The organism is Sphaerisporangium dianthi, from assembly GCF_042654065.1.
Taxonomy (GTDB): Bacteria; Actinomycetota; Actinomycetes; order Streptosporangiales; family Streptosporangiaceae; genus Sphaerisporangium; species Sphaerisporangium dianthi.
In genome coordinates this window covers 56838-170901 of the sequence record NZ_JBHSFP010000017.1, presented here as the reverse complement: position 1 = coordinate 170901, position 114064 = coordinate 56838, and the positions used below count along the sequence as shown (strand labels likewise).

General features: G+C 71.2%; 100 protein-coding genes, 5 tRNA genes, 1 pseudogene and 2 riboswitches (1 of these 108 running past the window's edge). Of the genes and pseudogenes, 49 read left to right on the top strand and 57 right to left on the bottom strand.

The window, feature by feature from the left end; genetic code table 11:
• Positions 1–192: the 5' portion of a response regulator transcription factor gene (locus tag ACFO60_RS23925; protein WP_380843625.1), read on the bottom strand. 480 nt of this gene lie to the left of the window's left edge; 192 of the gene's 672 nt are visible here — the first part of the coding sequence; the start codon lies at positions 190–192; its stop codon lies beyond the left edge, outside the window.
• 267 nt (positions 193–459) lie between these two features.
• Here ACFO60_RS23925 and ACFO60_RS23920 point away from each other — a divergent pair, with 267 nt between their 5' ends.
• Positions 460–834 (top strand): hypothetical protein, encoded by a 375-nt coding sequence (locus ACFO60_RS23920; protein ID WP_380843623.1) that lies wholly within the window; start codon positions 460–462, stop codon positions 832–834.
• A 93-nt stretch (positions 835–927) separates the two neighbouring features.
• Positions 928–1671, top strand: coding sequence for a class I SAM-dependent DNA methyltransferase (locus ACFO60_RS23915; protein ID WP_380843621.1), 744 nt, complete (start codon positions 928–930; stop codon positions 1669–1671).
• Here ACFO60_RS23915 and ACFO60_RS23910 read toward each other — a convergent pair.
• From ACFO60_RS23910 to ACFO60_RS23900, 3 genes are all read right to left on the bottom strand, one after another.
• Positions 1633–2685, bottom strand: a complete 1053-nt coding sequence (locus ACFO60_RS23910) for a WxL protein peptidoglycan domain-containing protein (RefSeq protein ID WP_380843619.1) — start codon at positions 2683–2685, stop codon at positions 1633–1635. The genes ACFO60_RS23915 and ACFO60_RS23910 overlap by 39 nt on opposite strands.
• A 146-nt stretch (positions 2686–2831) precedes the next feature.
• Entirely contained in the window at positions 2832–4469 is a 1638-nt protein-coding gene (locus tag ACFO60_RS23905) for a purple acid phosphatase family protein (protein WP_380843617.1), read from the bottom strand.
• A 118-nt stretch (positions 4470–4587) separates the two neighbouring features.
• The gene (locus ACFO60_RS23900) at positions 4588–5799 is read right to left on the bottom strand and encodes a HupE/UreJ family protein (RefSeq protein ID WP_380843615.1); all 1212 of its coding nucleotides are present in this window, start codon (positions 5797–5799) and stop codon (positions 4588–4590) included.
• A gap of 174 nt (positions 5800–5973) precedes the next feature.
• On the opposite strand from ACFO60_RS23900, the gene ACFO60_RS23895 reads away from it, so the two are divergent.
• From ACFO60_RS23895 to ACFO60_RS23865, 7 genes are all read left to right on the top strand, one after another.
• Complete coding sequence (locus ACFO60_RS23895; RefSeq protein ID WP_380843613.1) at positions 5974–6651, top strand: type 1 periplasmic-binding domain-containing protein; 678 nt, start codon at positions 5974–5976, stop codon at positions 6649–6651.
• Positions 6652–6788: 137 nt separating this feature from the next.
• Entirely contained in the window at positions 6789–7847 is a 1059-nt protein-coding gene (locus ACFO60_RS23890) for a methyltransferase (protein WP_380843612.1), read from the top strand.
• A gap of 119 nt (positions 7848–7966) precedes the next feature.
• Positions 7967–8899, top strand: coding sequence for an ABC transporter ATP-binding protein (locus ACFO60_RS23885; RefSeq protein ID WP_380843611.1), 933 nt, complete (start codon positions 7967–7969; stop codon positions 8897–8899).
• Positions 8900–8999: 100 nt separating this feature from the next.
• Positions 9000–9923, top strand: a complete 924-nt coding sequence (locus ACFO60_RS23880) for an ABC transporter ATP-binding protein (RefSeq protein ID WP_380843610.1) — start codon at positions 9000–9002, stop codon at positions 9921–9923.
• Positions 9924–9939: 16 nt separating this feature from the next.
• Positions 9940–13185 (top strand): FtsX-like permease family protein, encoded by a 3246-nt coding sequence (locus tag ACFO60_RS23875; protein ID WP_380843609.1) that lies wholly within the window; start codon positions 9940–9942, stop codon positions 13183–13185.
• A 167-nt stretch (positions 13186–13352) separates the two neighbouring features.
• The gene (locus tag ACFO60_RS23870) at positions 13353–16064 is read left to right on the top strand and encodes an FtsX-like permease family protein (RefSeq protein WP_380843608.1); all 2712 of its coding nucleotides are present in this window, start codon (positions 13353–13355) and stop codon (positions 16062–16064) included.
• Positions 16065–16353: 289 nt separating this feature from the next.
• The gene (locus ACFO60_RS23865; RefSeq protein WP_380843607.1) at positions 16354–16662 is read left to right on the top strand and encodes a MiAMP1 family antimicrobial peptide; all 309 of its coding nucleotides are present in this window, start codon (positions 16354–16356) and stop codon (positions 16660–16662) included.
• 120 nt (positions 16663–16782) lie between these two features.
• On the opposite strand, the gene ACFO60_RS23860 is transcribed toward ACFO60_RS23865, so the two are convergent.
• A complete protein-coding gene (locus tag ACFO60_RS23860) occupies positions 16783–16992 on the bottom strand; it encodes a hypothetical protein (RefSeq protein ID WP_380843606.1) in 210 nt (69 codons plus the stop codon).
• 96 nt (positions 16993–17088) lie between these two features.
• Complete coding sequence (locus tag ACFO60_RS23855) at positions 17089–18579, bottom strand: DUF1349 domain-containing protein (protein ID WP_380843605.1); 1491 nt, start codon at positions 18577–18579, stop codon at positions 17089–17091.
• 86 nt (positions 18580–18665) lie between these two features.
• Here ACFO60_RS23855 and ACFO60_RS23850 point away from each other — a divergent pair, with 86 nt between their 5' ends.
• The 9 genes from ACFO60_RS23850 (at position 18666) to ACFO60_RS23810 (ending at position 27263) form a co-directional block, all read left to right on the top strand.
• Positions 18666–19811, top strand: coding sequence for a sensor histidine kinase (locus ACFO60_RS23850; RefSeq protein ID WP_380843604.1), 1146 nt, complete (start codon positions 18666–18668; stop codon positions 19809–19811).
• Positions 19808–20491 carry a response regulator transcription factor gene (locus ACFO60_RS23845; protein ID WP_380843603.1) on the top strand — a complete coding sequence of 228 codons (684 nt, stop codon included), beginning with the start codon at positions 19808–19810 and terminating at the stop codon, positions 20489–20491. The genes ACFO60_RS23850 and ACFO60_RS23845 overlap by 4 nt, the downstream gene beginning before the upstream one ends.
• Before the next feature lie 488 nt (positions 20492–20979).
• Positions 20980–21336 carry a VOC family protein gene (locus ACFO60_RS23840; protein WP_380843602.1) on the top strand — a complete coding sequence of 119 codons (357 nt, stop codon included), beginning with the start codon at positions 20980–20982 and terminating at the stop codon, positions 21334–21336.
• 209 nt (positions 21337–21545) lie between these two features.
• Positions 21546–22997 carry an ABC transporter substrate-binding protein gene (locus tag ACFO60_RS23835; RefSeq protein WP_380843601.1) on the top strand — a complete coding sequence of 484 codons (1452 nt, stop codon included), beginning with the start codon at positions 21546–21548 and terminating at the stop codon, positions 22995–22997.
• Complete coding sequence (locus ACFO60_RS23830) at positions 22994–23971, top strand: ABC transporter permease (protein WP_380843600.1); 978 nt, start codon at positions 22994–22996, stop codon at positions 23969–23971. The genes ACFO60_RS23835 and ACFO60_RS23830 overlap by 4 nt, the downstream gene beginning before the upstream one ends.
• Positions 23971–24849: an ABC transporter permease gene (locus ACFO60_RS23825; protein ID WP_380843598.1), complete on the top strand. Its 879-nt coding sequence runs from the start codon at positions 23971–23973 to the stop codon at positions 24847–24849. The genes ACFO60_RS23830 and ACFO60_RS23825 overlap by 1 nt, the downstream gene beginning before the upstream one ends.
• On the top strand, positions 24825–25736 hold the full coding sequence (locus ACFO60_RS23820) for an ABC transporter ATP-binding protein (protein WP_380843596.1): 912 nt from the start codon (positions 24825–24827) through the stop codon (positions 25734–25736). The genes ACFO60_RS23825 and ACFO60_RS23820 overlap by 25 nt, the downstream gene beginning before the upstream one ends.
• A complete protein-coding gene (locus ACFO60_RS23815; protein ID WP_380843594.1) occupies positions 25729–26445 on the top strand; it encodes an ABC transporter ATP-binding protein in 717 nt (238 codons plus the stop codon). The genes ACFO60_RS23820 and ACFO60_RS23815 overlap by 8 nt, the downstream gene beginning before the upstream one ends.
• Before the next feature lie 344 nt (positions 26446–26789).
• Positions 26790–27263 carry a hypothetical protein gene (locus ACFO60_RS23810; RefSeq protein WP_380843592.1) on the top strand — a complete coding sequence of 158 codons (474 nt, stop codon included), beginning with the start codon at positions 26790–26792 and terminating at the stop codon, positions 27261–27263.
• 116 nt (positions 27264–27379) lie between these two features.
• On the opposite strand, the gene ACFO60_RS23805 is transcribed toward ACFO60_RS23810, so the two are convergent.
• Positions 27380–27444: transfer RNA gene (locus ACFO60_RS23805), tRNA-Ser, on the bottom strand.
• 195 nt (positions 27445–27639) lie between these two features.
• On the opposite strand from ACFO60_RS23805, the gene ACFO60_RS23800 reads away from it, so the two are divergent.
• Positions 27640–29604, top strand: coding sequence for an NACHT domain-containing protein (locus ACFO60_RS23800; RefSeq protein ID WP_380843590.1), 1965 nt, complete (start codon positions 27640–27642; stop codon positions 29602–29604).
• A 57-nt stretch (positions 29605–29661) separates the two neighbouring features.
• Here the strand turns inward: ACFO60_RS23800 and ACFO60_RS23795 are convergent, their stop codons facing one another.
• Positions 29662–30567, bottom strand: coding sequence for a hypothetical protein (locus ACFO60_RS23795; protein WP_380843588.1), 906 nt, complete (start codon positions 30565–30567; stop codon positions 29662–29664).
• Positions 30568–31367: 800 nt separating this feature from the next.
• On the opposite strand from ACFO60_RS23795, the pseudogene ACFO60_RS23790 reads away from it, so the two are divergent.
• The 4 genes and pseudogenes from ACFO60_RS23790 to ACFO60_RS23775 all read left to right on the top strand — a co-directional run bounded on the left by ACFO60_RS23790 (position 31368) and on the right by ACFO60_RS23775 (position 34380).
• A pseudogene (locus ACFO60_RS23790) lies at positions 31368–32515 on the top strand (IS3 family transposase).
• A 67-nt stretch (positions 32516–32582) separates the two neighbouring features.
• Complete coding sequence (locus ACFO60_RS23785; protein ID WP_380843655.1) at positions 32583–32978, top strand: replication initiator; 396 nt, start codon at positions 32583–32585, stop codon at positions 32976–32978.
• Complete coding sequence (locus ACFO60_RS23780; RefSeq protein WP_380843586.1) at positions 32978–33184, top strand: helix-turn-helix domain-containing protein; 207 nt, start codon at positions 32978–32980, stop codon at positions 33182–33184. The genes ACFO60_RS23785 and ACFO60_RS23780 overlap by 1 nt, the downstream gene beginning before the upstream one ends.
• Positions 33184–34380, top strand: a complete 1197-nt coding sequence (locus tag ACFO60_RS23775) for a tyrosine-type recombinase/integrase (protein ID WP_380843584.1) — start codon at positions 33184–33186, stop codon at positions 34378–34380. The genes ACFO60_RS23780 and ACFO60_RS23775 overlap by 1 nt, the downstream gene beginning before the upstream one ends.
• Positions 34381–34452: 72 nt before the next feature.
• Here the strand turns inward: ACFO60_RS23775 and ACFO60_RS23770 are convergent.
• The 4 genes from ACFO60_RS23770 to ACFO60_RS23755 all read right to left on the bottom strand — a co-directional run bounded on the left by ACFO60_RS23770 (position 34453) and on the right by ACFO60_RS23755 (position 36574).
• Positions 34453–34526, bottom strand: a tRNA-Phe gene (locus tag ACFO60_RS23770).
• A gap of 26 nt (positions 34527–34552) precedes the next feature.
• Positions 34553–34627 (bottom strand) — tRNA-Asp (locus ACFO60_RS23765).
• Between the two features lie 107 nt (positions 34628–34734).
• Positions 34735–34807 (bottom strand) — tRNA-Glu (locus tag ACFO60_RS23760).
• Positions 34808–34891: 84 nt separating this feature from the next.
• Entirely contained in the window at positions 34892–36574 is a 1683-nt protein-coding gene (locus tag ACFO60_RS23755; RefSeq protein ID WP_380843582.1) for a metallophosphoesterase family protein, read from the bottom strand.
• A 192-nt stretch (positions 36575–36766) separates the two neighbouring features.
• Here ACFO60_RS23755 and ACFO60_RS23750 point away from each other — a divergent pair, with 192 nt between their 5' ends.
• Together ACFO60_RS23750 and ACFO60_RS23745 are read left to right on the top strand one after the other, a co-directional pair.
• A complete protein-coding gene (locus tag ACFO60_RS23750) occupies positions 36767–37108 on the top strand; it encodes a metallopeptidase family protein (RefSeq protein ID WP_380843580.1) in 342 nt (113 codons plus the stop codon).
• Between the two features lie 269 nt (positions 37109–37377).
• A complete protein-coding gene (locus ACFO60_RS23745) occupies positions 37378–38670 on the top strand; it encodes an MFS transporter (RefSeq protein ID WP_380843578.1) in 1293 nt (430 codons plus the stop codon).
• Here the strand turns inward: ACFO60_RS23745 and ACFO60_RS23740 are convergent.
• On the bottom strand, positions 38667–39164 hold the full coding sequence (locus tag ACFO60_RS23740) for a PspC domain-containing protein (protein WP_380843576.1): 498 nt from the start codon (positions 39162–39164) through the stop codon (positions 38667–38669). The two genes, ACFO60_RS23745 and ACFO60_RS23740, sit on opposite strands and share 4 nt — an antisense overlap.
• 233 nt (positions 39165–39397) lie before the next feature.
• On the opposite strand from ACFO60_RS23740, the gene ACFO60_RS23735 reads away from it, so the two are divergent.
• The 3 genes from ACFO60_RS23735 (at position 39398) to ACFO60_RS23725 (ending at position 40632) form a co-directional block, all read left to right on the top strand.
• A tRNA-Lys gene (locus ACFO60_RS23735) sits at positions 39398–39469 on the top strand.
• A gap of 248 nt (positions 39470–39717) precedes the next feature.
• Complete coding sequence (locus tag ACFO60_RS23730; protein ID WP_380843574.1) at positions 39718–40251, top strand: flavoprotein; 534 nt, start codon at positions 39718–39720, stop codon at positions 40249–40251.
• 87 nt (positions 40252–40338) lie between these two features.
• Positions 40339–40632 (top strand): hypothetical protein, encoded by a 294-nt coding sequence (locus tag ACFO60_RS23725; protein WP_380843572.1) that lies wholly within the window; start codon positions 40339–40341, stop codon positions 40630–40632.
• 74 nt (positions 40633–40706) lie between these two features.
• Here ACFO60_RS23725 and ACFO60_RS23720 read toward each other — a convergent pair whose 3' ends face one another.
• Positions 40707–41900 (bottom strand): FAD-dependent oxidoreductase, encoded by a 1194-nt coding sequence (locus tag ACFO60_RS23720; protein ID WP_380843570.1) that lies wholly within the window; start codon positions 41898–41900, stop codon positions 40707–40709.
• Positions 41897–42493: a PadR family transcriptional regulator gene (locus tag ACFO60_RS23715; RefSeq protein WP_380843568.1), complete on the bottom strand. Its 597-nt coding sequence runs from the start codon at positions 42491–42493 to the stop codon at positions 41897–41899. Before ACFO60_RS23715 ends, ACFO60_RS23720 begins: the two co-directional genes overlap by 4 nt.
• Positions 42494–42583: 90 nt before the next feature.
• Between ACFO60_RS23715 and ACFO60_RS23710 the strand changes: the two genes are divergently transcribed.
• Positions 42584–43687 carry a helix-turn-helix domain-containing protein gene (locus ACFO60_RS23710; RefSeq protein WP_380843566.1) on the top strand — a complete coding sequence of 368 codons (1104 nt, stop codon included), beginning with the start codon at positions 42584–42586 and terminating at the stop codon, positions 43685–43687.
• A gap of 231 nt (positions 43688–43918) precedes the next feature.
• The gene (locus tag ACFO60_RS23705; RefSeq protein WP_380843564.1) at positions 43919–44260 is read left to right on the top strand and encodes a hypothetical protein; all 342 of its coding nucleotides are present in this window, start codon (positions 43919–43921) and stop codon (positions 44258–44260) included.
• Positions 44261–44458: 198 nt separating this feature from the next.
• Here ACFO60_RS23705 and ACFO60_RS23700 read toward each other — a convergent pair whose 3' ends face one another.
• The 3 genes from ACFO60_RS23700 to ACFO60_RS23690 form a co-directional block, all read right to left on the bottom strand.
• Positions 44459–44977: an RICIN domain-containing protein gene (locus tag ACFO60_RS23700; protein ID WP_380843562.1), complete on the bottom strand. Its 519-nt coding sequence runs from the start codon at positions 44975–44977 to the stop codon at positions 44459–44461.
• A 356-nt stretch (positions 44978–45333) separates the two neighbouring features.
• Positions 45334–46119 carry a hypothetical protein gene (locus ACFO60_RS23695; protein ID WP_380843560.1) on the bottom strand — a complete coding sequence of 262 codons (786 nt, stop codon included), beginning with the start codon at positions 46117–46119 and terminating at the stop codon, positions 45334–45336.
• Complete coding sequence (locus ACFO60_RS23690) at positions 46116–46631, bottom strand: sigma-70 family RNA polymerase sigma factor (protein WP_380843558.1); 516 nt, start codon at positions 46629–46631, stop codon at positions 46116–46118. Before ACFO60_RS23690 ends, ACFO60_RS23695 begins: the two co-directional genes overlap by 4 nt.
• 390 nt (positions 46632–47021) lie before the next feature.
• On the opposite strand from ACFO60_RS23690, the gene ACFO60_RS23685 reads away from it, so the two are divergent.
• From ACFO60_RS23685 to ACFO60_RS23675, 3 genes are all read left to right on the top strand, one after another.
• Positions 47022–48749: an ABC transporter ATP-binding protein gene (locus ACFO60_RS23685; RefSeq protein ID WP_380843556.1), complete on the top strand. Its 1728-nt coding sequence runs from the start codon at positions 47022–47024 to the stop codon at positions 48747–48749.
• Entirely contained in the window at positions 48749–50671 is a 1923-nt protein-coding gene (locus ACFO60_RS23680; RefSeq protein ID WP_380843554.1) for an ABC transporter ATP-binding protein, read from the top strand. Before ACFO60_RS23685 ends, ACFO60_RS23680 begins: the two co-directional genes overlap by 1 nt.
• Positions 50672–50750: 79 nt before the next feature.
• The gene (locus ACFO60_RS23675) at positions 50751–51563 is read left to right on the top strand and encodes an inositol monophosphatase family protein (protein WP_380843552.1); all 813 of its coding nucleotides are present in this window, start codon (positions 50751–50753) and stop codon (positions 51561–51563) included.
• Between the two features lie 89 nt (positions 51564–51652).
• Here the strand turns inward: ACFO60_RS23675 and ACFO60_RS23670 are convergent, their stop codons facing one another.
• From ACFO60_RS23670 to betA, 11 genes are all read right to left on the bottom strand, one after another.
• On the bottom strand, positions 51653–52885 hold the full coding sequence (locus ACFO60_RS23670) for a CoA transferase (protein ID WP_380843550.1): 1233 nt from the start codon (positions 52883–52885) through the stop codon (positions 51653–51655).
• A 57-nt stretch (positions 52886–52942) separates the two neighbouring features.
• Positions 52943–53185, bottom strand: a complete 243-nt coding sequence (locus ACFO60_RS23665; RefSeq protein ID WP_380843548.1) for a hypothetical protein — start codon at positions 53183–53185, stop codon at positions 52943–52945.
• A gap of 317 nt (positions 53186–53502) precedes the next feature.
• Positions 53503–54009, bottom strand: a complete 507-nt coding sequence (locus ACFO60_RS23660) for a sarcosine oxidase subunit gamma (RefSeq protein WP_380843653.1) — start codon at positions 54007–54009, stop codon at positions 53503–53505.
• The gene (locus ACFO60_RS23655) at positions 54002–56752 is read right to left on the bottom strand and encodes a 2Fe-2S iron-sulfur cluster-binding protein (RefSeq protein WP_380843546.1); all 2751 of its coding nucleotides are present in this window, start codon (positions 56750–56752) and stop codon (positions 54002–54004) included. The genes ACFO60_RS23660 and ACFO60_RS23655 overlap by 8 nt, the downstream gene beginning before the upstream one ends.
• Positions 56749–57003 carry a sarcosine oxidase subunit delta gene (locus ACFO60_RS23650; protein ID WP_380843544.1) on the bottom strand — a complete coding sequence of 85 codons (255 nt, stop codon included), beginning with the start codon at positions 57001–57003 and terminating at the stop codon, positions 56749–56751. Before ACFO60_RS23650 ends, ACFO60_RS23655 begins: the two co-directional genes overlap by 4 nt.
• 16 nt (positions 57004–57019) lie before the next feature.
• The gene (locus tag ACFO60_RS23645) at positions 57020–58252 is read right to left on the bottom strand and encodes a sarcosine oxidase subunit beta family protein (protein WP_380843542.1); all 1233 of its coding nucleotides are present in this window, start codon (positions 58250–58252) and stop codon (positions 57020–57022) included.
• A 109-nt stretch (positions 58253–58361) separates the two neighbouring features.
• Positions 58362–60812, bottom strand: coding sequence for a GcvT family protein (locus tag ACFO60_RS23640; RefSeq protein WP_380843540.1), 2451 nt, complete (start codon positions 60810–60812; stop codon positions 58362–58364).
• Between the two features lie 86 nt (positions 60813–60898).
• Entirely contained in the window at positions 60899–61909 is a 1011-nt protein-coding gene (locus ACFO60_RS23635; protein WP_380843538.1) for an ABC transporter substrate-binding protein, read from the bottom strand.
• Positions 61910–61923: 14 nt separating this feature from the next.
• A complete protein-coding gene (locus ACFO60_RS23630) occupies positions 61924–63987 on the bottom strand; it encodes an ABC transporter permease subunit (protein ID WP_380843536.1) in 2064 nt (687 codons plus the stop codon).
• Positions 63984–65036 carry a quaternary amine ABC transporter ATP-binding protein gene (locus ACFO60_RS23625; protein WP_380843534.1) on the bottom strand — a complete coding sequence of 351 codons (1053 nt, stop codon included), beginning with the start codon at positions 65034–65036 and terminating at the stop codon, positions 63984–63986. Before ACFO60_RS23625 ends, ACFO60_RS23630 begins: the two co-directional genes overlap by 4 nt.
• Before the next feature lie 230 nt (positions 65037–65266).
• Positions 65267–66916 carry a choline dehydrogenase gene (betA, locus tag ACFO60_RS23620; RefSeq protein ID WP_380843532.1) on the bottom strand — a complete coding sequence of 550 codons (1650 nt, stop codon included), beginning with the start codon at positions 66914–66916 and terminating at the stop codon, positions 65267–65269.
• A 171-nt stretch (positions 66917–67087) separates the two neighbouring features.
• On the opposite strand from betA, the gene ACFO60_RS23615 reads away from it, so the two are divergent.
• Positions 67088–67858 carry an IclR family transcriptional regulator gene (locus tag ACFO60_RS23615; RefSeq protein WP_380843530.1) on the top strand — a complete coding sequence of 257 codons (771 nt, stop codon included), beginning with the start codon at positions 67088–67090 and terminating at the stop codon, positions 67856–67858.
• A 96-nt stretch (positions 67859–67954) separates the two neighbouring features.
• Here the strand turns inward: ACFO60_RS23615 and ACFO60_RS23610 are convergent, their stop codons facing one another.
• On the bottom strand, positions 67955–69070 hold the full coding sequence (locus ACFO60_RS23610) for an aromatic ring-hydroxylating oxygenase subunit alpha (protein WP_380843528.1): 1116 nt from the start codon (positions 69068–69070) through the stop codon (positions 67955–67957).
• Between the two features lie 499 nt (positions 69071–69569).
• On the opposite strand from ACFO60_RS23610, the gene ACFO60_RS23605 reads away from it, so the two are divergent.
• The 3 genes from ACFO60_RS23605 to ACFO60_RS23595 all read left to right on the top strand — a co-directional run bounded on the left by ACFO60_RS23605 (position 69570) and on the right by ACFO60_RS23595 (position 71450).
• A complete protein-coding gene (locus ACFO60_RS23605; RefSeq protein WP_380843527.1) occupies positions 69570–70058 on the top strand; it encodes a VanZ family protein in 489 nt (162 codons plus the stop codon).
• A gap of 153 nt (positions 70059–70211) precedes the next feature.
• On the top strand, positions 70212–70961 hold the full coding sequence (locus ACFO60_RS23600) for a GntR family transcriptional regulator (RefSeq protein WP_380843651.1): 750 nt from the start codon (positions 70212–70214) through the stop codon (positions 70959–70961).
• A gap of 126 nt (positions 70962–71087) precedes the next feature.
• On the top strand, positions 71088–71450 hold the full coding sequence (locus ACFO60_RS23595) for a hypothetical protein (protein ID WP_380843525.1): 363 nt from the start codon (positions 71088–71090) through the stop codon (positions 71448–71450).
• Between the two features lie 85 nt (positions 71451–71535).
• Here the strand turns inward: ACFO60_RS23595 and ACFO60_RS23590 are convergent, their stop codons facing one another.
• The gene (locus ACFO60_RS23590) at positions 71536–73026 is read right to left on the bottom strand and encodes a hypothetical protein (protein ID WP_380843523.1); all 1491 of its coding nucleotides are present in this window, start codon (positions 73024–73026) and stop codon (positions 71536–71538) included.
• Positions 73027–73207: 181 nt separating this feature from the next.
• Here ACFO60_RS23590 and ACFO60_RS23585 point away from each other — a divergent pair, with 181 nt between their 5' ends.
• The gene (locus tag ACFO60_RS23585; protein ID WP_380843521.1) at positions 73208–73786 is read left to right on the top strand and encodes a gamma carbonic anhydrase family protein; all 579 of its coding nucleotides are present in this window, start codon (positions 73208–73210) and stop codon (positions 73784–73786) included.
• Between the two features lie 155 nt (positions 73787–73941).
• Positions 73942–75294 (top strand): hypothetical protein, encoded by a 1353-nt coding sequence (locus ACFO60_RS23580; RefSeq protein WP_380843519.1) that lies wholly within the window; start codon positions 73942–73944, stop codon positions 75292–75294.
• Positions 75295–75802: 508 nt separating this feature from the next.
• Here ACFO60_RS23580 and ACFO60_RS23575 read toward each other — a convergent pair.
• From ACFO60_RS23575 to ACFO60_RS23550, 6 genes are all read right to left on the bottom strand, one after another.
• Entirely contained in the window at positions 75803–76084 is a 282-nt protein-coding gene (locus tag ACFO60_RS23575; protein WP_380843517.1) for a metal-sensitive transcriptional regulator, read from the bottom strand.
• 41 nt (positions 76085–76125) lie between these two features.
• Positions 76126–77208: a glycosyltransferase gene (locus tag ACFO60_RS23570; RefSeq protein ID WP_380843515.1), complete on the bottom strand. Its 1083-nt coding sequence runs from the start codon at positions 77206–77208 to the stop codon at positions 76126–76128.
• On the bottom strand, positions 77205–78020 hold the full coding sequence (locus tag ACFO60_RS23565; RefSeq protein ID WP_380843513.1) for a hypothetical protein: 816 nt from the start codon (positions 78018–78020) through the stop codon (positions 77205–77207). The genes ACFO60_RS23570 and ACFO60_RS23565 overlap by 4 nt, the downstream gene beginning before the upstream one ends.
• Positions 78021–78182: 162 nt before the next feature.
• Positions 78183–80300 (bottom strand): (Fe-S)-binding protein, encoded by a 2118-nt coding sequence (locus tag ACFO60_RS23560; protein WP_380843649.1) that lies wholly within the window; start codon positions 80298–80300, stop codon positions 78183–78185.
• A 206-nt stretch (positions 80301–80506) separates the two neighbouring features.
• Positions 80507–81166, bottom strand: coding sequence for a TetR/AcrR family transcriptional regulator (locus ACFO60_RS23555; RefSeq protein WP_380843511.1), 660 nt, complete (start codon positions 81164–81166; stop codon positions 80507–80509).
• 64 nt (positions 81167–81230) lie between these two features.
• Entirely contained in the window at positions 81231–82046 is an 816-nt protein-coding gene (locus ACFO60_RS23550) for a sugar phosphate isomerase/epimerase family protein (RefSeq protein WP_380843509.1), read from the bottom strand.
• A gap of 107 nt (positions 82047–82153) precedes the next feature.
• Here ACFO60_RS23550 and ACFO60_RS23545 point away from each other — a divergent pair, with 107 nt between their 5' ends.
• The 5 genes from ACFO60_RS23545 (at position 82154) to disA (ending at position 86504) form a co-directional block, all read left to right on the top strand.
• A complete protein-coding gene (locus tag ACFO60_RS23545) occupies positions 82154–82852 on the top strand; it encodes a class I SAM-dependent methyltransferase (protein ID WP_380843507.1) in 699 nt (232 codons plus the stop codon).
• Between the two features lie 219 nt (positions 82853–83071).
• Positions 83072–83455 carry a MerR family transcriptional regulator gene (locus tag ACFO60_RS23540; protein ID WP_380843505.1) on the top strand — a complete coding sequence of 128 codons (384 nt, stop codon included), beginning with the start codon at positions 83072–83074 and terminating at the stop codon, positions 83453–83455.
• Positions 83452–83766 carry a thioredoxin gene (trxA, locus tag ACFO60_RS23535; RefSeq protein WP_380843503.1) on the top strand — a complete coding sequence of 105 codons (315 nt, stop codon included), beginning with the start codon at positions 83452–83454 and terminating at the stop codon, positions 83764–83766. The genes ACFO60_RS23540 and trxA overlap by 4 nt, the downstream gene beginning before the upstream one ends.
• A gap of 166 nt (positions 83767–83932) precedes the next feature.
• On the top strand, positions 83933–85360 hold the full coding sequence (radA, locus tag ACFO60_RS23530) for a DNA repair protein RadA (protein ID WP_380843501.1): 1428 nt from the start codon (positions 83933–83935) through the stop codon (positions 85358–85360).
• Between the two features lie 67 nt (positions 85361–85427).
• The gene (disA, locus tag ACFO60_RS23525) at positions 85428–86504 is read left to right on the top strand and encodes a DNA integrity scanning diadenylate cyclase DisA (RefSeq protein ID WP_380843499.1); all 1077 of its coding nucleotides are present in this window, start codon (positions 85428–85430) and stop codon (positions 86502–86504) included.
• Between the two features lie 141 nt (positions 86505–86645).
• Here disA and ACFO60_RS23520 read toward each other — a convergent pair whose 3' ends face one another.
• Positions 86646–87356, bottom strand: coding sequence for a hypothetical protein (locus ACFO60_RS23520; protein WP_380843497.1), 711 nt, complete (start codon positions 87354–87356; stop codon positions 86646–86648).
• Between the two features lie 160 nt (positions 87357–87516).
• Between ACFO60_RS23520 and ACFO60_RS23515 the strand changes: the two genes are divergently transcribed.
• Positions 87517–88383, top strand: coding sequence for an HhH-GPD family protein (locus tag ACFO60_RS23515; RefSeq protein ID WP_380843495.1), 867 nt, complete (start codon positions 87517–87519; stop codon positions 88381–88383).
• A gap of 23 nt (positions 88384–88406) precedes the next feature.
• On the opposite strand, the gene ACFO60_RS23510 is transcribed toward ACFO60_RS23515, so the two are convergent.
• The 7 genes from ACFO60_RS23510 to ACFO60_RS23480 form a co-directional block, all read right to left on the bottom strand.
• Complete coding sequence (locus ACFO60_RS23510) at positions 88407–89351, bottom strand: TIM barrel protein (RefSeq protein WP_380843493.1); 945 nt, start codon at positions 89349–89351, stop codon at positions 88407–88409.
• A gap of 442 nt (positions 89352–89793) precedes the next feature.
• Positions 89794–92340 (bottom strand): ATP-dependent Clp protease ATP-binding subunit, encoded by a 2547-nt coding sequence (locus ACFO60_RS23505; protein ID WP_380843491.1) that lies wholly within the window; start codon positions 92338–92340, stop codon positions 89794–89796.
• 312 nt (positions 92341–92652) lie between these two features.
• On the bottom strand, positions 92653–92985 hold the full coding sequence (locus ACFO60_RS23500; protein ID WP_380843489.1) for a histone-like nucleoid-structuring protein Lsr2: 333 nt from the start codon (positions 92983–92985) through the stop codon (positions 92653–92655).
• A gap of 119 nt (positions 92986–93104) precedes the next feature.
• The gene (locus ACFO60_RS23495) at positions 93105–93263 is read right to left on the bottom strand and encodes a hypothetical protein (protein ID WP_380843487.1); all 159 of its coding nucleotides are present in this window, start codon (positions 93261–93263) and stop codon (positions 93105–93107) included.
• A gap of 288 nt (positions 93264–93551) precedes the next feature.
• Positions 93552–94265 (bottom strand): RDD family protein, encoded by a 714-nt coding sequence (locus ACFO60_RS23490; RefSeq protein ID WP_380843485.1) that lies wholly within the window; start codon positions 94263–94265, stop codon positions 93552–93554.
• 170 nt (positions 94266–94435) lie between these two features.
• Positions 94436–95827, bottom strand: coding sequence for an RDD family protein (locus ACFO60_RS23485; protein WP_380843483.1), 1392 nt, complete (start codon positions 95825–95827; stop codon positions 94436–94438).
• A gap of 115 nt (positions 95828–95942) precedes the next feature.
• Positions 95943–96488, bottom strand: coding sequence for an amino-acid N-acetyltransferase (locus ACFO60_RS23480; protein WP_380843481.1), 546 nt, complete (start codon positions 96486–96488; stop codon positions 95943–95945).
• A gap of 371 nt (positions 96489–96859) precedes the next feature.
• Positions 96860–97065, top strand: a riboswitch (cyclic di-AMP (ydaO/yuaA leader).
• Positions 97066–97094: 29 nt separating this feature from the next.
• Here ACFO60_RS23480 and ACFO60_RS23475 point away from each other — a divergent pair.
• On the top strand, positions 97095–98150 hold the full coding sequence (locus ACFO60_RS23475) for a C40 family peptidase (protein WP_380843479.1): 1056 nt from the start codon (positions 97095–97097) through the stop codon (positions 98148–98150).
• Positions 98151–98396: 246 nt separating this feature from the next.
• On the opposite strand, the gene ACFO60_RS23470 is transcribed toward ACFO60_RS23475, so the two are convergent.
• From ACFO60_RS23470 to ACFO60_RS23450, 5 genes are all read right to left on the bottom strand, one after another.
• A complete protein-coding gene (locus tag ACFO60_RS23470; protein WP_307837838.1) occupies positions 98397–98561 on the bottom strand; it encodes a helix-turn-helix domain-containing protein in 165 nt (54 codons plus the stop codon).
• A 697-nt stretch (positions 98562–99258) separates the two neighbouring features.
• Positions 99259–100041 carry a type III pantothenate kinase gene (locus ACFO60_RS23465; protein WP_380843477.1) on the bottom strand — a complete coding sequence of 261 codons (783 nt, stop codon included), beginning with the start codon at positions 100039–100041 and terminating at the stop codon, positions 99259–99261.
• A complete protein-coding gene (locus ACFO60_RS23460) occupies positions 100041–102593 on the bottom strand; it encodes an L-aspartate oxidase (protein WP_380843475.1) in 2553 nt (850 codons plus the stop codon). The genes ACFO60_RS23465 and ACFO60_RS23460 overlap by 1 nt, the downstream gene beginning before the upstream one ends.
• Positions 102594–102682: 89 nt before the next feature.
• The gene (panC, locus tag ACFO60_RS23455; RefSeq protein WP_380843473.1) at positions 102683–103567 is read right to left on the bottom strand and encodes a pantoate--beta-alanine ligase; all 885 of its coding nucleotides are present in this window, start codon (positions 103565–103567) and stop codon (positions 102683–102685) included.
• Positions 103558–104448 carry a Rossmann-like and DUF2520 domain-containing protein gene (locus tag ACFO60_RS23450; protein ID WP_380843471.1) on the bottom strand — a complete coding sequence of 297 codons (891 nt, stop codon included), beginning with the start codon at positions 104446–104448 and terminating at the stop codon, positions 103558–103560. The genes panC and ACFO60_RS23450 overlap by 10 nt, the downstream gene beginning before the upstream one ends.
• A 158-nt stretch (positions 104449–104606) precedes the next feature.
• On the opposite strand from ACFO60_RS23450, the gene ACFO60_RS23445 reads away from it, so the two are divergent.
• Complete coding sequence (locus ACFO60_RS23445; protein ID WP_380843469.1) at positions 104607–105572, top strand: SAM-dependent methyltransferase; 966 nt, start codon at positions 104607–104609, stop codon at positions 105570–105572.
• A gap of 24 nt (positions 105573–105596) precedes the next feature.
• Here the strand turns inward: ACFO60_RS23445 and ACFO60_RS23440 are convergent, their stop codons facing one another.
• Both ACFO60_RS23440 and ACFO60_RS23435 read right to left on the bottom strand, forming a co-directional pair.
• A complete protein-coding gene (locus tag ACFO60_RS23440) occupies positions 105597–106799 on the bottom strand; it encodes a cytochrome P450 (protein ID WP_380843467.1) in 1203 nt (400 codons plus the stop codon).
• Between the two features lie 46 nt (positions 106800–106845).
• Complete coding sequence (locus ACFO60_RS23435) at positions 106846–107730, bottom strand: TerC family protein (protein ID WP_380843465.1); 885 nt, start codon at positions 107728–107730, stop codon at positions 106846–106848.
• Between the two features lie 162 nt (positions 107731–107892).
• A riboswitch (SAM riboswitch) is annotated at positions 107893–108008 on the top strand.
• A 50-nt stretch (positions 108009–108058) separates the two neighbouring features.
• Here ACFO60_RS23435 and ACFO60_RS23430 point away from each other — a divergent pair.
• Positions 108059–109390: an aminotransferase class V-fold PLP-dependent enzyme gene (locus ACFO60_RS23430; protein ID WP_380843463.1), complete on the top strand. Its 1332-nt coding sequence runs from the start codon at positions 108059–108061 to the stop codon at positions 109388–109390.
• Positions 109391–109528: 138 nt separating this feature from the next.
• A complete protein-coding gene (locus ACFO60_RS23425) occupies positions 109529–110617 on the top strand; it encodes an NADH-quinone oxidoreductase subunit D (RefSeq protein WP_380843647.1) in 1089 nt (362 codons plus the stop codon).
• 206 nt (positions 110618–110823) lie between these two features.
• Here ACFO60_RS23425 and ACFO60_RS23420 read toward each other — a convergent pair whose 3' ends face one another.
• The 5 genes from ACFO60_RS23420 to folP all read right to left on the bottom strand — a co-directional run bounded on the left by ACFO60_RS23420 (position 110824) and on the right by folP (position 113964).
• Complete coding sequence (locus ACFO60_RS23420; RefSeq protein ID WP_380843461.1) at positions 110824–111279, bottom strand: DUF3180 domain-containing protein; 456 nt, start codon at positions 111277–111279, stop codon at positions 110824–110826.
• A 341-nt stretch (positions 111280–111620) separates the two neighbouring features.
• Positions 111621–112127 (bottom strand): 2-amino-4-hydroxy-6-hydroxymethyldihydropteridine diphosphokinase, encoded by a 507-nt coding sequence (gene folK / locus ACFO60_RS23415; RefSeq protein ID WP_380843459.1) that lies wholly within the window; start codon positions 112125–112127, stop codon positions 111621–111623.
• A complete protein-coding gene (gene folB / locus ACFO60_RS23410) occupies positions 112124–112492 on the bottom strand; it encodes a dihydroneopterin aldolase (protein ID WP_380843457.1) in 369 nt (122 codons plus the stop codon). Before folB ends, folK begins: the two co-directional genes overlap by 4 nt.
• A gap of 180 nt (positions 112493–112672) precedes the next feature.
• Positions 112673–113110, bottom strand: a complete 438-nt coding sequence (locus ACFO60_RS23405; RefSeq protein WP_380843455.1) for a nuclear transport factor 2 family protein — start codon at positions 113108–113110, stop codon at positions 112673–112675.
• Positions 113107–113964 (bottom strand): dihydropteroate synthase, encoded by an 858-nt coding sequence (gene folP / locus ACFO60_RS23400; RefSeq protein ID WP_380843453.1) that lies wholly within the window; start codon positions 113962–113964, stop codon positions 113107–113109. The genes ACFO60_RS23405 and folP overlap by 4 nt, the downstream gene beginning before the upstream one ends.
• Positions 113965–114064 lie beyond the last annotated feature (100 nt).

Below are 114064 nucleotides of genomic sequence, written 5' to 3'. Positions count from 1 at the left end.
ATCCATGACGGCGACATCGGGACGGTTCAGCGCCACCTCGCGCAGGGCCTCCTCGCCGGTGCCCGCCTGCGCCACGACCTCCATGCCGGCGAGGGTGCCGAGCAGCGCCGCGAGTCCGCGCCGCACGACCGGGTGGTCGTCGGCGAGCAGCACCCGGATCGGCGCGCTTCCCTGTGCCTCTTCGCAGGACATGGTCCGATTATGAGCGCGTTCCTGCGGGCCGTCTGGGGGCCTGGCCCTACCCGGACCGGGACGATCTCCCGGCCCGCGCGCCACCTACGAGGGCGCCACCTCATGCGTCCTGGCCGCCGGCCGCCCGAAAGTGGCATTCGATCACATCCGCACTCAGCGAGGCCGCATCTGTCGGCGCCGCCTCCGGCGCACGGCGACACCGAGCACCACCGCGTCCGGCGTGACGGCATCGGTCGCCGCCGTGGCCCCAGATGAGGAGATACCACAATGTCCACCGCCGCCTCCGGCGCGAGCACGCGCCGCTCCCCCGTTCCCCTCCGCGCCGGGCTCGTCCTGGCGTCGGTCCTCGCCCTCGGCGACGTCGTCGTGTCGGTGCGGCAGTTCGCCGACGGTCCCGTCATGCCTCTCGCCGTCATCGTGGTCGCGCTGCTGACGTGCACGGCCGTGCCCTTCGCCTGGCGCGGTGCGGCATGGGCGCGGACGGTCGTGATCGTGACGCGCGTGCTGTCAGCGCTGACCGGGCTCCCGGCCTTCTTCGTGCCCGGCGTCCCGGCCGGGTGGGTCGTGGCCGCCGCGTCCGGGATCGTCCTGTCCTTCGTCGTCGCCCTGCTCCTGCTCATGGCATGGAGGCCGGCGCGATGACCGCCTCCGTACCGGCGCGCGGCGGGGCACGCGCGCACGCGGCCGGGTGAAAATCGGTGGACAACCGCATGCCCCACGATGATCGTTGGCGGCATGCGACAGAACGAGATCTGGGACGCCGAGACCGCTCAGCGCTATGACACGCCGGGCCAGGGCATGTTCGCGCCCGAAGTCCTGGAGCCGGCCGTGGAGCGCCTCGCCGCGCTCGCGGGGGACGGACGTGCCCTGGAGTTCGCCATCGGCACCGGCCGCGTGGCCGTCCCGCTCGCCGAGCGGGGGGTGCCCGTCACCGGCATCGAGTTGTCACCTGCGATGCTGGACCGGCTGCGCGCGAAAGTGGACGAAGCGACGCTCCCGGTGATCGTCGGCGACATGGCGACCGCCACCGCGCCGGGGGAGTACACGCTCGTGTACCTGGTCTACAACACGATCTCGAACCTGCTCACCCAGGCCGAGCAGGTCGCGTGCTTCCGCAACGCCGCCCGCCACCTCACTCCCGGCGGCCGGTTCGTGATCGAGCTCTGGGTACCCGAGCTGCGCAAGCTCCCACCGGGCCAGCAGGCCATGGTGTGGTGCTCCGAGCCCGGCTACATCGGCTTGGACACCTACGACGTCCTGCGCCAGCACGTGGTGTCGCACCACTTCACCTTCGACGAGGGCAGGCAGGCTCGGCTGTCCCGCAGCCCGCACCGCTACATCTGGCCGTCCGAACTCGACCTCATGGCACAGCTGGCCGGGTTTGAGCTGGAGTCCAGGCACGGGGACTGGGCCGGAGCCGACTTCACCGCGGACACGCGTTCACACGTGTCCGTCTACCGCATCCCGCGGGACCGATAGGGCCGCCCGGGCCTGGCGGCGGCGCCGCCGGAATGCCAGACCCGCGACGACGAGCCCGCAGAGGACGACGAGGAGCGGCAACAGCAGCGTCCAGGGGATGGCCCAGGCGTTCGCTGTGGCCTCGACGGCGGCGAGCGGAGCGACCGAGTTCGCCGCGTCGGTGAGCAGCGGGACGAGGGTGACCGTTCCCGTCAACCTCACCGCGGGAGCCACCCCGCGCACCGGCACGGAGACCTTCCAGGTGTCGCCCGGAAGCAGGCGGGGCGAGTCGTCGACCTGCCCCGCGCGGACGCCCAGGCGTCCGAAGGGGCCGGACAGGGACACCGCCTGGCGGGCGGTGAGGATGGTGTTGCCCGTATTGCGGATCGTGTACGTGACGGTGGCGTCGCCCTTCCCGAACGGGTTGAGCCCGCCCGAGTAGCGCACGCGCGGCTCCTCCACCGACAGGCGGGGCTTGAGCTCTCCACCGACGCGCAGACGGATCCTGATGCCGAGACGCCGACCGGCGTCGATCCCGTCCGCCTCTCCGTTCCGCGCCGGCGAGGTGACGATGCCGCCCATGTATTCACCGGGCACGGCGTCGGCGGGAAGCGTGAGCGTGAACGGCACCTCGGCCGATTCGCCGGGCCGGACCGTCACGTCGGGCCGGCCGATGCGCACCCACGCACCCACCTTCGTCGACTTCGCGTCCTTGGCGACCAGATCGAGCCGGCCTCCCTCGGCGGTGAACGCGTCGGCGGCGTAGACGTCCAGGTGGAGCGGCGTGCCGCCCTGGTTGACGACCACGAGACCGTCCTTGACCTGTCCGCCCGGCCCGAGGGTGTAGCCGTAGTTCTGCCGGTCGGACCCGTAGTCGCCGGAGGCCGTTCTGACCGCCCATGAGGCGTCGCCGTCCGCCGCCGCGGCGGGTGCGGCCCCCGTTCCGAGGAGCCCGAGCGCGGCGAGCAGCACCACGACAGTGGCCTGGGCGAGGGCTCCGCATGCTGTGGTCGTACGCGGTGTGGGCGGGCGCATCTGGTGATCCTCGGGCGGTGTGGGAGTGGCGGGATGGAAGACGTTCCGCGGGGTGGGCGCCCTGCAGGCGCCCACCCCGCCGGATGAGCGGGCCGGATCAGCTCAGCGGGGTGAGCGTGAGCGTCCCCGGCGCCGCCCTGTGCCGTCTACTGAAGCCAGGCGGCCTCGGCCGAGACCGGGCTGACATCGTCGGTCTCTTTGCCGTGACCATTGCCGTGGCCATGGTCATCGTGGCCGTGGCCGTGGTCGTCGTCACCGTGGCCGTGGTCACCGTGGCCGTGGTCACCGTGGCCGTGGTCGTCGCCGCCGTCGTACAGGTGGATCACCACCTTGTCGACCTTGGACCCGACCGGCTGCGCGGGGCCGGCGCCGCTCTTCGGGCCGCACCACGACTCCTGGCCCAGCTCCACCGCGGCGTTGGGGGCGGCGCAGGTGCCGCTGCGAAGGTTCTCGACGACGAGCTTGTCGCCGCGCACCTGGACCTTCACATAGGTACGGACGTGCTCCTGGTTCTCGACCGAGTTGGCCCAGTGGCTGTTGGGGTTCAGCGGGTCGGGACCGTAGTTCGGGTCCTTGGTCGTGTCGGGAGCGGTGATGTCGTAGTACTTCGACCCCGACGCGGAGTTCGCCGTCACGTAGATGACGCCGCCCGGACCCTGCGCCACCTCGGCGGCGCCGGGCTTCTCGTTCTGGTTCGACTTCTGGCCGTTCTTGATCACGTAGCTGCGGGAGTAGCTGTGGTCGTGACCCTGCAGGACCAGGTCGACGCCGAGGTTCGAGAAGGCGGTCGGGAAGTCCTTACGGCGCTGCTGGTTGTCGCCGTCGTTCGCGTGGGAGGCCGGCGAGTAGATCGAGTGGTGGTAGACGAGCACCGTGTACTTGGCCTCGCCGCCGTGCGACTTGATCACGTTGGTGACGTAGCTGATGTGCGCCGCGTCGGAGCCGGCGGCGTAGGCGTTGCTGTTGAGGTCGATGAACAGCACACCCTTGTAGATGTACCAGTAGTCACCGCCCGACCGGGTGGTCGCGTCGCCGTTGTAGTACGGCGCGGAACGGTCGGTGTTCGGCGTCCAGAAGTGCTGCTCGTACGCCTTGCCGCCGACGTCGTGGTTGCCGATGGTGGCGGCCCACGGGTACTGGCGCAGCTTGTCGGGCGCGAGGAACGCGTTCCAGTGCGTCTCGGTGTTGGCGGACTCGACCTGGTCGCCGCCCGAGACCAGCAGTTCGGCCTTCGGGTTGGCGGCGAGGGCGACGTTCAGGGTGTCCTGCCACCCGGCGCCGTCCTTCGCCAGGTCGCCGGACGAGCCGATCTGCGGGTCGCCGAAGAACAGGAAGTCGAAGTCGCCCTTGAACTTCTGGGTCCTGAAGGAGTACGTCGGGGACCAGTTGCCCTGGACGCCGACGCGGTAGGAGTACGCGGTGTTCTGCTTCAGGCCGTCGACCGTGGCGTGGCCGTTGTAGCCACCGTTCACGACGTTCGCGGCGACCGCGGCCGGGAAGGTCACGGCGTGCTTGGGGAACTGGCCCTTGTGGATCTCGGAGGTCGGCGCGACCTGGACCACCTGCGCGGTGCCGACCGAGGAGTACCAGGACACGACGCGCTGCGACTCGTTGGCGCCCACGCCGAGGATGATGCCGGTGAGCGGCGCAGTGGCGTCGGCGTGAGCCGCGGTCGCCAGGCTGCCGCCCAGAACCGCGGTGACGCCCATGACCGCCGCCGTGGCGCCCACGGCCAGCCGGCGACGGACACGCCCGGGAATTTGTGCCCGGTTGTCGAACTTCATCGAGTTTCCGTCCATTTGAGGGTGTTGTAGAGCTTTGTCACGGTTTCGAAGGTTGATGTCCGCGAGGTGAACGCGGAACGGGCGCTCTGTTGCGCTTGCCGGAAGTTGTGACGCGGTCTCAGATGCCGAGAATCCGCTGCACGAACCACACCAGGCCCATCACGGACACACCCGCCGCGATCGCCCCGGTCGTCCACAGCCCCGCGACCGGCCTGCGGCGGCGCAGCAGGGCGAGCAGCGGGAAGACGGCCATGATGAGCGCCAGCTGGACGACCTCGATGCCCACGTTGAAGACGAGCAGCGACCAAAGGACCCGCCATGACCAGGCCTGGTCGATCCCCAGCGCCGCGGCGAAGCCGAGTCCGTGCACGAGACCGAAGCAGAAGACCACCGCGAGCCGCGTCCATCCCGCACGGTCCAGGCTGAGGTGACCGTGACCGGCCGTCTCCAGATCCGTGGCGTGCGATCGGCGTCGCCCGATCCGCCACAGGTGCCAGCCCGCGACCACCGCGATCGACAGGGCGATGACCGGCTCGACGAACGACGCGGGCACCCGCACGAGGCCGAGGGCGGCGAAGATGAAGGTCACCGAGTGGGCCAGCGTGAAGGTCGTCGCCGCCAGCACGATCTCGCGCAGGCGGCGGGACCCCGCGATCAGCGCGAGAAGGAACAGGATGTGGTCGAGCCCGGACAGCAGGTGCTCGGCTCCGAGCCGGAAGAACTCCCAGAACCGCTCGGCCCAGGACTGCTGCGTGGAGAACGACCGATGCCGGGCGTCGAGGGCGGCGCTTCCGGACGTCAGGTCGAGGTCATAGGTCACCACCGTCTTGCTGTCGCGCACATAGCCCTCGGAGTCCGGGAACAACCCACCGCGCACCTCGTGCGCCTCGGGCGACTCCGGGCACCGGTAGTCGAGAGCCAGCAGCGCGTACGGGACGCCCTCGCGTTGCTCGATCCTGAAGCCGCCGTCCCGGACGGGGGTGCACGCCTTGCCCTCGGCCGAGACGCCGAAGCGCTCGGTCACGTACGCGACCACCGAGCCGGCGTGGGCGTCGAGCGCGGCGGCCTGCGCCGCCGCGTCGCCCGCCTCGAACGCCGCGGTGCCCGCCCGGAAGAGCGCGTCGTCCTTCTCGGCGTCGGCGGCCGAGACGACGAGCAGGTCGTACTCCAGCCCGAGTTCCGAGCGGACCTGCCCGGCCCCGGGCGAGGTGAGATCGGCGTACACGGTCGAGGTGAACCCGTGGGCGAAAGCAGGCAGGGCGCTGAGCAGGACGGCCGCGGCCGCGGCGGCGACGACGGCACAGGCACGACGCCGAGCGGCGGTGAACATGTGACTCCTCTACGGTTGGCGCACGCAATCTGCTCGGCTCAGATGAACGAACGGCGGCTCTCGCGCAAACCCACGGCGAACCCGACACGGCGGAAATATCGCTCATAGAGGAATAAGGCGCGCAATAAGGTAGGAAGTACGCGCAGCTCCCGTCACCCCTGAAGGACGATCTCTATGCGCCGCTCTCGGCTACTGCCCGCCGGCATGCTGGCCGTGGCGGTCGCGACCGCCGTACTGGTCAGCGGATGCGGCTCCGGCGACGACTGGTCACGGCCGCACGCCAAGCCCACCGCCGCCGGCACCCTCGGCCCGGGGTTCCTCGACGCGGCCGCGCCACCGGCCCCGGAGTCCACGATCACGCCGCGCCCCGGCTCCTGGGACGAGGGCCGGCCGCCGGAGGGCTACCGCGTCGTGCTGCTCACCGCGGGGGACGACCCTCAGACGAAAACGCTCGTGAACGCCGTGACGAAGTGGGCCGAGGAGGAGCACGTCAGCCTCAAGACCGTCACCGCCACGCGGCCGGACCAGTTCATCGCACGCATCGGCCAGGCGATCGAACTGGGGCCCGACCTCGTCATCAGCGCCGGCAACGACCTCGTCGACCCCCTGGCCCTGGTCACCGCCAACCATCTCGACCAGCAGTTCCTCGTGGTAGGCGCCGAACTGGCCGAGCCCACGGCGAACGTCACCGCCGCCGACTGGACCGGCGCGTCGTTCCGCGGCGAGGGCCTCGGCATGTCCTCGACCTACGATGCCGCCACCTTCACCCCCGAGCGCGCCGGACGCGCCGTCCGGGCCGGCGTCGCGGCCGTGCTCAACGGGCTGACCGGCTTCGTGATCTGGCTCGACTAGTCCCCGCCACGGCCGTCCAGGCGCCTCCGCGCTGACGGCGCGGACCCGGGGATGCCTCCCATTCGTCCAAGACCGGGCGGATGGATCGGATGCTAGCTTTCGGCAGGCAAGCCTTGATCCCGCGAGAGGGGACGGTCGTGGCCGTGACCAGCGCCGAAGAGCATCACGACGAGCAAGGCCGGCCATCGGCGTGGGAAGCGGCGTGGGCGGTGCTGGCACCCGTGACGGACCTCGTCACGCCGATGGCCGTGCGGGTCGCGGCCTCGCTGGGGCTGACCGATCTGATGGGCGGCGACACCGTGCCCGTCGAAGAACTGGCGCGCCGCTCCGGCGCCGACGCCGACGCGCTGGGCCGGCTGCTGCGTCACCTGGCCTGCCGGGGTGTCTTCACCGAACCGGAGCCGGGCAGGTTCGCGGTCAACGGGCCCGCCGCGCTGCTGGCGTCCGGCCACCCTTCCGGGATGCGGGTGTGGCTCGACCTCGGCGGGTTCGGCGGGCAGATGGACGTGGCGTTCACCGGTCTGCTGCACACCGTCCGCACCGGGCGACCGGCGTGGGAGACCGTCTTCGGCGCCCCGTTCTGGGACTATCTCGCCGCGAACCCGCAGATGAGCGCGTCGTTCGACGCGACCATGGCCGTCGGGGCCGACTACGTAGCCGACGCGGCCACGGGGTACGACTGGTCAGGCGCGCGGCACGTGGTCGACGTCGGCGGTGGCACCGGCGTCCTGCTCGCCGAAGTGCTGCGCGCCAACCCCGGCATCCGGGCCACGCTCGTCGATCTGCCGGAAACGGTGGAACGAGGCCGGCGGTACCTGGCCGAGCGGGGGCTGGACACGCGCTGCGAGTTCGCCGGCCAGAGTTTCTTCGACCCGCTGCCCGCCGGGGGCGACGTGTACGTGCTCAGGCGGGTGGTGCACGACTGGGGCGACGACGACGCCCGGCTGATCCTGCGGCGGTGCGCCGACGCGGCCGGGCGGCACGGACGGGTGGTGATGATCGAGTCACGCGGAGCCGGTGACGACCCGGCCATGTTCGCCGAGATGAACCTGCGCATGCTCGTGCTCAGCGGCGGCCGCGAGCGCACCGCCGAGGACTACGCCGCCCTCGCCGCCCGGGCCGGGCTCGACGTCGCCGCCGTTCACAGCACCGCGCTCGGGCACCTCATCCTCGACTGCACCCCGCTTGGCCCCTGACGCAGCGCCCGGGCGACCGGCCGATCGGTACCGGCGCCGCCGAAAGGGCATTGGCCGCCGCCGCGGGGCGGCTATAGAGTCTGGCCCGAGGTCGGCGCGACGCGGGCCGGAGGAGGGGGATGTCCACCACGCCGCTGTCTCTGCCTCAGCCCTCGCAGAAGACGCCGGAGTTCGGGCACGACGCGCTGATCGCCTGCGAGAGCCTGGTGCGTATCTACCAGTCCGGGTCGGTCGAGGTGCAGGCGCTGCAAGGGCTGGACCTCGTCGTGAACAGCGGCGAGATGATCGCCGTCGTCGGGGCGTCCGGCTCGGGCAAGTCGACGCTGCTGTCCATACTCGCCGGCATCGACGCCCCCACCGCCGGGCGGGCGCGCGTCGACCGGTGGAACCTGCTCACCATGTCCCGCGCCGACCGCGTGCATTACCGCCGGCACACCGTCGGATACGTACGGCAGCAGACGGCGAGCAACCTCGTCCCCTACCTGACCTCGCGGCAGATGGTCGACCTGCCGATGACGGCCGCCCGCACACCGGCCCGCGACCGCCGCGCCCGCGCCGCCGAGTTGCTGGGCGCCCTCGGTGTCGCCCAGTGCGCCGACCGGCGTCCCGCGCAGCTGTCCGGCGGGCAGCAGATGCGGGTCGCCATCGCGGTGGCCCTCGCCAACGAGCCCCACGTCCTGCTGGCCGACGAGCCGACCGGCGAGCTGGACACCGCCACCTCCGCGGAGGTCTTCTCGGCGTTGCGGGACGTCAACCGGCAACTCGGTGTCACCGTCGTCGTCGTGACCCACGACCCCGAGGTCAGCGGCCAGGTCGAGCGGACGGTGGCGATCCGCGACGGGCGCACCAGCAGCGAGGTGGTACGCCGCACCGCCACCGCGGCCGACGGCGGCACCCACGTGATCGCCGAGGAGTACGCCGTGATGGACCGCGCGGGGCGGGTCCAGGTCCCGCGCGACTACCGCGAGGCGCTGGCGCTGACCAGGCGCGTCCGGCTGGCGCTGGAGGCCGACCACGTCACGATCCGCCCCGACCTCGACGGGGACGCATGAGGCCGGACTTCCGGATCTCGGCGGGGGCACACGAAGCCGGACTTCCAGACCTCGGTGGGCGCACATGAACCCGGGCCACCCCGATCGTGACCCCGCACGCGTGAGCGCCGGTGCGACCGGCGGGCCACTGCTCGCCGTTCGCGGCGTCCACCGGCGCTTCGGCACCGGGCCGACCGCCGTGCACGCCTTGCGCGACGCGTCGTTCGACGTCGCCGCCGGCACCATGGTCGCCATCGTCGGCCGGTCCGGCTCCGGCAAGACCACCCTGCTCAACATCATCGGCGGCCTCGACCGCCCGGACGCCGGCAGCGTCCACGTCGACGGCACCGACGTCACCGCCCTCGACGAGGACGGCCTGTCCCGGCTGCGGCGCGACAAGGTCTCCTACGTGTTCCAGACGTTCGGCCTGATCCCGGTGCTGTCGGCAGCGGAGAACGTCGGCGCCCCGTTACGGCTGGCCCGCGTCGCGACGCAGGAGCGCGAGCGCCGCGTCGAGCTGTTGCTGGAACTGGTGGGCCTGGCCGACCACGCCGAGCAGCGCCCGGGCGAGCTGTCCGGCGGCCAGCAGCAGCGGGTGGCGATCGCCCGGGCCTTGGCCGCCTCTCCCCGGCTGCTCATCGCCGACGAACCCACCGGGCAGCTGGACGCCGAGACCGGTCTGTCGGTGATGGCGCTGCTGCGCGGAGTGGTGGAGTCCGAGGGGGTCACGGCGCTGGTGTCCACGCACGACCCGGTGATGATCGCGCTGGCGGACCGGGTCATCCGCATCAGCGACGGGCGGATCGACGCGCGGCCCGATGGGCAGCCCGACGAGCGATCCGGCGAGCAGCCCGATGGGCAGCCCGACGAGCAGCCCGACGGGCGGTCCGGCGGGCAGCCCGGTGAACGATCCTCTGGTGAACGATCCGGCGAGCGGTCCGATGGGCAGCCCGGCGAGCGATCGCATGAGCGGTCCGATGGGCGGCCCGGCAGGCAGATCGACGAGCGGTCGAACGGGCGGCTCGACGGCCGGGAGATCTCGTGACGGTCCGGCGCGGCCCGTGCTGAGACTGCTCGCCCGCCGCGCCCGCGCACAGTGGCCACTGCTGGCGGCCCTGCTGACGGTCGTCATGGTCGGCCCCACTCTGCTGGGCGCCTGCGCCCTCCTCATCACCCGCACCGCCGAGCAGGCGCTGGAGGCCGCCGCGTCCCAGGCCGCCCCCGGCGAGGTCGAGGTCACCGCCTACGCCGTCACCGTCCGCGGCCCGGACGTGCGATCCGTCGCCGACGACACCCGCACCGTGCTGGCCTCGACGCTCGCCCCGTTCGCCGCGACGACGTCCACACGCGTGTCGTCGCTGATGCGGCGGCTGCCCGGGACGCGCGCCGGGGAGGCCGGCGTCCCGGCCGAGGCCTACCTGTCGGCCGTGGAGGACCTTCCGGCCCGCGCCCGGTTGACCGCCGGACGCTGGCCACGGGCCGCGACCGGCTCCGCGCGGCCCGCCGCTCCGCTGGAGGCCGTCGTGCTCGAGCCCACCGCTCGGCTGCTCGGCCTCACCCTCGGCAGCCGCGTCCACCTCGGCACGGAGCTGTCCATTGATTCCGCCCCGGCGGCCGAGGTGACCGTCGTCGGCGTCGTCCGCCCGTCACCGGGCACCGGCTGGGACCGCGACCCCCTCGCCGCCGCCGGCTACGACTTCGCCTACCGCGACGGACGCTCGCCGCAGCCGGTGCACGCCTACGGGCCTTTCCTCGTCGACCTCGCCGACCTGCTCACCGGCGGCTCCACGATCGACCGGCTGGAGGTCACCGCCCATCCCGACCTCTCCACCCCCGCCCTGCGCGACCTCGACGCCGTCGCCGGGGCCGTGCTCGGCGCCGACCGCCGGCTGGCACGCACCCTCGGCGACCGCGTGCAGGTCGAGCGCGTCGTCACCCGGCTGCCGTCCACTCTGCTGGCCGCCCGTGACCAGCAGCAGGTCACCGCCGCCGTCGTGCTCACCGTCGCCGTCCTCGGCATCGTCCTGACCGCGACGGCCCTCGCCCTCGCCGGCCGGCTCACCACCGGCGTGCGCGCCGGCGAGACCGCGCTGCTGTCCGCTCTGGGCACCAGCCGCGGCCAGCTCGCGATCGTCGCGACCGCCGAGGCCGGCGCGCTCGCCGTCCTCGCCACCGTGCTCTCGATCCCCGCCTCGTCGGCCCTGCATGCCGGCCTGACCCGTCTGCCGCCACTGGCGGGAGCCGGGCTCACCGCCCATCCGGCGGTGACCGGCGTCCAGGTGATCGCCGTCGCCGGCGGCGCCCTGGCGCTCGCGGCGGTGCTCGTCGTCCTCGCGCTGCGGCCCGCCGCCGCGGCCGGCGAGCGTCGCCACCGGCGCGAGCTGCTGGCCCGATCCGGCGCCGACCTGCTGCTCGTGGCCTTCGCCGCCGCCGGCTGGTGGCAGCTGTACGCCCAGCCCGCCGGGTCCACCGCCCGCGCCGACGCCGTCCGCGTACTGGCTCCCGCGCTGCTCCTCACCGCGGGCGCCGCGCTGGCGCTGCGCCTGGTGCCGCCCGCGCTCCGCGGCGCCGACCGGCTGGCGCGCCGCGCCCGCGGGCTGGTGCTCCCGCTGGCCGCGTTCGAAGCCGCCCGCCGGCCGCAGGCGATCGCCGCGGGTCTGCTGATCGGCCTGGCCTGTGCGGCGGGCACGTTCGGAACCGGTTTCGGCGCCACATGGCAGGACTCGCAGCGCGACCAGGCCGACCTGTCCGTCGGCACCGACCTCGCCCTCACCCTCGCCACCCCGCCGACCCCCGGGCAAGGTGCGGCGGTCCACGCGGCCACCGGCGGATCGGCGAGCCCGGCCACCGACCGCGGCGTCGCGGTCGGGCAGTGGCTCGGCAACGGCGGCGACACGCCACGGCTCGTCGCCGTCGACACCACCCGCGCCGGCACGCTGCTGCGCGGCCGGCTGGACGGCGACCGCGGCTGGACGGGCGTGGGCGCCGCCCTCGCGCCGCAGGCGCGGGCGGTCGGTCTCGCCGTCCCGGCAGGCGCGGCGCTCACCATGACCGGGAAGACCAGCGGCGGCACCCCGCTCGCCGTGACCCCCCAGCTACTGCTGCAGGACGCCACGGGCCTGCGGACCCCCTGCACCGGCGCGCCGGTGCCGCTCGACGGCAGGGCGCACCCTCTGCCCGCGTGCGTGACGGCCGAAGGACTGCGGCTGGTCGCGGTGTCCCTCCCTTTCACGATCGACGAGACCGCGCCGGCGAACGCCGGCACCGGCTCCGCCCTCGCCGCGCCGCAGGCCGGCGCGGACGGCCTCCGGGTCGCGGTCACGCTCACGGTGCCGGGGGCGTCCGTCTCCGCGGGGGCGGCGCCCGGGTCGCCCTGGACCGCCACCTCCGCCGCTCCTGCCCCCGGCAAACTCGCCGATCCGGCCGTCGTTCTCAGCGGCACCTCCGCGGGCGCCGAGCTGCGGATGACGACGTCCGTCGAGCTCAGGGGCTCCGGGGGCGCCGCCCTGACCCTCGTCGCCACCGCCTTCCCCGTCCCCGGACCGGTGCCCGTCGCCGTCTCGGCACGCTTCGCCGGCGAGACCGGAACCCGGCGCGGCGCCCGGCTCAACCTCACCCTCGGCACCGCGTCCGTCCCGGTGAGGGTGACCGAGATGCTGCCCACCGTCCCGTCCGCCCCGGGCGCCGCGGCCGTCCTGGCCGACCTGGACGCCCTCTCCCGCGCCCTCGTCGTCAACGGCCACCTGGAGTCCCTCGTGGACGCCTGGTGGGTCGGGAACCCCACCCACGCCGACGCGGCGGCGCGCGCCACCGCCCTCCACCTCGGCACGGTCACCACCCGGGCCGCCGAGACCGCCCGCCTCACCGGCGGCCCCCTGCGCGCTGGGCTGCCGGCCGCGCTCCGGCTGCTCGTCCCGGCCGCCGCCCTGCTGCTGCTCGCCGGTGTCGTCCTGCACGTCACCTTCGACCTGCAGATCCGCGCCCTTGAAGTCGCGCGGCTCCGGGGCCTGGGGATGACCAGACGCGAGATCCGCAACGTGCTGCTCGGCCAGCACGCCGGCATCCTGGTGCCCCTGATCGCGGCGGGCGCGGCCGTCGGCGCGCTCGCCACCCGCCTCGTCGCGCCCCTGCTCGTCCGCTCCGACACCGGCGCCGCGCCCGTCCCGGCCGCCCTGCCCGTCTGGCCATGGGCCACCGAGGCCGCTCTGCTCGCCCTACTGCTGGCCGGGTGCACGCTCGCCGTCACCGTCGTCGTCACCGTCCAGGCCCGCCGCGCCGACGCCGCGCACCTGCGGGTGGCCTCGTGAGCCGGCGCACGGCCCTTCGGGCGATCGACCGCTGGCGAGCGCTCGGCCAACGGTGGCGGCCGGCGCCCGGGCAAGCGCCGGGGCGACGTCAAGCGCCCCTCCGCTGGTGGCCGCCCGCCCTGCACTGGCCCAGCATCCGCGGCCGCGCCGCCGCCGATGCCGGCCCTTTGCTGCTGGCCGCCGCCGTCGTCGCGGTCGTCACCCTGCTCGCCGGCGCCGTGCCGCCGTTGCTGCGCGTCACCGCCGACGACGCCGTCCACGACGCGGTACGCCGCGCGGGCGGTGACGCCGACGTCCTGGTCCACGCCGGTCTGGAACGCGACGACGGGCCCTACGGTGGCCGCGTCCGCGCTCCCCGCCTCGCCGAGGACGTCGACGACCTGCGCACCAGGGTCACGGACGAACTCGGCCCCGGCCTGCGTGCCGTGGTGCATCCCCCCGTCGCCACCGTCACCAGCCCCACCCTCAAGATCACCGATGGCAGCGTGCTGCGCACCTTCCAGCTCACCTATCTCGCGGCCGACGGCGGGCCACGCGTGACCTGGATCGCGGGCAACCCGCCCGGATCCGCCGTCGCCCCGCAGGACGGCGGCATCCAGGTTCCCGATGGAGGGCCGGCGTGGCAGGTGCAGGTTGGCCTGTCGGAAGCGGACGCCGAGGCCCTCGGCCTGCGCCCCGGCGCTCGCATCCCCCTCACGGACGACCAGGGAAACATCAAGAACGTCCAGGTCAGTGGCATCTTCCGGGCGGCGGACGGCGCCGATCCCGCCTGGCGCCTCGCCCCGTGGGTGTTGCGTCCCATCTCCGGCGTGGACGGCGTGGGCAGCACCCGGCTCGGCGGCCTGCTGTCACCTGACTCCCTTCCGGACGCCCGCCTGGCCTTCGACCAGGATCAGCTTGGGAGAACCATCTCGTTCACCCCCAATGCGGACAGGCTCACCTGGGACTCCGCCCAGGCGATCACCGCGAGGGTGGTCACCCTCAAGGCGACCTCCGGCTCCTCCGGCGCCTCCGACGGTTCGCTGAGGTGGGAAACGCGGCTCGATGGCGTGCTGCGGGAGGTCCGTGGCCAGGTCGGCGCCGCGTCCGCGCAGGCATCGGTGCTGCTCACCAGCGTCCTGGTCGTCGCGGTCCTGGTCCTGCTGCTCGCCGCCGACCTGCTGGTCCGCCGGCGCGCCCCCGCGCTGGCCGCTGCCCGGCAACGAGGGGCGGCCCTTCCCGACCTCGGCGCCGAGCTGCTGCTCGAGTCCGCCGCGGTGGCGCTGGCAGCCGCCGCGCTCGGGCTCGCACTGGCCCGCGCGCTCGCCCCGGGCGCCTCGTGGCAGTGGGTGTTCCCGGTGGTCCTCGCCGCTGCCGCCGCCGGCCCGGCGTTCGGCACGCTCACCGCCGCCCGCGCCACCCGCGACCGGCGCGTCCCGGCCAACCGGTCCGCGCGCCGCCAGATCCTTCTCACCGGCCGGCTGCGCCGCGTCACCCTCGAGGCCGCGGTCCTGATCGCCGCGGTCGTCGCCCTGGTCGCGCTGCGTCAGCGCGGGATCCTCCCGGCCGGCTCCTCCGGCGACACGGCCGGTCCGGGGTCACTGCCGGGGTTGGGGCCGGACGGCGGCGGGGCGCTGCCCGCCGGCGCGCCCGCCCTCGGCGTTCTCGCCGGCGCGCTCGTCCTGCTGCGCCTCCTGCCCGCCGGGACGCGTCTCGCGTTGAAGCAGGTTCTGCGCTCGCGCCGCCCGCTGGCCGTGTTCGGAACCGCGCGTGCGGCGGAGACGTCCACGCGCGTGCTGCCGCTTCTGGTACTGGTGACCTCCGCCGCTCTGGCGTCGTTCGCGCTCACCCTCGACGCCACCGCCGGCCAGGGCCTGACGGACGGCGCATGGCGCACCGTCGGGGCCGACGCCCGCCTCGACGTCCTCCCCACCGCCGCGTCCTCCACGTCGGCTCTCGCCAAGCGCGTCGCCGCCGCGCCGGGAGTGCGGCAGGTCGTCCCCGCGCAGGTGACCGACAGAGCGCGCGTCGTCGCCGACTCTCTGGTCGTCAATCCACGCCTGGTGATCGTGGACGCGGCCGCGTACCGGCGGCTGCTGACCTCCACGCCGCTGCCGGACGCGCCGGCGCTCACCCGGCTCGCCGCGGCCGGTCACGGCGACGTCCCCGCACTGGTGCGCTCGGCCGCCGGCGACCTGCGGCCCGGCGTGCGGCTGCAGCTGCTCCGGGACGGCGCCCCGCCCATCCGGCTCACCGTCGTCGGCACGGCCCCGGCCATCGGAGACGCCGAGGACGTCGTCCTCGTGGACGCCGCGGCCATGGCCGCCGCCGGCATGCCGGCCGCCCAGAACACGCTGTGGGTGACCGGCCCCGGAGCGGCGCGCGCGGCCACCGCGGCCACCTCGGGCGCCGCCGCCGCGGAGGCCGTGATCCGCGAGGACGTGCTGCGCGCGAGCGGCGCGGCGCCGCTGACCTCGGGACTGCTGCGGTTGGCCTGGGCCTCGACCGCGACCCTGGTGGCCCTCGGACTGCTGGGGCTCGCTCTCGGCGCGGCCGCGAGCGCGCCCGAGCGGTGGCAGACCCTGACCCGGCTGCGCACCCTCGGCCTCCGGCCTCGGGACACCCGCTGGGTCACCGCGGGGGAACTGCTGCCGCCGGTGCTGGTCGCCGCCGTCGGCGGCCCACTGCTCGGCGTGCTCCTCGCCCGCCTGTCGCTCGACTCCCTCGCGCTGCGCCTGCTCACCGGACAGGCCGCCGACCCGGCCCTGGTGCTGCCATGGTGGCGACTCGGCCTGGTCACCGTCGCGCTGCCGGCGACGGTCGCCGCCCTGGTGCCCATCGAGTCGGCGCTGCGGCGCCGCCGCCGGCTGAGCGAGGTACTGCGCGCGGGCGAGAGCTAGCCGCACCGACCCTCAGGAGGGCCGGCCGCACCGGCCTGCGAGCCTCGGTACGCGGCGAGCCTGCACCCACCGCCTCGGCGAGACAGGCCGTCCTCTGGGCACGACCGTACTTACCCGTACCGGCCTGATCCGGGAGCCGCGCACGGAACACCACGTCGCAGAACATTCGAAGACATTGCCCGGACAATGCTCCCAGGAAGCGGACCACACCGTGCGCGCATGTTTCGTTCACTCAGGGTGACGGTACCATTGCTCTCGGTAAACCATCGAAAGCATCAGGAGGACCCTCGTGAAGCGACTCGCCCTCGTCCCCGTCATCTCCGCCGCCCTGGTCGCGGTCATGGGCAGCGCCGCCTACGCCTCGCAGTACGTGGCCTACGAGGGGCCGGCCTTCACCGGCCGGTCGGTGGTCATCGACCGGTGCGGCCCGTCCAACATCCCCTTCCACGGGTCGTACAAGTGGTACGGCGACGGCCAGAGCGGCCGCATGTACAACCAGCCCGACACTCAGGGCACGATGCACTTCGAGCTGGCATCCAACCGCTACGCGGAGCAGCGGACGCCCGTCGGCTGGCAGAGCATCTTCATCGTGTGCTGACGCCCCGGTGGGCGCACGGGCTCTGGCCCGTCCGCCCACCGGGCGACCCGCTCACTCGGCAACTCGCAGTGCATGAATGAGCGTCCCGGAGGTCGCCTCTGGGACGCTCATCGCCGGCCCCTAATAGAGCCACTTCTCGCAATGGCGATGCCTGGTCGGCTCCGGTTCCTCACCGCGCGGCAATGTGAGTCGCACCCGCTGCCGTGCCTTGCGCTCCGCCAGATCGGCATCCTCACCGATGCCCGAATAGGACCCGCCCGCATCGTGCCTGGGGCGGCGGCCATCCTGCTCCTGCAGGCGAAGCGGCATCGTGTTGTCCGTCCTGCTCACATCCTCATGATCCTGCGTCCAGGCGGCATCGTCCAGGAGACGAACCTGACCCCCGCCTTCCCGGGCGCCCACGAGGCCGTTACGCGAGAGCGGCATCTATCGCCAGTCGTTGCCGGCGGCGGGTTTCCGGCCGAGGGCGATCCGCATCGCGAGTGTCGTGTACGCGAGAAGCAGGGCGAGCCCTGCCCACCAGGGGAGCGGGAAATACCCGGTCGACGGCGCGTAGTGCACGTTAACCTGCGGGTACTCCGTCATCGTTTGCTGGATGGCGAGTCCCGCGGCTGGAGTGAGCCGTAGCAGCCACTCGGAGACCGCGTCGGGCAGCAGCGGGAGCGTCGCGACCGCGTAGGGCACGGCGATCAGCGACAGCCCGACGACGATCGCTGCCCAGCTGCGGCGCAGCCACAGACCGAGTCCATAGGTGAGGACCGCGCAGAGCGCGAGCCCCACGGCGAGGCCGACGACCACACGGGCGCCCGTCGGCATGGGCAGTGGCCACACGGGGACGCCGTTGCTCCTGAGAACCGCCATGCCAAGCGGCACGACGACACCGACCGCGACGAGGCCGGTGACGAACGTGGCCGCGCCGACGATGGCCGCACTGACCGTGACGACCCGCCGCGATGGCGTCCGGCGAGCTGTGCGGGCACCGTACAGCGCCGCGACGACAAGCACGATGATCAGCCCGATCGTGAGCCCGCGCAGCGTGTCCCGGGCGGTGCGGGCGCCCTCGAAGTCGTGCGGCCCGATGTCGCCCGTGCCGCTGATCGTGATGACACCGTCCCGCTGCACGGTTCCCGATGGGTTGTGGTGCTTCTCCCAGTCGGCTTCGTTCAAGGTGCCGCCGACTGGTTCGCTGCGCCACGCCCCATCGGCGGCACCGTTGACGGCGACGTTGTCGAAGACCCCGACGGTCTGGGTGTGCCGGAGCTTGCCGACAGCGCCGCCGAGGCCGATCTCGTCGAGCGTGAGGTCGCCCGGAGACGTGGCGAACAGACCGACCTGCAAGGTGTCCGGCAGTCCGCCGAGCGTCGCCGTCGCGACGGTGCGCCACTGCTTGCCGTCCGTCGACTCGGAGCCGGTGATGGTGTCGCCCGAGCGGGTCAGGCGCAGCCAGCGCGGGGACCGCGCCGAGACACCGCTCGCGCCCCCGGCGACGTCATGCCTGTAGTCGTACTGGAACCGCACGCCGTGGCCGCCGGTCATCGTGAGCGCGGCGTACCTCGAGCCCGGGCGCACACCATCCTTGATGATGATGCCGGCCTTCGCCCACGGCACCAGCCCGGGCACGATCTTGTCGTGGTTCGGCGGAGGGTAGGTGATCGTCCCCGTCATCGAGGTCATCCGGACCGTGATGCCGCCCTCGCGGCCGAGGTCACGATGGAGAAACCAGAACTTGTCCGTGACGATGGAACCGTCGTCGGCGGCGGGGACGGCCGGGCAGGAGCCGTCGCAGGACGAGCGGTCGCCGAAGGCGAACAGCACGCCCAGCGCGATGACGGACAGGGCCGCGACGGCCAGGGCGATCAGGCGGCCAGGGCGGCGGAACGCGGCCCACTCCCGCCGCAGGAGTTCGGTGGTCGACATGGTGCCGGTTCTACAGATCGGCGCCCGACACGGCTTGAACCGAACCTGTCATGCTCCTGTTAGGCCGGGAACGGCATGCTGGAGGCATGATCGGGCTGCGCAGCGGGACCGTGGGATTACGGTTCACCCTTTTGTACGCCGTCGTGTTCCTCCTGTCCGGCGTCGGGCTGCTGGGCCTGACGTTCCTGCTGTCCGGCAGCGGCATGAAGGGCACCACCCCCGCTGGGAGCGCCTACGCCCAGGGCAGCCTCGCCCAGGCCCAGCAGCGCATCCAGGCACTGGAGGACCAGCTGGCCGCGATGCACCAGGCGCAGGTCCGCCAATTCCTGAGCGGCTCGGTCGTGGCGCTGATCATGATGGCGATCGTCTCGCTGGTGCTCGGCCGGGTGCTGGCCAAACGCGTCCTGCGGCCGCTGCGGCTCATCACCGGCGCCACCCGGCGCATCTCGGCCGACAGCCTGGATCGGCGGCTGTCCGTCACCGGACCGGCCGACGAGGTGAAACACCTCGCCGACACCATCGACGAACTGCTCGCCCGGCTGGAGGCGTCGTTCGCCGCGCAGCGTCGCTTCGTCGCCAACGCCGCCCACGAACTGCGCACGCCCCTGGCGACGATGCGCGCGGCAATCGACGTCGCGGCCGCCAAGCCGGCGCCGGCCACCTCGACGGTCGCGCTCGCGGACCGGATACGTCCGCAGCTCGACCGGGTCGATCACCTGCTCGACGGGTTCCTGGTGCTGGCCCGGGCACAGCACGGCGCGCTGGCCGACGCCGCCCTGGTCGACCTCGGCGACCTCGTCGGCGCGGCGCTGTGCGAACGGTCCGCCGACGTGCGGGCGAAGCGGCTGAACATCGTGGTGGAAGTGCCGCCGGCGACGGTGAGCCAGGGCAGCCCGGCGCTGCTGGAACGGCTGGTCGCAAACGTGGTCGACAACGCCGTGACGCACAACGAGGACGGTGGATGGATCCGGATCGCCGGGTCCGTGCGCGAGGAGACGATGCTGGTCTTCGAGAGCAGCGGCCCCCTCCTCGACCAGCGGGGGGTCGACCGGCTGGCGCAGCCCTTCGAGCGCCTCGGCACCGAGCGCACCGGCTCCTCAGGGCTGGGTCTGTCGATCGTGGCCGCTGTCGCCGCCGCCCACGGCGGCCGGCTGACCCTGCTTGCCCGGCCGGACGGCGGCCTACGCGTGTCGATCACGCTTCCAACGCCGAAGATGTCGGTGGCGGCATGAGGATCCTCGTCGTCGAAGACGACCGGGCACTGGCCGAGGTCGTCGTGGAAGGGCTGCGCGACCAGGGGATGGCCGTCGACCTCGCCCACGACGGGCTGACCGCGGCCGCCAAGCTCGACCTCGCCCCGCACGACGTGGTGGTCCTGGACCGGGACCTGCCGGGTCTCCACGGCGACACGCTGTGCCAGATGATCACCGAACGGGCGGAACGGCCGATGGTCCTGATGCTGACCGCGGCGAGCGCGCCCGGCGACCGGGTCAGCGGACTGACCCTCGGCGCGGACGACTATCTCGCCAAACCTTTCCACTTCCCGGAGCTGATCCTGCGCATCCACGCGCTGGCCCGCCGCAAGCCGCACGCGCGCCCCCGGACGCTACGCGCGGCCGGGATCGAACTGGACCCGGTCCGCCGCAGCGTCGTTCGCGACGGACGACGACTCGACCTGTCGGTGAAGGAGTTCGCCGTGCTCGAAGCGCTGCTGCGTGCCAGCCCCGGCCACCTCAGCACCGGAACACTGCTCGAACAGGTCTGGGACGAGCACGCCGACCCGTTCACCGGCACCGTCACCGTCACGGTGGGCCGGCTGCGGCGCAAACTGGGCGCTCCCCCGATCATCGAGACGACGCCGGGAGTCGGCTACCGGATCGCCGAGAGCCAGACGGGCACTCGTCCCCTCTAGGGCTCACGCCTGACTGCGGTCCCTGCCCAGCCAGGCTTTCCGTCACTAGAGATCGAAAACACCCCGTAGCACGAATGCCCGGGGCGTCTTGGCTGTTCAGATCGTGTGGTCGGAACAACACTCCACGTCGCTGACCTGAGGCATCGCCGGCCACCAGGAGACCATGACCCCCACGTGTTTCAGCCTTGTTCCGACCGTCGTTCGTGGAGCTTTGCCAGATGTTCTTGTCTGCCCGCCTTGACAGGGCACGATGCACTTCGAGCCTGCATCCAACCGCTACGCGGAGCAGCGGACGCCCGTCGGCTGCAGAGCATCTTCATCGTGTGCTGACGCCCCGATGGGCGGACGGGCCACAGCCCGTCCGCCCACCGGCCGACCCGGTCGCCTGGCCGCGCCGGCATGAGCGCAGGACGCCCACCCGGGCCACCCGCCCCGGCCGTGGCCTCCCCGGACGCGAATCGTCGGTGACGACGCGTACCGTGCCCGGCATGGCTATCGCACGCTTCCCGAGCATCGTCATCGACTGTCCCGATCCGGGTGCCCTCGCGGCGTTCTACGGCGCGATGTTGGATTGGAAGGTCGACGTCTCCTCCGACTGGGCCGAGGTCCGGGCGGAGTACGGTCAGTGCATCTCCTTCCAGCAGGTGAAGGACTACACGCCGCCTCGATGGCCCGCCCAGGAAGCGCCCCAGCAGATGCACCTCGACGTGATCGTCGACGACCTCGACGCCGCCGAGAAGGCGGTGCTCGATCTCGGCGCGACCAAGCACGAGCACCAGCCCTGTACGTCCGCCAGGGTGTTCCTCGACCCGGCGGGGCACCCCTTCTGTCTCTGCGTGAACTGATCCAGGAGATCGCCTAGGGACGCCTCATCGCCTGGGCCCCATCAATAGAGCCACTGCTCAGCAATTGCCATCTCTTGGCAATAGCAAAGAGCATGCTTTACTGTCAGCTCGTGACGCGTGGGGCGCTACTGGGCGCGGTAGTCGTGCTGTTGACCGCTTGTTCGGCCCCAACGCCGACCGGGTCGCCCGCGAAGGCGGAGGACACGGCTGTGCTGGGGCTGGGATCCGAGCCTGAGAGCCTCAGCCCTGTGCTGGGGTACGCCCCCGACGGAGGCTCGCTGCTCTTCGACGGGCTGGTGCGCCGGGCTCCCGACCTGACGTTGCAGCCCGCGCTGGCCGAGGCGCTGCCTGCGGTGGCGGGCTCCAAGGTGACCTTCCGGCTGCGGCAAGGAGTCACCTTTCACGATGGCAGGCCGCTGACCGGCGCGGATGTCGCCTACACCTACGGTGAGGTGCTGAAGCCGGCCAACAACTCCCCGATCCGGGGTGACTACGCCGCGATCGACAAGGTCGAGGCCCCGGACGCGCGGACGGTGGTCTTCCACCTGAAGTACCCCTACGCCCCGATCCTGCAGCGTGCCACGCTCGGGATCGTCCCGTCGGGTTCGGGTCTGCCGGCCGCCGGGACGGCCCCGGCCGGAACCGGACCCTACGCCTTGGAGTCCTGGACCAAGGGCGACAAGATCACGTTGAAGGCCAACGAGCGCTACTGGGGCGGGGCCCCGGCGATCAAGAGGCTGGTGCTGGCGTACACCGCCGACGACAACGCCCGCGCCACCCGGATGGCGGCCGGGGAGTTCACCGCCACCGAGCTGCCGCCCAAGGCGATCGCGCGGTTCCGCGACCAGCCGGGGCTGACGGTCTATGAGGCGCCGAGCGCCGACTACCGGGGTGTGATGTTCCCGCTGGCACAGCCGGTGACCGGTGACCTGGCGATCCGCAAGGCGCTGGGACTGGCCGTCGACCGCGCCGCGATGGTGTCGGCGATCCTGGCAGGCTCGGGGACCCCCGCTTTCGGTCCTGTCGCGCCCGGCACCGACTGGCACGACCCCGCGGTGGACGGCTCGGCCACACCCGACCGCGCCAGGGCCGCCCAGCTCCTGGACGAAGCCGGGTGGAAGGCGGACACGGACGGGATCCGGGCCAAGGGCGGGACGGCGGCGAGGTTCACGCTCATGTACCCGGCGGGCGACTCACTGCGCAAGGAGCTGGCGCTGGCCGTGGCTTCCGACGCCAAGAAGATCGGCATCGACGTCCGGCTGGCCGGCCTGGACTGGGACGCCATCGAGCCGCGCATGGCCACCGACGCCCTGATCATGGGCTGGGGCAGCCCGTTCGACCCCGACTACACCAACTACGAGCTGTTCCACTCCTCCTACTCCGGCCAGGGCTTCTTCAACCCGGGGCACTACAAGAACCCCCAGGTCGATCGCCTGCTGGAGACGGGCCGCGAGACCTCCGACCCCGCCGTCAGAAAGAAGGCGTACCAGGAGTTCCAGCGGCGCATCAGCGACGACGCCGTCTGGCTGTACCTGGTCTACCTCAAGCACACCTACGTGGTACGCGGGAACTGGAGTGGCATGAAGGTGGGCGTCGAACCGCACGAGCACGCCACCGGCGGCCTGTTCGGCACGATCGCGAGCTGGAAGCCCGCCGCATGACCTGGGTCCGGATCGTGGCCTGGCGGCTGGCCTTCGCGGTTCCGCTGCTGCTGGTGGTGACGTTCGCGATGTTCGCCCTCGCCAAGGCCTCCCCGTTCGATCCGGTGCGCCAGTACCTGGGAGATCGGGCGATGACCACCAGCCCGCAGATCGTCGCGGACATCAGGGCGAACTGGGGCCTGGACCGGCCGCTGCTCGAGCAGTACACCAGCTGGCTGGGCCACCTGCTGCGGGGCGATCTGGGAGAGTCGCGGTCGTTGCGGCTGCCGGTGGCGCAGGTGATCGGTGAGCGGCTGGGCTGGACGCTGCTCGTCGTCGGCTGCGCGCTGGTGCTGATGCTGGTGGCCGGTCTGGCGCTCGGGACGCTGGCCGCCTGGCGACGGGACTCCTGGCTGGACCGGCTGTTCACCGGCACGGCGTTCGCCAACGAGGCCGCCCCGGTGTTCTGGGTCGCCCTGATGGTCATCTGGGTGTTCGCCGTGAAGCTCGGCTGGTTGCCCGCGGGCGGGCTCACCGACGCCGCCTCCACCACGGTGACCCTTCCCGACCTGCTGCGCCACCTGGTGCTGCCGGTGGTGGTCCTGGCCTTCTCCCAGTCGTCCTGGCTGCTGCTGTTCGTCCGCGAGTCGGTCATCGGCGTGCTGCGTGAGGACTTCGTCACCGGCGCGCGGGCCCGCGGCCTGCGGGAGCGGACCGTGCTGGTGCGCCATGCGCTGCGCTCGGCCCTGCTGCCGTTCATCACGATCATGGGCGCGCGCGTCCCCGAGCTGGTGACCGGAGCGATCCTGGTGGAAGCGGTGTTCTCCTTGCCCGGCGTCGCCGGCACCACCGTCAAGGCGGCGCTCGCGGTCGACTTCCCGCTGCTGGCCGCGCTCACCCTGCTCGCCACGATCGCGGTCGTGGCGGGCAACCTGCTGGCCGACCTGGCGTACACCGTGGCCGACCCCCGCGTGCGCGTGCTGGGGGTGAACTGATGGCCGCCACCAGGACATGGCGGCGGGAAGGCGCCGGACAGACCCGCCGGGTCAAAGGGCCGCGCTCCCGCCACCGCCTCGCCGCGACCACCCTGGCCGTACTGATCGCGGCGGTGATCCTGGTACCGCTGATCACCCGCCTCGACCAGCAACTGGTGGACCTGTCCGCCAGCGGACTGCCTCCCTCGCCGGCCCATCCGTTCGGCACCGACGAGGTCGGCCGGGACGTGCTGCTGCGCGCGATCTACGGGCTGCGCGTCTCGCTGCTGGTCGGCCTGGCCGCGGCCGTGGTGAGCGCGGCGATCGGCGGACTGGTCGGGCTGGCGGCCGGCGCGGCCGGAGGCGTCACCGACCGCCTGCTGATGCGGGTCGTGGACGGCTTCAACTCGCTGCCGCACCTGCTGTTCGGCATCTTCATCGTCGCGTTGTTCGCGCCCAGTTCGACCGCGGTGGTGGTGTCGGTCGCGGTCACCCACTGGACCACCGCCGCCCGCATCGTCCGATCAGAGGTGCTGTCCCTGCGTGGACGCCCATTCGTCGACGCCGCGATCTGCGGCGGGTCGAGCAGGTGGCGCATCGTCCGACGGCACTTCCTGCCCAACCTGGCGCCGCACCTGCTGCTCGCCACCGTGCTGATGGTCCCGCACGCGATCTGGCACGAGACCGCGCTGAGCTTCCTCGGCCTTGGCCTGCCCCCCCACCTGGCCTCGCTCGGCAACATGATCAACGACGGGCAGCGTTCCCTGCTCGCGGGCGACTGGTGGTCCAGCCTGTTCCCCGGCCTGCTCATCCTGCTGCCCACCCTGGCGATCTCCGCGCTCGCCCAGCACGTCCGCGACCGTACCAACCCCCGATGGAGATCGGAGCTGGTCCTGTGACACTGCGCGTGGACGGGCTGTCGGTCCGCTTCCACCTGCCCGGCGCGACCGTGCACGCGGTCACCGACGCCCGCTTCGAGCTGCGCGAAGGCCACTGCCTGGCACTGGTCGGCGAGTCCGGCTGTGGCAAGTCGGTGATGGCACATGCCCTGCTCGGCCTGCTCCCCGGCAACGCCACCGTCACCGGGTGCGCCCGGCTCGGCTCGCTCGACCTGGTCGCCGCCCCGGAGAAGGTGCTGGCACGGCAGGTACGCGGCCGGCGGATCGGCCTGATCCCCCAGAGCCCCGCCGCGCACCTCACCCCCGTACGCACCGCCCGCGCCCAGCTCGCCGAGACCCTGCGCGAACTCGGCCGCGCTGAGACCCCCGACCAGGTCGCGGCGCGTGCCGGTCTGCGACCGGGCGACCTGGACCGCTACCCCCACCAACTGTCCGGCGGCATGGCCCAGCGCGTCGCCAACGCCCTCGCACTGGCCGGGGACCCGCCGCTGATCATCGCCGACGAACCCACCACCGGCCTGGACCGGCCCCTCGTCGAGGCCACCATGGCCGAACTGCGCCGCCTGTGCGACGACGGCCGCGCGGTCCTGATCATCACCCATGACCTGCGAGCCGCCGAGCAGGTCGCCGACGACATCGCCGTCATGTACGCCGGCCGCATCGTCGAACTCGCCCCGGCGCCGACGTTCTTCGCCGGGCCCCGCCACCCGTACGCGGCCGGGCTGCTGGACTCGCTGCCCTCACGCGCGTTCGTCCCCATCCCGGGAGAGCCGCCCGAACTGACCCGGCTGCCCAGCGGGTGCGCCTTCCGGCCCCGCTGCCCCCGAGCCACCGCCCTGTGCGAGGAACAACCCGTGCTGAACAAGGTGGCCTGCCACCATGCTTGAAGCCACCGGCATCACGCTTTCCTTCGGCCGCCGCAAGGTGCTCGACCAGGTGTCGCTGTCCGTGCGCCCCGGGGAGGTCCTCGGCCTGGCCGGTCCCAGCGGATGCGGCAAGTCCACCCTGGCCCGCGTGCTCGCCATGCTGCTACGCCCCTCTGCCGGCACGATCACCCTCGACGGGCACCAGGTGAACCGCTGGCGGCACCGAGCCCCCCGGCGCACCGCGATCGGCCTGATCTTCCAGCAACCCCGCCTCGCCGTCGACCCTCGCTTCACCCTCCTGGACGTCATCACCGAACCCCTGCGCGCCAACCGGCGGCCCCTGGACCGCGCGCACCGGCTCGCCTCGGAGCTCGGCCTCACGCCCGAGCTGTTCACCCGCCGCCCGCACGAGGTCTCCGACGGCCAACTCCAGCGCGCCTGCGTGGCCCGCGCCCTCGCGCTCGAACCCGGATACCTGATCTGCGACGAGATGACCACCATGCTCGACGCCTCCACCCAGGCCCATCTGGTCGCCCGCATCGAGGACTACCGCACCCGCACCGGCGCCGGCGTCCTGGCGATCAGCCACGACACCGAACTCCTCCACCGCTGGGCAAGGGGAAACGTGCGCGACTGGGACCAGGACACCACCGCCGATGACCCTCCCGACACACCGCCCGGCTCCGCCCACCCTCAGACCACCACACCACGACCCTCACCATCCACCTGAGAAGACCCCTCATGCGGCGGCACCCTGCCGAACATGGGTCGCCGCCGCTGTTTCCGGTCGATCCACGGCAGGGCGGCAGGAGGGCCGATCACCGAACGGCGATCGATGGCGTGTTCTTCCGCGTCCGGACGGCCGACCCATGGCGTGACCTGCCGTCGTGTCGTGGAAACGGAAGACCGTCCCCAACCGGCATCGCCGCCGGTCGACGGACGGCACGCGGGAGAAGATCCTGGACGGTTCGCGGACGGGATATGACGAGGCCGAGGGGAGGCGTCAGCCGACCCCTGAACTCTGTGCCGGAGCGGCTATGGCCGGATTCAACTGAGCGTCCTACGATGTTGATCATGTCGAACCTGGGGCTTCCAGAGCTGCTGATCCTGATCGTGGTGGTCGCCGTGATCGTGGCGGTCGTCCTGGTGGCGATCAGGATCGGTCGAGCAGGAAACCGATCATCGTCCGTCCCGCAGATGAGACCGATGACTCCGGAGGAGTTGCACCAGGTCGTCACCCGGCTGACGCTCCAGGGACGCCAGATCCAAGCGATCAAGGAGCTTCGCGATTTCACCAGGCTCGACCTGCCGACCTCCAAGGCCGTCGTCGACGGCGTGGCCATGGGGCGTGACATGTGGAGCCATCCCGCCATGACCAGGTTCAGGCCCGCGGACCACGATGCCCTGCCGCGTACCGCCGGTCCCGACCTGGCCACCCGCGTACGCGAGCTCAAGGCCGCCGGCCGTGAGGAGCAGGCGGTCCATCTGGTGCGCGGCGAGACCGGCATGGGCGAGCACGAGGCCAGAACCTTCGTCGACAGCCTGTGACCAGCAGCCATGCCCAGACACGGCAAGACCACGCCCCAGCCCAGACACCGACCGAACCACTCCGAACCCAAAGCCCGACCCATGATCACGACTCGAGCTTTCCACTGATCAGACTATGGTCAGGGACGGGCTCGAACCGCCGACCTTCCGCATTTCAGGCGGACCGACCACCCTGCTCCCCAGCCGAAGACCAAGGTCAGAGGGTGGCGTACGGCCGCCGCCGAACGCCCCTGGTGCCCGACGTTGCTGTCACCACTGCTGTCTAGGTGAGGCCTGGTGGGGTCGATGGCGGGTGACGAGATGAGTTCCACGAAGCTTCACGATTCGCCTTTTCACGATCGGATTCAGCTGACCGGGACTAGTATCGTCGGCTGGCGTGACGCGATCAGGCTCGGATTTTCGCGGATGGTACTGGTGGGCATTCGTCGCCACCTCCATCCTCGTGCCAATCGTGAGCATCGCCCTGGCCGTTTTCTTCGCCTCCCAAGGCCGCGAGTACGCCGACCAGTGGGCCAGCATCCTCAGCTTCGTCGTCACCTCCCTCGTCGCCTCGGCAGCGATGATCGGCTGGTTACGACAGCGGGCCAAGAGCAGGGGCGGTCTCGGCACGTTGGACGTGGCCGAGCCCGAGGCGGACGCCGTAGCGGCGCGCGCCCAGCGACTGGCCGCCAAGGTGGAGCAGGTGTGGAAGTCGGAGGAACTACGACAGCGCCTGCTGGACCCGGAACCTCTGCCCGTCTCCTGGCGTACGGTCGGCCCGCCGGTCAGCGACCACTGGCGGGTCATCGGCGGCAAGGACACTCCCATCGACCTCGACGGCAGCTTGGACGATCTTTATCACATAGTCCACACCAAACTCCCCCGGAAGCGCTTGGTCGCCCTCGGCGAACCCGGCGCCGGCAAGACTTCGCTGGTGATGCGCTTTGTCCTAGCATGCCTGTCCGCCCGCGAGCAGGCCGACCCCGTCCCCGTCATCCTGCGACTCTCGACGTGGACTCCGTCCCAGCAGCCCATTGTTGGCTGGATCTACGCCCGCCTGGCGGTGGACTACGACTACGACCCCGCCGAGCCGCTGGGCCTGCATTGGCTCCTGCTCATCCTGGACGGCCTTGACGAGATGCCCGCCTCCGAGCGTGAGCAGGCCCTCACCCAGATCAACGCCGCGTTCAGCGCCAGGTACCCCCTGGTTCTGACCTGCCGTACCGCGGAATACCTGGTCACCATCGACTCCCAGCAGGCGGACGTCCTCACGGCGGCAGCCGCCATCGAGCTCAAGCCGCTCGACACCGCCGCCATCCGCGACTACCTGATCATCACCACAAAGCCTGCCCGGCTGCCTGAATGGTCCAAGGTGTTCGCCGAACTGACCGCCAACCCGGACGGCGAACTCGCCCACGGCTTATCGACTCCGCTGGCCCTCTCTCTGGCTCGCATGGCCTACGCCGAACGGGCGGCGAACCCCGACTACCTACTCACCTTCACGACCAGACATGATCTTGAGGCTCACCTTCTCACTGAACTTGTGCCCGCCCTCTACTCCGGCTCCACCAGCCACCGCAGAGGCAGCCACTCCGCCTTCCCCCGTCGCTCCGGTCGCTCCGGCGCGTATGAGCAGCCTCGCCTCGCCTGGAGCGCGGACGCCGCCCGCAACTGGCTGTCCTTCCTAGCCCGGCAATTTGGTCGGCGGGGCATCTCCTCGCCTGGACTGACCGACGTCGTCCCTCCCTTGGTCTATGACGTGATCCGCAGTCTCCTGACCGGGCTGTGCGCCGGCACGGCATTCGACGTAGCAGCAGGTCCCGCAAGGGGTGCCCTCGTCGGGACGGCCATGGCCGTGGCCACTTTCATCTACGCCTTCATCACGGACCTTCCAGAGTCGGCCGCCACGAGCCAGGTGAAGTCGTGGACCGTGACGTCGACCCTCTTCGCCGCCGTCCTCGGATTTCTCACGATGGGCATTGGTCTGAGAGACGATCAGACAATAATCATCGTGCTTGTGACCGCACTCTGGTTTCAGGTGACGCTCTCCCGCGGCCTGATTGCCCTGCAGGTAGCGCTGCTCGACTTCGCCGTCGTGCACACTGCCATGACCTGGCCATCCGTCTCCCCATACGCGATCGGCCTGGCCGCCTTCGTGACCATCCTCGCCGTATCCGTCTTGTCGGCCTCCCGTCCCCGCCTCTTCCTTGCGTGCGCCATACTGGCCGCGTCCGGCCGACTGCCCTGGAAGGTAGCCGCCTTCCTCGATGACGGCTACCAGCGCGGTGTGCTCAGAAAGGTTGGCGACCTGTACTACTTCCGTCATGAACTCCTGAGACAACAACTGGCACACAAGGAATAGCCACATCGGCGATCAGCACACCAGATTAAGCTCGGGGCGCTTCTATTGATTACCCAGTTACGTACGCTGCCACTTGGCCCGGTCAGGGAGAAGAGGAACGTAGTCGTAGCCCAGCTCATCCAGCCGAGCGCGAACCCACTGCGCAGCCTGGTCATCTGGTTCAAGCTCCCGGAGATGGAACCTGAGGCTCTCGATGGCCCTTCTTTCGCGTTCTCCCCTGCTGACCGGCCTGAGGTCTCCAGGCAGGTTGTGGCAGATGTCTGCGATCATCCGAACACGCGCAAGGTGGTCCAGCGAGCCGCTTCCTTCTCCAGCCTGCACCTCGCGTCGTATGACATGACTCGTCGCTCGGATCTCCATGAACCCCAACGCCATCAGATGACGAACAGCGTCCTGGGCTGACCTTCCGCCTCTGATCTTGGATCGGTGCCGCTTCGCACGCTTCCCCGCCTCGACACGGTCAGGGCAGTCACAATGCCCGTGACGCTCCTCGATGCACGAAGGGAATTCGCACGCCGGATCATGTCTGTGATCGAGCCGCCACAGGTGAATGTCACGGTTCGTGGAACCTGCGAGCCGCGCGATTCTGTACTGCTGTCGGCTGGAGAGAGTCTGTGGAAGTGCGAGGAACCTCGATTTCAACAGCAACGCCCGACCGCAGACAAGGTCGCCGTTGTTCATGCGCAGCAGCTCGCAGGCGGGCCAGATCTCTTCCGAGAGCTGGGAATGGTCGCCATCCCATGGCCAACGAGGGCGCGGTATCAGGTAGTGATCCCCTTCCGGAGCCAGGTGTTCCTGGAGGAACTCGGCTGCGGTCGACTTCGGCCCTCCGGGCAACGCCGCCGCTTCGAGAAACAACTCGATCAGCGTCGGCGTATCAACCGCCCTTACTGTCCGAGCAGCCTTAGGCAGGCGTGTGCCGTATTTCCGGTCGATTGCCGTCGGCCATGGGAAGAACCACATACTCATCAGCCTGCCAGGAGGCGTGACGGGTCGAGCAGTTCCGAACGTAAAGGGCCGTTGCCGTCACTGGACATCAAAAGCCCCGGGCCGTGATCGGCTCGGGGCGTTTTGGCTGTTCTGGATGTGTGGTCAGGGGCGGGGTCGAACCGCCGACCTTCCGCTTTTCAGGAGTAGGCACCATGAGCGCTTTCATCCTGTCGGTGCTGCCGCCTACCCGGTAAGGTCTGGTACGCCACCTGCTCGCCTGATTAACTGGCGCTGTGCTGACCTCCCGGTACTCGACTCGGCCCTCTGGACGAGCTTTAGTGAAGTTGATCATGGTAACGCTACTGATAGGCGTCGTGCTCGCCTTGGGCATGTGGTGGTTGCTGGCAGAGGGATGGGATGCCCTACTGGATGCTCTGCCGATATGGCTGCCTCATACCCGTTAATAGCCGTGAACCGCGATGCGTGCATGATCGCTCACCTCGGCGTTACGGCCTGACCTCGGCTCCAGGTGATCGCTGACGTGTGGGTGCATGAGCTGGTGTGAGGCCGGGTTGATGTAGCGGTTGATGTACCGCGGAGTGTCAGTGGCAGGCAGGGCATCGACCTGGTTGTCCGGTGGGCCGGGACTGAGGCACGAAGCCCGGACCTTCGATCGCCCTCAACCCTGAACGGCGACCAGCCACAGCGCGATCGGAACCTGTATGGGTTGTGACGGCCCGCCGATGCCTCAGCCACCTACGAACTGATGTTCCCCGGCTTTCGTGGAGTCACTTTGGTTGACTTGCATGCCTGGACTCTCAAGAGAGGTCAGCATGCCCAGGAGCTATCCCCCCGAGTTCCGACGTAAGGTGTTGGACCTGCTCAAGGCTGGCCGAACCGTCCAGCAGGTGGCCACCGATCTGCAGATCAGCGACCAGACCATCTACAACTGGCGCAAACAGGACCGCATCGATGCAGGACTGGAGCCCGGCATCACCTCCTCGGATCACCTCGAGCTGGTCGCCGCCCGCCGCCGGATCGCCGAGCTTGAGGCCGAGCTGGCGGTGACCCGGCGAGCCGGTGAGCTGTTGCGCCAGGTGGTGTCCCCAAAAGACGCTTCGAGGCCATCGCGGTGATGGCCGCCGAAGGCTTGCCTGTCCAGGTCTGTTGCCGGGTGATGGGCGTGTCGGAGTCGGGCTACTACGCCTGGCGCACTCGCCCGCCATCAGCTCGGTCGGTGCGCCACGCGTGGCTCACCGACGAGATCCGCCAGGTCCATGCCGCCTCCAGGGGCGTCTACGGTGGCCGCCGGGTGCACGCCGAACTCACTTTGGGCCGCGGCATCGCAGTGGGACATGGCGCGGTCGCCATGCTGATGCACCGTGCCGGCATCAAGGGCCTGCCCGGCCATCGCCGCCGGCGCCCCATGCCGCAGGTGCCGACCGCCACCGACATGGTCGATCGGCTGTTCGCCCGGGGCAGGCCTGACCAGCTGTGGGTCACTGACATCACCGAGCACCCGACCCGGGAGGGCAAGGTCTACTGCTGCGTGGTGCTCGACGTCTACTCACGACGCGTGGTCGGCTGGTCCATCGACTCGGCCCAGACCGCGGCCTTGGTCACAGGCGCCCTCGGGATGGCGATTCACAACCGCATCCCGCAGGCCGGACCGGTGATCCATTCCGACCACGGGGTGCAGTACAGCTCCTGGGCGTTCACCGAACGAGCCAAAGCCTCAGGACTGGTGCCGTCCATGGGCTCGATCGGCGACTGCTTCGACAATGCGGTCATCGAGTCGTTCTGGGGCCGGATGCAAACCGAGCTGCTCAACCGCCGACGGTGGAACACCCGCATCGAGCTGGCGAATGCGATCTTCGAGTACCTGGAGATCTTCCACAACCGGCAACGACGCCACAGCGCGCTAGGGATGCGGACCCCAATCGAATACGAGATGCTGAACTCAAACACCCAGCTGGCATGACGGCCAATCGAGCCGACTCCATCAAACCCGGGACACATCAGAGTCTCCACGAAACCCGGCGCGGTTCATCCAGCCCAAGGGCGCCAAACCGGGGATGCGGCCGGGCTCGTGCCGGGGCAAGGCGCACAAGCCCGAACATCTCGGCTACGCCGGCCGCCGCGTCCTGGTCTCCCGCAAGTGGTCCGGCAAGACCCTCACCGAACACAAGCAAGACCGCCGCGCCTGGGTCCTGGAACAACTCGGCCTTTCGGCAACCGACGACCAGGCCGCCCCCGTCGACCCCGCTCGGTACATCTGGCACCCGGTCACCTCGGCTGACAAGGGCGTGCCTCCCCGGGCCAAACGACTCATAGACGAACTCGCCAAACGCCACCAATGGCGCGCGGCACTCGAACAGGCCCAAGCACGAGCGGAGGGACGACCCATCGAAGAACTTCCGGCAACTGAACAGAGGGCGGCGTGATGAGCAGTCAGGGCGGGGCGCATTCGAGCGGCCTCAAATACCTCACGGTGGAGGAGACGGCGACGCTCCTGCACATCAGCACGTGGAAGGTCTTCGACCTGATTCGAACCGGTGAGCTGGCCTCGTTCAAGCCCGGTCGTCTCCGGCTGATCCCGGAATCCGCTCTACAGGACTACGTGACCCGCATGATCGAGGAGGCTGCCTGATGGGGAAGCGAGCGAACGGCGAAGGAACGATCACGAAGCGGTCGGACGGCTCGTGGCAGGCGGCCACCTACGTCACCACCACAGCGGGCCGTCGCGTGCGCAAGTTCGTCTATGGGAAGACGCGCGAGATCGTTCGTAAGAAGCTGGTCGCCTTGCAGCGGTCGACGGACCAGGGCATCCCCGTCGCGGACAAGGTGTGGAAGCTCGGTGAGTACCTGACCTACTGGCTTGAGCAGGTGGTCAGGCCCCAGCGGCGGATCAAAACCTACGTCGGGTACGAGGGGGTTACGCGGCTCTACATCGTTCCCGGCCTCGGAAGCAAGCGGGTGGACAAGCTGTCCGCGCAGGACATTCGCGTGTTCCTCTCCGAGTGCCGGGCCATCTGTCTGTGCTGCAAGTACGAGCGGGATTGCAAGAGCTGCCGCTCGTCGGTGCCCTCCGAGTGCTGCAAGGACACCCTGTCTCCCCGAATGGTCCAGCTCATCCATGCCGTGCTGCGCAACGCGCTTCAGAACGCCGTGCGGGAGGAGATCATCCCGCGTAACGTCGCGCAGCTCGTCACCGTGCAGGCTCCGCAGTACGAAGTCGGTAAGGGGCTGAGCCGCTCGCAGGTCCGCGACCTTCTCGCCACGGTCCAGAAGGACCGTTTTCAGGCCGTGTACGCCCTGGCCCTGCTTGGGCTTCGCAAGGGCGAGATCCTGGCGCTCCCCTGGTCCGCGGTGGATCTGAAGGCGGGGGTCTTGAGAGTAGAGCAGACGTTGCAACGTGTCGCCGGCGAATTGCGGATCAACGTGCCCAAGACCAAGCGCTCAAAGCGGGTCGTGCCGCTGCCCGAGTTCTGCGTCACCGCTCTGGAGAGGCGACGCGAGATCCAAGCGGAGGAACGAGCAGAAGCGGGCTCGGAGTGGGAGGAGACAGGGCTGATCTTCACTACGTCGTCGGGGAAGCCGGTCGACCCGCGCAATCTCCTTCGGCAGTTCTACACGGTTCGGGAGCGGGCCGGACTGGACGGGTACCGGTTCCATGACATCCGGCACACGGCCGTTTCGCTGCTCCTTGACCTGGGCGTGCCTCCGCATGTGGTGCGCGAGATCGTCGGCCACAGCGCCATAGAGGTCACAATGGACGTGTACGCGCATGCGTCATTGGAAGAGAAGACGAAGGCGCTTAAGCGGCTCGGAAAAGAGATCGCTTAGCGGGTTGATGTACCCGTTGATGTAAAAACCCCGAACCATAATCTTGGTTCGGGGTTTTCGCTGGTCAAAAGGTGGTCAGGGGCGGGGTCGAACCGCCGACCTTCCGCTTTTCAGGCGGACGCTCGTACCGACTGAGCTACCTGACCCGGTGGTGAGATGACACCTACCAGAGCGGTCCTGACGGGACTTGAACCCGCGACCTCCACCTTGACAGGGTGGCGAGCACTCCAAACTGCTCTACAGGACCTTGCTTGTCACCGGGAGCTTGTGACTCTCGGCCTTTGCGCTCGCTTAGCTTACCAGCTCTTCGGAGATCTTCGACCTCCGCAGTTCTGGCGAGCCGAGACTCGCGCGTGCCCCCAACGGGATTCGAACCCGTGCCGCCGCCTTGAAAGGGCGGTGTCCTAGGCCGCTAGACGATGGGGGCTCAGGACTTTCGCCCTGGATCCGTGACGCCTTCCGTCGGGGACCCCTGAAGCATAGGGGACGGCGCCCCCGGATGCCAAAGCGGTCATCTCTTGGTAGGTGTCACGGTGGAGTCGACCGGCTTCGCTGGTGACGAGGTGACGAGCGGCTCCGGGGAAATTGTACGTCCCGGTTCGGGCTCCACGTAACGTTGAATCTGCACCCACTGCTCTCCGAGACCGCCGAGGGTGACGTCGTCCCAGGCCTGGAGGCGATGGGTGGTCATATCGAAGTACAACACCGATGCCTGGATGGGTGTGGGTTCGTCGTGTTCCAGGCCCCGTAGCCCCGCGCCGCCGGTGGAACCCTGGATCATGAGCCGGGTGCCGGACTTGAGCATCTCGGTGGAGCGTTCGTGCACATGGCCGGCGAGGACCAAGGGCGCGGCGCCGCTGAAGGCCCGGCCGACGGTCGGGTCGTGCACGACGACGACGTCCACGGGGATCTTGCCGGCGGCCGCGCCCGTCTCGGTCGTCCCGGTCGTCCTCACCGAGGAGGGCGGGCTCGACGGCGAAGGGGACGGCGCGCCCTTGCGGGAGGCCGGTGGGGGCGAGTTGGACGGTTTGGCCGCCGCGCGCGGCGATTTTCTCCCGGTTCGCACGGAGTCCACCGGCGAGGTCAGCCGCTCGGCGTGGACGCGTCCGAGGTTCATGAGCGCCTCAGCGTCGGACTTGACGTCGACCGATTTATCGGGCGTGAACCGGGGGTCACCCACGCCGTAGATCCGCAGGCCGTCCACGGTCTTCTCGCCGCCGTCCACGACGACGGCGTTCTTCTGCTGGGCGACGGCGTGCTGCGTGGCGATGGAGTCGTGGTTTCCGCGCACGTAGACGTACGGGATGCCGAGCTTGCCGATCTCTTCGACGAACCTGTTCTCCGCCCTGGTCCCGTGGTCGGCGATGTCGCCGGTGTCCACCACCATATTGATCTTGAATTCGTCCTTCAGCGAGCGGATCGTGCTCCAGGCGACGGGACTGAGATGGATGTCCGACACATGCAGAACACGCAACGTGTTCGGATCGGGCGAGTACACGGGCAGTGTGGTGCCCGCGTGGTAGAGCTGCGAGACGTTCGTGACCAGTTTGGCGAGTTGGCCACGGTACTCGGAGAACCGGGTGACGATCGACTCGGCGTCGCCGATCAGTGACGGCACGCCGGTGAGCAGGCCGGTGTACCGCGGTTCGGCGATGGACCGGGGGTTGAAGGTCAGGACCGCCAGTAGCGCGACGAGACCCATCGCCACCAGGCTCCCGAACCCCGTCCACAGGGCGCTTCGCCACCGGCGCAGGACGATGAGCCCTGTCAGTGCCCCGCCCGCGACCGCGCACAGGGTGGCCCTGATGACCAGCTCGCGCAGACCGGCCTGGAGATCCGCCTCGATCAGGTCCGGGAGCGTCTCCGCCCAGCGCGGGCTCTCCAGGAGCCGCTGCGCGACGTCCGCACGGATGCCGTCCAGGCTGAGACCGAGCTGGATGGGCCCATGGTGGGATTCGAAGCGCAATGTGCCCAGGGGGCGGATGTCCACGACGGTCTCGCCGTCCCACGAGGGCCGCAGACTCATTCCGATCTCGGCGGGCCCCACAGCGGTCTTCACGTGTGCGCCGATGGCCAAACCGAGCCACGCCCCGGCGAGCGCCACGACGCCGATCAGCAGGACGTTCAAGCCTCGGCGGACGGCGCGCCGTTCGTTCAGCCGCTGAGCGGTCTGCTTCCAGCGCAACAGATTCATCGCCGTCTTGCCTACCCGAAAACCCGGCCCTACTCATAGCCATGCGGAGTCAGCCCGCGTGTCGACGCCAGTCAAGAAGCCCCATGGAGGGATTAGGCCGGATCGTCCGTCGCGGGAGTCGAAGGCAGCGGCTTCGGAAACCAGGACGCCTGATTGGTACGCGCCGTCCCCCACCAATGACACGATTGACCGGTGGTGGAGGTTTCGCGGGAGAAGTTCGAGGAGCTCGTCGCCGAGGCGCTGGACACGATTCCACGCGAACTCGCCCAGGTCATGGAGAACGTGTTCATGGTCGTGGTCGACGATCCGCCGGAGCCCGGCCTGCTCGGGTTGTACACCGGCATCCCGTTGACCGAGCGGGGCGACTGGTACGCGGGCGTCCTGCCCGACCGCATCGAGATCTACCGGAACCCGATCTGCGAGATCTGCGAGACGGAGGACGAGGTCGTGGAAGAGGTGCAGATCACCGTCGTCCACGAGATAGCCCACCACTTCGGGATCGACGACGAACGCCTGCACGAGCTGGGCTGGTAGCACACCTGCCGCCTGCCCCCCCCCCCCCGCGCCCCCTGCGTTGCCGGCGGAACTCTGTGATGCGCCCGAATGCACGCCCTCCGCGCCGGACGCCGCCCTGGCGTGCCGGACCCCGACTCTGCCGCCATCCGGACGTAGCGCATGAGAACGGACCGCTGGCCGCTCCCTTGCCGTCACCGGGCTTACGCAACCGGCGGCGGACCGGGCACCGTAGGTGACATACTGAACACGGACTGTCAGGAAAGGCCCAGCGAGCCCACCGGAGTCATATGGCGGCCATCAGGCCCAGCCGGCTGCCCGGGCGGCACCGCCGCTCGCCCGAAAGCCAGGCGACGTACAGCGAGGTCATCGCCATTGGCGAATTCCGTGCGCTGTGGCTCGGCCAGTGCCTTTCCTTACTCGGCGATCAGCTCGCCCAGGTGGCGCTCGCGCTCCTGGTCTACGACAGGACGGGTTCTCCGCTGGCCACAGCGGCCGTCTACGCCCTGACCTATCTCCCGCCGATCGTCGGCGGCCCGGTGCTCGCCGGGCTCGCCGACCGGTACGCGCAACGCCACATCATGATCGTCTGCGATCTGGCACGGGCGGTCCTGGTCGGTCTGATGGCCCTGCCCAGCATGCCGTTCGCGATGCTGTGCGTCCTGGTGTTCTGCGTGGTGCTGCTCAGCGCACCGTTCACGGCCGCCCGCGCGGCTCTGCTGCCCGAGATCCTCGAAGGTGACCGGTACGTCGCCGGCTCGGCGCTGCAGAACATGACGAACCAGGGCGTTCAGATGCTCGGGTTCGCGGCGGGAGCGGGCGTCATCGCGACCATCGGGGCCTATCAGGGGCTCGCCCTGAACGCGGTGACCTTCCTGGCCTCTGCGTTGATCCTCGTGCTCGGGGTGCGCAGGCGTCCCCCGCCTGATCCGGAGGGCGGCGCTCACGCCTCCATGTGGGCCATGACCAAGGCGGGCGCACGGCTGGTCTTCGGTGACCGGCGACTGCGCACTTTGGTGCTGTTCGCCTGGCTCTGCGGCTTCTACGTGCTCCCCGAGGGCATCGCCGTGCCGTACGCCGTGACGCTCGGCGACGATTCGCGCCAGATCACGCTGATCACGGGTCTGCTGATGGCCGCCATGCCGACCGGGACGGTCATCGGGGCCTTCGTGTTCAGCCGGCTCGTGACCCCGACCGGGCGCCTGCGGTACATGGGATGGATGGCCATGCTGAGCTGCGCTCCGCTCATCGGCTGCGCGATGAGGCCTCCGCTGGCCGTCGTCCTGGCCCTGTGGATGCTCGCGGGGCTGGGAGGGGCCTATCAGCTCGCGGCCAACGCCGCCTTCGTGCAATGCGTGCCGCCCGGCCGCCGGGGGCAGGCCTTCGGGTTGGTGCAATCCGGACTGCTCGCCGCCCAGGGCATCGGCATCCTCATCGGAGGCGCCGCCGCGCAGGCACTCGGCCCAGAGCCGGTGGTCGCCCTCGCGGGGGCGGCCGGGCTGTGCGTCGCCGCACTGCTCGCCATGCTCTGGACCGAGACTCGTGCCGAGATAATCACCAGGGTCCGCACCCAGGTGCCCTAGATGTTCGCAGGGGGCTCGTCCACCGGCGACTGCGGCCGGCTCGCGGGCGACTGGGGCTGGACGGGAGACGGCGACGCGGGAGCCGCGTAGGGCGACTGGCCGGAGGCCGGCCGGCCACCGTACGGCGCGTCCTGCGGAGCCTGCCAGGCACGCTGCTCCGCGTACGGCGCCTGCCCGTCCTTGGGAGCCTGCGACGGCTGCCAGTAGGAGGAGACCTGGTGCCAGGTGGACCCGCTGTCGCTCTTCTGCTTGTTGATCAGATCCTGGACGATCGAGCCGTTCTTGCCCTCTTCGGGGATCAGCAGCCAGGCGACGGCGTAGACGCCGATGCCGAGGCCGCCGAAGAAGGTCGCGACGGCGAGCACGAGGCGCAGGATGTTGGCGTCGACGCCGATGTACTCGGCGGCGCCGGAGCACACGCCGGCGACGATCCTGCCTTCGCGGGTGCGGCGGAGTTCCTTGGTGGAGTGACCGTGGAGGTTCATCTCGTTCATGGCTTAAGACTGCCCTCAGAGCCCTTCTTCGCACATCGGGATTCCCCCTGGCCCGACCCTGGTGACGCCCTGAAGCCGTGAGGTCTGCAAGGCCTGCTTGAGCCTTACCCTGACAGGGCACCACCTGACTAGGTGACGGCAGCGTCGCCCTGGCGCACCGCCCCTTCCACCCATTAAGAGGTGGCAGGCAGTCGCGCGAGGCGCGGTACGCTCAGTACCCTGCAATCCATGCCGGGCCGCTAGCTCAATGGCAGAGCTGCGGACTTTTAATCCGTAGGTTCAGGGTTCGAGTCCCTGGCGGCCCACCCAGAATGACCTGGGCAGACTCCCAGATCTCATGATCGGGAAGCCTGCCCGGGGTTGCGGTTCGGGTTGCGATCGTCGGCACGGGGTTGCGGTCGCCGGCCTCGGTCGTCCCACAGCGCCCGGCCCATCCGCGCCGCCGCACCGCTCGCCGGTCGGGACGTGACATGCGTGTGGCGCTTGGTCGTGGTGAGCTGAGTGCCATCCCGTGCGAAGCCCGCGAATACGCCGAGTCCCTTGGAGCGCCAGCGTGAGCAAGGTCCTCTACATCATCGTGTGCGCCGCCGGCCCCGCCGCGGACGTCGCCGAGCTCGTCGCCCTGGCCCAGGACGCCGGATGGAACGTCCAGATCATCGCCACCCCGCCCGCCCTCGACTTCATCGACGTGCCCTCCCTAGAGGAACAGACCGGCCGCCCCGTCCGCAGCCGGTACCGCAAGCCGGACGAACCCAAGCCACCCCGGGCGGACGCCATCATCGTGGCCCCCGCCACCTACAACACCATCAACAAGTTCGCCCACGGCATCGCCGACACCTACGCCCTCGGCCTGCTCGCCGAAGCCCCCGGCCTCGGCATCCCCGTCGTCGTCCTGCCCTTCGTCAACACCGCCCTGGCCGGCCGGGCGCCCTTCCGCCGCAGCGTCGACGACCTCCGCGCCGAAGGCGTCCACGTCCTGCTCGACCCCGGACGGTTCGAGCCCCGCGCCCCCAGCTCCGGAGCCGACCACACCGACGCCTACCCCTGGCACCTGGCCCTGTCCGCCCTCCCAACAGCGGCCGGGTGAATCCTTGGGGGGTCGAATATCGGCCGCGACGAACCCGGGGCAGGGCCAGCCTTTTCAGGGCGATCCCCCACATGTCATGGTCATCTCATGGCAGACGAACTCGGTGATAACGAGGGCCGCCGTCCCGAGCGCCGCCCTTGGCCCTTTTCCGCGTGGATCAGTGTGGTCGTGATTGTCATCGGCCTGTTCGCCATCGTCGGTTTCACGGCCAACCTGCTCCAGTCTCGACGCCCGGCCGCCTTGGAGTGGCTGCTCGGATGGGATATGGGTTCATGGTGGTGGGGAGGACAGCTCGTCGTGATCGTAGGTTGGTGCGGCATCGTCTACACACGTGCCCAAGCCCTGATGCGGAGCCGCAGTCACACGATCCCCACCAAATGACGCGAACCTCATGTGACCGTCGATCAGCCTGCGCCGCACGATGCCGCAGGTGTTCGTCGCGGCGGTGCGGAACGTCAATGGGGTGTGGCCGGCTCGTCCCAGTCGATCTTGTAGCGCTGCTCGACGCCGAAGGCCCGCTCGGGATGCATGACCGTTCTCAGCATGATCGGCATCAGCAGCGGCATCAGGGCCCTGGACAGGGGGCCGGCCGCCTTGGAGCCGTTGATCCTGGCCGCGCGGGCGGCGACCCTCTCCACCCTGGGGCGGCGCAGGCGCTCGTAGGCGGCGAACGCGGTTGCCGCGTCGGGCAGGTCCCGCAGGCAACGGGCGAGCTGGACGGCGCTCTCGATGGCCAGCGAGGCGCCCTGGCCAGAGCTGTTGGACGGCGCGTGCACGGCGTCGCCGACCAGGACCATCCGGTCGCTGTGCCAGCGCGGCACGCTCGGCATCATGTACATCGACCCGAGCACCTGGAGCCGGCCGGGATCGGTGTGCGCGATCAACTCGGCGCCGGGGTGGTCCTCGGCGTGGTACTCGCCCAGCCTGCGCAGCCACTCCTCGTTCGGGACCTTCCGGGCCTCGGCCAGAGACATGGGCGCGTGGGGCAGGTTGGCGCCCCACTCGGCGCCGCCGCCGGGATGCGGGCGGAACAGATAGAAGCCGCGCCTGCCGAAGGCGTAGGTGATCGTCCCCTCGTCCTTCGGTAGCTCGAAGTCCGCGACGGCCTCGAAGCCGAGCAGCCCGGTGGGGGTCGGGCCCGGGGCGTCCGGGTCGATCAGCGTGCGGACCGTGGACCGGATGCCGTCCGCGCCGATCAGGATGTCGGCCGTGGCCGTGGTCCCGTCGGCGAACCGCGCCGTGATCCCGGACGCGGTCTCCTCGACCCCCACCAGGCGCTTGTCGTGCTCGACCCGTACGCCCTGGGAGACCGCGTGGTCGTACAGCGCGCGGTGCAGGTCGGCGCGCCAGATGAGCTGCAACGGCGGGAGGCCGGGGAGCGTGGGCACCGTGTCCAGCCGTTTGCGGCCGACCGCCATGACCGCGCGGGGCATCGGCCGGGCGATGGCCCGCACCGTGTCGGCGGCACCGATGATCTCTAACGCCGCGAGCCCGTTCGGCGCCAGGCCGAGCGAGCCGCCGACGCCGTCGGCCGTGGTGGGGTACGCCTCGTAGACGGTGGCTTCCACTCCGGCCCTGCGCAGGGCCATCCCGGCCACAGGGCCCGCGACGCCGCCGCCGATGACCAGCGCCGTTCTCACCTCGCTCACGTCAGGTTCTCCTTCATCAGTTGCCAGGACCGCTCGTAGGCGGGGTCCCGCAGGGACTCGACGAGATCGGTGACGAAGCGGATCTCGGCCTCCAACAGCGCGAGCCGGTATCGCTCTTCGGCCAGGAACACCCACAGCACGTCGTCCTCGGCGGCCTGTCGCAGCACGCCCCGTACCTCCTCGGCCTGCTCGCCCAGGGTTGCGAGGCGCCGGCCGAGCAGTTCGACGCCCTCCGCCGGGGCGAGCACGGCCAGCAGCGACAAGGCGACCCCGAAGTAGGGGTACTCCTCGCGCGGGATGGCGACCAGCTCGCGCATCCAGTCGTAGAGCTCGGTCCGGCCCGCTTCGGTGATCTGGTAGATGGTGCGCTCCGGGCGCGGAGTGTCACGCACGGTCACCTGCTCGGCGACGAACCCGGCCTTGCGCAGCTGCTCGACGACCATGTAAAGGGAGCCGCGGTTGTACTTGATGCTGCGGTCCTTGCCCTGCTCCTGCAGTCGTCGTCCGAGCTCGTAGATGTGCGTCGACTCGGCCATCAGGTAGACGAGTACGGCCAGAGCCAGCGGATTGGACACCTTGCGTCGTCTTTCCACGATCTCTTCGCCACCTCCTTAGTTGCTATCAACTATCAATGGTCGACTAGTCGATGTCAACTATATCTAGGCGCGTGGAGGAGCCTGACGATGAGGTCGCGGGATCGCCCGGCGAGCGTGCGGTGGTCTAGACCCCAACCGGAGCTGTGGCCCGCGATCGTGGTGTCCGCCGCCACTGCGGGTCATACTGGCAAAATCCGCACAAATCACTGCCTAAACGGGGGGGCAGCTGTGTTCGTGGCGCGTTTCCGCACTGCCGACATCCCGCCAGAGCTGCGCTTCGCGGCCTGGCATGAGTTGACGTCGAAAGCGCTGATCTGCACCGCCGTGACCAGTGACGAGGTAGACGATTTCACCGCCACCGTCAGCCTGTTCGAGTTCGGTGCGGTGCAGATCTCCATGGTGACCTATCCACCGTTGCGGGTCGCGCGCACCGCTCGCATGATCCGGCGCTCCGACCCCGAGCTGTTGTACGTGACAGTGCCGTTGCGCGGAAGACTCGGCCTCAGTCACCTCGACCGAGAAGCCGATGTCGGCTGCGGCCAGTTCGTGCTGATCGACACCTCACGGCCCGGTGAAGTGATCAACCGCGAGCCGTTGGAACACCTCATCATCCAAGTACCGCGATCGGAACTGCCAAGGTCATGGGCACTGGGCACCGTGATGGCGCGGTCCCTTCCCGTCAGATGTGACGTCGACTCGCTCATGGTGGACGTCGCCCGGCGGTTGCTGGACTCCGCCGACAAATACCGTCCGGCTGACGGGATACGGCTCACTGCCGTGGTCATCGATCTGGTCACGTTGGCACTGGGCAGGCACCTCGACCAGAACGGCGCCGCCCGGGATGCCGGGCAGCGGCTGCTGCGGCCGAGGATCCTCAACTTCATCGACAACCGGCTTTCCGACCCCGCGCTCTCCCCTTCGAACGTCGCCGCTGCGCACAACATCTCAGTGCGCTACCTCCACTCGCTGTTCCAGGACGAGGGACTGACCGTCGCCGGGTGGATCCGCGAGTGCCGCCTCAACCGGTGCCGCCGCGACCTGTGCGACGCGACATTCGCCGACCGTCCGGTCTACGCGATCGGCGCACGCTGGGGCTTCACGGACGCGACGGCGTTCAGCCGGGCGTTCAAGCAGGCGTTCGGCGTCTCCCCCGGCGACTACCGCCGCCGGCACCTGCCAGGAGTGCGCTGACGGTCAAGGGCACTGCGCGCGGCGCCAATGTAATCGGCGTCCTGGGGACTCATCATCCTGTTAATGCGCACCACGCCGGAGTGCGCAGGTAGAGAAAGCACGGGGCTCCGGCGTCACGGGGAATCACGTCGTATCGACGAGCCTGGTCACTTCCGCCCGCGGCCCAGTTGTGGGCATCACGACGCGACTCACCACATCTACAGGCGAACGCCTATCACGTGGAGGAGCACAATGAAGGTCAGGAGAATTCTCGCCGGCGCGTTCAGCGTCACCGCCGTAGCCGGCACCGTCGCCCTAGCCGCCCCCATGGCGTCGGCGTCAGCGGCGAGGGGATGCGGGGGAACCGCGGCGACCGTCTACAACGGCTCCAACGTCGTCTTCAGCGCGAGCTGCACCGGCGATCACTACTACACGTCGAGCTGGTCGACGCGTCTCGTCGCCAACGGATGGTCCGGTGCCGTGTACGACACCAACAACAACCCGCACTACTTCTGCGACTGGCAGACCATCACCCTCAACGTGTACACCAAGGAGATCTACCTCAACAGTTCGAAGCCGCCGCGTTGCCAGTAGCGAGTGTCCCGGCACCTGATCCCAGCGGAGAAGCGCGCGGTCGGTGATCGCTGGAGATCGCGGGCACAGGTGTCGCCGCCGTACAGCGTGTGCTTCGGCCGTCGTGGTGGAGGGCGGAACCGCCCGTCACCTGCCGGAGACACGCTGTCCGGCGTCGGACCCGCCCTGCCGACGCCGGCTCGCCTCGGCAAGTCGAGATCAGGACAAGGTGTCCTTGATCGCGATCTGGCCGTTGTTGATGACGAACTTCTGGTTGGTGTTGTTGCCGTCGCACTGCCACAAGTACACCTGGATGCCGTTGCCGCGGCCGTTGGTGGCGTCCAGGCACAGGCGGACGCCCGAGTTGAGAGTGGACCTCAAGATGATGGCGCCCCTCCGGACGACCCAGCGCTGGTTGGCGTTACCCAGGCACTGCCACTGGTAGACCCGGGTGCCGTTGGTGCGGCCGTTCGAGGAGTCCAGACACATCACCTGGCTGTGGCCGACGGTGTCCTCCACCTTGATGAGGCCGTCCTCGATGACGAACCTCTGGTTGGCGTTGTTGCTGTCGCACTGCCATTGGTACATCAGGATGCCGTTGCCACGGTTGTTGCTCACGTCGACGCACATCGGCGGCCACGCCTGCGCGGTGCGACCGGCGGGCTGACGGGGAGCGGCGGCGGCGGGCAGGGTCGTCACCGCACCCACCGTGGCGGAGATGACAGCGACGGCTAGCACACGACGAGCAAGCATGAGTGGCCCCCAGGAGAGTTGATCAGAACTCGAACACCATGCCATGACGCTCAGTGCTTGATCAATCACTCTGAGCGCAGCCCTCTGCGTGTCTGAACTCGAAGCCGGGCCATTGAGGCGAAGGCTGTCGCAGCACCACGACCGCCCGGCCGTGACCAGACGGCGGGGTCGTGGGCGGTCGCCGCTCCGGGCTTCCTCCTCCCGCCTCGGATCAAGGAGCATCGCGGCGGCCGCCTGGTCGGCTGAACGATCGGCCACTCCTCTCGGACGACGCCACGCGTGACCGCCGACGTGCCAGGTGACCGTCTTGGGGGTCATCTGGCACGTGCGGCCTTGGTGATTCAGGACGTGGGCGAGGGCTTGGGACCGCGCGGCGGGCCTGCCGGGACGTCCGTGGTGCAGGCGAGCGGGGCGTCGTCGGGCACCAGGCCCATCGAGACCGCCACCCGGCTCGGCGAGTCGGGCTGGTAGCCGGCCGTCCTCATGCCGATGATCAGCTTGGTCGCCGGGGGCATCGCCGATGGCGTGACGACCATGACGGAGGTTCGGCCGGGATGCCCCTGCTGCCCACCGGCGCCCTGGCCAGGCCGCTTCCCCTGATCGCCGGCGGTCTCGAGAGCCTGCCTCTTCTCCTCGCGGGCGATTTCGTCGGACTGCTTCCCCTGCTCGTGGACGGTTTCGCCGGACCGCCACTCTTCCCGGACGACCTTCTTGAAGTCCGCTTCGAGATTCTGCGACGGGTTCGACGGCCGGCACCACTTGTTGATCGTGATCTGCGCGGGGACACCGGCCTGGGCCAGTGTTCGCTGCATGACCTCCGGATCGAGAGACTGCTGCTTGGTCATTTTCACGGTCACCGTGCCGTCGGGGTTGGTGTCGACGGAGAAGGCGGCCAGGTGCACGTGCACCTGATTGCCGGCGGCCACCGGTGGCGCGTTCACCTGGGGGCTGTCGATCGCCAGCGTCAGCGCCAGCCCCGTCGCCAGCGCGGCGCCGGCCGCCGCGCCCCCGATTCTGCGGCGGCGGCGGGACCGGCCCGCCGCCACGAGCTTCTGCACCGGCGTGCGCATGTGCACTCCGGCCATCGCGTCGCGCAACGTGCTGCCCAGTAGGTCATCGTCGTTCATCGTTCGCCCTCCTGCTCGTTGACTGTCGCGAGGTCACCGCGCAAAGCCGCCACAGCGCGCGACAGATGTGCGGTGACGGTTCCGGGAGCGATCCCGAGGGTCCTGGCCGCGGTCTCGGTGTCCAGATCGAGGAAGACACGAAGAGCGACCACCTCCCGCTGCCGTCGCGGCAACCGCCGCAGCGCCACCAGCAGGGTGGGATCCACGCCCGCCCCATCGTGCGCCGCAGGGTCCACGGCTTCGTGACCGCTCAGCGCGACCTCGTGGCGGCGCCGTCGCCACCAGGTGACCCGGGTGTTCAGCGCCACCCGAACGATCCAGGCGCGTGGCGCCGGATGCCGGCTCACCTTCCGCCACGACATCCACGCTCGCGTGAACGCCTCGGCGACCAGGTCCTCCGCCAGCTGCCGCTCACCCGTGGCGGCCAGCACCGCCCGGAGGCAGTCATCCCGGTTCTCCTGGTAGAAATCCTCGAACTGCAGATGCTCCACATCCCCTATACGCGCGGGCACGGCGAGACGCTTACCTACACTCGGTGAACGGAATCCGGCCCGCTGGGCGGGCGGCGGGCGGCGGTAAACCTGTTGTCGCGCCGGAGTCGTGTCTGTTGTACTCCCGAGGGTCAGCAGGTCCGACGAGGAGGCGAAATGTCTGAAGCGTTCGAGTCCATTCGCCAGGTATTCGCCACCCGTCAAAAGGACATGACGCTTCGTGATAGCGCCGTACGAACAGATCTCCTCGCATGGACACGCCGATGACGGCTGCCTGACCGCGCGCGCCGGCCACGGCCTCTTCCGTGAGCCGGTTTCCCGGCACCACCTCGACCGTGGGCCGGTTCTCCAGGACTGCCGCCGGGCATGTCCGCCGCGCATGGCGCGGCCGCTGCTCAAGGACGGTCGCCGGTGAACCGCCCGGCCGTCCTGCGCTCCTTCCGCCCGGGGCGCCGCGCCGCCGTCGGCCTCGTCGCGGCCACCGGCGCCGCCACCGTCCTGCCCCTGATCGCGCCGCAGGTGACCCGCCGATTCGTCGACGACGCGATCGGCGGCGCGACCACCCGTCATCTGACGCTCGTGGCGCTCGGCTACCTCGTCCTCGCCGTCGCCGGGCAGGCGGCGCGCATGCTCACCGCCTGGCTGGCGAGCCGACTCGCCTGGGACGGCACCAACCGCCTGCGGGAGGACCTCGCCGGGCACGCGCTCGGCCTGGACATGGCCTTCCACGGCAGGCGCACCCCCGGCGAGATGATCGAGCGGGTGGACGGCGACGTGGTCGCCGTCGCCGACTTCGTCGTCGCTTTCGTGATGGACGTCGTCGCGGGCGTGCTGCTCCTCGCCGGCGTGCTGGTCGTCGTGCTCGCCACCGACCTGCGGCTCGGCGGCGTGCTCCTGCTGTACTGCGTGCTGATCGGGCTCCTCATGGCCCGCGCGCAGCGGCTCGCCGTCCCGTCCGCCACCCGCGCGCGAGCCGCGAGCGCCGCCGTGTTCGGCACCATGGAGGAACGGCTCGCCGCCGTGGAGGACATCAGGGCCAACGGCGCGGGCGAGCACTCCGTGAACCGCTTCCACCAGGTGAGCGCCACGATGTACCGCGCGGAGGTGCGGGCCGACCGCGTCAGGAGCAGCCTGCTCGCGGGCACGTCGGTGGCGTTCGCGGCCGGCACGGCCCTGGTCCTGGCCCTGGCCGCGTGGGGCCGCCAGTCGGGCGCCCTCGCCGTCGGCACGGCCGTGCTGCTGTTCCAGTACACGCAGATGGTGCGCACGCCGCTCGAGCGGTTGATCGACCAGCTCAAGCAGTACCAGACGGCGCTGGCCGGCCTCGCGCGCATCGGGGATCTGCTCGCCGAACGGCGGACGATCCCCGAGCCGGCCGACCCGCGGCCGCTGCCCGCCGCCGGGCCGCTCGGCGTGCGCCTCGACGGGGTCGGGTTCGTCTACCCCGGCGACCGCGAGCAGGTGCTGTCGGACGTCACCCTCGCCCTGGCGCCGGGCGAGACGCTCGGCCTGGTGGGGCGCACCGGCAGCGGCAAGACGACCATCGCCCGGATGCTGCTGCGCCTGTACGACCCGACCGAGGGGAGCGTGCGGGTCGGCGGGCTCGACCTGCGGGACGCCGACCCGGTGTCGCTGCGCCGGCGCGTCTGCGTCGTGACGCAGGATGTCCAGCTCTTCGCCGCCTCCGTCCGGGACAACCTCACGCTGTTCCGGCCGCAGGCCGACGATCGCCGGCTGCGCGCGATCCTGGCCGACGTCGGGCTCGGCGACTGGCTGGCCGGTCTGCCCGACGGGCTCGGCACCGAGCTGGGCGGCCAGGCGGGCGGCCTGTCGGCCGGTGAGGCGCAGTTGCTGGCGTTCGCCCGGGCGTTCCTCGCCGACCCCGGGCTCGTGGTCCTGGACGAGGCGTCCAGCCGGCTCGATCCGGCCACCGAGCGGCGCATCGAGCACGTCACCGACCGGCTGCTGGCCGGGCGGACGGGCGTGCTCATCGCGCACCGCCTCTCCTCGCTCTCCAGAGTGGACAAGATCGCGGTCGTCGAGGGCGGAGAGATCGTCGAGTACGGCCTCCGCGAGGATCTGGCGGCCGATCCTCGAAGCCGCTTCGCCCACCTGCTCGACGCGGCGGGGGTGCGCTGATGAGGCCCGCCACGCTCCTGGTCCTGCGGCTCACCCGCATCGCCGGCTTCCCCCGGTACCTGATCGGCGCGCTCCTTTGGGCGCCGGTCAGCGTCCTGCCCCTCGCCGGCGGGCTCGTCCTGCAAGCGATCTTCGACCGGATCGGCGCGCACCGCGGCGTCACCCTCGAGGACTCCCTCCGGCTGTGCGCGGTGTTCGTGGGCGTGGAGGCCGTCCGCGGTCTGATCATGGTCATCGCCTGGGTCTACGGCACCTACTGGTGGGACGCGGCGGTGACCGTGCTGCGCGCGAACCTGCTGCGCTCGATCCTCACCGCGCGCGGCCCGGCCGCGCGCCGGCTGCCGCACTCCTCGGGCGAGGCGATGGCGCGCCTGCGCGACGACGTGAGCGACCTGGTCCAGCTCACCGACGACATCGTGAGCCTGGCCGGGGCGACGCTGTTCAGCGTCGCCGCGCTGGTCGTCATGGCGGCGATCGACCCGGTCGTCACCCTCGTGCTGCTGGTGCCGATGATCACGATCGGCGTGCTGAACCGGATCCTGCGCGGGTTGGTCCAGCGCCTGCACCGGCGCGCCCGCGTCCTCGGCGCGGTCGTCACCGCGTTCATCGGCGACGCCTTCGCCGGCGTGCTGGCGATCAAGACCGCCGGCGCCGAGGACGCCGTGCTGGAACGCCTGCGCGCGCAGAACCGGGCCCGTCGGGACGCGGCCGTCAAGGACCGGCTGGCGACCGACATGCTGGACACCGCGACGGGTACGACCGTCGAGATCAGCATCGGGCTCGTCCTCCTGCTCTCCGCGTCGGCGATGCGGCGGGGCGAGTTCACCGTGGGCGATCTCGCGTTGTTCACCAGCTACGCCGGCTGGCTGGCCGCGCTGCCGCGGACGGCCGGCTCGATGCTGTCGCGCCTGCCGCAGGCGGCCGTCGCCGTCGAACGGCTCGGCCGGCTGATGGCCCCGCACGAGGACGCGCGCGACCTGTCGCGCGCGAGCGGCGTCTGGTTCAAGCGGAACCCCCCGGCGACGGCGACGGCAACGTCGTCGCCGGGCCGTGACGACGCGCTGCGGGTCATCGAGGCGCGCGGGCTCTCGGTGCACTTCGGAACCGGACGCGAAGGGCAAGGGAACGGAGACGCCCGTGCGCGGGGCCAGGGCCTGTACGCGGTCGGCCTGCGCGTCGAACGCGGATCCTTCACGGTGATCACCGGGGCCGTCGGTTCGGGCAAGACGACGCTGGTGCGCGCCCTGCTCGGCCTGGTGCCGCTGGACGCAGGGACGATCACCTGGAACGGCCGACACGTCGAGGATCCGGGCACCTTCCTGGTGCCGGACCGCGCCGCGTACGCCGGCCAGGTCCCGCGGCTGTTCTCCGAGTCCCTGCGGGAGAACCTGCTGCTCGGCCGCCCGGCGGACGACGAGCGCATCGGCCTCGCGCTCGAACTCGCCGCGCTCGAACAGGACGTGGCCGGCATGCCGGACGGCCTGGACACCGTGGTGGGACCTCGTGGCGTACGGCTGTCCGGCGGGCAGGTCCAGCGGGCGACCGCGGCCCGGGCGCTGGTCCGGGCGCCGGACCTGCTCGTCGTGGACGACCTGTCGTCGGCGCTGGACGTCGCGACCGAGAAGCTGCTGTGGGAGCGCATCGCCGCCGCCGCGCGCGACGGGAGCGGGCCGGGAACCCTGCTGGTGGTGTCGCACCGGCGGGCGGCGCTCGAACGGGCCGACCAGGTCGTCGTGCTGGACCGCGGCCGGGTCGCCGGCCGCGGCACGCTCGGCGAGCTGCTGGCGGACTGCCCCGAGATGCGGCGGCTGTGGGACGAGGAGTCGCTGGCCGAGGCCGGGGAACAGGCGCCGCCGCGCCCCTTGGCCCGCGGGGCCGGCCGCGGCGGACCACGATCGCGGATCGATGAAGGAGGGTCCTAGAGTCGTCCTAGAGTCATCGTCATACGGCGTTCGGGCTCCCACCCGAATCGGCGACTCACACGGGGAGCGGGAGTTCGGCATGGGCGACGACGCGCGGGGTCTTCTTTCCGTCGCACAAGAAGCGGCCGGCATCGCGAGCGAGCTCATCAGAACGCGTCTTCCCGGGGTCGTCACGGCCAAGGGCGACCGCGACATGGCGACCGAGGTCGACTACGCCGTCGAACGGGCGGTCCGCGACCACCTCCGCGAGCGCACCCCTGAGATCGGCTTCCTGGGCGAGGAGCAGGCCGAAGGGGCCGGGTGGGAGCCCGGGGCGGGGCTGCGGTGGGTGCTGGACCCGGTCGACGGCACGGTGAACTTCCTCCACGGCCTGCCCTTGTGCGCGGTGTCGCTGGGCCTGGTGCGCGGGGACGTCCCCGTCCTCGGCGTCATCGAGCTGCCGTTCCTCCGCTCCCGTCACTCGGCCGCCGAGGGCCTCGGTGCGACCGTGGACGGCGAGCCGATCAAGGTGAGCGCCGCCGCCGCCCTGGACGGCGCGCTCGTCTCGGTCGGGGACTTCGCCGTCGGCGACGGCGCTCCGGAGGAGAACCGGCTCCGGCTGGCGATCACCGGCCTGCTCGCCGGGAGGGCCCAGCGCATCCGCATGTTCGGGTCCGCCGCGATCGACCTCGCCTGGGTCGCCGAGGGCAGGATCGACGCCTGCCTCATGATGAACAACCGGCCGTGGGACACCGCGGCCGGCGTCGCCATCGCCAGGGAGGCGGGGGCGCTGGTCGTCGACCGCGACGGCACGCCGCACACCATGCGGTCCACGGCCACCGTCTGCGCCACCCCGGGCGTCCTCGCGGAGGTCCTCGCGGTCGTGCGGGAGGCTCACGCGACGTACCGGTGAGCCGGGACGGCGCCCCTCGCCGGACCGTGGACTCATCGCCGGCCGCGCCGCGCGGGAACCGGGGGAAGCGTACCGGTGAGGGGCGGGCGTCACTCACCGGCCAGGCCGCGGGCGCGGAGATCCGCCAGGTCGGCCGGTGACAGGTGGAGGAGCTCGCTCAGCACCTCGCCGGTGTGCTGCCCGAGCACCGGCGCGGGCCGCGGCGGCGACTGCCGCCCGCCGAACACCAGGGGCGGGCCGGGGGCGAGATGAGGGCCGATGCCGGGCTGGTCGAGCTCGCCGATCACCGGACTGGCGCGCAGCAGCGCGCCGTCGTCCCCCACCAGGTCGGCGAGCGTGCGGTAACGGGACCACAGAACCGACGTGCCCGCGAGGTCGCGTTCGAGCCGCTCGCACGTGCGCCCCTCGAACCAGGGCGCGAGGATCCCGCCGAGGGACTCGCGGTAGGTGTAGCGGTCGGCCTGGCGGCGGAAGTCGGCGCCGAGGGCCCGTTCGAGCGCGGCGGCCACCTCGCCGAGGCCGGTCACCGCGAGCAGGTCCCGCCAGTGGCGCGGTGTGAGCACGACGACCATGACGCGGTGCCCGTCGGCGGTCGTGAAGTCCCGGCCGAAGTCGCCGAACAGGTGGTTGCCGAGTCGCGGGCGCGGCGCGGCGCACAGCTGGGCCTCGGCCAGGTAGCCGAGGTTCCCCGCCGTGGCGAGCGCGACGTCGTGCAGCGCGATCTCCAGCCACTGCCCCTCGCCGGTGCGCAGCCGGTGCCGCTCGGCGGCGAGCAGCCCGACCGCGAGGTACAGCCCGCAGGCGAGGTCCCAGGCGGGCAGCACGTGGTTGACCGGGCCGTCGTGGTCTCGCGGGCCGGTCAGGTGCGGGAAGCCGGCCGAGGCGTTCACGGTGTAGTCGACGGCGTTGCTCCCGTCGCGGTGGCCGAGCAGCCGGGCATGGATCAGGTCGGGGCGCAGGGCTTGAAGGTCTTCGCGGGTGAGTCCGTCGCGCGGCGGGGCGTTGGTGAGCACGATGCCGCCCTGCGGGCCGCTCGAGGCGACCAGGGCCGCGACCAGGCGGCGGCCCTCCGGCGCGCGGAGGTCCACCGTGACCGACCGCTTGCCCTTGTTCAGCCCCGCCCAGTAGAGGCTCGCGCCCGACGGGGCCAGCGGCCAGCGGCCGTGGTCGGGGCCGCCGCCGATCTGGTCGACGCGGATCACGTCGGCGCCCAGCTGTGCCAGGGTCATCCCGCCGAGCGGTGAGGCCACGAAGCTGGACAGCTCGACGACCCGCATGCCCGCCAGCGGCGGCGGGGAGGGAGGGTTCGATGCCGCGGTCACCCGGCCATCTCTACCACGGGACGCCCGCCCTGCTGCCCTCGCCGTGACGCGAGGTGTTCACCCTCTGACGGGGGTCGCCTCGTCGGTGCGCATGAGGCGCTCTTCGAGCTGGACCTCGGCGGCCAGGTGTGCCGCGAGTTCGTTGAGCGTGGCCGCGCAGCGGACGTTGGACAGGCCGCGCCGCAGGAGGTTCCGCGAGACGCCGTGCCGCCGGACGGCGTACCAGCCGCCGCCGACGGCGTCGGACACGAGCCACTTACTGCTGTATTTGTCCTTGAGCTCGTTGATCGTCATCGCCATGGCCGCGCACCCGTCCGCGAAACGGGCGAGGACCAACGGCGGACCGGCATGGTAGGGGAGGGCATGCGTCAAGGCTAAAGAACCGAATGTGCGCACACAATCACTGGGTGTAATCAGCATGACGTTGTCCTACATCGGCCACACAGCGCATGCCGGCGGCTGAGCCCGTCCAGGCTCTCACGCTCGGTGACGAGCCGCCGCGCACGCCGGCCTTCGAGGCGCGCCCGTGCCACGTGCCACCAGCGGGTCGTCAAGGCGACGTCCGTGCCACGAACCGTCCAGCCGGCCCTCGATGCGACGCCCGTGGTGCGCGCCGTTCAGAGGTCCACGGCGGCGTCGGCCAACCAGTCGGCGAGGTAGCGGGCGTAGGAGGCCCGGACGAGCACGCGAAACCCGTCGTCCTCTCCCGCGATCAGGACGACCTGGGCGCGGGCCAGCATGGTCTGCGCGCAACGGCCGGGTCCGAACACCGATGGGTGCAGGTCGATGGCGCATCCGTGCGCCAGCAGGTCGCGGGCGCCGGGGCCCGCCACCTCGATGGTGGTCCGCTGCGCCGAGACGTCGGTCACGGCGATCTCCTCCGAGCGGGGGAGGCCGGCGTCGCCGATCACCAGCCACTCGTCCGGCCCCAGCCAGACCACGTCGGCGTCCCCCGAGCGCAGCCACGTGTTCGGCTCCAGCGGCAGCCGCACCCCGAGACCGGACGGCTGCCGGGCGGGGTCCAGGCGCAGGTTCGCCTGCCGCAGGAAGGGGATCTCCCGCACCTGGAGCCGCGGGCCGGAGATCCCGCCGAACCCCGCGAGCGGGCTGACCGGTTCAACCATCACGACGGGTTCCCTCGGGGTCGTAGAGGACGGGGTGGGCGACCGTCACCGGGACCAGGCCGGCGCCGGTGTAGGCCTGCAGACGCGCGCCGATCTTGTCCCTGCCGCCGGTGACCAGCGCGAGCGCGAAGGCGCGGCCCAGGGCGGCGCTGCGGTAGGAGGAGGTCACGTGGCCGAGCATGGGCACGGGAGGCTCGGGGAGGCGGCCGGCGGCGACGAGCTGTGCGCCTTCGGGAAGGAGTTCGGCGGGGTCGTCGGGGAGCAGCGCCACCAGATGGCGGCGGCCGGCGCGGGCGGTGTCGGGCCGGGCGAAGGACCGCCTGCCGATGAAGTCGGGCTTGCTCCTGGAGATGATCCAGCTCATGCCGAGGTCGGCGGGGGTGACCGTGCCGTCGGTGTCCTGGCCGATGATCGGGTACCCCTTCTCCGCGCGGAGCACGTGCATGGTCTCGGTGCCGTACGGCGTGACGGCGCCGGTCGCGAGTACGGCCTTCCACAGCGCGTGGCCGTGCCACCAGCTGACGTTGATCTCGTAGGCCAGCTCGCCGGAGAAGCTGATGCGGCACACCCGCGCGTCGATGCCGGCGACCTCGGCGTCGCGCCAGGTCATGAACGGGAAGCTCTCGGCGTCCACCGCCAGGCCGGGGGCGAGCCCGGCGAGCACGGCGCGCGAGCCGGGCCCGGCCAGGGCGAGCGTGGCCCACTGCTCGGTGACCGAGGTGCAGCGCACCCGCAGGCCGGGCCATTCGGTCTGCAGCCACTCCTCCATCCAGTCCAGGACGGCGGCCGCGTTGCCGGTGGTCGTGGTGAGGAGGAACCGGCCGGGGGCCAGGCGGATGACGGTGCCGTCGTCGAACACCATGCCGTCGGCGCGGCACATGACGCCGTACCGGATCGCGCCGACCTTCAGGGTGCTCATCATGTTCGTGTAGAGGCGGTCCAGGAACGCGGCCGCGTCGGGCCCCTGGACATCGATCTTGCCGAGGGTGGAGGCGTCCATGGCGCCCGCGGCCTCGCGCACGGCGCGGCACTCGCGCAGCACCGCGGCCTCCATGTCCTCCCCCGGGCGCGGGTAGTACCGTGGCCGCTTCCACTGGCCGACGTCCTCGAACACCGCGCCGTGCCCGATGTGCAGGTCGTGCATCGCGGTGACCCGCACGGGGTCGTGCAGCGCGCCCCGGTCGCGCCCGGCGAGGGCGGCGAAGGACACCGGCACGTAGGGGGCGCGGAAGGTGGTGGTGCCGAGTTCCGCGAGCCCGGCGCCGAGCGTGTGAGCGACGATGGCGCCGGTCAGCGTGCCGGAGGTCTTGCCCTGGTCGTGTGCGGTGCCGGCCGTGGTGTAGCGCTTGACGTGCTCGACGGAACGCAGCCCCGCCCCGGTGGTGGCCGCCTGGATGTCGGCCACGGTCACGTCCCGCTGGAGGTCCACGAAGTGGCGCGTGTAGTCGCCCGGGAGCTCCGCGGCGGGGGACGGCGAGGCGAGCGGCGGAACGAGCCAGACGTGCTCGGGGGGTGGTCCCGCCGGGGCGGGCGTCTGGATGGGCGGGGCGCCGGATCCGGCAGCGGCGCCGTCGGCCAGGCATCCGGGAAGGGAGAAGACGCCCCGCGCCGCCCCCGCCGCCCGCACGCTCCCCCGCGCGGCGAACGGGTCCGCCGGGCGGAAGGCGGCCAGGTGGTCGTCGTACTCCAGTCGGCCTCCGGCCTGGCTGAACAGGTGGACGACGGGGTTCCAGCCGCCGGAGACCACGAGCAGGTCGGCCTCGACCTCGCGGGTGCCGACGAGCACCGCGCGCACGCCGCCGTCGCCGCCGGGGCCGGTCGCGGCCAGGGCGCCCGTGACGAGCCGGCCCTCCCGGGCGTCGGCGATCTCGGCGATCGCGACGCCGGCGGCCGCGAGGTCGCGGGCGGCGTCGTGCCCGCTGTCGCCGCAGGTGAAGACCACCGCGCGGCGGCCGGGCAGCACACCGTACCGGTTGGCGTACGCACGGGCCGCGGAGGCGAGCATGACGCCGGGGAGGTCGTTGCCGCCGAAGGCGACCGACCGCTCGTGCGCGCCGGTGGCCAGGACGACCCTGCGGGCGCGTACGCGCCAGACGCGTTCCCGCGTGACCGCGTCCTCGCCGCGTCGTTCGACGGCCACCAGGTAGTCATGGTCGTAGTAGCCGATGACGCTGGTGCCGGTCAGGACGCGCACGTCGGGCCGGGCGCGCAGGTCGGCGGCCACGGCGAGCGCCCATTCGGCGCCGGGGCGGCCCTCGACCGTTTCGGCGGTGTCGGCGAGGGTGCCTCCTGGCTCTGGGCGGTCGTCGGCGAGGATCACCCGGGCTCCGGTGGCCGCGGCGGCCCGCGCCGCGGCGAGCCCGGCCGGTCCCGCGCCCACCACCAGGACGTCGCAGTGCGCGTGCGTGGCGTCGTAGCGCGCCGGGTCGGGCTCCGGAGACAGGCGGCCGCGGCCCGCCACGAGGGAGGAGGCGGCCAGGCCCTCGCGCAGCGGGACCGTGGTGGCCTGCGCCATGGGCTCGGAGTAGGGATGGTCGATCTGGACGACGGCGCTCGGCTCCTCGGTCCACGAGCCGAAGACGCCGCGCGGGCGGCCCAGCGCGACACTGGTGCCGACCCGGCGCACGCCGGCCGCGAGCAGCGCGGAGGCGAGCGTGTCGCCCCGGCGTCCCTCGTAGGGCCGGCCGTCGAAGGCGAACCGCAGCACCTCGCCCGCGTGCCCGTCCCGCCGCCGCCCGGTCATCGCCCGCCTCCGGGGAGGATCTCGTCGGTCGCGGTGTCCCTGGTGAGGTCGAACCAGCGGCGGCAGCCCGCGGCGTGGTGCCAGCGTTCGCGGAACGGGCCCTCGGGGTTGTCGCGGAAGAACAGGTAGCGCGCCCATTCCTCGTCGGTGAGCGCGCCCGGGTCGGCGGGGTAGGCCACGCCGGCCTGCCCGCCGTACCGGAACTCGGCCTCGTCGCGCGGCCCGCACCACGGGCAGGGGATCGACAGCATCGAAAGGAGGGCTCCTTCAGTGGGCCACGGCGGCGGCGCCGTGCTCGTCCACGAGCGCGCCGGTGGTGAATCGCTCGAGGTCGAAGGGCGCGTTGAGCGGATGCGGCTCGTCGTTGGCGATGGTGTGCGCGTAGCACCGGCCGACGCCGGGCGTCGCCTTGAAGCCGCCGGTCCCCCAGCCGCAGTTGACGTAGAGGCCGCCGACCGGGGTGAGGCCGACGATGGGCGAGGCGTCAGGGGTGACGTCGACCACCCCGCCCCACGTGCGCAGCACGTGCGCCCTGGCGAAGATCGGGAACAGCTCCAGGGCCGCGGCCATCTGCCGTTCGATGATGTGGAAGGCGCCGCGCCTGCGGTAGGAGTTGGGCGCGTCGATGCCGGCGCCCATGACCAGCTCGCCCTTGTGGGCCTGGCTGACGTACACGTGGACGGCGTTGGACATGACGACCGTCGGGTGCACCGGTTCGAGCAGCTCGGAGACCAGCGCCTGGAGAGTGTGGCTCTGCACGGGCAGCCGCAGCCCGGCCATCCCGGCGACGACGGCCGAGTGGCCGGCCGCGCTGAGCGCGACCCGTCCCGCCGCGACGCGCCCGCGCGTGGTCCGGACGGCCTGGACCCGTCCGCCGGAGACCTCGATGCCGGTGACCTCGCAGTGCTCGACGAAGTGGACGCCCAGCGCGGCGGCCGCGCGGGCGTACCCCCAGGCGACGTGGTCGTGCTTGGCGATGCCCGCGCGGGGCTGGTAGGTGGCGCCGAGCACGGGGTAGCGGACGTCGGGCCGGACGTCGACGATGGGGCAGATCTCCTTGACCTGCTCGGGGCCGAGCCATTCGGCGTCCACGCCGTTGAGCCGGTTGGCGTTGACGCGGCGCACGCCGTCGCGCACGTCCTGCAGACTGTGGGCGAGGTTGAGCACGCCGCGCTGGCTGAACAGCAGCCGATAGCCGAGCTCCTCCTCCAGCCCCTCCCACAGTTTGAGCGCGTGCTCGTAGATGCCGGCGCTCTGGTCCCACAGGTAGTTCGAGCGGATGATCGTCGTGTTGCGGGCCATGTTGCCGCCGGCGAGCCAGCCCCGTTCGAGCACGGCGACGTTGGTGATGCCGTGGTTCTTGGCGAGGTAGTAGGCGGTGGCGATGCCGTGCCCGCCGCCGCCGACGATGACGACGTCGTAGGAGGCGTCCGGTTCGGCGAGGCCGCGCCAGAGGGCGGCGCCGTCCCCGGGTCCGGCGATGTGAGCAGGGCCGGTCATCGTTCTCCCGTCGTCACCGCGTCACGGCGTCCGGTCGTGCGCCGGACACGGCGTCCGGTCGTGTGCCCGCCGTGGCGTCCCGCCCGCGTCGTGCGCAGCCCGGCGCCCGTCACGCGCGCAGCCGCTTCATGGCGGGGTCGAACAGCGGTTCGCGCGCCACGACGGCGGGGACGCGCCTGCCGAAGTAGCCGATGTGCACCCGCCGGCCGGGGACCGCCAGGCCGGCGGGCAGCCAGGCGTAGGCGATGGCCTTGCCGATGGTGTACCCGTACGCCGCGCTGGTGACATACCCCACGCAGGCGTCGCCGTCGTACACCGGCTCCTTGCCCATCACCACGTCGGCGGGGTCGTCGGCCGTCAGGCAGGTCAGGCGGCGGCGCACCGACGCCTCGCGCGCGGCCAGCGCCCGCTTGCCGATGAAGTCGTCCTTGCCCGTCTTCACCGCGAAGGCGAGGCCGGCCTCGTACGGGTCGTGCTCGTAGGTCATGTCGGCGCCGAAGGAGCGGTAGCCCTTCTCCAGGCGCAGGCTGGTGAACGCCCCGCGCCCGCCGGCGACGACGCCGTGCGCCTGCCCGGCCTCCCACAGCGTGTCCCACAGCTTCAGCCCCATGTCGGCGGTCGTGTACAGCTCCCAGCCCAGCTCGCCGATGTAGGACAGGCGCAGCGCGGTGACCGGCACGGCGCCGATGTACGCCCGCTTGGCGCGGAAGTAGCGGAAGCCCTCGGCGGAGAAGTCGGCCGTCGTGAGCGGCGCCACGACGTCGCGGGCGCGCGGCCCCCACACGCCGACGCAGCACGTGCCGGGGGTGATGTCCCTGACGGTCGCCGAGCCGTCGGCGGGCAGGTGCCGGGTGAGCCGGTCGAGGTCGAGGTTGCCGTTGGCGCCGACCTGGAACAGGTCGCGGCCGAGGCGGGCGACGGTGATGTCGCTGCGGATGCCGCCGTCGTGGTCGAGGAGCAGGCAGTAGGTGACCGTCCCGACGGCCTTGTCGACCTCGCCGGTGGAGACGCGGTTCAGGAACGCCGCCGCGCCGGGCCCGGCGACCTCCAGCCGCTTGAGCGCGGTCATGTCGTACAGGGCGACGCCCTCGCGGGAGGCCAGCGCCTCGGCGCCCACGATGGGGGACCAGTGGCGCGCCGCCCACTCGCCGGGCGCCGGGATGTCCCTGCCTTCGGCGAGCGCGGCGTTGGCCTCGTACCACTGGGGGCGTTCCCATCCTGCGGCCTCGAGCGGGACGGCGCCCAGTTCGCGCTGCCGCGCGTGGAAGGGGCTGACCCGCAGCGGGCGCAGGTTCTCCGGCGGCTGGAGCGGGTGGATGATGTCGTAGACCTCGGCGAAGTTCTGGCAGTCGCGGGTCAGCACGTACTCGGGGGCGAGCTGGTGCGGCTCGAACCGGTTGACGTCGCACTCGTGCAGGTCGAACGACGAGCAGTGCCCGTCGACCAGCCATTCGGCCATGGCGCGCGCCACGCCCGCCGAGTGGGTGACCCACACCGCCTCGGCGACCCAGAAGCCCTTGACCTCGGCCGACTCGCCGAGCAGCGGCATGTTGTCGGTGGTGAAGGAGAACAGCCCGTTGATGCCCTCCTCGATCTCGGCCTCGCGGGTGGCCGGGAGCAGGGAGCGGGTCTCCTCCCAGGCCGGGGCGAAGTCGCCGGGGGTGAACGGGGTCACCGACGGCATCACCTCGGCCGCGCCGACCGGCGCGATGTCCTCGGGGCGCACCGGCATCGGGCGGTGGCCGTAGTAGCCGACGGCCAGCCGGTCGTGCCGCTCCCGGTAGTACAGGTCGGCGTCCTGGTGCCGCAGGATCGGGCGGGTCGCCTCGCGGTGCGTCCCCCCGGGCCCGGGGTCGCCCGCCCGGCCGGCGAGGGCCGGGACGGGGCCGGTCCAGGCGAGCTGGTGGGCGAGCGGCGTGAGGGGCAGGTTCATGCCGGCCATGGCGGCGACCTTGGGTCCCCAGATGCCCGCGCAGCACACGACGACGTCGGCGGGGAGCTCTCCCTGGTCGGTGCGGACGGCGGTCACCCGGCCGTCCTCGGCGCGCACGTCGAGCACCTCGTGCCGGGGAAGGACGCGGACGCCGCGCGCGCGGGCGCGGGCGAGCTGCGCCTCGACGGCGGCCACCGCCCTGGCGATGCCGTCGGCCGGGACGTACAGGCCGCCGAGCACCCGTCCGGGGTCGAGCAGCGAGTGCCGCCGGACGCACTCCTCCGGCGTGAGGAGGTGGGCCGTGAGACCCCAGGCGGCAGCCCAGCCGTGCCGTCTGCGCAGGTCGGTGAGCCTTTCGGGGGTGGTGGCCACCTCCAGGCCGCCGACCTGCAGGAAGCAGCCGAGCGCCACCAGTTTCTCGACGGTGTAGCGGGCCATCTCGGTCATCGTCTTGGACGGGTTGGTCTGGAACACCAGGCCGGGCGCGTGGGAGCTGGAGCCGCCCGCCGCCGGGAGCGCGCCCTGGTCGACCACGGTGATGTCGTCCCAGCCGCGGGCGGAAAGCTCGTCGGCGAGGGCCGCGCCCACGACGCCCGCTCCGATGACGACGACCCGGGGGCCTGCCATACGCCGCTCCTCAGTTGCGCATGTTGAGACGTGATGCGCAGTTCGCAACAAGCGTGACCGGCCGCCCAGGGGGTGTCAAGAGCGGCTCAGCCGGTGGGCAGCCACCCCTTCACCTTCTCGGGGTTGTCGGCGACCCACTTCTTCGCGGCGTCCTGCGCGGACATCTTGTCCTCGGAGATGTACTTGGCCACGAGGTTCTGGTCGTCGTTGGTCCAGGTGAAGTTCTTCACCAGGTCGTAGGCCGGGCTGCCCGAGTCGGCGAACCTCCTGCTCACGATCTTGTCGAGCTCGTACGGCGGGTAGTCGCACGCCACCTTGGCGGCGTCGGCGTCGCAGCCCTCGGTGTAGGGCGGCAGGTTCACCTTGACGAGCTTGACCTCCGACAGGAACCACTGCGGCTCGTAGAAATAGCCGAGCATCGGCTTCTTCTGCGCCTCCGCCTGCCGGAACCCGGTGATCAGCGCGGCCTCGCTGCCCGCGTACACGACCTTGTAGTCCAGGTCGAGGTTCTTGACCAGCGCCGCGTCGTTGGTGACGAACGAGGGGTCGCCGTCCAGAAGCTGGCCCTTGCCGCCGGACTCGGAGGTCTTGAACAGGCCGGCGTACTTGTCGAGGTTCTTGTGGTCGGTGATGTCGGGGTACTTCTGCGCCATCCACGGCGGCACGTACCAGCCGATGACGCCCTTGTTGCCGGTCGGGCCGGCCTCGACGGCGACCTTCTGCTCTTCGATGTACTTCTTCTTCAGGTCGTCGTGGCCCCAGTTCTCCACGACCGCGTCGACCTCGCCGGTGGCGAAGCCCTGCCAGGCCACCTCCTCCTTGAGGTCCTTCTTGGTGACCTGGCAGCCGAGCTCCTTCTCGGCCACGTACGCGATCACGGCCGCGTTGGCCTCGTAGCCGACCCAGGGGTTGATGGCGATGTTGACCGCGCCGCACGCCTTCTTCGCCGACGCGGCGTCCCCGGAGGCCGCCGGCGTCTCGCCGACCTTCGCCCCGCCGCACGCGGAGGCCAGCAGGCCGACGGCCGCCACCAGTACGGCCGCCCTCGGCCGTGTGGTCGTCGAACCCGTCCTCGAAACCGTCCTCGAAACACTCACCAGGGTCCTCCTGATCACAGGGCCGCCCTAGGCGGCCGTTGCGCACCCGTGACGGGCGATGTCCGAGCTCCGCGAGCTCCGCGGGCTCCGCGAGCTCCGCGGGCTCCCCAGGCCGCGCGGGCTCCGCGACGCTGCAGGGCCTTGGTGATCGCGGCGAGCATGGTGCCGAGCACGACGATCGCGAGGCCCGCGGCCAGGCCCTTGCCGCGGAGCTGCAGCTGCGAGAACCCCGACACGACGTCGTAGCCGAGCGCGCCCGCGCCGACCAGCCCGCCGACCACGACCATGGCGAGCACGTAGCAAAGGCCCTGGCTCGCGGCCAGCGCGACCGCGCCGCGCGCCATCGGGACCTGCACCTTGGTGATGATCTGCCATGCGCTCGACCCGGCGGCCGTCGCGGCCTCCACCGCCCCGGCGGACACGCCCCTGATGCCGTCCGCCACCAGCTTGATCGCCACCGGCGCGGCGTAGACGACCGCGGCGATGATCGCGGTGAACCGGGTGGCGCCGAACAGGCCGAGGATCGGCACCAGGTACACGAACGCGGGCATGGTCTGCCCGGCGTCCAGCAGCGGGCGCATCACCCGGTCGGCGCGGTCGTCCCTGCCGATCCACACGCCGATCACGATGCCCAGGGCCATCACCAGCACGATGGCGACCAGCGTCGAGGCCAGCGTCACCATCGCGTCCTGCCACAGGCCGAGCGCCACCAGCAGCGCCAGGCACGCGGCGCACACGAGCGCGACCCGCGGCGTCGCGACCACCAGCGCGGTCGCGGTGACGACCAGCAGCACCAGCCACCACGGCGACCCGGTGAGCACCGCCTCGAACGGGTTCAGCAGGCTGTAGGTGATGAGGTTCTTCAGTCCGTTGGTGTAGGCGTACAGGTTGGCCTGCGCCCACTGGCCGGCCGCGTCGGCGCCCCGGCGGACGTGGGAGCCGAGGTCGGCCTCGCTCGTGAACTCCGCGGCCCACACATAGACGTGCGACAGGTAGACCAGCACGGCGGTGCCGGCGAGGACGGCGGCCACCTGGACGCGGCGCAGGACAGGCCGGCGGGCGCGCCCGGCGCGGTGCGCCGTCTCGACGCGGCGCCCGGCCGCCGAGATCCCGCGGTCCAGCACGATCGCCATGATCACGATGGCCAGGCCGGCGTTGAACGAGGTGCCGACGTCCAGGGTCTCCAGGGCCTTCAGCACGGTCTTGCCCAGGCCGGGCGCGTCGATGAGCGCGGCGATCGTGACCATGGACAGCGCGGCCATGACGGTCTGGTTGACGCCGACGATGATGGTGCGCCCGGCCAGCGGGAGCCGCACCTTGGTGAGCAGCTGCCAGGGCGTCGAGCCGAGCGAGGCGCCGGCCTCCACGGTCTCGCGGGGCACCTGCCTGATCGCGTGCGAGGTGATTCTGATCGCCGGCGGGATGGCGTAGATCATCGTCGCGACGGTGGCGCTGGCCGGCCCGATGAGGAAGAACAGCGTCAGCGGCGCCAAATAGACGAAGGTCGGCATGGTCTGCATGAAGTCGAGCACCGGGGTGACCAGCCGGTCGAACCGGTCGTTCAGCCCGGCCCAGACGCCGAGGGGGATGCCCGCCGCCAGCGACAGCAGGACGGCGGCGGTCGTCAGCGCCAGCGTGTCCATGCTCTCCTGCCACAGGCCGAGCAGCCCGAAGGAGACGAACCCCGCGACGGTCAGCAGCGCCACCCGGACGTTGCCGAACAGCAGGGTGACCGCCCCGGCGATGCCGGCCACGCCGAGCCAGCCGATCACCGGCACCGGGCGGCCGAACGAGGGCCTGCTGATCAGAGCCTGGATGAAGGTGACCAGATCGTCGATGAAGAGCCGCACGTAGTCGATGAAGTAGAGGAACAGCGGGTTCTCGTCTCGGCTGCCGTCGACGGCCTCCGCCGCCTGGCCGATGCGCACGTGCAGCGGCGTGAGCTCTGCGCCGTCCAGCGGGAGCGTGGCCTGGCCGCGGAAGGCGACCCACAGCACGACCCAGGCGGCGAGAATGCCGCCGAGCAGGAAACCCGGGCGCGACCACGCCGGCCGGCGGGCCGCGAGGCCGGCGGTCACCCGGCGATCACCTCCAGCATCTCGGCGCTGCCGACCAGGCCGAGCAGCTCGCCGTCCGCGACCACCCGCACGGGACGGTCGGCGCGCAGGACGGTGCGCACGGCGTCCTTGATGACGACGCTGGGACCGAGCTCGGGGCCGTCCAGCGCGTCGCCGTCCCCGGGCGGGCGCATGATCCAGCGCAGGGTGAGCACGTCCGCGCGGGGCACGTCGCGCACGAACTCGCGGACGTAGTCGTCGGCGGGGGCGCCCACCACCTCGTCGGGGGTGCCGATCTGGACGATCTCGCCGTCGCGCATGATCAGGATGCGGTCGCCGAGCTTCAGCGCCTCGCTCAGGTCGTGCGTGATGAAGATCATCGTCTTGCCGACCTCGTGGTGCAGGCGTACGACCTCGTTCTGCATGTCACGGCGGATCAGCGGGTCGAGGGCCGAGAACGGCTCGTCGAAGAACATCACCTCCGGGTCCACCGCGAGGGCGCGGGCGAGGCCCACCCGCTGCTGCATGCCGCCGGAGAGCTGGTCGGGATAGGACTCGCCGTACCCGGCCAGCCCGACGAGGTCGAGCATCTCGGTGGCGCGCCGGTAGCGGTCCGGCCTGCCCTGGCCCTGGATCTCCAGGCCGTAGGCGATGTTGTCCAGCACCCGCCGGTGCGGCAGCAGGCCGAAGTGCTGGAACACCATGGCGAACCGGTGGCGGCGCAGCTCGCGCAACTGCTTGTCGCCGGCCTCGCGGATGTCCCGCCCGTCCAGCCGCACCTCGCCGGCGGTCGGCTCGACCAGCCGGGTCAGGCAGCGCACGAGGGTCGACTTGCCCGAGCCGGAGAGGCCCATCACGACGAAGACCTCGCCGCGCCGTACGGCGAAGGAGACGTCGCGCACGGCGGCGACGCAGCCGGTGCGCTCCTTCAGCTCGGCCCGCGACAGCTCGGCGAGCGGCGTGCCCGCCACCCGTTCGGGGTGCGGGCCGAAGACCTTCCACAGACCGCGTACGTCGAGGGTCACCGTCTCTGCGGGCTGCGGGGGTCCGGCCTGCGACGTCGCGGTCATGGTCACCTCGCGGCCGGAGGGGCGGGGGCCGGCCACCCGGGGCGGCCGGGACAGGGCTCGGTCACGGACCTCTCCCTTCGCGAATTCGGTTGCGTATCACGCATCCGAATGCTCAACGAGGAACAGATCGTCCCTCCCGCGCACCGCCCCGGTCAAGGCTTGCCGCGTTTCCCTTGCCGACCGAAAAACGCACCGCCGCACCACGGCGGAGGTGATGACGAGACCGGCGGTCAACGGGACGAGGGCGCCGAGGCGCGGCCGGGATGCCGGTAGAACTCCACCGGCTCGGGCGGCAGCGGGGTGTCGCCGAGGATCAGGTCGGCGGCCTTCTCCGCGACCATCATGACCGGCGCGTAGATGTTGCCGTTGGTCACGTACGGCATGACCGAGGCGTCCACGACGCGCAGTCCTTCCAGCCCGTGCACCCGCATGCTCAGCGGGTCGACGACGGCGTCCTCGCCGACGCCCATGCGCGCCGTGCAGGAAGGGTGCAGGGCGGTCTCCGCGTCGCGGGCGACCCAGTCGAGGATCTCCTGGTCGGTGCGCACGGACGGCCCCGGCGACAGCTCGCCCGCGTTGAAGTCGTCCATGGCCGGCCGGCCGAGGATGTCCCTGGCCACCCGGACGGCCTCCACCCACTCGCGCCGGTCCTGCTCGGTGGACAGGTAGTTGAAGCGCAGCGCCGGCCGCACCCGGGGGTCGGCGTCACGGATCTTCACCGAGCCGCGCGCGTCGGAGTACATGGGGCCGACGTGCACCTGGTAGCCGTGGCCGCCGGCCGGGGCGGAGCCGTCGTAGCGCACCGCGACCGGCAGGAAGTGGAACATGAGGTTCGGGTAGGCGACGTCGTCGTTGCTCCGGACGAAGCCGCCGGCCTCGAAGTGATTGGTCGCGCCCGGGCCCCTGCGCAGGAACAGCCACTGGGCGCCGACCCACGGCCGGTTGCGCCACTTCATCGCCGGCTGCATCGACACCGGCCGGCCGCAGCCGTACTGCACGTAGACCTCCAGGTGGTCCTGGAGGTTCTCCCCCACGCCGGGCAGGTGGTGGACGGGGCGCACGCCCGCCGCCGACAGCTCGTCGGCCGCGCCCACCCCGGAGAGCTGGAGCAGTTGGGGGGTGTTGATCGCGCCGCCGCACAGGATGACCTCGCCCGCCCGCACGGTGCGGCCGTTGCACTCGACGCCGACGGCGCGCCCGCCCTCGAACAGCACGCGGGTCACGAACGCCCTGGTCCTGACCGTCAGGTTGGGGCGCCTCGCGACCGGGTGGAGGTAAGCGCGCGCGGCCGACAGGCGGCGGCCCCGGCGGATGTTGCGGTCGAACGGCGCGAAGCCCTCCTGGCGGTAGCCGTTCACGTCGTCGGTCAGCGGGTACCCCGCCTGCCGCGCGGCCTCGAAGAAGGCCGTGAACAGCGGGCCGTCCGCCGGTCCGCGCTCCAGCACGAGCGGCCCGTCGTGGCCGCGGAAGGCGGTGCCGGGGTCGGCGGTGCAGTTCTCCATGCGCTTGAAGTACGGCAGGCAGTGCGCGTAGTCCCAGGTCCCCATGCCGGGGTCGGCCGCCCAGCGCTCATAGTCGAGCGGGTTGCCCCGCTGGAAGATCATGCCGTTGATGCTGCTCGATCCGCCGAGCACCTTGCCGCGGGCGTGGTAGACGCGCCGCCCGTTCAGGTGCGGCTCGGGCTCCGACTCGTACTTCCAGTCGTAGAACCGGCTGCCGATCGGGAACATCAGCGCGGCCGGCATGTGGATGAAGACGTCCCAGGGGAAGTCCGGGCGTCCCGCTTCCAGGACCAGCACCCGGACCGAGGGATCGGCGGACAGCCGGTTCGCCAGGGCGCATCCGGCCGAACCACCACCGACGATGACGAAGTCGTACATATAACCCTCGTCTCGCTCTCATCGCCATATCTGGCATATGCGGAGAAACGTCGCGCAATGCGTTGTAGCGATTGACGCATAAGGTTGCGGCATCCGCAACCATCGGACGGCTATAGCACGACGGCGGCGCAAATGGACTGCCGGTACGCCGACGCCCTACAGTCCCCAGCTATGGGCAACGAATCCTCGGCCGGCGTGCAGTCGGTCGACCGGGCCATCACCGTGCTGGAGATCCTCTCCCAGCGCGGCGAGGCCGGCGTCAGCGAGATCGCGGCAGAGATCGGCGTCCACAAGTCCACCGCCTTCCGGCTGCTCGGCGCCCTCGAGGCCAGGAACCTCGTCGAGCAGGCCGAGGACCGCGGCAAGTACCGCCTCAGCTTCGGCGTCATCCGCCTGGCCGGCGGCGTCGCCTCCCGACTCGACCTCACCCAGCAGGGACGCCCGGTCTGCCGCCGCCTCGCCGAGGAGATCGGCGAGACCGTCAACATCGCCGTCGTGCGATCCCACTACGCGGTCAACCTGGACCAGGTGCGCGGCCCTTCGGCGGTCACCGCGTACAACTGGGTGGGCCAGCTCACCCCGCTGCACGCCACCTCCAGCGGCAAGATGCTGCTGGCCCACCTGGACGAGCGCCACCGCGACCGGCTGCTGGCCGCGGCCGGCATGGCCCGCTACACCCCGGCCACCATCACCTCCGCCGGCGAGTTGCTCCCCCAGCTGGAGGACGCCAGGACGCGCGGGTACGCCGTCACGGTGGAGGAGTACGAGATCGGGCTGAACGCCGTGGCCGCCGCCGTCCGCTCCTACGACGGGGAGGTGGTGGCCGCCGTCAGCGCGTCAGGGCCCGCCTACCGCTTCAGCGAGGAGCGCATGCACCAGGTGGCGCCGGCGCTGATCGGCGGCGCGGCCGACATCAGCCACCGGCTCGGTTTCTCCGGATAACCCTCGCCGCCGCGCGTCTCCCGGCTCGCCGCTCGCCGTGGGCGCCTTCGCGGCGCGTCCCGCTTGGCCCTCCGCTTCGCACGGACCCGGCGTCCGTCAGCGCGGCAGGCCGAGCCGCCGGACGACCCATTCGTGGAACTCCGCGATGTGGTGCTCGCTCGGCACGAGCACGCCGCCGCGCGCGTAGGCCCGTGAGCCCATCGCCGGCTGGCAGCGCTCGCACGCGTCGAAGTCCTGGAGGTTGACCTTGTGGAACAGCTCCACGGAGGGCCCGATGTCCTTGCCGGCCGCCACGACCTCCGGCAGGAACAGCCAGTCGCACTCCACGACCGTGCGGTCGGGCGCGAGCGGGAACATCCGGTGCACGATGGCGTGGTCGGGGACGAGGTTGACGAACACCTGCGGCCTGATGGTGATCGCGTAGTAGCGGCGGTCCTGCTCCTCGCTGACCGTCGGGATGCGGTCCACCCCCGGCGAGCCGTCGACGGTGAACCCCTGGACGCCGCCGCCGAACGCCGCGCCGTGGCCGACGAAGTACTGGGCGGCGTACCCGTCGGCGAACTCGGGGAGCACCGCGGTCAGCTCGGGGTGGATCGTCGCGCAGTGGTAGCACTCCATGAAGTTCTCGACGATCAGCTTCCAGTTGGCCCGCACGTCGTAGACGATCCTGCGGCCCACCTTGAGGTTCTCGACGCCGTAGTTCTCGATCGACGCCAGGTCGCCGAGCCGGGTCACGACCGCGCCCAGCACGTCCTGCTCGAAGGGGGGCGGCTCGTCGGCCAGGCACACCCACACGTACCCGAGCCACTCGCGCACGTGCACCTTGACCAGGCCGTACTCGACCCGGTCGATGTCGGGCATCGTGCTGAGGTTCGGCGCGGCGATGAGCGTGCCGGAAAGGTCGTAGGCCCAGGCGTGGTAGGAGCACTGGAAGGCCCGGCGGACCTGCCCGGACTCCTCGGTGCACAGGCGGGCGCCACGGTGGCGGCAGACGTTCAGGAACGCGCGGATCGAACCGTCCTCGGCCCGGCTGACGATGACGCTCTCGCGCCCGACCTGGGCGGTGCGGAAGGCGCCGGGCCCGGCGAGGTCGTCCGCGCGGGCCGCGCAGAACCACATCGACTCGAAGATCTGCCGCTGCTCCAGGGCGAAGACGTCCTGGTCGGTGTACAGGTGGCCGGGGAGGGTGGCCAGCAGGCTGGAGGCGGTCACGCCCGGCTCCCCGCTCCCTCGGCCGCCACGCCCGGCGGCAGGCGGGGGACGGCTCCGGGCCGATCGACGTCGAGCCGGTGGGCTTCGCCCCGCGGCAGCGCCGCGAGGGGACGGGCGGGTATCACCGGGGGCACCCCTCAGTTGATGATGGCGAAACGAAATTCGCTATGCGCAACAGACTGCGTCCCAGGTGAGCCGCCTGTCAATACGGCCGGGTGACGCCGCCCTCTCGTCCGGCTCCGGCTTCCTCAGGGCCTCGGAGCCGCCCGCCCGGCCCCCGGCCCTCTCCGCCTCGCTCTCACTCTGAGTCACGCCCGCCGATCGCCGGCCGTCCGGATCGGCGGCGGGCGACCCTTTCTCCAGAGCCAGCTTCCTGTTACCCGGCGCCGCCCGGCGCGTCCGTCGATCATGTGCCGGCGGGAGTGCACGATCGGGAAGGATGTCCCTCATGCGGCTTGAATGGCACCTTTGGGGACATGTCGTATTAGCCACATTTCTATTGCTCCCAGCGGCCATCGCCGTCGCCCATCTGCTGGCGCGGCTGCGCGCCCGCCGGGGCCATCCCCGCCCCGCGCGGACGGCCTACGCGGACGTCTTCATCGTCGCCGGGACCCTCCCGTGGCTGTGGATGATCCTCACTCCCGGCAGCGCCTCCGGCGTCAGCCTGGTGCCGTTGCGCGATCTCGCCGACCTGGCGCACGCCCCGCTCGGCGCGGTGTTCGCGCAGGTCGGAGGCAATCTTCTGGTCTTCGCCGCGCTCGGCGCGCTGCTGCCGGTCCGCTCGGCGCGCTTCTCCGCGCTCTGGCGCGTCGCCCTGCTCGCCGCGGCGCTGTCGGCCGCCGTCGAGGCCCTTCAGTACGGCCTGCGCCTCGGCCGCGTCTCGTCCGTCGACGACGTCCTGCTGAACGCCGCGGGCGCCGTGCTGGCGGCCCTGGCGACGCGGCCGTGGCGGGCCGGGCGGGCGGCGACCGGGACCGGTCCACGGTAAACCAAGCACGAAAGACCCCGAAGATCACCACACGGGCACGTTCCGCTCAAAAGAAGCACGGGACCAACCTGAGTATCTGTGCGATCGTGGACAAGGCGGGGCAAGTTCTCTGGAGACGCGGACCGCGTTGGTGACTGAGGGTGATAGAGCGTGATGCAATCCCCGGTACCTCACGACCCCCCGATCTATCGCCGCATCGCCGATCGCCTGCGCCAGGCGATCCAGGCGGGCGAGTTCCGCGATGGGGATCGCCTACCGGGCGAGAACGCCCTCATGGCCGAGTACGGCATCGCCCGTGCCACGGCGCGGCAGGCCCTGTCGGTGCTCATCAACGAGGGCATGGCCGTGCCGCGCCGGGGTTCGGGGGTCTACGTGCGGCAGTTCCGGCCGATCCGCCGGCACGGCTCGCGCCGCCTGTCCCGCGAGCAATGGGGGACGGGCAGGGCCATCTGGGACGGCGACGCCTCCGGCCGGCCCTACGTGGTCGACGATCTGACGATCGCCCGCGAGCCGGCCGCCGAGGACGCCGCGCGGGTGCTCGGCTGCGACGAGGTGTGGGTGCGGCGGCGGCGCTACTCCGTCGACGGGCGGCCCGTCCAGCTCGCGGCCTCGTGCTTTCCGGCCGAGTTGGTCGCCGGGACGGCCATCGTCCAGCCGGACACCGGCCCGGGCGGCGTCTACGCGCGGCTGCGCGACCTCGGGCACACGCCGGTGCACTTCACCGAGGAGGTGCGCGCCCGGATGCCCGCGCCGGACGAGGCGGACCGGCTCGCCCTGTCCGCGGGGACGCCGGTGATCGTCGTCTGCAGGACCGCCTACACCACCGGAGGCGGCGCGGTGGAGCTCAACATCATGATCATGGACGCCGCGTCGTACGTACTTCAGTACGACTTCGACGCCTAAGTCAAGGCGAAATGTCAAGCGTTAGGTTGACCTGTCCTACCAGAACATTGATTTCTCTAGAGATGTCCCGCAACGTGAAGGAGGAAGGTACCAACCTGGCCCCTCGCCGCGGGAAGGGTGGACGGGATGTCGTTCGACCGGCACCTCGCCGAAATCGCCCGGGAGTTCCCCGAGTGGACGATCTGGAGGAGCGACGCGGGACGGTGGTGGGCCACCCGGCACCGCCTGCTCACAGAACGCGAACGTGACGCGGGTTGTGCGATGACGATCGACGCCGACGATCCCGAGGGGTTGCGCGGGCGGCTGCTGGAGCAGCAGCGGTGCATCACCGCCCTCGATGGGGAGACCGGAACACCCGGCGCCTCCCCCGACTGGGGAGAAACCGGACCTACCGGCACGTCCCCCGGCCGGGGAGAGACCGGAACGCCCGGTGCCTCCAGCGAGGGAGACAGGGAGCCGCCCGGCGGCGCCGTCGACCGGGGAACCTGATCGCCCACCCGCACCGGCGAGAGGCGGCGCGGAAACCTCCGACCCGATCGGGGGCGGAGGTTTCCGCCAGGCCGGGCGCGACCCTCTACTGGTCGGCCGCGCGCCCGGAGTGGATCTCGGAGTCCTCGAAGAAGCCGCGGATGCGGCCCTTCGGGGTCTCGTGGTCGTTGCCGTGCCGGGTGTCGCCCTCGACGTGCGCGTCGCCCCGGCCGTCCACCACCCGCACGGTCTCCTGCGGATCGCCGCCGTCGCCGAAGGTCGCGGCATACCCGGCGTCCTGCGGCCCGTTCAAGCCGCGCGTCCCGTGCCCGTCGCGCGGGTCCTGCCCGGTGTGCGGGTCCTGCCCGGTGTGCGGTCCGAAGACGTCCTGCCCACTCTGGGGACCGAAGACGTCCTGCCCGCCCTTCGGACCGAAGACGTCCTGCCCACTCTGAGGGCCGAAGACGTCCTGCCCGCCTTGAGCGCCGAAGACGTCCTGCCCATCCTGCCCGGCGGCCGCCCCCTGCTCACCGTTTCGGCCGTGCTCGTGCCCGTCACGCGCGGCGTCGTGACCGGCGCGGGCGTCCTCGCCCGGCTGAGCGTCACCCGGCTGAGCGTCGCCCCGCTGGGCGTCACCCGGCTGAGCGTCGCGCGAGCCGGCGCCGGCGTCGTCCAGGACGACGCGGACCTCGTCGAGCTCCTGCGCCGCGGGCGGCTCGCTCTGGCCCGGCTCCTCGGCCGCGCCGGCCGAGGGCGAGGGCGGCAGCACGGCGGCCTCGTCGATCAGCGGCCCCGCGGCGCCTTCGCGGCGCAGCAGGTCGGTCAGCACCGAGCCCATCTCGTCGAGCCGGCGCATGACCTCTGTGTGGGTGTCGGTGAGGAACGTCACCCTCTTGCCGGTGTGCTCGTCAAGGGACACGGCGCGCTGCCGCGCGGCGTCCAGCGTGTCGCTCGCCTCGGTGCGCGCGGCCTTCAGCGTGGCCTCGGCCTCCGTGTTGGCCGAGCCGAGCGTCGCCTCGGCCTGGGCTGCGGCCTCCGACACCAGGCGCTCGGCCTCGTGCTGCGCGGCGGTGAGGGTGCGGTCGGCCTCGGCCCGCGCGTTGCGCAGCGTCTCGTCCGCCTCGGCGCGCGCGGCCCCCAGGGTCTCCTCGGCGTCCGACCCCGCCTGCGCCAGCAGCCGCTCGGCGGCGTCGGTGGCCTCGGCGACCCGGCGCTCGGCCTCGCCCTGGGCGGCGGCGAGGATGCGTTCGGCCTCGGCGGCGGCCTCCTCGCGGACCTTGGCCGCGTCGGCGCCGGCGGTCTCGCGCTTGGAGATCGCCTCCTCCTCGGCGAGCTTGAGTATCTGGCTCAGCCGCTGGCCGAGCTCGTCGTAGTCCTGCGGGGCCTCGGCCAGGCGGCGGCGGGCCTCCGAGAGCTCGACACGGCCCTGCTCGGCCTGATCGATGGCGCGTGCCAGCCGTTCCTCCAGGTCACGAATCTGGTTGCGAGTTCGGACCATGTGATCGTGGACCTGCCTGCGGCTGTATCCACGCATCACCACCTCGAAGCCGAGGTCCTCGTGCATCATGTCGGGAAAGCTGTCGTGCTGGTTCGTCATGGCTGGGCCCTGGGGGTCGTGAATCGAGTGGGGGTCGTGCTTCGGTGACGACACGTCGGACACGACTTTCCTGCCATCTGCCCAAGTCCGCAACCCGAACGCCTGACCTCTTCAGGTCGAATGACCCCTTCCGTCGGCAAGGCCGGGAAAGCGCGTATCGCCACGTGAGATCATCGATGACATGAGCGAGCGGCTCCTCTCCGGCCCGGGCGCCTCCGCGGCCTCGCCCTACATCGCGGCGCTGGGCGACGCCGTGCCCGTCGTCCACCCCGAGGCCTACGTGGCCCCGACGGCCGTCGTGGTCGGCCGCGTACGGCTCGGGCGCGGCACGAGCGTCTGGTACGGCTCGGTGCTGCGCGGCGACGACGAGGCCATCGAGGTCGGCGACGAGTGCAACATCCAAGATCTGTGCTGCCTGCACGCCGACCCGGGCCTGCCCGCCGTGCTGGAGGACCGCGTGAGCCTGGGCCACCGCGCCGTCGTGCACGGCGCGCGCGTCGAGAGCGGTGCGCTGGTCGGCATCGGCGCGACCGTCCTGAACGGCGCGACCATCGGCGCCGGCTCGCTCGTCGCGGCGGGCTGCGTGGTCACCCCGGGCAAGCGGATCCCCGCGGGAGTGCTGGTCGCCGGGGTGCCGGGGAAGATCGTGCGCGAGCTCACCGAGGACGACCGGGCGACGTTCGCCCGCACGCCGGACAACTACATGGCCAAGGCCGCCCGCCACCGCGCCGCCGCGCCCCTGCCGCCCGTGGGGCCCTGAACCCGCCGCAGAGGCCCTTTCCCGCGAACCCGCGCCGCAGGGACCGCTCCGGCCCCCTCGGGACGCACCTCGTGACCCTCCGCGCCGCCGCCGGATCCCGTCACGGCCCAGCCGGGGTCGCGGCAGCCGGGACCTCGTGACCTGTCGCCAGTAGCATGGCGGCCGTGCAGTGGGACCCTTTCGAGGCGATCGAGCGGGATGTCCGAGCCATGGTCGCCGACCCGCGCTGGGCGGACGTCCCCGCACCCACTCAGACGCAGGCGATGACGGCCCGCCTGCTGCGCACCCCCGACGGCGGCTGCTGGTTGTTCGGCGCGCACGCCCGCTGGCACCGCCACGATCCGGGCGATGGGCTGTGGCATCTGGCGGCCCCGCCCGCCGCCCCCCGGGCCCGCGCCGCCGCGCGGGCGGCCCAGCCCGCGCCGCCGGTGCCCGAGCACCTGCTGCCGTCGGCCGCCGGCCTGGCCTTCGAGCGGGGCTCCACGCAGGCCTTCGTCGGCCCCGACGTGCCCCGTGACATGACCGGACGCATCAGGGCGCTGCTGGACGTCGCCTGCGCCGCCAGGGAGGAGGAGCTTCCCTTCGCCACGGGGCCGCTGCGCGAGCTCTTCCACCCGGACGTCACGGCTCCGGTGGCCGCGATGTGGGGAACGATCATGTGGTGCGCGTACGCCCCGGCGTTCGACGGCAACGAGGTGCTGCTGTCGATGTTCGGCGAGTTCCTGTCCCGCCCCCTGCCGGGGGACGACTGGGTGCGCTGGCTGCCTCCCATGCCGCTCTCCGCGCTCACCGCGCTGTACACCGAGCGGCTCGCGCGCGGAGCGGGCGCGGCGGTGCGCGCGGCCGGGCATGTCGCGGGCACCGCGCGCGTGCTGCTCGCCGACCCCCGGTTCGCTCCCCGCGCCGCCGCGCTGCTGGCGATGGTGGAGCCGTTGCTGGCGCGGCCGTGGCTGGACCACCCGGCGCAGGACGCCGAGTCGGCGCGGCAGGCGTGGCTGTCGCGCTGCCCGCCGCGTCTCCAAGGCGCTCTGGTGGCCGAGTTCTCGCCCGGCGAGCACTTCCGGCACACGCTGTACGACCTGGTGGAGGCGCTGTCGTTCTCGTGCGCCCATGGGGCGGACCCGCGGGCGGTGGCCGCCTCGCTGCTCGCCGCGGACGTCCAGGCCGTGGCGCCGGACGTCGCGCCGCTGCTTCACGGGTGGCTGGACCCGGAGTCACGGCGGGCCTACCACGCGGCGCTCACCGATCCGGCTCATCCTCTGCGGGGGTGCTGGCCGCGCGACGGCGAGCCGCCCGCCCCCCTGCGCCCGCCCGACCGCGCCTCGGCCGCGGCTCTGCTTGGAGCGGGTTACGCGACGGGGCTCGCCTGGTGCCGCCTGACGGAGACGGCGCCGCCGCCGCGCGGCTTCCCGACGTCCTCCGCGACGGTGACCTGCTTGATCAACGAGCGGGACGATCCGGCGCCTTCCGTCCCAGCGACCTCAGCGGAATGGATACGCCACTCCTGATCCCGACGGGGCGGCCTAAACCGTTTATGAGGTTATTTCATGCTTACCTCGCGTATATCATTCCCCACCCTCTGATCTGGGGATTTGACGGAATTGTGATCTCGGAACCGGGAAATGGTTCCACGGGGACACGAGAGGGTCCGGCGAATGGTCCCGATGGGCCATGTCATCTAAAGCCGCCCGGTCGTAACCTCGAAGAGGGTGTGGGCTGCGGAAGGAAGGACGACGCGGTGGGGCACGATTATCTGGACTCACGAGTCCATGACCGTGTCGCGTTGGACGAGATCGCGCTCTACGCGGAGGTGCTCAGCGCCGTCGCTGTCAGCGAGCGAGAGCTGACGTTGGATGAGCTCGACAACGCGCTCGGGTTGCGAACTTCGGTGAGCCACTGAAGTAGCTCGCAGAACTGGTCCCGGACTCCCCTGGGGTTCGGGACGGTTTTGTGCCAGGGCGTTCCGCATCCCTCTTCGGGACTAGTCCACCCGGGCCGGGCGCCCCCCGCCGGCCGCTACGAGCGCACTAGCCTCGCTATGGCCGCCGACGCCTCCTTGACCTTCTCGTCGGCCTCGGGCCCTCCGACGGTGATGGCGTCCTTCACGCAGTGCCCGATGTGGTCCTCCAGGAGCCCGAGCGCCACCGCCTGCAGAGCGCGCGTGGCGGCCGACACCTGCGTGAGGACGTCGATGCAGTAGGAGTCTTCCTCCACCATGCGCTGCAGCCCGCGGATCTGACCTTCGATGCGCCGGAGCCTGGTCAGATAGGCCTGCTTGTCACCGCTGTAGCCATGCATATCGTCCACGATACCTGTTCGGGGTATCGGCGCCGCTGCGCTCAGACGCGGGCCCGCAAGCTCTCCACCAGCGCCTCCCAGCGGGCGGCGATGACGGGCGCGGCGTGCTCGGCGGCCGATTCGCGCGCCCCCGCCGCCAGCACCATGCGGCGGCGCTCGTCGTCGATCAGCGCCAGCAGCGCCGAGGCGTACGCGCCGATCTCGCCCTCGCCGGCCGGCACAAGCACGCTGTCGCGGCCGGGCGTCACGAACTCGCCGAACCCCCGGGCGCCGTCGAAGCCGACCACGGGGACGCCGCACGCGAGCGCCTCGATCACCGTCATGCCCGGCGTCTCGGCGTGCGAGGTGACGGCCACGATGGACGCCTTGGCGAACTCTCCTTGCAGATCGGGCGTGGTGCCCATGAAGTACACGTTGTTGTGCAGGTTGAGCTCGCCGACCAGCGCGCGCAGCCGTTTCTCCTCTGGGCCGCCGCCGTACAGGCGCAGCCGCCAGTCGGGACGCTTGTCGGCCACGATGGCGAAGGCGCGGATGAGCCGGTCGAACGCCTTGCCGGGCAGCCACCGCCCGCCCGCCGAGACGACGCGGTTGTCCATGCGCGAACGCGGCCAGGGCCCCGGCGGGAGCGCGTCGGGGACGACGAGCACCGGCGGGTCGGAGGCGCCGTCCAGCAGGCGGATCATCTCTTCCCCCGTCGCCTCGGTCGAGGCCACCACCGCGTCCAGCTTGGGATAGAAGCGCCGGACGGGCGCGGGCACCGCCGGACGGCTCCACTCGCGGGCGATGCGCACGATCTCGCGCGGCACGTGCCGCGCGGCCTGGACGCTGAGGCCCGGCCTGGTGGTCACCAGCACGTCGCAGCGCAGACCGCGCAGACTGCGCCAGAGCGCCACCTCGGTGCGCATCTGCCCGCGCGGCAGCAGATGGCGCACGCCGGGGCGCGCGTCGATCAGCCAGCGCAGCGAGATGCGCGGGTCCACAGGGAAGAAGGGCGCCTCGCGCACCCTGCGGACGCTGATGATCTCGATCTCGTGCCGGGCGGCCAGCTCGGCCGAGAGGTTGAGCACCGCCCGCGTGTCACCGCGCATGCCGTACGCGGAGGGGACCAGAAAGCAGATCTTCATCCGCCCACCTCGAGACGGAGCTCGTCGTCCGCCGTGTAGCACGGCCGGACCGGCACGCCGTCGACGCTGGTGTCGGGATACTGCACGCGGCGGCGCTTGCCGTCCACGTCGTCGATGCGCGCCCCGAGGGGAAGGGGCTCGGTCAGCCCGTCCACCTCCAGGGACGGCGTCCACAGCCCTTCGTACTCCGGCGTCGCGGCGATCACGTCGCACAGCGACAGCGCGGCGTGGAAGCGCACGCCCTGGACGGTGGCCGCGGCGGTCACCGCCGTATCGGGGCCGGAGGTGCTGCGCAAGGCCAGACGGGCCGTGCGGTGGGCGTCGTCGTCGTCGAAGCCGGTGTAGGCCAGCAGCCCCGTGACCTCGAAACGGCCCTCGCGGAACCACACCGCGCGCACGTCGGCCACCGGCTCGGCCGGGGAGATCTTCAGCGCCAGGTAGCCGTTGAGGGTGCGGTAGGCGCGGTAGGCCAGAGTGCGGCGGCTCAGCGCGTAGGCGTCCAGCCGGTCGAGGGAGAACCCCGGGTCGACGCTCTGCATGCGGGTGCGGCCGCGGTCCTCGGCGGAGCCCGCGTCGTGCTCGAGGTAGGTGTCCCACCGGCCGGGGGCCAGAGCCAGCGGCGTCAGCGACACCGCGACCGAGGCGTCGCGCGCCTCGGCTCCCGGCGTGCCGAGCACCACCTTGGCCTCGGCGCCGGTGCCCCGCTGGCGGAACACGAGCCGCGTGCCCTGCGCCAGGGGCTGCTCGATGGAGAGACGGAGCGAGAGGACGTCGGCCAAGGTGACCTCGGCATCGGTAACGACAACGCGCACCGCGCTCCCTCCCCGTCGATCGAGCCCCCGCGCGTTGAGGTTACCGTGATTTCCCCGTTATGTGGAGAAAGGTTTTCGGGCCCTGCCCGCCGACCGGCGGGCAGGGCCGTTTCGGCGGCCTGCCAGGGCCGTCATGCGACGGGCAGGGCCGCCGGCGGCGGCTCACGCCTTGACCGGCGAGCCCTTCACAGAGGTGATGAGCAGTTGTGCGACGTCCACGACCTCCAACGACTCCTTGGCCTGGCCGCTGTTCTTCTTCTCGTTGATGGCGTCACCCAGCATGACCAGGCAGAACGGGCAGGCGGTGGAGACGGTGTCGGGATCGGTGGTCAGCGCCTCGTCCACGCGCTCGGTGTTGATGCGCTTGCCGATGCGCTCCTCCATCCACATGCGCGCGCCGCCCGCGCCGCAGCAGAAGCCGCGGTCCTTGCAGCGGTGCATCTCCTGGGTCTGGACGCCGGGCACCTTGGCCATGATGTCGCGCGGCTGGGCGTACACCTTGTTGTGGCGGCCGAGGAAGCACGGGTCGTGGTAGGTGATCTTCTCCTCGATGGGCGTGATCGGCGTGAGCCTGCCCTCCTCGACCAGCTTGGCCAGCAACTGGGTGTGGTGGACGACCTCGAAGGCGCCGCCGAGCTGCGGGTACTCGTTGGCCAGGGTGTTGAAGCAGTGCGGGCAGGTGGCGACGATCTTCTTGACCCCGGCCTCGTTCAGCGTCTCGATGTTCTGCTGGGCGAGCATGTTGAACAGGAACTCCATGCCCAGGCGGCGGGCCGGGTCGCCCGTGCAGGCCTCCATGGGGCCGAGCACCCCGAACTTCACCCCGGCGATGTGCAGCAACTCGGCGACGGCCTTGGTGGTCTTCTTCGCGCGGTCCTCCAGGGCTCCCGCGCAGCCGACCCAGAAGAGGTACTCGAGGTCGTCGGGAACCTTCTCGTCGATGACCAGCACCTCGACCGGGTCGACCTCGCGCGAGGCGAGCTCCTCGACCCACTCGGCGCGCTTCATCTCGGAGACGCCCCACGGGTTGCCCTTGTTCTCGAGGTTCTTGAGCATGACGCCCGCCTCGGAGGGGAAGCTCGACTCGATCATGACCTGGTAGCGGCGCATGTCGATGATGTGGTCGATGTGCTCGATGTCGACGGGGCACTGCTCGACGCACGCGCCGCAGTTGGTGCACGACCACAGCACGTCGGGGTGGATGACGCCGTCCTCGCCGACCAGCGGCTTTCCCGCCAGCGCCAGGACGTCCTCGGGCAGCTTCTCGCGCTCCTGCTCGGTGGCGAGAAGGTAGGGCGCGATGGCCATGGCGTGGTCGCGCTGGTCGAGGATCAGCATCTTGGGCGAGAGCGGCTTGTCGGTGTTCCACGCCGGGCACTGCGACTGGCAGCGCCCGCACTCGGTGCAGGTGTAGAAGTCGAGGAAGCCCTTCCACGTGGTGTCCTCGATCTTGCCGCGGCCGAAGACGTCGGTGTCGGGGTCGGCCTCCTCGAAGTCGAGCGCCTTGCCGTTGCTGCGCATCTCGGGCACCGCGCCGAGGCCGTCGGGGCGGCGGGAGAACGCCACGTTCAGCGGCGCGGTGAAGATGTGCAGGTGCTTGGAGTTCACCACGATGACGAGGAACACCAGCATGACGCCGATGTGCAGCAGCAGGCCGGCCTTCTCCAGCGCCTCGTTGGCGGACTCGCCGAGGGGGCGCAGCAGCGCGGCGGCGCCGTCGGAGGCGAAGGCGCCGGAGCCGTAGGGGAAGTTGCCGGTGTTGATCGCCGCGCCGCGGTACAGGAACAGCGACCAGATCACGTTGAAGATCATGAACAGGATCAGCCACGCGCCGCCCAGGTGGGAGCCGGAGAACCGCGAGTCGCGGCCCAGCTTCTTCGGGGAGTTCTTGACGCGGATGGCCGCGAACGCGGCGAGGCCGGCGAGGCAGGCGACGGCGATGAAGTCCTGGAGGAAGCCCAGCACTGGCCAGGTGCCGACCAGCGGGATGTGGAAGTCGGGCGTGCCCGTCACGGCTCCCTGGATGAGCGCCCCGTACGCCTCCAGGTAGACCGTGGCCAGGATCACGAATGCCCAGAACACCACGAAGTGGGCGACACCCGACGGTGTCCACTTGAGCAGCTTCCTCTGGGCGAACACCTCGACGAGCTGCGCCCGGAGCTCGGCGCCAAGGTTCTCCTTGGCGTACTGCACCCGCTCCGGAGCGGGCTGGCCGCTGGTGGCGAGGCTGTAGAGCCAGCGCACGCGGCGACCCGCGAGCGTGACCGCCACGGCGGTCATCGCCAGCCCGATGATCGCTACAAGGAGCACGGATCCTCCAAACTATGGCGTCGGCTGCCCAACGTAGACATACCGGTCATTCACCGTGACAGCATGGCCATCCCGAATAATACTCGCCAGTAACTTACCGGCGGCACACAGGGGAGGCCGTCTTGGTGGACCCGATGCTAGAACAATGCTCTGGAAAAAGCTCTGCCGAACGCCGGTCAGTCGCCGCCCAGATAGCGCTGGATCGTCGGGGCCAGGATCTCCACCAGCTCGTCGATCTCAGCGGAAGCCAGCGGCTCCAACCGGAGGACATACCGCATCAGCACCACGCCAAACATCTGCGAGAACGCGACCTCCATGCGCACCGGCGAGATGCCGAGGCCCTCCACCACCCGGTTGAACACCGCCATGGTCACGAACTCGCGGATCATCACGACGACCTGGTCGTTGGTCATGGCGCTGCGCATCAGCGCGAGGATGGGCTCGCGGGCGTCCGGATCGGCCGTCATGGTCAGTAAGAACCGGACCAGCCGCTCGCCGATCTCGTCGCGCGGCCCCGCCAGGATGAGGGGCAGCACCGTCCCCGGGTCGACGGGCAGCCGCATCGCCTCGACGAAGATGCCCTCTTTGGTGTCGAAGTAGTGGTGCACCAGGGCGGGATCGACCGCGGCCTCCCTGGCGATGCCCCTGATCGTCGCCTTGTCGAAGCCCTTCTCAGCGAAGATCTTGCGCGCCGCGGCGACGATCTGCCCCCGGGTGTCCGCCGAGCCGCGACGGCGGCCGGGCCGCCGTCCTCCGGGCGCCGCGCCCTCAGGGTCTTCCTCGTGCACCGCGCCCATCGGCCCGCCCTCCGTCCCCACCCCGCCCGTCGTGCTCACACCGGCTCCTTCCCGGACGTCGCCGGGTGGACGCCGCCGGGCGCCTCGTCCATCGATCGCCGGATCACGTGGTGGAGGCGGCGGCGAAGTGCAGCCGGGCGAAGGCCAGCCCTTCGGCCAGATCGTCGATGCGCTCGGAACGCCCGGCGGCCTTGCGGGTGTTGACCTCAAGGACGATCAGGCCGCCGTACCCGGCGGTGGCGAGGCGTTCGAGGATGCGCGCGCAGGGCTGGGAGCCCCGGCCCGGCACCAGGTGCTCGTCCTTGTTGGTGGTGCCGACGCCGTCGGCCAGGTGGAGGTGCGCCAGGCGGTCGCCGAGCTTCTCGGCCATCTCGAGCGCGTCGGAGCCCGAGACCGCGGTGTGCGACAGGTCCAGCGTGACCTGCGGGTAGTCCTGGTCGATCGGGTTCCAGCCCGGAGAGTAGGGGACGACCTCGGCTCCGCGGGCGCGCAGCGGGAACATGTTCTCCACGGCGAACACCACGTCGGTCTCCTCGCGGATGCGGGCGAGGCCGGTCTCGAAGTCGCGGGCGTAGTCGCGCTGCCACCGGAACGGCGGGTGGACGACGACCGTGCGCGCGCCGAGGCGCTCGGCGGCCTTCTGGGCCCGCACGAGCTTGGCCCATGGGTCGCGGCCCCACACCCGCTGGGTGACGAGGAGGCAGGGGGCGTGCACGGCCAGCACGGGGAGCTGGTAGTGGTCGATGAGCCGCTCGAGCACATCGATGTCCTGGCTTACCGGGTCGGCGCCCACCATGACCTCGACACCGTCGTATCCAAGGCGCGCGGCCAGCTCGAAGGCGTCCGGGGTGCGCTCCGGATACACCGACGCGGTGGACAAGGCGATCTTGGCGTTCGGGACTCGGATGACGTCGGTCACATCTGCCAGCCTAAGCCGGGTCACGGCCAGGTGGCGCTCCGCAACCCGCGATGCAAGCAGGATCACAACGGTCCGGACGGCATCCTCGCTGGTCTACGGTGTCTCTCATGGCGCGGATCGTCGACGGGGCCATACCGAGCCCGAACATCTGGAACTCTCCCCGCACCTACGAGCTGGAGAACCGCGCCGTCGACCCCGAGGGGGCCGTGGACGCCGCGATCTCGGCCGTCCGGCCCTGGACCGGCGGGATCGTCCTGGACATCGGCTGCGGCACCGGCTACCACCTGCCCGTCTACGCCGCCACCGCGAGCAAGGTCATCGGCGTCGAGCCGCACTCGGGCCTGGCGGCGCTCGCCGCCGAGCGCTGCCGCGACCTCGCGCGCGTCTCGGTCCGCACGGCCACCGCCCAGGCCCTGCCCGTGCCCGACTCCTCCGTCGACGTGGCGGTGGCGCGATGGGCGTACTTCTTCGGACCCGGTTGCGAGCCGGGGCTGCGCGAGCTCTCCCGGGTGGTCCGGCGCGGCGGCGCCGCGTTCGTGGTCGACCTGGACGCCACGCGCGGGGCGTTCGGCGACTGGTTCAGCCGCACGGTGCCGTCGTACTCCGCCTCCGCCGTGGAGGCGTTCTGGTCGCGGCAGGGCTGGCAGCGCGGCGAGCTGGACCTGCGCATGGTCTTCACCTCCCGCGCCGACCTGGAGGCGGTCCTGCGCATCGAGTTCGCCCCCGCCGTCGCCGAGGAGGCCATCGCGCGCACCCCCGGGCTGGAACTGGACTACCCCAACGTCCTGCGCTGGCGCCTCTACTGATGGGAGCTACCGGGTCGGCTGTTCGGGCGGACTCGGTGCCTGCAGCCGCTGGTGAGTGAGCACTCCCCTCTGCCCCCCTCGGCCGGGCGGCCGGCCCAGACCCCTCTGGACGCGGCGCCGGCCCCAGGTCCCGACCCCTAGGGCCGCGGCCCGGGACGCGAGGGCTTGACCTTGACGTTGACGTCAAGGGTTAGCGTGAGCGCGGAGCAGGGAGGGCCGATGCGCATCGGAGAGCTGGCGAGGCAGGCGGGGGTGAGCACGCGGGCGCTGCGCTACTACGAGCAGCAAGGGCTGCTCCCGGCGAGGCGCTCGACCAACGGCTACCGGGACTACGACGAGTCCGATCTCAGGCTCGTCACCGAGATCCGCTCCCTGCTGACCGTGGGCTTCACGCTCGAGGACGCCCGCCCGTTCGTGGAGTGCCTGCGGGCAGGCCACGAGTCCGGCGGCGCCTGCCCCGAGTCCGTCGAGGTCTACCGGCGCAAGATCGCCGAAATAGACGACCAGATCCGCACCCTGCTGGGGCGCCGCGCCGAGGTGGCGGCGCAGCTCGCCGAGGCGTGCCCAGGATGCGCGCTGAGAACCGGAGGAACGAAACGATGATCACACTGACCGCCGAGAACTTCGACGAGCAGGTCCTGCGCAGCGACAAGCCGGTGCTGGTGGACTTCTGGACCGAATGGTGCCCGCCGTGCCGCATGGTGGCCCCGGTCCTTGAGGAGATCGCCGAGGAGTACGGCGAGCGGCTCACCGTCGCCAAGCTGAACGCCGAGGACTACCCGGAGATCGCGTCCCGCTACGGGGTGATGGGCTTTCCGACCCTGAACCTCTACCGGGACGGCGAGGTCGTCCGCCAGGTCATCGGCGCCAAGCCCAAGCGCCTCCTCCTCGCCGACCTGGAAGGCCAGTTCTGACCCGTCCTGCGGGGACACTCCCAAGGCCGGTTCCGGCTCGTCTCACGAGACACGCTCAAGGGCCCGTTCCGGCTCATCTCGCGAGGCACGCTCAAAGCCCCCTTCCGGCTCATCCTGCGAGGCACGCCGGTGAAGTTTGTCGGCCGAGGCCGATAGCGTGCCCCGCATGACCAAGACGCAGAAGGCCGGCTACCGCTGCACCGAGTGCGGCTGGCGCACCACCAAGTGGGTGGGCCGCTGCGGCGAGTGCCAGGCCTGGGGCACGGTCGACGAAGAGGGCGCCCGCGCCGGGGTCCACGTCGTCCAGGGCGGGGCGGTCACCGCGCCCGCCCTGCCGATCGGGCAGGTCAAGGCCGAGTTCGCCCGCGCCCGCACCACCGGCGTCGGCGAGCTCGACCGCGTGCTCGGGGGCGGCCTGGTCCCCGGCGCCGTGGTCCTGCTCGCCGGAGAACCCGGCATCGGCAAGTCCACCCTGCTCCTTGAGGCCGCGGCCAGCATCGCCCGCCACGAGACGGTCCTCTACGTCACCGGCGAAGAGTCCACGGCGCAGGTGCGCATGCGCGCCGACCGCATCGGCGCCATCCAGGACCAGCTCTACCTCGCGGCGGAGACCGACCTGTCCGCCCTGGTGAGCCACGTCGAGAAGGTCCAGCCGCGGCTGCTCATCGTCGACTCCGTCCAGACCATCGGCTCGTCCCAGGCCACCGGCGTGCCCGGCGGCGTCACCCAGGTGCGCGAGGTCACCGGCAACCTCGTCCGGCTGGCCAAAGAGCGCGCCATCTCCACCGTCCTGGTCGGCCACGTCACCAAAGACGGCTCCATCGCCGGTCCCCGCGTGCTCGAGCACCTGGTCGACGTCGTGCTGCACTTCGAGGGCGACCGCCACTCGCGGCTGCGCATGGTCAGGTGCATCAAGAACCGCTTCGGCCCCACCGACGAGGTCGGCTGCTTCGACCTCGACGAGGCCGGCATCCGCGGCCTGCCCGACCCCAGCGGGCTCTTCGTCTCCCGGCGCTCCGAGCCGGTCCCCGGCACGTGTGTCACCGTGACCGTCGAGGGCACCCGCCCGCTGCCCGCCGAGGTGCAGGCCCTGGTCGGCCCCACCGAGGCCCAGCAGCCCCGCCGGTCGTCCTCCGGCCTCGATCCGTTCCGCGTCACGATGATCCTCGCGGTGCTCGAACGGCGGCTGAACGCCAGGCTGAGCGGCTGCGACGTGTTCACCGCCACCGTCGGCGGCATCCGCCTGAACGACCCCGCCGTCGACCTGGCTGTCATGCTGGCGGTGGCCAGCGCCGCGGGCGACCGGCCGTTGCCGCCCGGCCTCGTCGTGCTGGGCGAGGTGGGCCTCGCCGGCGAGCTGCGCCCGGTCAGGGACATCCGGCGGCGGGTCGCCGAGGCCGCCCGCCTCGGGTTCACCCATGCCCTGATCCCCGCGGGCTCCCTCGACCGCGATAAGCCGGCGATCTCCGGCTCGAAGGAGGCCCTGAGCCCGGTGCCCGTCGCCAGGTCCCCCATCCGCACGACCACCTTCTCCCAAGGTTTCGACGTCACCGAGGCCGAGAACGTATGGGACGCCCTCACCCACGTAACCTGAACGGTGTCCGGGTACGGCCACCGCTTCGCCGGTAAACTGGGCGACGTCAGCGACCAGCGGGGGCCATGTGGCGAACACCAACAAGGGCATCGACGAACAGCGCAGATCCACCCTTGCCATGCTCGCACCGGGCACCGAGCTGCGTGACGGCCTCGAGCGCATCCTCCGCGGGCACACCGGCGGGCTCATCGTCCTCGGCCACGACGCGCAGGTCGAGGAGGTCTGCACCGGCGGTTTCACGCTCGACGTCGAGTTCTCCGCGACGCGCCTGCGCGAGCTGGCCAAGATGGACGGCGCCATCGTGCTCGACCGCGCCGGCAAGAAGATCCTGCGCGCGGCGGTCCACCTCGTCCCCGACTCCTCGCTGCCGACCAACGAGTCGGGCACGCGCCACCGCACCGCCCAGCGGGTGGCCCGCCAGACCGGCTACCCGGTCATCTCGATCAGCAAGTCCATGCGCATCATCGCCCTCTACCTCGACGGCGTCCGCTACGTCATGGAAGAGTCCGCGGTGATCCTGTCCAAGGCCAACCAGGCGCTCGCGACCCTCGAGCGCTACAAGATGCGCCTTGACGAGGTGTCGGGCACGCTCTCGGCCCTCGAGATCGAGGACCTCGTCACCGTTCGCGACGTCGCCGCCGTCGTCCAGCGGCTCGAGATGGTGCGGCGCATCGCCGGCGAGATCGAGGGGTACGTCGTCGAGCTGGGCATCGACGGCCGGCTGCTGTCGCTCCAGTTCGCCGAGCTGGTCGCCGGCGTCGAAGAGGACCGCGACCTGATCATGCGCGACTACCTGCCCGCCGGGCCCCGCCAGGTGGGCGAGTCGCTGGCCGAGCTCGACCTGCTGTCCCCCGCCGAGCTGCTCGACCTCATGGCCGTCGCCCACGTGCTCGGCCACACGGGCTCGGAGGCCCTGGAGAGCCCGGTGAGCCCGCGTGGGTTCCGCCTGCTGGCCAAGGTGCCCCGGCTGCCCGTCAACGTCGTAGACCGGCTCGTGGCCCATTTCGGCGGCCTACAGAAGCTCCTGGCGGCCAGCACCGACGACCTGCAGTCGGTGGGCGGCGTCGGCGAGTCACGGGCGCGCAGCGTGCGCGAAGGGCTGTCGCGCCTGGCCGAGGCGTCCATCCTCGAACGCTACGTCTGAACCGCCTCCCACCACCGCGAGGGCCCGCACTCGCCGGACCCGCCTTGAACGCTCGCCGGGCCCGTCTGAGCGCTCGCCGGGCCGGCCTGAACGCTCGCCGCGCATCCTGCTCGACGCCGGCCTCCGCGGCCGCGCGAGGTTTCAGTGGAGGTGGAAGACGACCTTCGGGCTCTTCAGGCCGCCCAGCCGCGCCGTCGCGACGTAGGTGCCGTCGCGAGCCTCGGGACGGGCCGCGCGGCAGTCGGGCGCCGACCGGCGCCGATCCCAGTCGACCATGCGCACGTGCGGCACCCCGCGCGAAAGGCGCCGGACGTCGGCGCCCTCGCCGCTCACGCAGTCGGCGGTCGACCACACGCGGTCGGCGCCGGAGGTGATGCGCACCTCGATCGCGCGCGGCCCGACGTCCACGGTGCACTCGACCCGGCCGATGTTGACCACGGTGAGCAGGAACTTGGGGGAGCGCCGGCCGGCGTAGACCTCCGACCGGCCGCGCAGGCTGACCACCAGATCGGAATTGTCGCACCGGTCGCCCGGCCGGCGGGGACGATGCGAGCCGGGCGAGGGCGTGCGGGGCAACGAGGCGTGCCCGGCCCCGACCGCCCTGGCCGTCGAGCTCGGGGAGGGCATCGCCGTGGGCCACGCCGTCACGCTCGGGGACGGGCCGTGCTCATTGGACCCGGCCGTCGCCGGCCGCCCTCCGGGACCGTCGTCGGAACCTCCGGAGGCGCTGGAGCACGCCCACGCGACCACGGCCACGACGACCAGCGCGCCGGTGAGCACCGACACCCGGCGACGCCAGTAGACCTCGGGCCCGTCGACTCCGACGTCGCCACGGAACGTGTCCGGATCCATACATTCAGTATGGTGAGTTCAAACCCGCGAAGGGGTAACGACCCGCCGATCCCGCCGGTCTCCTCACCCCGCCATTACCGGCAGACCACGACAAACCTCCTGCCGATCGTTCCCGAGGTCCCGGCCCGCCGCTCGACCGAGGGCCGTTAGGCTCGACCGTGTGGCCACCGCACTTCACGCCCCCATCCTCGACTGGTACGCGGAGAACGCGAGAGACCTCCCCTGGCGGCGGCCCGAGGCCGGCCCGTGGGCCATCCTGGTGAGCGAGATCATGCTGCAGCAGACGCCCGTCGTGCGCGTCCTGCCGGTGTGGACCGAGTGGATGGAACGCTGGCCCACGCCAGCGGCGCTGGCCGCCGAACCGCCCGGCGAGGCCGTACGCCACTGGGGACGCCTCGGATACCCGCGCCGCGCGCTCAATCTGCACGCCTGCGCACGGGCGGTGACCTCCGAGCACGGCGGGCGGGTGCCGCAGGGCTACGAGGAGCTCCGCCGGCTGCCGGGCGTCGGCGACTACACCGCCGCGGCGGTCGCCAGCTTCGCGTTCGGCCGCAGTCACGCCGTGCTGGACACCAACGTGCGGCGCGTCCTGGCCCGGGCGGTGCGCGGCGAAGAGTATCCGCCCAAGGCCACCACGGCGGCCGAGCGCAAGCTGGCCGAGTCGCTGCTGCCCGCACTGGACGCCCCGCGATGGGCGGTCGCCGTCATGGAACTCGGCGCGCTGGTCTGCACGGCGCGCGCGCCCCGGTGCGCCGACTGCCCGGTCGCCGCCTCCTGCGCCTGGCGCCTGGCCGGGCGCCCGGCCTACGACGGCCCCGAGCGTCGCGGCCAGACCTACGCCGGCACCGACCGGCAGTGCCGCGGACGCCTGCTGGCGGTGCTGCGGGAAGCGCACGGCGCGGTGCCCAAGGCCGCCCTGGACGTCGTCTGGGACGACGCGGTGCAGCGTGAACGCGCCCTGGACGGTCTCATCGCCGACGGCCTGGCGCAGGTGCTCCCCGACGGCGCCTACCGCCTTCCCGCCTGACCACCGCAGGACCCCTCAGGCGCTCAGGCGGCGAGTTTGAGGCCGAGGGCGGTGAGGTTGCGGCGGGTCCAGTCGAGCTCGTCGGCGAGGGTGGCGACCAGGGCTGCGGGGCCCTTGCCCTTGGCGGGGCTGGCGAGGCCGTGCGCCTCCACCTCGATGTGGGCGCCGCCGGTCGTCGGGGCCGCCAGGATGGCGGCCAGGGCGTTCTCCAGGATCGACTCGGTGGCCGGGGCCTCGCCGGTGTGGTTGTGCACGTGCCCGAGCTTGATCACCGAGGCGCCGGCGGCGGCCACCCCGCGCAGGGCGGCGCCGGGCTCCTCGACACCGCAGGTCAGGTGGCAGGCGTCCAGGCAGACGCCGAGGTATTCGGAGTCGATGCCGCACACCCGCTCGACCGCCTGCTGGGTGGTCTCCAGCACGCACCCGGGCCACGGCTGGAAGCCCACCCTGATGGTCTTGCCCGTGACGCTGTGCAGGCCGCGCAGCTCGCGGGAGAGCCGGTCCAGCCGCTTGGAGGCGATGGCGTGCAGGTCGGCCGGCCAGTCGCGCCGCCAGCCGATCGGGATCGTGGAGATGCTGCCGAACTGGACGTCCTCGGGCAGCAGGAAGGCGAGGATGCGTGCCAGGGCCATCGTGTAGCGGTAGCGCTCGGGCTTGGCCCAGTCGGGACCGGGACTGTCCTGGCCCATGCCCCGGCCGCCGGCGCCGTTGAGGCTGACGACCTCCAGCCCGCGCTCCTCCAGCGAGCGGCGCAGCCGCACCAGCTCGATGCGGTCGGCGACGAGATGGTCGACGACCGCGGGGGCGAGCCACATGCCGATGCCCAGCCGGTCGACCCCGAGCCGCTTGCGCACGGGTACGGCGTAGCGGGTGAGGTGGGCGATGAGGTTCTCCAGGTCCTCCGCGGGGTGCACGCCCGCGTTGTAGGACAGGTGAACGAGCGTGCCGTCCTCATGACACAGGCGCATCTCGGGTGCCTCCCAGGCGTACTTTGCTTGTCGGGCTTCACCGCCGCCAACCGCCTGTTTCAGCGCATGCGGCATTGCCCTCCTTGCCAGGAATCCGGCCCTGGCTCGCCCGAGTCTGCCCGGCCCGCACCCGCCGCCGCGTCCTCCCGGCAGCTGATCCCCCGCTACACCGGTGGGGGGACCTCGGCGGTGCTCACCACACTCGGTCGATCTTGTGAGCCGTGTAGGCACGACTCAAGCCCGATTCGCTCTACGGAGTGTAGTACTACTCGCGGTGGTGTCATAGCGGATACGGTCAAACTGATCTCACGAAATACAGAGGACCCCTCGCGAAGTGGTCTCACGAGGGGTCCTGCGTTGTGCGCGCCGATCGGCGCGGTCGTGCTCGCGCTCTCGCGGTCGCGGCTCCGGCACGGCCGCCTGGTCCGCGGCCGTGCGGTCGCTACGCCGTGCGGTCCGCCGGCCTGGCCGAAGCGCCGGCGCGGGTGCTGGCCGGCTCGGCGATGGCCGCCGCCGAGTCGGGGATGTCGGCCGGCGCCTTCTGCTCACCGACGAAGGTGAACTTGGCCTCGTCGCCTTCGCCCTCGATGGCGATCTTGACGACCTGGCCGGGACGGAGGTCGCCGTACAGGATCTTCTCCGACAGGGTGTCCTCCAGCTCGCGCTGGATGGTGCGCCGCAGCGGCCGGGCGCCGAGCACGGGGTCGTAGCCCCGCTCGGCCAGGAGCTTCTTGGCCTCGTCGGTCAGCTCGAGGCCCATGTCGCGGTCCTTGAGGCGGGCGTCCACCTGGGCCAGCATGAGATCGACGATCTTGATGATCTCGTTGGGCGTCAGCTGGTGGAACACCACGACGTCGTCGACGCGGTTGAGGAACTCGGGCCGGAAGTGCTGCTTGAGCTCCTCCTGCACCTTGGACTTCATCCGGTCGTAGTTGCCCTCGACGTCGTTGTTCTTCGCGAACCCGACCCCGATGCCCTTGGAGATGTCACGGGTGCCGAGGTTGGTCGTCATGATGATGACGGTGTTCTTGAAGTCGACCACGCGGCCCTGGGCGTCGGTCAGGCGACCGTCCTCCAGGATCTGCAGCAGCGAGTTGAAGATGTCCGGGTGGGCCTTCTCGATCTCGTCGAACAGGACCACGGAGAACGGCTTGCGCCGGACCTTCTCGGTGAGCTGGCCGCCCTCTTCGTACCCGACGTAGCCGGGCGGGGAGCCGAACAGCCGCGAGACGGTGTGCTTCTCCATGAACTCGGACATGTCCAGCATGATCAGCGCGTCCTCGTCCCCGAAGAGGAACTCGGCGAGCGCCTTGGACAGCTCGGTCTTACCGACGCCGGACGGGCCGGCGAAGATGAACGAGCCACCGGGGCGGCGCGGGTCCTTCAGACCGGCACGCGTGCGGCGGATCGCGCGGGACAGACCCTTGATGGCGTCGTCCTGGCCGATGATGCGCTTGTGGAGCTCGTCCTCCATGCGGAGCAGCCGCTGGGACTCCTCCTCGGTGAGCTTGAAGACCGGGATGCCGGTGGCCGTCGCGAGGACCTCGGCGATGAGCTCCTCGGTGACCTCGGCGACGACGTCCATGTCGCCGGCCTTCCACTCCTTCTCGCGGCGGTCGCGCTTGAGCTGGAGCTGCTTCTCCTGGTCGCGCAGGGCCGCGGCCTTCTCGAAGTCCTGCGCGTCGATCGCGGACTCCTTGTCGCGGCGCACCTGGGCGATCTTCTCGTCGAACTCGCGCAGGTCCGGCGGCGCGGTCATGCGGCGGATGCGCATGCGCGAGCCGGCCTCGTCGATGAGGTCGATCGCCTTGTCGGGCAGGAACCGGTCGCTGATGTAGCGGTCGGCCAGCTGCGCCGCGGCCACGAGCGCGGCATCGGTGATCGTCACCCGGTGGTGCGCCTCGTAGCGGTCACGCAGACCCTTGAGGATCTCGATCGTGTGACTCAGCGAGGGCTCGGCGACCTGGATGGGCTGGAAGCGGCGCTCGAGCGCGGCGTCCTTCTCCAGGTGCTTGCGGTACTCGTCGAGCGTGGTGGCGCCGATGGTCTGCAGCTCGCCGCGGGCCAGCATCGGCTTGAGGATGCTGGCGGCGTCGATGGCGCCCTCGGCGGCGCCCGCGCCGACGAGCGTGTGCAGCTCGTCGATGAACAGGATGATGTCGCCGCGCGTGCGGATCTCCTTGAGGACCTTCTTCAGGCGCTCTTCGAAGTCACCGCGGTAGCGGGAGCCCGCGACCAGCGCGCCGAGGTCGAGCGTGTAGAGCTGCTTGTCCTTCAGCGTCTCGGGCACCTCGCCCTTGACGATCTTCTGGGACAGGCCCTCCACCACGGCGGTCTTGCCGACGCCGGGCTCGCCGACCAGGACGGGGTTGTTCTTGGTCCTGCGGGACAGGACCTGCATGACCCGCTCGATCTCCTTGTCGCGCCCGATCACCGGGTCGAGCTTGCCCTCGCGGGCGGCCTGGGTCAGGTTTCGGCCGAACTGGTCCAGCACAAGGGAGGTCGATGGCGCGGACTCCTGCGGGCCTCCCGCGGCCGCCGGCTCCTTGCCCTGGTAGCCATGGAGCAACTGGATGACCTGCTGGCGCACTCTGTTGAGATCGGCGCCAAGCTTCACCAGCACCTGAGCGGCAACACCCTCGCCCTCACGGATGAGGCCCAAGAGGATGTGCTCGGTGCCGATGTAGTTGTGACCCAGTTGCAAGGCTTCGCGGAGCGACAGCTCAAGGACCTTCTTGGCGCGCGGGGTGAACGGAATGTGCCCCGACGGCGCCGACTGCCCCTGGCCGATGATCTCCTCGACCTGCTGGCGCACACCTTCAAGACTGATGCCCAGGCTCTCAAGAGCCTTGGCGGCAACGCCTTCACCCTCATGGATCAAGCCAAGAAGAATGTGCTCAGTGCCGATGTAGTTGTGGTTGAGCATCCTGGCTTCTTCCTGAGCCAGGACGACAACCCGCCGTGCGCGGTCAGTGAACCTTTCGAACATCTCGTCGCTCCTCACAGAGCGGTCAGGCAGCTCGGGATATCCGGGCCCGCCGCATCCGCATGCTAGCCCCGACCGGTGACCGCTCTAGACAGGAGACGTTCCCCGAGAGCAGGGCGTTCACGCTCCATCCAACTACTGTTGGGGGGTCACATGTTCCCGCTACGCCGCAAGCGAACGACGTTTAGCATCGCCGTTTTACGTGAACCCCCGGGCCGCGCCCCGGACGATCACGCTCGGAAAACACGATCATGCGGCTATGGCGGCGATTCACCACAGGTCGCCGCCATAGCCGAGTGATCAACAAAGAGCTCGTCAGTGTGCCGCTTCGTACTGCTCGACCACGGAGGACGCAATACGGCCGCGCTCACTGACGGAGATGCCGTGCGCCTTGGCCCACGCCCTGATCTCCGAGCTCTTTTCCCGGGACGGACGCTGCCCGCCGCCTCGCTTGCGGCCCCGAGTGGTGGCGCCCTCCGCCCGGCGGGCACTGGACACGAAAGCAGACAGCGCCTCGCGCAGCTTCTTGGCGTTTTCGCCGCTCAGGTCAATCTCGTAAGCGGAGCCATCAATCGCGAAGGTGACAGTCTCATTGGCCTCGCCACCATCGAGGTCGTCGATGAGTATCTTCTGGATCTGCGTGGCCATCTGGCAATCCTTTCGCAGAGCATTGTTCGATTCGCCAGCCAAAGATATACCCGGTAACCCCGGCTGACAATTCAGGGAACCCACGGGTTCAAGAGGAGCTGTGGCGCCGGGCCCTCCGGTCAGTCGGAAGAAGCCTCAGATGCCTCAGATGACTTCTCCGGGGACTCCGCCTCCTGACGCCGGCCCCCCGCTTCGGAACGGAACAGCTTGACGACCGCGATGATGACCACCGCGGCGACCACCAAGGGTGGTATCAACGCGGACAATACATCGTTCATTGATCCTCGCTCCACGCGGGGGTGGCATTCAGTGCCCCTCCCGCGTTAATTGTCACACGAGACTCCCACGCTCTGTGCCACGGCGGGCTGATCCGGGAGTCACGATCTGACTCTATCCCCACAGGAGGTCAGCGGGGGTTGCGGGGCGGGCGCCAAAGCCGCCCGAGGACCGTTCCACAGCATTCTCCGTCTCTCCAGGCGTCTTACCGGATGGCAGGGAAAGGTGGATCGCCCGGAAAACACGGACGGGACGGCCGCGCCGCGGCCGTCCCGTCAATAAAGCCGATCTCAGCGAGGAGCCTTGACCACAACGGTCCCGGCGACCTTGTCGTGCAGGCCCTGCTGCAGCGGCTTGTCGGTGAGGATAAGCACGCCGAGCACGAGGACGAAGATGGCGGCGAGGAAGCCGAGGAAGGGAATGCCGTACAGCACCAGCACGCCGGGGTAGATAGCCGAACGCTTCATCAGCGCCGACGAATCCACGGGGGCGCCGCCGACGCCGACGAGACGGATCTTCATGACCTTCTTGCCGATGGTCTGGCCGTCCTTGGAATTCAACACGTAGTCGTAGGCGGCGTAGGCGCCGTAGGCGATGATCGCCGACACCAGGCCCGGGACGATGGAGGTGCCCACCGCGAGCGCGGGGTTGGCGAGAATGTCCTCCGTCGACGGCACGAAGAGCGGCGTGAGGATGAGGCTCAGGATGAAGTACACGACACCGAAGATGAGCGTGTCGATGATCCGCGCGACCCACCTCTCCCACCACTCGGCCAGCGGCGCGGGCGCGCCGGGAGGAAGCGGAGCGCCCTGCGGAGCGCCGTAGGGGGCGCCGTAACCCTGGGGCGCGCCGTACCCGCCCTGGGGGGCGCCGTATCCACCCTGGGGGTCGCCGTAGCCGGGTTGAGGGGCGCCGTATCCGCCCCCCTGGGGGTTCCCGTATGGCTGTTGGCCAGGCCCCTGCCGCGGGTCATAGGGACCGCCGGGGGGTGGTTCTGCCGTCATTTGATCACCTTTCGCGACTGCGAAGGAAGCTGCGGTTCGTGCAAGGTCCTATCGCATGTAGGGGTATGTCCGTTACCTTTTCGCCAAGCTTCCCGCCACGAAGGGCGCAGGCTCGGTCGCATATAGCAAACGAGGCCGGAGGATCGTCCCCCGGCCCCGGTCGCTCGCGCTTACTTGATCTTCACGACGACGGTCTTGGCGACCTTGTCGTGCAGACACTGCTGGAGTGGCTTGTCCCAGAACTGCCACAGGACGTTCACCAGGTAGAACACCCACGTGATCAGGCCCACGACCGGAATCCACGCGACGAGCTCCGGACCCCACAGGACGCCGGCGCGCCTGATCGCGACGTCCGAGCCGAGCCCGCCCTCGGTGGTGCCGTCCACCGGGACGATCTTGATGCCCATGACGATCTTGCCGACGGTCTGGCCGCGCTGCTTGGTCATCAAGAACTCGTACCCGACCCAGAACAACCCGGCCAGGATCGCCGTCAGAAGGCCGGCCAGGAAGACCCCGCCTCCCGGCGTGATCGCACCAGAGGTGGGGTCGAAGCTCGGCGAGGTGATGATGAGCGCGGCCAGCGCGACATTGATGATCGTGTACGGGATGGCGAGGATCACGACGTCCACGAGGCGGGCGACCAGGCGCTGCCACCACTCCGCCAGCGGCGCGGGTGCGCCGGGGGGCTGCGCGCCGGTGGCCGGGCCTGCCTGCTGATAACCCGCGGGACCGTACCCCTGCTGGCCGTACTGCGGCTGGCCGTAGCCCTGCTGGCCGTAGCCGGCCCCATAGGGAGGCGCCTGCTGCGCGTACTGGGCCTGGCCGTACTGGCCGGCCTGCTGGTCGTAGCCGGCCTGCTGACCGTACTGCGCCTGCTGGCCGTACTGCCCCTGCTGCTGCCCGTAGCCCTGCTGGGCCTCCTGCTGGCCGTACTGTGCGTGCTGGCCGTACTGCGCCTGCTGGGCCTCCTGCTGGCCGTACTGGGCCTGCTGGCCGTAGCCCTGCTGGGCCTCCTGCTGGCCGTAGGGCTGCTGCTGGCCGTACGCCTGGCCCTGCTGGCCGTAGGGCTGCTGGCCATAGCCGCCGCCCTGCTGGCCGTACGCGCCCTGCTGCTGACCGTAGGGCGGCTGCGCCGCCTGCTGGCCGTAGCCCTGCTGGGCCTCCTGCTGCCCGTACTGACCGTACTGCGGCTGCTGGCCGTACTGCCCCTGCTGCTGGCCGTACGACTGCTGCCCTTGCTGGCCGTACTGCTGCTGCCCGTAGCCCTGCCCCTGGGACTGCTGAGGATAGGACGGCTGGCCGTACGCTCCGGTCCCGCCCTGCTGACCGTAGGAGCCCGGCTGCCCGTAAGAGCCCGTCCCTGCCTGCTGCCCGTAGGCCCCCTGCTGGCCGTAGCCCTGCTGGGGCTGGGCCGCGTGCTCGGAGGTGGGCTGGGGACGGTGGACGACGGTCACCTCCGGATCGATGCCCGGGGGGTTCTGCTGCCCATATTGCGGAGAGCCGGAGGACGAATGACCGTCGTCCGGCTCATCGCGTGGGTACGGCGGCTGTCCGGTGCTCACCGTGTCACCTCACTTCGGCTTCGCACGTGTCCTCTGTCAGGCGCACATGCCGTGATGTTGCCAAGGTAGCGACAGCGGCATCAACAGTCACCTTTCCATTCCGTCACCGGGAGGGTCAAGATCGCGGACTCAGGTGCAGCAACATGCGCGTGTTACCGAGAGTGTTCGGCTTGACGTGCTCCAGGTCGAGGAACTCGGCGACGCCCTCGTCATAGGAGTCCAGCAACTCGGCGTAGACCTCCGGGGACACCGGCGTCCCCTGGATCGGGACGAAACCGTGCCTGGCGAAGAACGCGACCTCGAAGGTCAGGCAGAAGACGCGCCGGACCTCCAGTTCGCGGGCGGCCTCGATGAGCGCGGCGACGATCATGTGGCCGACGCCCAGGCCGCGGCAGGCGTCGTCGACGGCGACCGTGCGGATCTCCGCGAGGTCCTCCCAGAGCACATGGAGGGCTCCGCAGCCCACCACCGCGCCGTCACGCTCGGCCACCCAGAACTCCTGGACGTCCTCGTAAAGGGTCACGGTCGATTTGCGCAGAAGGCGCGGCCCGTCACCGGAGTAGGTGTCGACCAGTCGCCGGATCACCCGGACGTCGGAGGTGCGGGCCCGCCTCACGACGGACACGCCTGCGGCCGGTACGCGCTGCGCTGCCTGCTCCATGAGGGGCCAGCGTATCGGCCCTCCCGCGGACGCCACCGCACGCCGCCGCCACCGCTCCGCCATATCGGTCTGTCCGAAACACCTGGCAACTCTGCGCCGGGATCGCACAGCGTCACCCTTCGGGCGCAGTGGGTGTGCGCGGCCGGGCGGTCCGGCGACGCGCGACACGACAAGGTCCCGGACCTGCGGATTTCCGTGGCATCAGCGCTCGGACACCGGGTAACCGCAGCTCGGCGCGGGTGCGCGGCGCTCACGCGTGTGATCTCTCCGTGATACCCCGGTTGTGCAACCTCAACAGAATTCGCAGTTCTGGTTGAGCAGGAACCAGGACTGCACTAGTGTCCAGCGTCAATGTCGGTCATCGCTCCGCGGTGGCCGCACCGCCTAATTCCCACCTCGTCCGAGCGGCGGGAAACCGGGGACCCAAAGGTGGGAGACGGGGAAACCCCCGCGCCCCCACCACCCCTGGGGTGAATCCGAGAAGGAGGCATCGCGATCCTCCATGGTCACGTTCTCGGTAGGGCTGCTCCGGCCCGAACCCGTCAGCTAACCCGGTAGGCGGCCTTGGGAAGGAGCTTGTTGGTGCAGCCTAGGCGCACGCCTGGAATGAGCGCGGGAAGACACGCCCGCGCACGAGAACGCGGCCTCCGTGCCCGGTTCGGCGGCGCCCCGACGGCGTCCTGGCGCCTTCCACGCCGCATCGCGCTGGTCACCACGGCGCTGATGGCGCTCACGTTCGGCTCGCCCCTGGTGGCCGCGACGGCCGAGCCCAAGCCCAGCCTCAACGATCTCAAGAACCAGGTCGAGCACCTCTACAACCAGATCGAGTCGCTCACCGAGCAGTACAACGGCCAGAAGGAACGGCTCAAGCAGGCGCAGCGGTCGGCCGAACTGGCCAAGAAGACCCTCGTCAAGAGCGAGGCCGACCTCGAGGCCAAGCGCGCCAAGGCCGGCATGTACGCCCAGGACGCCTACATGACGGGCGGTCTCGGCTCGCCTTTCAACCTGGCCATGACCGCCGACCCCGACGCCTACCTCGACCGCGTGGCCACGACCTATGCCCTGCAGTTGCAGCAGGGTGAGGAGGTCGCCCAGATCAGCAAGGCGATGGCGAACGCCGAGCGCGCCAAGGCCGGCGCCAAGGCCCGCGAGGCCGAGGTGAAGAAGCTCGTCACCGACCTCGCCTCGCACCGCGACAAGATCCGCGGCCTGGTCGCCAGGACCGAGAGCAGCCTGTTCAAGCGCGCGCTGTCCCAGGCGGGCCAGACGTTCGGCAGGGCCACGAAGATCGACATTCCGATCCCGGGCGAGGGCAAGGCGGCCCAGGCCGCCAAGTGGGCGCTGACCCAGCAGCTCAAGCCGTACGTCTGGGGCGCGGCGGGGCCGCGCACCTTCGACTGCTCCGGCCTGGTCATGTGGGCCTACCAGAAGGTCGGCATCAGCCTGCCGCACTACACCGGCGACCAGTGGACCGCGGGCACGCACGTGTCCCGGGAGGAACTGCGCCCCGGCGACCTGGTCTTCTTCTACAACGACCTGCACCACGTCGGCATCTACATCGGCGGCGGCATGATGGTGCACGCCCCGCGCACCGGTGACGTCGTCCGGGTGGTCCCATTGGGCAACCGCCCGTTCGCGGGTGGAGTGCGCATCGCCGACTAGTGCGCCAGGTCGCGGCCGGGCCGCGGGCCTGAGCCGGACCGCGGACCTGCGCCGGACCGCGGCCCCGAGCCGGGACGGCGTACCGGGCGCATGCCGGATGCCGCGTGCGGGCGATGCGCACGCGGCGGACGGGCGGCGCCGCCGCGCCGCCCGGGTCGGAGGTGGTGGCGCCGCCTGCCACCCGGGCCGGATGAATCGGCGCCGCCCGCGCCGGCACAGCCGGAGGATCGGGCCGCCCGGCGCGCGTCAGATGAGGCGCCGCCGCGCCGCCCAGGCCACGGCCTCGATGGCGGTGGCCACGCCTATGCGGTCGCAGATGCCGCGCAGGCGGCGTCGCACGGTGCGGCCGCTCACGTCGAGCCGCCGCCCGACCCTGTCGACGGTCACGCCCTTGGCCAGTTCGGCGAGCAATAGAAGATCATCGTCGCTCAGTCCAACACCGTCTGATCCCGAAGGAATGTCATTCCCTCGGGAAACCAGATCCGGATACGCCATCGGGTGTCCTCCCCCACGACGAACTCGGCAACATACTGAATGCTTCGGCCCGCCCGTCAGGAACGTTAAACGCCGCGTTGAAAGGTCGTCAAGCACTGACCTCCATACCCATGACGTTTGTGATTGACATACCAGTGCATATGTGAACTACTCGTGACATGCTCCCGAACCTACCGGTCCGGGATGATAGCGGCGATGATCATGGAAGCCGGCGCACCACCCGCGACGAGAGGCCGCCGCGGTGCTGGTGGAGGCCGGGTTCGGCGGAGCCGCCCACCGGGACGCCTGGCTCGGGGATATACGGCCGGCGCCCTATACGGCGAATTCGACCCGCGAAACCTTCGGGCGTTTCTGACCTTTTCCCGCCGGTCACGGCCACCGACGTAACACGATGGCCACACGGGATTTGCCGCAGCGGATCACCGCACCGCGTCCTATTCGGCACGCGCCGCCCGCACGCCCTCGATATGGATCTCCGCCCGCCGCCTGATCGCCGGCGTGGCCGGCTGGAGGCCGCGGCCCGGCGGCGCACTCGTCGTCGACCCGCGCCGGCACGGCCGGCGTGACATCCGCCGGCGATGCCGGCCCGCTATGGGCGGTCGGCGGCCGGGGCTCAGGCGGTGTTGCGGCCGTAGATCAGCCGCAGCCCGATGAGCGTCAGCCAGGGCTCGTGCACGTCGATCGAGCGCGCCTCGTTCACCACCAGAGAGGCCATCGAACCGGTGGCCACGACGGTCACGTCGTCCGGGTCGGCCGCGAGCTCGGGCGCCATGCGCTCGACGATGCCGTCAACCTGGCCGGCGAAGCCGTAGATGATGCCCGCCTGCAGCGCCTCGACGGTGTTCTTGGCGATCACCGAGCGAGGGCGCACCAGCTCGACCTTGTGGAGCTGGGCTCCCGCCGCCGCCAGGGCGTCCACCGAGATCTCGATGCCCGGGGCGGTGACCGCCCCGATGTACTCGCCCTTGGCCGACACCGCGTCGAACGACGTCGCGGTGCCGAAGTCGACGATGATGCACGGCCCCCCGTAGAGCGTGACGGCGGCGAGCGCGTTGACGACGCGGTCGCTGCCGAGCTCCTTGGGGTTGTCCATGCGCACCGGCACCCCGGTGCGCACCCCGGGCTCCACGATCACGGCGGTCACGTCGCCGTAGTAGCGCCGGCACATCTCACGCATCTCGTTCAGAACGGAGGGGACCGTCGAGCAGATGGCGATGCCGCCGATGTCAGCGTCCTTGAGCAGAGGGCTCTGGCCGAGCAGCCCCTGCAGGACGACCGCGATCTCGTCGGCGGTGCGCCTCGCGTCGGTGGCGAGGCGCCAGTGCTCGATGACCTCCTCGCCTTCGAACAGGCCGAGCACCGTGTGAGTGTTGCCGACGTCGATCGTGAGCAGCATCAAGCCCCCCGAAGGTCCAAAGCGATGTCGAGTGCGGGCGCCGAGTGGGTCAGCGACCCCACAGCAAGGTAGTCAACACCGGTTTCGGCCACCTCACGGGCGGATTCCAGGTGGAGTCCTCCGCTGGACTCCAGCCGCGCCCTGCCGCCCACCAGGGCCACCGCGCGACCGAGATCCTCGACGGTGAAGTTGTCCAGCAGGATCTCCTCCGCCCCCTCCGCGAGCACCGGCTCGATCTGGTCGATGCGGTCGACCTCCACCTCGATCGGCAGCTCCGGGTAGGCCTGTCGTACCGCCCGGAACGCCTCGGCGACCCCGCCCGCCGCCACTACGTGATTGTCCTTGATCAAGGCGGCGTCCGACAGGGACATCCGATGATTGACCCCGCCACCGCACCGCACGGCGTACTTCTCCAGCGTCCGCAGACCAGGAAGGGTCTTGCGGCTGTCGCGGACCCGGGCCCCGGTGCCGCTCACCGCCTCGACCCACCGGTGCGTCAGCGTGGCGATGCCGGACAGGTGGGTGAGCAGATTGAGCACCGTGCGCTCTGCGGTGAGCACGTCGCGTACAGGTCCGACGACCGTCATCAGCACGTCGCCGCGGGAGACGCGCTCGCCGTCCTTGGCATGGCGCTCCACGGTCAGGCGACCGCCTGAGGAAGCGTGGAACACCGCCTGGGCGACCGCGAGCCCGGCGACCACGCCGTCGGCGCGGGCCACGAGGTCCGCCGCCGCCGCCTGGTCGGCGGGCACGGTGGCGATCGTCGTGACGTCGCCCTGCTCGGTGACGTCCTCGGCGAGGGCGGTGCCGATCAGGGTCATGACCGCCGCCGGGTCCAGGCCCGCCTCCGCCAGCTCGGCCTCGAGCTGGTGCGGCAGACCGGCCGCCCGATCGTCGTCGTGCTTGGTGTAGGCCATGGTCAGTCCCTCCTCGGCCAGGGTCATGTCAAGGTGCCCCAGCCACCAGGCGTCGTTGCGTTCCGGGAAGTCCTCCCGCCAGTGGGACCCGCGCGTCTCCTCGCGGGCCCGGGCCGCCGCCACCACGGCGCTCGCCACGGTGAGCAGGTTCGTGGCCTCCCACGCCTCGGTGCACCGCTCGACCGCCACCGGGGTCCAGCGGGCGTCCAGCAGGCCGTGGCCCACCTCGGCGAGGCTCCTGCCGCTGCGCAGCACCCCCGCGCCCGTGCTCATGCGAGCCTGCACGCGCGGCCGCACCCGGGGGTCCACCAGCCCGGCGGCGCGGCCGTCGTCGACCGGCTCGCCCGGGGCGGTCCGCGGCCGGGCGGCGAGGTCGGCCGCGATGCGCTCGGCGAAGACCAGCCCTTCCAGCAGGGAGTTGGAGGCGAGCCGGTTGGCGCCGTGCACCCCCGTGCAGGCCGCCTCGCCGCAGGCGTACAGGCCCGGGACGCTGGCCCGCCCGCGCAGGTCGGTGCGGACGCCGCCGCTGGCGTAGTGCGCGGCGGGCGCGACGGGGATGGGCTCGCGCGCCGGGTCGATGCCGTGTTCCAGGCACACCGCGTAGATCGTCGGGAAGCGGGCGCGCCACTTGTCCTCGCCGAAGTGGCGGGCGTCAAGGCGCACGTGGCTCGCGCCGCTCTCCAGCATCCGGCGCATGATCGCCTTGGCGACCACGTCGCGGGGCGCCAGTTCGGCCAGCTCGTGCACCTCCACCATGAAGCGCTCGCCGGCCTCGTCGAGCAGGACGGCGCCCTCGCCGCGCACCGCCTCCGAGATGAGCGGCTGCTGGCCGGTCGATCCCTCGCCGAGCCAAAGGACGGTCGGGTGGAACTGGACGAACTCAAGGTCGCGCACGACGGCCCCCGCGCGTAGCGCCAGGGCCACCCCGTCGCCGGTGGAGACCAGCGGGTTGGTCGTGGCGGCGTACACCTGGCCCATGCCTCCGGTGGCGAGCACGACCGCGCCCGCGCGCACCGCGCCCACGCCGTCCCTCGCGCCCTCGCCCATGACGTGCAGCGTGACGCCGCACGTGGCGCCGGAGGCGTCCTTGAGCAGGTCGAGCACCAGCGCGTGCTCGATGATCTCGATGCGGCCACCCGCGGAGGCGCCGCCGCGGACGGCCTCGACCAGCGCGCGCTGGACCTCGGCGCCCGTGGCGTCACCGCCGGCGTGGACGATGCGGTCGCGGCGGTGGCCGCCCTCCCTGGTGAGCTGGAGGCCGCCGTCGGGCTGCCGGTCGAAACGGGCCCCATGCGCCATCAGCCGCCGCAGCGCGCCCGGCCCCTCTGTCACCAGCGCCTGCACGGCCCGGACGTCGCACAGCCCCACACCGGCGATGAGCGTGTCGCTGAGGTGCTCGGGCCAGGAGTCGGCGGGGTCCAGGACGGCGGCGATGCCGCCCTGCGCCCACTGGGTGGACCCGGCCGACAGCACGTCCTTGGTGACGACGAGCACGCGGGCGTCGGGCGCCAGTTCGGCGTACCGGAGCGCCACGGTGAGTCCGGCGATGCCCGAGCCGACGACGACGACATCGGCGGTGACGGTCCAGCCCGGCTCGGGCGCGGCCAGCCGGCGGGGAATAGGCGGATGGGTCATGGGGGCTCCCTTATTTCGTCAATATGACGATAAAGCATTCCCATGTGTCCCCGCCACGCGGGGCCCACCCGCCACCTGCCCCGCCGCGCTCAGGAGGACAGGGTCAGAACGGCGTTGTCGATCAGCCGGGTGGCGCCCACTTTGGCGGCGACCGCGAGGACGGCCTCGCCGCGGTGATCGTCGGCCACGGCGGTGAACGTGGCCGGGTCGACCAGGCTCAGATAGTCCAGCAGCAGCGGCGGATCGGCGCGGGCGGCCTCGTCCAGCACGGCGTGGGCGGCGTGCAGGATGTCCTTCGGCCGGGTGTGGCGGGCGCCCTCGCGAAGCGCGGCCGACAGCGCCAGGGCCGTGACCCGGTCGGCCGGCGACAGATAGCGGTTGCGGCTGGACAGCGCCAGCCCGTCCGGCTCGCGCACCGTGGGAGCCCCCACGATGGTGACCGGCACGTCGAGGTCGGCGACCATCCGCCGGATCATCGCCAGCTGCTGGGCGTCCTTCTGCCCGAAGACCGCGACGTCCGGCTGGACCAGGTTGAAGAGCTTGAGCACGATGGTGAGCACGCCGTCGAAGTGGCCGGGCCTGAAGGCTCCCTCGGCGACCGTGCCCATCTGACCGGAGGAGACGCCGACCTGGCGGTCGGGCAGGTACATCTGGCCGGCCGCCGGAGCGAAGACCAGGCCGGCCCCCTCGGCGGCGCACACCGCGAGATCGGCGTCGAAGGTGCGCGGGTAACGCGAGAAGTCCTCGTGCGGGCCGAACTGCAGCGGGTTGACGAAGACGCTGACCGCCACGTGGTCGGCGCGCTCGCGAGCCAGGCGGATCAGCGAGCGGTGCCCCTCGTGCAGCGCCCCCATGGTCGGGACCAGCGCCAGCGTGCCCCCGCCGGCCTGACTCCCGCCGGACGCCCCGCCCACGCCCAGCGCGGCGCGCGCCGCGAGCAGCTCGGCGCGGTCTCCGGCGACGATCACGTCCATGTGTTGCCTCCCAGGGCGTCGAGCAGGCGTTCGGCCGCCTCGGGCTTGAGCAGGCCGGCGGCCAGCGCGCGGTCGGCGGTGAGCCGCGCGAGGGCCACGTAGGCGTCGGCCGCCTCGGGCGCGGCCAGGATGAGCGCGTCCACGTGCTTGCGCACGGTGGCGGCGTCGCCGCGCACGACCGGCCCGGTCAGGCCGGCCAGCCCCAGCCGCAGCGCGTTGTCCAGCGCGGCCCCGAGCAGCGGGCCGAGCATGCGGCCCGGCTGCTCGACGCCGATCTTCTTCAGCAGCTCCTGCGACTCGGCGATCAAGGTGACCATGTGGTTGGCCGCCCCCGCGAGAGCGGCGTGGTACAGCGCGCGGTCCTCCTCGCTGATCCAGACCGGCTCGCCGCCCATCTCGATCACCAGGGCCTCGGCCACCGGGCGGAGCGGTTCGGGCGCCGTGACGCCGAACGAGCAGCCGACAACGCGGCGCATGTCGTCGTCCCGGCCGGTGAAGGTCATCACCGGGTGCAGCGCGAACGGCAGCGCGCCGGCGGCGGTCGCGGCGTCGAGCACGGCCAGGCCGTAGGCGCCGCTGGTGTGCACGAGCATCTTGCCCCGCAGGCCGGCCCCGGTCGCGGCGAGGCCCGCGACCAGGCCGGGCAGGGCGTCGTCGGGCACGGTCAGCAGCACCAGATCGGCGACGCGGACGACCTCGTCGGGCTCGGAGATGTCCACGCCGAGGCGGTCGAGCGCCCTGCGGCGCGAGGCGTCGGAGACCCCGGAGGCCGCGACGACGTAGTGCCCCGCCTGCGCGAGAGCCGTGCCGAGGACCGAACCCACCCGCCCGGCGCCGAGCACCCCGACCGCGAGACGCCCGGGGCGGTCGCTTGTCTCCATCACTTTTCCGTTCACCTTCGACGGATCAGGCCAGCTGCCAGCGTAACGGTCGCCCCGCGCCTTGTGCCGGGCGCCCGGCCGGCTCGCCCTGTGGTCGTCCACAGCCTGTCAGCGGGGACGGTCATGGGCCAAGACCGGAATTGGTAACGTCCGGTGTCGTGTGGGTCACGTGGCGGCAGGCCATGCAGCAGGCGCTCTACGGCGACGACGGGTTCTACATCCGCGAGCGCCCGTCGGGCCACTTCCGCACGTCGGTCGGCGCCTCACCCGCGTTCGCCCAGGCGGTGCTGCGCCTGCTCGGCGCGGTGGAGGAGGCGGTGGGCCGTCCCGTCGAGCTCGACCTGGTCGACGTCGGCTCCGGGGACGGCGCGCTGGTCGCCCAGGTGCTCGACACCGTCGGCCCCGGCCTGGCCGAGCGGCTGCGGGTCACGGCCGTCGACCTGTCCCCGCCGCCCGACGACTTCGACAAGCGCGTCACCTGGTCGCCCGCCCTCCCCGAGACGATCACCGGACTGGTGATCGCGAACGAGTGGCTCGACAACATCCCGCTGGACGTCGCCGAGCAGACGCCCGAGGGACCCCGCCTGGTGCTGGTCGATCCCGAGTCCGGTCGAGAGCGGCTCGGCGACCCGCCGGGCGAGGCCGACGATCGGTGGCTGCGGCGGTGGTGGCCGCTGCGCCGCACCGGCGCGCGGGCCGAGATCGGCCGTCCTCGCGACGAGGCGTGGGCGTCGGTCATCGAGAGGCTGGCACGGGGGCTGGCGGTGGCCGTCGATTATGCACACCCTGTGGATAACCGGCCGCCCTACGGCACCCTGACCGGGTACCGTGACGGGGCCTGCGTGCCCGCCATACCCGACGGGTCCTGCGATATCACCGCGCACGTGGCGCTGGACGCGTGCGCGGCGGCCGGCGAGCGGGCCGGTGCGATATCCACAGCCTTGACCACACAACGGCAGGCTTTACGCGATCTCGGGGTCAAAGGCACCCGTCCTCCGCTGGCCCTGGCGGCCACCGATCCGGGCGGCTATCTCCGCGCCCTCGCGCGCGCCTCCGAGGAGGCCGAGCTGATCGACCCCGACGGGCTCGGCGGCTTCGGCTGGCTCACCCAATGGAAGCGCTGACGCCCCCTCGCGCGGGCCGTCCGGTCAGCCGGTGGAGATCTTCAGCGCTTCGAGGCCGCGGATGACGTAGTTCGGCTTCCACACCGGTTCCTCGACGAGCTCGATCTTGCGGGCGGCCCTGAGCAGCGCGCCGAAAGACTCCGCCAGCTCGACGCGCGCCAGAGGGGCGCCCAGGCAGAAGTGGATGCCCGCTCCGAACGAGATGTGCGGGTTGTCCTTGCGGCCGACGTCCAGCCGGTCGGGGTCCTCGAACGCCTCCGGGTCCCGGTTGGCCGAGCCGAAAAGCAGGGCCACCTCGACGCCCTTCGGGATGTCCACCCCGCCGATGGTGACGTCCTCGAGCACCCAGCGCTCGAACAGCTGCAGCGGAGTGTCCCAGCGCATCAGCTCCTCGACGGCGGTGGGCAGCAGCGACAGGTCGCCCCGCAGCCGCTCAAGCTCGCCGGGGTTGCGCAGCAGCGCCCACCAGCCGTTGCCGGTGACGTTCACCGTGGCCTCGTGCCCGGCGTTGAGGAGCAGGATGCAGGTGCCGACGAGCTCGTCGACGGTGAGCCTGTCGCCCTCGTCCACCACCTGGGCGAGCGCGCTGATCAGATCGTCCCCCGGGCGGGCGCGGCGTTCGGCGGCCAGCGCGCGCAGGTAGTCCGCGAACTCCGACGCGGCGCGAACCGCCGTGTGCTGCGCCTCGACCGACGGCGCGAGCTCGTACATCCCGCACATGCCGGCCGACCAGGGGCGAAGCAGGTGCCGGTCGGATTCGGGCACGCCGAGCATCTCGGCGATGACCGTCACCGGCAGCGGCTCGGCCACCTCGGCGATCAGGTCGCCGCCCCCGCGCTCGACGAAGCCGTCCACCAGCTCCCCGGCGACGCGGCGCACCCTCGGGCGCAGTTCCTCGACCATGCGCGGGGTGAACGCCTTGGAGACCAGCCGGCGCAGCCGGGTGTGCACGGGCGGCTCCACGTCCAGCATCGCGGCGCGGCTCACCCGCCAGAACGGCTCCTGGAAATCCGGTTCCGGCTGCCTGCCGAACTCCTCGTGCGAGGCCACGTGCAGGTAGGACCGGCCCAGCCTGCGGTCCCGCAGCGCCGCGTTGACGTCCCGGTGCCGGGCCACGAGCCACTGGCCGGTCGGCTCGAAGAAGCTGACCGGCTCGGTGTCCCTCAGCCGGCGGTAGACGTCGTACGGATGCGCGGCGAACTCGGGATTCCATGGATCAAATCGCACAATCCAATGGTAAGTGGGATATCGCGCCGGTCTCCCTCGTCCGGACTCACGGCGTCGGTGAGGGATCCGACTCGGAGGACGTGACGGACGACGTACTGGACGACGTGGCGGAGGACGTGGCGGACGACGGTCCGGGAGTGTTCGCGGCAGAGTGCGCCGGCGGCGGCGCGGGGGTCTCCGGAGCATCCTCGACGTACCGGTCGCGCAGCTCCACCGGCCGCGAGGCGCCGGCCCTCTTGCGCGCGCGGATGTTGAGCAGCTCGACGACCAGCGAGAAGGCCATCGCGAAGTAGATGTAGCCCTTGGAGATGTGCTGCTCGAAGCCCTCGGCGATCAGCACGACGCCGATGAGCAGCAGGAACGACAGCGCCAGCATCTTGATGCTCGGGTGTTTCTCGACGAACGAGCTGATCGGCCCGGACGCGAACAGCATGATCACCACTGACACGACCACGGCGGCGATCATGACGCCGATCTCGTCGACCATGCCCACGGCCGTGATGACCGAATCCAGGGAGAACACCACGTCCAGCAGCATGATCTGCACGAGCACCGACGTGAACGAGGCCGCCACCCGCCCGCCGGAGTGGCCCGAGGCGCCCTCCAGGCTGTCGCCGATCTCGAAGGCGCTCTTGCCCAGCAGGAACAGCCCGCCGAAGATCAGGATCAGATCTCGTCCTGACAACTCGTGCCCGAGCACCGCGAACAGCGGCTCGGTCAGCCGCACCACCCACGACAGCGCGAGCAGCAGCGCCAGGCGGCTCAGCATCGCCAGCGCCAGCCCCAGCTTGCGCGCCAGGTCACGGCGCTCCGGCGGCAGCTTCCCCGCCAAGATCGAGATGAAGATGATGTTGTCGATCCCCAGCACGATCTCGAGCGCGACCAGGGTCAGGAACCCGATCCATATCTCTGGGTTCAGCAGCCAGTCCATCGCGCCTCCTCAGGCCGGGCGTCCGTCACGTCACGGCCCCTGCCGGAGGAGTCCGTCCCCCTTCAACGCGCGAGGGCCTGCCAAAGTTCGCGGTGTGCGACGCGTCACGCCGCACCTCGAGAGGTTGCGGAGACGCGGGGGGTCCGGGTTATAGTCCCGGTAGGTCATGAGTGCCAGCGTCAAGCCCCGGCTCGCTGGCCGGCAACCCTCGCGCTCGCGGCGGGGTGCCCCGGGTGAAGACCAGGTCCGGCACGAGGTGTGCCGGGCAAGCGCGGGCTCCGTCATTCCAACGCCGTGACCGGGGTCCCATGACCTTAGGAGGCCGGCGTTGTCCGCTCTCACCATCCTGAAGAGCTCCTCCCCCGCCGTTCCCGGCACGTCCCCGCTGCTCGCCGACGCCTCGCCCGCCATCCCGGCGGTGCTCGGGGCCGACCTGAAGGTCCCGGTCAAGGGCGGTCGGCTCCTGCCGTACGCGAACCTGGACTACGCCGCCAGCGCGCCCTGTCTGGCGCCGGTGAACGCCGCAGTCGCCGCCGCGCTCCCGGCCTATTCCAGCGTGCACCGGGGCGCCGGGTACGCCTCCCAGCTCACCACGGCCCGCTACGAGCAGGCCCGGCACACCGTGCGCGCCTTCGTCGGCGCCCGCCCGGGGGACGCCGTCGTGTTCACCCGCAACACCACCGACGCCGCGAACCTGCTGGCCGGCTGCCTGCCGGACGGCACCACCGTCGTGGTCTTCGAAAGCGAGCACCACGCCTCCCTGCTCCCCTGGCGCAAGGCCGTGCGGCTCGCGCCGCCCGCGTTCCCGGGCGAGGCCGTGCGGGCGGCCGACGAGGCCCTCGCCGCCATCGACGGGCCCGCGCTCCTGGTCGTCACCGCGGCCTCCAACGTCACCGGCGAGCTGTGGCCGATCGCCGCCCTCGCGCACATCGCCCACCGGCACGGCGCGCGCATCCTGGTGGACGCGGCCCAGCTCGTCCCGCACCGCCGCCTCAACCTGACCGCCCTCGACCTGGACTACGTGGCCTTCTCCGGCCACAAGCTGTACGCGCCGTTCGGCGCCGGCGCCCTGGTGGGCCGCGCCGACTGGCTCGCCGGCGCCGAGCCGTACCTGCGCGGCGGCGGCGCCTCCAAGGCCGTCACCGGCGGCACGGGGCAGGGTGCTCCGCTTTCGACCGAGTGGAGCGCCGACCCCGAGCAGCGGCACGAGGCGGGCACGCCGAACGTCCTCGGCGCCATCGCGCTCGCCGCCGCCTGCGACGCCCTGTCGGCCACCGGCTGGACGCCGCTGGTCAGGGAGGAGGAGCGCCTGCTCACCCTGCTGCGCGACGGCCTCGCCGGCATCGAGGGCGTGCACGAGCTGTCGCTGTGGGGACCGGGGCATCCGCGCGTCGGCATCGTCTCCTTCGTCGTCGACGGCTGGACGGCCCGCGAGGTCGCCGAGGCGCTGTCCTTCGAGTACGGCATCGGCGTGCGGGACGGCAAGTTCTGCGCCCACCCCTTCGTCCGGCACCTGCTGGACGCGGTGGGCCGGTCCGCCGACGGCGACTGCGCGGACGGCACGACCGGCGCCGTCCGCGCCTCCTTCGGCGTCGGCACGACCGAGGAGCACGTGCGCCGCCTGGTCGGCGCCCTCTCAGATCTTGTCTCCCGCCGCTGACGTGACAGCATGGGTCCTATGACCGAACCTCGCGGAGTTCCCGAAGTTCGCGCAGCGGGTCGAACCGGCACCGGAGCCGCGGGCACGGAGCGGATCGTCGCGGTCGGGGTCGGCGCCAAAGAGCTCGCCACCGAGGACATGATCCTCAACATCGGGCCACAGCACCCCTCGACCCACGGCGTCCTGCGCCTGCGGCTGAGCGTGGACGGCGAGCGCATCGCCTCGGCCGAGCCGATCATCGGGTACATGCACCGGGGCGCCGAGAAGCTCTTCGAGGTCCGCGACTACCGGCAGATCATCGTGCTGGCCAACCGGCACGACTGGCTCTCGGCGTTCGCCAACGAGCTCGGCGTGGTGCTCGCGGTCGAGCGCATGCTCGGCATGGAGGTCCCCGTGCGGGCCGTGTGGGCCCGCACGCTGCTCGCCGAGCTGAACCGCGTGCTCAGCCACCTGATGTTCCTCGGCTCCTATCCGCTGGAGCTCGGCGCCATCACGCCGGTGTTCTACGCCTTCCGCGAGCGCGAGACGTTGCAGGCGGTGATGGAGGAGATCTCCGGCGGGCGCATGCACTACATGTTCAACCGGGTCGGCGGGCTGAAGGAGGACCTGCCGTCGGGCTGGCTCGACCGTGTTTCGCGGGCGGTCGGCGACGTGCGCAGGCGCCTGCCCGACATCGAGCGCCTCATCAACGGCAACGAGATCTTCCTCGCCCGCACGCGCGGCGTCGGGGTGCTCGACCGCGAGACGATCTTGCAGTACGGCGTCAGCGGCCCGATCGCTCGCGCCTCGGGCGTGGACCTCGACCTGCGCCGCGACGAGCCGTACCTGGCCTACGGCGAACTGCCGGTCAAGGTCGTCACCCGCACCGCCGGCGACTGCCACTCCCGGTTCGAGGTGCTGCTCGACCAGGTGAAGGTGTCGCTCGAACTGGCCGACGCGTGCGCCGAACGGCTGCGCTCGCTGCCGCCTGGCCCGATCAACCAGCGGCTGCCCAAGGTGCTCAAGGTCCCCGAGGGCCACACCTACGCCTGGACCGAGAATCCCCTCGGCCTCAACGGCTACTACCTGGTGTCCCGGGGTGAGAAGACCCCGTGGCGGCTCAAGCTGCGCAGCGCGTCGTACAACAACGTCCAGGTGCTCAGAGAGATGCTGCCCGGGCACCTGATCGCCGACATGGTGGCCATCCTCGGCTCGATGTTCTTCGTCGTCGGCGACGTCGACAAGTGATCACCCCCGTCTGACCTGCGCTTACGGCGAGTTTCGCGGCGGATGCGTTTAACCGCCCGCGCCTGGTGCAGAAGGAAGGTGCGTGAAGGGACAGGGATTCAGGGTGGCTCCGCACGAGGCGGGCCCGGCCTAGGCCGGGCCCGCCTCGTCGCGTCACGCCCTCACCTCACACGTCCCACAGGGCGAGTGGACGACGGAAGGCCATGTCAGGCACGGACGTCGTCGCCCGGCTTCCTCGGCACCTTGCAGCAGTGCTCCAGGTAAAGGGCCGCGCAGATGAGGATCACGCAGGCGACCAGCGACCCGCCGGCCAGGAAGAAGTCGCGCCGTGGCGTGTCCTGGTCCAGAAGCTGCAGGACGTGGACGACGAAGCCGGCGAACACCCCGGCGAGGGCCGCGCCGACGTACGCCGTCGCCTGGGCCAGGGCCGCCAGCCGGGCCACCGCCAGCGGCTCCACCGGCTTGGTGCCGGGCCTGCGCTCGATGCGCGCGCGGGTCATCCACCCGCTGTACGCCTCGCCGAGCGCCAGCAGGAGCACGGTCGGGATCGCGGTCCACGGAACGGTCGGCAGGTCGGAGTAGACCTTCTGCAACAGGCCCCACGTCACGACCGCGAAAGCGACCACCAGCAGCACGAGCACGCCGGGTCGGCTCGGTCTCACGCGATCCTCCTCGTTCTTCTGGGCGGCCCGGCATCCGTCGCGCCGGAAGGCCCGTCGTCATCGCCCGGCCGGCTCGAAAGCAGGCCACGACCTTTGCCCATGACAACCCTGCACCATGCGGACAACGTCCGGCCCGCCCCCCGAGTGCCCGCTGATCCCGTACCCGCTGACCCCGTGCCCGCCTGACCTCGCGTCCGCCTACTCGCCTGAACACGTCCGGTCCGCCTGAACACGTCCGGTCCGCCTGAACACGTCCGGCTCGCGTGCCCGCCGGTCCGCCTGACCGCGTGCGGCCGGCCGGTGGCGCGCGCCAGGACCGGGGCGGCCCGCGACCGCGGAGGTCAGCCGGGTGGCTGCAGCGCCAGGTCGGGGCGGAGCCGCACGCCCTTCTGGTCGAGGTCGGCGAGCAACCCCGCCACCGACCCCCGCCCGGGAAGAACCGCGCCGGGATCGGCCTGCGACCACGGGACCAGCACGAACGCGCGCTCGTGCGCGAGCGGATGCGGAAGCGTGAGCTCGGGATCGCCCGACAGCAGATCACCCACCATGATCAGGTCGACGTCGAGGGTGCGCGGCCCCCACGGCTCGGTGCGCACCCGCCCGAACGCCGTCTCGACGCCGAGGGCGCGCTCGAGGATGGCGCGCGGACCGAGCGTCATGGTGGTCCCGATCACGACGGCGTTCAGATATGGACGCTGGTCGGGCGGGCCCCCCACGGGGTCGGTCTCGTACACCGGGGACACCGCCACGAAATCGAGCCCGGGCGCGTCGAACAGCGCGTCCACCGCGCCTTGCAGCGTCTCGAAGCGGCGTCCGATGTTGCTGCCGAGCGCCAGAACGACCTTCATGCCCGCCTCCTTGTGACCGTCACCACCACGTCGTCGAACGGAAGCGGGATGGGCGCGGCGGGTTTGTGCACCTTGACCTCGGCTTCCTCGACCAGCTCACCGGCGAGGCAGGCATCGGCCAGGCGATGCGCCAGCGTCTCGATGAGGTTCACCGGCTCCCCCTCGACGATGGCGGCCAGCCGGAGCGCCAGGTCGCCGTAGTCGACCGTCTTGGCGAGATCGTCGCCCGCGGCGGCCGGAGCCGTGTCGAGATGGAGGGTGACGTCCACCACGAACTCCTGGCCCAGCTCGCGCTCGGCCGGCAGGCACCCATGCCTGCCCCGCGCCCGCAGGCCCACCAGGCTCACGCTGTCCACGGTGATCATCCCCCTAACTCGTACCGGCCGCACACGCCCGGAGCCTCACCGGAGCGGCCGAACCCGGACCCGCATCGCCGGAGCCCTTCCCCGACACCGGGCCCGGACACCTCCCCCGAAGCGCCACCCCGGCGGCCGGGAAGGCCGGGGCCTCGGCCGGACGGGGAACGGCGCCACCCGGAGGGGAGGTCACTCGTCGGTCTCTTCCTCGTCACCGTCACTCTGGAGGACCGGGGACCCGTGGTGGAACCAGAGCCGCCAGCCGCCACCGGTGCGGACGAAGGTGTTGGTCGCGACCACCCGGCCCGCGGCGAAGGTGGCATCCTCGGTGTCGGCGGCGGTCAGGATGTTCTCGGCGCAGGTGACCACCGCGACATCGCCGATCACGGTGGTGCGCACGTCGGTCAGCACGAACTGGATGTAGGGCGTGTTGGCCATGATCAGGGCCCATGCGCGCAGCACCTCGGCACGCCCGGTGAGCATGGGCCAGCCGGGGTGGACGCACATCGCCACCCGGTCATCGTCGTCCTCTGCCCAGATCTCGGTCATGCGGTCGAGGTCGCCGCCCTCGATGGCGGTGTAGAACGCCTCGTTGAGCTTCTCGATCTCAGCGTGGGTCGTGCTCATCGAACCCCCTCGCCGCCCTGCCAGGCGGCCGCGACACGGACGGCGTCGGCGTTGGGCCGCACCTGGTGGACCCGCACGCACCACGCGCCGGCGTGGGCCGCCAGTGCGGTGACGGCGAGCGTGGCGTCGTCCGACCGGGCGAACGGCCTCGGCGTGCCGTCGGGATCGGCGAGCAGGCGGCCGAGGAAACGCTTGCGCGACGCTCCGACGATGACCGGGTAGCCCAGTTCGTTGAGCCTGCCGATGGCGGCGAGCAACGGCCAGTTGTGCTCGGGCCGCTTGGCGAAGCCGAGCCCGGGGTCGACGACGATCTGCCGCTCGGCGACGCCCTCGGCGAGGACGGAGTCGACCCTCTTGCGGAGCTCTTCGATCACCTCGGTCACCACGTCGGAGTAGGCGGCCCTGCCCTCCATCTCGTGGCTGTGGCCGCGCCAGTGCATCACGACGTAGGGGACGCCGGCCGCCGCCACCACACGGGGCATCTCGGGATCGGCCAGGCCGCCGCTGACGTCGTTGACCAGGGCGGCGCCGGCCCGCACGGCGGCCTCGGCGACCTCGGCGCGCATGGTGTCGACGCTGACCGTGACCCCCTGCCGGGCGAGGGCGCGAATGACCGGCTCGACCCGGCGCAGCTCCTCGTCGAGGGAGACCCGGGCGGCGCCCGGACGTGTGGACTCGCCACCCACGTCGACGATGTCGGCCCCCTGCGCGACGAGGTCGAGGCCGTGGCTCACCGCGACGTCGGGGTCGAACCACTCGCCGCCGTCGGAGAAGGAGTCAGGGGTGACGTTGACCACGCCCATGACCAGACAGCGCCCCTCTCGGGGCAACCCCGGCACCTTCCATGTGGTCATGGCGTCAAGCCTAGGTGCTCCACGGTAACGATCTGCGCCATGGGTCCGGCTTGTGGATAACGAATCGACCCGGCACGGACGCGCCCGAGATGTCCCTCTC

What these genes read in the sequence shown, in the direction of transcription:
- ACFO60_RS23845 (WP_380843603.1), top strand. Translation starts at nt 19,808, where the DNA reads ATGAGGATCCTCGTCGTCGAAGACGACCGGGCACTGGCCGAGGTCGTC.
- ACFO60_RS23580 (WP_380843519.1), top strand. Translation starts at nt 73,942, where the DNA reads ATGGCGGCCGTGCAGTGGGACCCTTTCGAGGCGATCGAGCGGGATGTC.
- ACFO60_RS23830 (WP_380843600.1), top strand. Translation starts at nt 22,994, where the DNA reads ATGACCTGGGTCCGGATCGTGGCCTGGCGGCTGGCCTTCGCGGTTCCG.
- ACFO60_RS23740 (WP_380843576.1), bottom strand. Translation starts at nt 39,164, where the DNA reads ATGAACGAGATGAACCTCCACGGTCACTCCACCAAGGAACTCCGCCGC.
- panC (WP_380843473.1), bottom strand. Translation starts at nt 103,567, where the DNA reads ATGGACGTGATCGTCGCCGGAGACCGCGCCGAGCTGCTCGCGGCGCGC.
- trxA (WP_380843503.1), top strand. Translation starts at nt 83,452, where the DNA reads ATGATCACACTGACCGCCGAGAACTTCGACGAGCAGGTCCTGCGCAGC.
- ACFO60_RS23850 (WP_380843604.1), top strand. Translation starts at nt 18,666, where the DNA reads ATGATCGGGCTGCGCAGCGGGACCGTGGGATTACGGTTCACCCTTTTG.
- radA (WP_380843501.1), top strand. Translation starts at nt 83,933, where the DNA reads ATGACCAAGACGCAGAAGGCCGGCTACCGCTGCACCGAGTGCGGCTGG.
- ACFO60_RS23755 (WP_380843582.1), bottom strand. Translation starts at nt 36,574, where the DNA reads ATGAATCTGTTGCGCTGGAAGCAGACCGCTCAGCGGCTGAACGAACGG.
- ACFO60_RS23815 (WP_380843594.1), top strand. Translation starts at nt 25,729, where the DNA reads ATGCTTGAAGCCACCGGCATCACGCTTTCCTTCGGCCGCCGCAAGGTG.
- ACFO60_RS23665 (WP_380843548.1), bottom strand. Translation starts at nt 53,185, where the DNA reads ATGGCGATGACGATCAACGAGCTCAAGGACAAATACAGCAGTAAGTGG.
- ACFO60_RS23900 (WP_380843615.1), bottom strand. Translation starts at nt 5,799, where the DNA reads ATGTTCACCGCCGCTCGGCGTCGTGCCTGTGCCGTCGTCGCCGCCGCG.
- folK (WP_380843459.1), bottom strand. Translation starts at nt 112,127, where the DNA reads ATGAAGGTCGTTCTGGCGCTCGGCAGCAACATCGGACGCCGCTTCGAG.
- ACFO60_RS23625 (WP_380843534.1), bottom strand. Translation starts at nt 65,036, where the DNA reads ATGACCGCGACGTCGCAGGCCGGACCCCCGCAGCCCGCAGAGACGGTG.
- ACFO60_RS23425 (WP_380843647.1), top strand. Translation starts at nt 109,529, where the DNA reads ATGATCCTCAACATCGGGCCACAGCACCCCTCGACCCACGGCGTCCTG.
- ACFO60_RS23910 (WP_380843619.1), bottom strand. Translation starts at nt 2,685, where the DNA reads ATGCGCCCGCCCACACCGCGTACGACCACAGCATGCGGAGCCCTCGCC.
- ACFO60_RS23560 (WP_380843649.1), bottom strand. Translation starts at nt 80,300, where the DNA reads ATGACCGCCGTGGCGGTCACGCTCGCGGGTCGCCGCGTGCGCTGGCTC.
- ACFO60_RS23480 (WP_380843481.1), bottom strand. Translation starts at nt 96,488, where the DNA reads ATGGAGCAGGCAGCGCAGCGCGTACCGGCCGCAGGCGTGTCCGTCGTG.
- ACFO60_RS23780 (WP_380843586.1), top strand. Translation starts at nt 32,978, where the DNA reads ATGAGCAGTCAGGGCGGGGCGCATTCGAGCGGCCTCAAATACCTCACG.
- ACFO60_RS23820 (WP_380843596.1), top strand. Translation starts at nt 24,825, where the DNA reads ATGGAGATCGGAGCTGGTCCTGTGACACTGCGCGTGGACGGGCTGTCG.
- ACFO60_RS23705 (WP_380843564.1), top strand. Translation starts at nt 43,919, where the DNA reads ATGAAGGTCAGGAGAATTCTCGCCGGCGCGTTCAGCGTCACCGCCGTA.
- ACFO60_RS23655 (WP_380843546.1), bottom strand. Translation starts at nt 56,752, where the DNA reads ATGACCGGGCGGCGGCGGGACGGGCACGCGGGCGAGGTGCTGCGGTTC.
- ACFO60_RS23435 (WP_380843465.1), bottom strand. Translation starts at nt 107,730, where the DNA reads ATGGACTGGCTGCTGAACCCAGAGATATGGATCGGGTTCCTGACCCTG.
- ACFO60_RS23895 (WP_380843613.1), top strand. Translation starts at nt 5,974, where the DNA reads ATGCGCCGCTCTCGGCTACTGCCCGCCGGCATGCTGGCCGTGGCGGTC.
- ACFO60_RS23840 (WP_380843602.1), top strand. Translation starts at nt 20,980, where the DNA reads ATGGCTATCGCACGCTTCCCGAGCATCGTCATCGACTGTCCCGATCCG.
- ACFO60_RS23725 (WP_380843572.1), top strand. Translation starts at nt 40,339, where the DNA reads ATGGCAGACGAACTCGGTGATAACGAGGGCCGCCGTCCCGAGCGCCGC.
- ACFO60_RS23825 (WP_380843598.1), top strand. Translation starts at nt 23,971, where the DNA reads ATGGCCGCCACCAGGACATGGCGGCGGGAAGGCGCCGGACAGACCCGC.
- ACFO60_RS23460 (WP_380843475.1), bottom strand. Translation starts at nt 102,593, where the DNA reads ATGACCCATCCGCCTATTCCCCGCCGGCTGGCCGCGCCCGAGCCGGGC.
- ACFO60_RS23905 (WP_380843617.1), bottom strand. Translation starts at nt 4,469, where the DNA reads ATGAAGTTCGACAACCGGGCACAAATTCCCGGGCGTGTCCGTCGCCGG.
- ACFO60_RS23775 (WP_380843584.1), top strand. Translation starts at nt 33,184, where the DNA reads ATGGGGAAGCGAGCGAACGGCGAAGGAACGATCACGAAGCGGTCGGAC.
- ACFO60_RS23855 (WP_380843605.1), bottom strand. Translation starts at nt 18,579, where the DNA reads ATGTCGACCACCGAACTCCTGCGGCGGGAGTGGGCCGCGTTCCGCCGC.
- ACFO60_RS23650 (WP_380843544.1), bottom strand. Translation starts at nt 57,003, where the DNA reads ATGCTGTCGATCCCCTGCCCGTGGTGCGGGCCGCGCGACGAGGCCGAG.
- ACFO60_RS23575 (WP_380843517.1), bottom strand. Translation starts at nt 76,084, where the DNA reads ATGCATGGCTACAGCGGTGACAAGCAGGCCTATCTGACCAGGCTCCGG.
- betA (WP_380843532.1), bottom strand. Translation starts at nt 66,916, where the DNA reads ATGTACGACTTCGTCATCGTCGGTGGTGGTTCGGCCGGATGCGCCCTG.
- ACFO60_RS23600 (WP_380843651.1), top strand. Translation starts at nt 70,212, where the DNA reads ATGCAATCCCCGGTACCTCACGACCCCCCGATCTATCGCCGCATCGCC.
- folP (WP_380843453.1), bottom strand. Translation starts at nt 113,964, where the DNA reads ATGACCACATGGAAGGTGCCGGGGTTGCCCCGAGAGGGGCGCTGTCTG.
- ACFO60_RS23675 (WP_380843552.1), top strand. Translation starts at nt 50,751, where the DNA reads ATGGGCGACGACGCGCGGGGTCTTCTTTCCGTCGCACAAGAAGCGGCC.
- ACFO60_RS23595 (WP_380843525.1), top strand. Translation starts at nt 71,088, where the DNA reads ATGTCGTTCGACCGGCACCTCGCCGAAATCGCCCGGGAGTTCCCCGAG.
- ACFO60_RS23520 (WP_380843497.1), bottom strand. Translation starts at nt 87,356, where the DNA reads ATGGATCCGGACACGTTCCGTGGCGACGTCGGAGTCGACGGGCCCGAG.
- ACFO60_RS23660 (WP_380843653.1), bottom strand. Translation starts at nt 54,009, where the DNA reads ATGGTTGAACCGGTCAGCCCGCTCGCGGGGTTCGGCGGGATCTCCGGC.
- ACFO60_RS23545 (WP_380843507.1), top strand. Translation starts at nt 82,154, where the DNA reads ATGGCGCGGATCGTCGACGGGGCCATACCGAGCCCGAACATCTGGAAC.
- ACFO60_RS23710 (WP_380843566.1), top strand. Translation starts at nt 42,584, where the DNA reads ATGAGGTCGCGGGATCGCCCGGCGAGCGTGCGGTGGTCTAGACCCCAA.
- ACFO60_RS23500 (WP_380843489.1), bottom strand. Translation starts at nt 92,985, where the DNA reads ATGGCCACGCAGATCCAGAAGATACTCATCGACGACCTCGATGGTGGC.
- ACFO60_RS23585 (WP_380843521.1), top strand. Translation starts at nt 73,208, where the DNA reads ATGAGCGAGCGGCTCCTCTCCGGCCCGGGCGCCTCCGCGGCCTCGCCC.
- ACFO60_RS23920 (WP_380843623.1), top strand. Translation starts at nt 460, where the DNA reads ATGTCCACCGCCGCCTCCGGCGCGAGCACGCGCCGCTCCCCCGTTCCC.
- ACFO60_RS23405 (WP_380843455.1), bottom strand. Translation starts at nt 113,110, where the DNA reads ATGAGCACGACCCACGCTGAGATCGAGAAGCTCAACGAGGCGTTCTAC.
- ACFO60_RS23510 (WP_380843493.1), bottom strand. Translation starts at nt 89,351, where the DNA reads ATGCGCCTGTGTCATGAGGACGGCACGCTCGTTCACCTGTCCTACAAC.
- ACFO60_RS23540 (WP_380843505.1), top strand. Translation starts at nt 83,072, where the DNA reads ATGCGCATCGGAGAGCTGGCGAGGCAGGCGGGGGTGAGCACGCGGGCG.
- ACFO60_RS23590 (WP_380843523.1), bottom strand. Translation starts at nt 73,026, where the DNA reads ATGACGAACCAGCACGACAGCTTTCCCGACATGATGCACGAGGACCTC.
- ACFO60_RS23680 (WP_380843554.1), top strand. Translation starts at nt 48,749, where the DNA reads ATGAGGCCCGCCACGCTCCTGGTCCTGCGGCTCACCCGCATCGCCGGC.
- ACFO60_RS23640 (WP_380843540.1), bottom strand. Translation starts at nt 60,812, where the DNA reads ATGGCAGGCCCCCGGGTCGTCGTCATCGGAGCGGGCGTCGTGGGCGCG.
- ACFO60_RS23495 (WP_380843487.1), bottom strand. Translation starts at nt 93,263, where the DNA reads ATGAACGATGTATTGTCCGCGTTGATACCACCCTTGGTGGTCGCCGCG.
- ACFO60_RS23450 (WP_380843471.1), bottom strand. Translation starts at nt 104,448, where the DNA reads ATGGAGACAAGCGACCGCCCCGGGCGTCTCGCGGTCGGGGTGCTCGGC.
- ACFO60_RS23570 (WP_380843515.1), bottom strand. Translation starts at nt 77,208, where the DNA reads ATGAAGATCTGCTTTCTGGTCCCCTCCGCGTACGGCATGCGCGGTGAC.
- folB (WP_380843457.1), bottom strand. Translation starts at nt 112,492, where the DNA reads ATGATCACCGTGGACAGCGTGAGCCTGGTGGGCCTGCGGGCGCGGGGC.
- ACFO60_RS23810 (WP_380843592.1), top strand. Translation starts at nt 26,790, where the DNA reads ATGTCGAACCTGGGGCTTCCAGAGCTGCTGATCCTGATCGTGGTGGTC.
- ACFO60_RS23915 (WP_380843621.1), top strand. Translation starts at nt 928, where the DNA reads ATGCGACAGAACGAGATCTGGGACGCCGAGACCGCTCAGCGCTATGAC.
- ACFO60_RS23745 (WP_380843578.1), top strand. Translation starts at nt 37,378, where the DNA reads ATGGCGGCCATCAGGCCCAGCCGGCTGCCCGGGCGGCACCGCCGCTCG.
- ACFO60_RS23695 (WP_380843560.1), bottom strand. Translation starts at nt 46,119, where the DNA reads ATGAACGACGATGACCTACTGGGCAGCACGTTGCGCGACGCGATGGCC.
- ACFO60_RS23505 (WP_380843491.1), bottom strand. Translation starts at nt 92,340, where the DNA reads ATGTTCGAAAGGTTCACTGACCGCGCACGGCGGGTTGTCGTCCTGGCT.
- ACFO60_RS23465 (WP_380843477.1), bottom strand. Translation starts at nt 100,041, where the DNA reads ATGCTGCTCACGATCGACGTCGGCAACACTCACACGGTGCTCGGCCTG.
- ACFO60_RS23885 (WP_380843611.1), top strand. Translation starts at nt 7,967, where the DNA reads ATGTCCACCACGCCGCTGTCTCTGCCTCAGCCCTCGCAGAAGACGCCG.
- ACFO60_RS23490 (WP_380843485.1), bottom strand. Translation starts at nt 94,265, where the DNA reads ATGACGGCAGAACCACCCCCCGGCGGTCCCTATGACCCGCGGCAGGGG.
- ACFO60_RS23645 (WP_380843542.1), bottom strand. Translation starts at nt 58,252, where the DNA reads ATGACCGGCCCTGCTCACATCGCCGGACCCGGGGACGGCGCCGCCCTC.
- ACFO60_RS23795 (WP_380843588.1), bottom strand. Translation starts at nt 30,567, where the DNA reads ATGTGGTTCTTCCCATGGCCGACGGCAATCGACCGGAAATACGGCACA.
- ACFO60_RS23475 (WP_380843479.1), top strand. Translation starts at nt 97,095, where the DNA reads ATGAGCGCGGGAAGACACGCCCGCGCACGAGAACGCGGCCTCCGTGCC.
- ACFO60_RS23615 (WP_380843530.1), top strand. Translation starts at nt 67,088, where the DNA reads ATGGGCAACGAATCCTCGGCCGGCGTGCAGTCGGTCGACCGGGCCATC.